The organism is Microbulbifer discodermiae, from assembly GCF_040742695.1.
GTDB lineage: Bacteria > Pseudomonadota > Gammaproteobacteria > Pseudomonadales > Cellvibrionaceae > Microbulbifer.
In genome coordinates this window covers 1-111,924 of record NZ_JBFLAB010000007.1, presented here as the reverse complement: position 1 = coordinate 111,924, position 111,924 = coordinate 1, and the positions used below count along the sequence as shown (strand labels likewise).

At 58.4% G+C, this 111,924-nt stretch carries 116 protein-coding genes and 1 tRNA gene (1 of these 117 only partly in view); 50 read left to right on the top strand and 67 right to left on the bottom strand.

From position 1 onward, the window contains the following. From AB1S50_RS04525 to AB1S50_RS04395, 27 genes are all read right to left on the bottom strand, one after another. Positions 1-1,925, bottom strand: the 5' portion of a protein-coding gene (locus AB1S50_RS04525) for a hypothetical protein (protein WP_367149275.1). Its footprint begins 115 nt before the window's first position; only the first 1,925 of its 2,040 coding nucleotides appear in the window; the start codon lies at positions 1,923-1,925; its stop codon lies beyond the left edge, outside the window. Positions 1,926-1,927: 2 nt separating this feature from the next. After that, on the bottom strand, positions 1,928-2,176 hold the full coding sequence (locus AB1S50_RS04520; RefSeq protein ID WP_367149274.1) for a phage tail assembly protein T: 249 nt from the start codon (positions 2,174-2,176) through the stop codon (positions 1,928-1,930). Positions 2,177-2,196: 20 nt separating this feature from the next. Further along, the gene (locus tag AB1S50_RS04515; protein ID WP_367149273.1) at positions 2,197-2,694 is read right to left on the bottom strand and encodes a hypothetical protein; all 498 of its coding nucleotides are present in this window, start codon (positions 2,692-2,694) and stop codon (positions 2,197-2,199) included. Between the two features lie 74 nt (positions 2,695-2,768). Continuing rightward, positions 2,769-3,197: a phage tail tube protein gene (locus tag AB1S50_RS04510; RefSeq protein WP_367149272.1), complete on the bottom strand. Its 429-nt coding sequence runs from the start codon at positions 3,195-3,197 to the stop codon at positions 2,769-2,771. A gap of 3 nt (positions 3,198-3,200) precedes the next feature. Next, entirely contained in the window at positions 3,201-3,581 is a 381-nt protein-coding gene (locus AB1S50_RS04505) for a hypothetical protein (protein WP_367149270.1), read from the bottom strand. Then, positions 3,578-4,114, bottom strand: a complete 537-nt coding sequence (locus tag AB1S50_RS04500; protein WP_367149269.1) for an HK97-gp10 family putative phage morphogenesis protein — start codon at positions 4,112-4,114, stop codon at positions 3,578-3,580. The genes AB1S50_RS04505 and AB1S50_RS04500 overlap by 4 nt, the downstream gene beginning before the upstream one ends. After that, entirely contained in the window at positions 4,111-4,443 is a 333-nt protein-coding gene (locus tag AB1S50_RS04495) for a phage head closure protein (RefSeq protein WP_367149268.1), read from the bottom strand. Before AB1S50_RS04495 ends, AB1S50_RS04500 begins: the two co-directional genes overlap by 4 nt. Then, on the bottom strand, positions 4,428-4,730 hold the full coding sequence (locus AB1S50_RS04490; protein ID WP_367149267.1) for a head-tail connector protein: 303 nt from the start codon (positions 4,728-4,730) through the stop codon (positions 4,428-4,430). The genes AB1S50_RS04495 and AB1S50_RS04490 overlap by 16 nt, the downstream gene beginning before the upstream one ends. After that, positions 4,730-5,161, bottom strand: a complete 432-nt coding sequence (locus AB1S50_RS04485) for a hypothetical protein (RefSeq protein ID WP_367149266.1) — start codon at positions 5,159-5,161, stop codon at positions 4,730-4,732. The genes AB1S50_RS04490 and AB1S50_RS04485 overlap by 1 nt, the downstream gene beginning before the upstream one ends. Positions 5,162-5,246: 85 nt before the next feature. Beyond that, positions 5,247-6,431 carry a phage major capsid protein gene (locus AB1S50_RS04480; RefSeq protein ID WP_367149264.1) on the bottom strand — a complete coding sequence of 395 codons (1,185 nt, stop codon included), beginning with the start codon at positions 6,429-6,431 and terminating at the stop codon, positions 5,247-5,249. Positions 6,432-6,519: 88 nt separating this feature from the next. Next, complete coding sequence (locus AB1S50_RS04475; RefSeq protein WP_367149263.1) at positions 6,520-7,323, bottom strand: head maturation protease, ClpP-related; 804 nt, start codon at positions 7,321-7,323, stop codon at positions 6,520-6,522. After that, positions 7,316-8,557, bottom strand: coding sequence for a phage portal protein (locus AB1S50_RS04470; RefSeq protein ID WP_367149262.1), 1,242 nt, complete (start codon positions 8,555-8,557; stop codon positions 7,316-7,318). Before AB1S50_RS04470 ends, AB1S50_RS04475 begins: the two co-directional genes overlap by 8 nt. After that, on the bottom strand, positions 8,554-10,032 hold the full coding sequence (locus AB1S50_RS04465; RefSeq protein WP_367149280.1) for a terminase large subunit: 1,479 nt from the start codon (positions 10,030-10,032) through the stop codon (positions 8,554-8,556). The genes AB1S50_RS04470 and AB1S50_RS04465 overlap by 4 nt, the downstream gene beginning before the upstream one ends. A 176-nt stretch (positions 10,033-10,208) precedes the next feature. Then, positions 10,209-10,670, bottom strand: coding sequence for a phage terminase small subunit P27 family (locus tag AB1S50_RS04460; RefSeq protein ID WP_367149261.1), 462 nt, complete (start codon positions 10,668-10,670; stop codon positions 10,209-10,211). 103 nt (positions 10,671-10,773) lie between these two features. Beyond that, positions 10,774-11,148: an HNH endonuclease gene (locus tag AB1S50_RS04455; RefSeq protein ID WP_367149260.1), complete on the bottom strand. Its 375-nt coding sequence runs from the start codon at positions 11,146-11,148 to the stop codon at positions 10,774-10,776. Beyond that, entirely contained in the window at positions 11,148-11,396 is a 249-nt protein-coding gene (locus AB1S50_RS04450; protein WP_367149259.1) for a phage holin family protein, read from the bottom strand. The genes AB1S50_RS04455 and AB1S50_RS04450 overlap by 1 nt, the downstream gene beginning before the upstream one ends. Further along, entirely contained in the window at positions 11,393-11,902 is a 510-nt protein-coding gene (locus tag AB1S50_RS04445; RefSeq protein ID WP_367149258.1) for a hypothetical protein, read from the bottom strand. Before AB1S50_RS04445 ends, AB1S50_RS04450 begins: the two co-directional genes overlap by 4 nt. Positions 11,903-12,169: 267 nt before the next feature. Further along, entirely contained in the window at positions 12,170-12,547 is a 378-nt protein-coding gene (locus AB1S50_RS04440; RefSeq protein WP_367149257.1) for a D-Ala-D-Ala carboxypeptidase family metallohydrolase, read from the bottom strand. Between the two features lie 1,015 nt (positions 12,548-13,562). Beyond that, entirely contained in the window at positions 13,563-14,255 is a 693-nt protein-coding gene (locus AB1S50_RS04435) for a hypothetical protein (protein WP_367149256.1), read from the bottom strand. After that, entirely contained in the window at positions 14,239-14,679 is a 441-nt protein-coding gene (locus tag AB1S50_RS04430) for a hypothetical protein (RefSeq protein WP_367149255.1), read from the bottom strand. The genes AB1S50_RS04435 and AB1S50_RS04430 overlap by 17 nt, the downstream gene beginning before the upstream one ends. Continuing rightward, positions 14,651-15,148 carry a recombination protein NinB gene (locus AB1S50_RS04425; RefSeq protein WP_367149254.1) on the bottom strand — a complete coding sequence of 166 codons (498 nt, stop codon included), beginning with the start codon at positions 15,146-15,148 and terminating at the stop codon, positions 14,651-14,653. Before AB1S50_RS04425 ends, AB1S50_RS04430 begins: the two co-directional genes overlap by 29 nt. Continuing rightward, the gene (locus tag AB1S50_RS04420) at positions 15,141-15,380 is read right to left on the bottom strand and encodes a hypothetical protein (RefSeq protein WP_367149253.1); all 240 of its coding nucleotides are present in this window, start codon (positions 15,378-15,380) and stop codon (positions 15,141-15,143) included. The genes AB1S50_RS04425 and AB1S50_RS04420 overlap by 8 nt, the downstream gene beginning before the upstream one ends. An 11-nt stretch (positions 15,381-15,391) precedes the next feature. After that, on the bottom strand, positions 15,392-15,751 hold the full coding sequence (locus AB1S50_RS04415; protein ID WP_367149252.1) for a hypothetical protein: 360 nt from the start codon (positions 15,749-15,751) through the stop codon (positions 15,392-15,394). Further along, positions 15,708-16,580 (bottom strand): helix-turn-helix domain-containing protein, encoded by an 873-nt coding sequence (locus AB1S50_RS04410; protein WP_367149251.1) that lies wholly within the window; start codon positions 16,578-16,580, stop codon positions 15,708-15,710. Before AB1S50_RS04410 ends, AB1S50_RS04415 begins: the two co-directional genes overlap by 44 nt. After that, positions 16,570-16,848 (bottom strand): hypothetical protein, encoded by a 279-nt coding sequence (locus tag AB1S50_RS04405; RefSeq protein ID WP_367149250.1) that lies wholly within the window; start codon positions 16,846-16,848, stop codon positions 16,570-16,572. Before AB1S50_RS04405 ends, AB1S50_RS04410 begins: the two co-directional genes overlap by 11 nt. After that, complete coding sequence (locus AB1S50_RS04400; RefSeq protein ID WP_367149249.1) at positions 16,836-17,150, bottom strand: CII family transcriptional regulator; 315 nt, start codon at positions 17,148-17,150, stop codon at positions 16,836-16,838. The genes AB1S50_RS04405 and AB1S50_RS04400 overlap by 13 nt, the downstream gene beginning before the upstream one ends. A 10-nt stretch (positions 17,151-17,160) precedes the next feature. Then, complete coding sequence (locus AB1S50_RS04395; protein ID WP_367149248.1) at positions 17,161-17,385, bottom strand: Cro/CI family transcriptional regulator; 225 nt, start codon at positions 17,383-17,385, stop codon at positions 17,161-17,163. A 72-nt stretch (positions 17,386-17,457) separates the two neighbouring features. Between AB1S50_RS04395 and AB1S50_RS04390 the strand changes: the two genes are divergently transcribed. The 10 genes from AB1S50_RS04390 (at position 17,458) to AB1S50_RS04345 (ending at position 24,985) form a co-directional block, all read left to right on the top strand. Further along, positions 17,458-18,177 carry a LexA family protein gene (locus tag AB1S50_RS04390; protein ID WP_367149247.1) on the top strand — a complete coding sequence of 240 codons (720 nt, stop codon included), beginning with the start codon at positions 17,458-17,460 and terminating at the stop codon, positions 18,175-18,177. A gap of 276 nt (positions 18,178-18,453) precedes the next feature. Next, entirely contained in the window at positions 18,454-18,849 is a 396-nt protein-coding gene (locus tag AB1S50_RS04385; protein WP_367149246.1) for a hypothetical protein, read from the top strand. After that, positions 18,846-19,340 (top strand): HNH endonuclease, encoded by a 495-nt coding sequence (locus tag AB1S50_RS04380; RefSeq protein WP_367149245.1) that lies wholly within the window; start codon positions 18,846-18,848, stop codon positions 19,338-19,340. The genes AB1S50_RS04385 and AB1S50_RS04380 overlap by 4 nt, the downstream gene beginning before the upstream one ends. After that, positions 19,337-19,780, top strand: coding sequence for a hypothetical protein (locus AB1S50_RS04375; RefSeq protein WP_367149244.1), 444 nt, complete (start codon positions 19,337-19,339; stop codon positions 19,778-19,780). Before AB1S50_RS04380 ends, AB1S50_RS04375 begins: the two co-directional genes overlap by 4 nt. Next, complete coding sequence (locus AB1S50_RS04370; RefSeq protein WP_367149242.1) at positions 19,773-20,522, top strand: recombinase RecT; 750 nt, start codon at positions 19,773-19,775, stop codon at positions 20,520-20,522. Before AB1S50_RS04375 ends, AB1S50_RS04370 begins: the two co-directional genes overlap by 8 nt. Beyond that, positions 20,522-22,042 (top strand): YqaJ viral recombinase family protein, encoded by a 1,521-nt coding sequence (locus AB1S50_RS04365; RefSeq protein ID WP_367149241.1) that lies wholly within the window; start codon positions 20,522-20,524, stop codon positions 22,040-22,042. Before AB1S50_RS04370 ends, AB1S50_RS04365 begins: the two co-directional genes overlap by 1 nt. A gap of 79 nt (positions 22,043-22,121) precedes the next feature. Further along, positions 22,122-22,574, top strand: coding sequence for a hypothetical protein (locus AB1S50_RS04360; protein ID WP_367149240.1), 453 nt, complete (start codon positions 22,122-22,124; stop codon positions 22,572-22,574). A gap of 90 nt (positions 22,575-22,664) precedes the next feature. Next, positions 22,665-23,576 (top strand): DNA cytosine methyltransferase, encoded by a 912-nt coding sequence (locus AB1S50_RS04355; protein ID WP_367149239.1) that lies wholly within the window; start codon positions 22,665-22,667, stop codon positions 23,574-23,576. A gap of 165 nt (positions 23,577-23,741) precedes the next feature. Then, positions 23,742-23,945: a DUF4224 domain-containing protein gene (locus tag AB1S50_RS04350; RefSeq protein WP_367149238.1), complete on the top strand. Its 204-nt coding sequence runs from the start codon at positions 23,742-23,744 to the stop codon at positions 23,943-23,945. After that, on the top strand, positions 23,927-24,985 hold the full coding sequence (locus AB1S50_RS04345) for a tyrosine-type recombinase/integrase (protein WP_367149237.1): 1,059 nt from the start codon (positions 23,927-23,929) through the stop codon (positions 24,983-24,985). The genes AB1S50_RS04350 and AB1S50_RS04345 overlap by 19 nt, the downstream gene beginning before the upstream one ends. Positions 24,986-25,063: 78 nt before the next feature. Here AB1S50_RS04345 and AB1S50_RS04340 read toward each other — a convergent pair. From AB1S50_RS04340 to AB1S50_RS04265, 16 genes are all read right to left on the bottom strand, one after another. Next, positions 25,064-25,139: transfer RNA gene (locus AB1S50_RS04340), tRNA-Lys, on the bottom strand. A 117-nt stretch (positions 25,140-25,256) separates the two neighbouring features. Then, on the bottom strand, positions 25,257-25,937 hold the full coding sequence (gene queC, locus AB1S50_RS04335) for a 7-cyano-7-deazaguanine synthase QueC (protein WP_367149235.1): 681 nt from the start codon (positions 25,935-25,937) through the stop codon (positions 25,257-25,259). Beyond that, complete coding sequence (queE, locus tag AB1S50_RS04330; RefSeq protein ID WP_367149234.1) at positions 25,938-26,618, bottom strand: 7-carboxy-7-deazaguanine synthase QueE; 681 nt, start codon at positions 26,616-26,618, stop codon at positions 25,938-25,940. Between the two features lie 118 nt (positions 26,619-26,736). Then, entirely contained in the window at positions 26,737-27,573 is an 837-nt protein-coding gene (locus tag AB1S50_RS04325; RefSeq protein WP_367149233.1) for a YbgF trimerization domain-containing protein, read from the bottom strand. Between the two features lie 15 nt (positions 27,574-27,588). After that, complete coding sequence (locus AB1S50_RS04320) at positions 27,589-28,074, bottom strand: OmpA family protein (protein WP_367149232.1); 486 nt, start codon at positions 28,072-28,074, stop codon at positions 27,589-27,591. A gap of 110 nt (positions 28,075-28,184) precedes the next feature. Next, a complete protein-coding gene (gene tolB / locus AB1S50_RS04315) occupies positions 28,185-29,480 on the bottom strand; it encodes a Tol-Pal system beta propeller repeat protein TolB (RefSeq protein WP_367149231.1) in 1,296 nt (431 codons plus the stop codon). Further along, positions 29,477-30,226: a TonB family protein gene (locus tag AB1S50_RS04310; RefSeq protein WP_367149230.1), complete on the bottom strand. Its 750-nt coding sequence runs from the start codon at positions 30,224-30,226 to the stop codon at positions 29,477-29,479. The genes tolB and AB1S50_RS04310 overlap by 4 nt, the downstream gene beginning before the upstream one ends. 8 nt (positions 30,227-30,234) lie before the next feature. Then, on the bottom strand, positions 30,235-30,666 hold the full coding sequence (tolR, locus tag AB1S50_RS04305) for a protein TolR (RefSeq protein ID WP_367149229.1): 432 nt from the start codon (positions 30,664-30,666) through the stop codon (positions 30,235-30,237). Positions 30,667-30,679: 13 nt separating this feature from the next. Beyond that, complete coding sequence (gene tolQ / locus AB1S50_RS04300; RefSeq protein WP_367149228.1) at positions 30,680-31,369, bottom strand: protein TolQ; 690 nt, start codon at positions 31,367-31,369, stop codon at positions 30,680-30,682. After that, entirely contained in the window at positions 31,366-31,776 is a 411-nt protein-coding gene (ybgC, locus tag AB1S50_RS04295; protein WP_367149227.1) for a tol-pal system-associated acyl-CoA thioesterase, read from the bottom strand. Before ybgC ends, tolQ begins: the two co-directional genes overlap by 4 nt. 58 nt (positions 31,777-31,834) lie before the next feature. Further along, positions 31,835-32,854 carry a Holliday junction branch migration DNA helicase RuvB gene (gene ruvB / locus AB1S50_RS04290; RefSeq protein WP_367149225.1) on the bottom strand — a complete coding sequence of 340 codons (1,020 nt, stop codon included), beginning with the start codon at positions 32,852-32,854 and terminating at the stop codon, positions 31,835-31,837. 422 nt (positions 32,855-33,276) lie between these two features. Next, positions 33,277-33,885: a Holliday junction branch migration protein RuvA gene (ruvA, locus tag AB1S50_RS04285; protein ID WP_367149224.1), complete on the bottom strand. Its 609-nt coding sequence runs from the start codon at positions 33,883-33,885 to the stop codon at positions 33,277-33,279. Between the two features lie 18 nt (positions 33,886-33,903). Beyond that, a complete protein-coding gene (gene ruvC, locus AB1S50_RS04280; RefSeq protein ID WP_367149223.1) occupies positions 33,904-34,434 on the bottom strand; it encodes a crossover junction endodeoxyribonuclease RuvC in 531 nt (176 codons plus the stop codon). Positions 34,435-34,578: 144 nt separating this feature from the next. Beyond that, positions 34,579-35,322, bottom strand: a complete 744-nt coding sequence (locus AB1S50_RS04275) for a YebC/PmpR family DNA-binding transcriptional regulator (RefSeq protein ID WP_367149221.1) — start codon at positions 35,320-35,322, stop codon at positions 34,579-34,581. A 49-nt stretch (positions 35,323-35,371) separates the two neighbouring features. Further along, entirely contained in the window at positions 35,372-37,150 is a 1,779-nt protein-coding gene (aspS, locus tag AB1S50_RS04270) for an aspartate--tRNA ligase (RefSeq protein ID WP_367149220.1), read from the bottom strand. A 67-nt stretch (positions 37,151-37,217) separates the two neighbouring features. After that, positions 37,218-37,484 carry an FmdB family zinc ribbon protein gene (locus AB1S50_RS04265; protein WP_367149219.1) on the bottom strand — a complete coding sequence of 89 codons (267 nt, stop codon included), beginning with the start codon at positions 37,482-37,484 and terminating at the stop codon, positions 37,218-37,220. Positions 37,485-37,767: 283 nt separating this feature from the next. Between AB1S50_RS04265 and AB1S50_RS04260 the strand changes: the two genes are divergently transcribed. From AB1S50_RS04260 to AB1S50_RS04240, 5 genes are all read left to right on the top strand, one after another. Continuing rightward, a complete protein-coding gene (locus AB1S50_RS04260) occupies positions 37,768-38,208 on the top strand; it encodes an HU family DNA-binding protein (RefSeq protein WP_367149218.1) in 441 nt (146 codons plus the stop codon). A gap of 162 nt (positions 38,209-38,370) precedes the next feature. Continuing rightward, positions 38,371-40,104 carry a proline--tRNA ligase gene (locus tag AB1S50_RS04255; RefSeq protein ID WP_367149217.1) on the top strand — a complete coding sequence of 578 codons (1,734 nt, stop codon included), beginning with the start codon at positions 38,371-38,373 and terminating at the stop codon, positions 40,102-40,104. A 236-nt stretch (positions 40,105-40,340) separates the two neighbouring features. Continuing rightward, the gene (locus tag AB1S50_RS04250; protein ID WP_367149279.1) at positions 40,341-40,844 is read left to right on the top strand and encodes a lytic transglycosylase domain-containing protein; all 504 of its coding nucleotides are present in this window, start codon (positions 40,341-40,343) and stop codon (positions 40,842-40,844) included. A 3-nt stretch (positions 40,845-40,847) separates the two neighbouring features. Further along, on the top strand, positions 40,848-41,912 hold the full coding sequence (locus AB1S50_RS04245) for a helix-turn-helix domain-containing protein (protein WP_367149216.1): 1,065 nt from the start codon (positions 40,848-40,850) through the stop codon (positions 41,910-41,912). A gap of 199 nt (positions 41,913-42,111) precedes the next feature. Further along, positions 42,112-42,915: a sterol desaturase family protein gene (locus AB1S50_RS04240; RefSeq protein WP_367149215.1), complete on the top strand. Its 804-nt coding sequence runs from the start codon at positions 42,112-42,114 to the stop codon at positions 42,913-42,915. A gap of 254 nt (positions 42,916-43,169) precedes the next feature. On the opposite strand, the gene AB1S50_RS04235 is transcribed toward AB1S50_RS04240, so the two are convergent. The 7 genes from AB1S50_RS04235 to AB1S50_RS04205 form a co-directional block, all read right to left on the bottom strand. Further along, on the bottom strand, positions 43,170-43,571 hold the full coding sequence (locus AB1S50_RS04235) for a DUF4345 family protein (RefSeq protein ID WP_367149213.1): 402 nt from the start codon (positions 43,569-43,571) through the stop codon (positions 43,170-43,172). 226 nt (positions 43,572-43,797) lie between these two features. Beyond that, on the bottom strand, positions 43,798-44,274 hold the full coding sequence (locus AB1S50_RS04230; protein ID WP_367149212.1) for an Lrp/AsnC family transcriptional regulator: 477 nt from the start codon (positions 44,272-44,274) through the stop codon (positions 43,798-43,800). Positions 44,275-44,383: 109 nt separating this feature from the next. Then, complete coding sequence (locus AB1S50_RS04225; RefSeq protein WP_367149211.1) at positions 44,384-45,577, bottom strand: pyridoxal phosphate-dependent aminotransferase; 1,194 nt, start codon at positions 45,575-45,577, stop codon at positions 44,384-44,386. Between the two features lie 211 nt (positions 45,578-45,788). Further along, entirely contained in the window at positions 45,789-47,963 is a 2,175-nt protein-coding gene (locus AB1S50_RS04220) for an autotransporter outer membrane beta-barrel domain-containing protein (protein WP_367149210.1), read from the bottom strand. A gap of 94 nt (positions 47,964-48,057) precedes the next feature. Continuing rightward, positions 48,058-49,518: a deoxyribodipyrimidine photo-lyase gene (gene phrB, locus AB1S50_RS04215; protein ID WP_367149209.1), complete on the bottom strand. Its 1,461-nt coding sequence runs from the start codon at positions 49,516-49,518 to the stop codon at positions 48,058-48,060. Beyond that, positions 49,518-50,444, bottom strand: coding sequence for a MerR family transcriptional regulator (locus AB1S50_RS04210; protein WP_367149208.1), 927 nt, complete (start codon positions 50,442-50,444; stop codon positions 49,518-49,520). The genes phrB and AB1S50_RS04210 overlap by 1 nt, the downstream gene beginning before the upstream one ends. 63 nt (positions 50,445-50,507) lie before the next feature. After that, the gene (locus AB1S50_RS04205) at positions 50,508-51,485 is read right to left on the bottom strand and encodes a YbgA family protein (protein WP_367149207.1); all 978 of its coding nucleotides are present in this window, start codon (positions 51,483-51,485) and stop codon (positions 50,508-50,510) included. 188 nt (positions 51,486-51,673) lie between these two features. Here AB1S50_RS04205 and ydiJ point away from each other — a divergent pair, with 188 nt between their 5' ends. The 3 genes from ydiJ to AB1S50_RS04190 all read left to right on the top strand — a co-directional run bounded on the left by ydiJ (position 51,674) and on the right by AB1S50_RS04190 (position 56,438). Continuing rightward, positions 51,674-54,721, top strand: coding sequence for a D-2-hydroxyglutarate dehydrogenase YdiJ (gene ydiJ / locus AB1S50_RS04200; RefSeq protein WP_367149206.1), 3,048 nt, complete (start codon positions 51,674-51,676; stop codon positions 54,719-54,721). A 55-nt stretch (positions 54,722-54,776) separates the two neighbouring features. After that, positions 54,777-55,460: a tetratricopeptide repeat protein gene (locus AB1S50_RS04195; RefSeq protein ID WP_367149205.1), complete on the top strand. Its 684-nt coding sequence runs from the start codon at positions 54,777-54,779 to the stop codon at positions 55,458-55,460. Between the two features lie 564 nt (positions 55,461-56,024). After that, positions 56,025-56,438, top strand: coding sequence for a 3D domain-containing protein (locus tag AB1S50_RS04190; RefSeq protein WP_367149204.1), 414 nt, complete (start codon positions 56,025-56,027; stop codon positions 56,436-56,438). A 165-nt stretch (positions 56,439-56,603) separates the two neighbouring features. On the opposite strand, the gene AB1S50_RS04185 is transcribed toward AB1S50_RS04190, so the two are convergent. Continuing rightward, positions 56,604-57,116, bottom strand: coding sequence for a hypothetical protein (locus AB1S50_RS04185; RefSeq protein ID WP_367149203.1), 513 nt, complete (start codon positions 57,114-57,116; stop codon positions 56,604-56,606). A 214-nt stretch (positions 57,117-57,330) separates the two neighbouring features. After that, a complete protein-coding gene (locus tag AB1S50_RS04180) occupies positions 57,331-57,588 on the bottom strand; it encodes a hypothetical protein (protein ID WP_367149201.1) in 258 nt (85 codons plus the stop codon). A gap of 205 nt (positions 57,589-57,793) precedes the next feature. Between AB1S50_RS04180 and trhO the strand changes: the two genes are divergently transcribed. Further along, entirely contained in the window at positions 57,794-58,792 is a 999-nt protein-coding gene (gene trhO, locus AB1S50_RS04175; RefSeq protein WP_367149200.1) for an oxygen-dependent tRNA uridine(34) hydroxylase TrhO, read from the top strand. Positions 58,793-58,857: 65 nt separating this feature from the next. Here trhO and apbC read toward each other — a convergent pair whose 3' ends face one another. After that, on the bottom strand, positions 58,858-60,009 hold the full coding sequence (gene apbC / locus AB1S50_RS04170) for an iron-sulfur cluster carrier protein ApbC (protein WP_367149198.1): 1,152 nt from the start codon (positions 60,007-60,009) through the stop codon (positions 58,858-58,860). Positions 60,010-60,208: 199 nt separating this feature from the next. Here apbC and metG point away from each other — a divergent pair, with 199 nt between their 5' ends. The 4 genes from metG to AB1S50_RS04150 all read left to right on the top strand — a co-directional run bounded on the left by metG (position 60,209) and on the right by AB1S50_RS04150 (position 64,358). Beyond that, complete coding sequence (metG, locus tag AB1S50_RS04165) at positions 60,209-62,236, top strand: methionine--tRNA ligase (RefSeq protein ID WP_367149197.1); 2,028 nt, start codon at positions 60,209-60,211, stop codon at positions 62,234-62,236. An 85-nt stretch (positions 62,237-62,321) separates the two neighbouring features. Further along, the gene (locus AB1S50_RS04160) at positions 62,322-63,275 is read left to right on the top strand and encodes a D-2-hydroxyacid dehydrogenase (protein ID WP_367149196.1); all 954 of its coding nucleotides are present in this window, start codon (positions 62,322-62,324) and stop codon (positions 63,273-63,275) included. 281 nt (positions 63,276-63,556) lie between these two features. Next, the gene (locus AB1S50_RS04155) at positions 63,557-63,808 is read left to right on the top strand and encodes a hypothetical protein (protein WP_367149195.1); all 252 of its coding nucleotides are present in this window, start codon (positions 63,557-63,559) and stop codon (positions 63,806-63,808) included. Positions 63,809-63,875: 67 nt separating this feature from the next. Further along, positions 63,876-64,358, top strand: coding sequence for a hypothetical protein (locus AB1S50_RS04150; protein WP_367149194.1), 483 nt, complete (start codon positions 63,876-63,878; stop codon positions 64,356-64,358). Here the strand turns inward: AB1S50_RS04150 and AB1S50_RS04145 are convergent. Both AB1S50_RS04145 and yghU read right to left on the bottom strand, forming a co-directional pair. Continuing rightward, a complete protein-coding gene (locus tag AB1S50_RS04145) occupies positions 64,342-64,542 on the bottom strand; it encodes a hypothetical protein (protein ID WP_367149193.1) in 201 nt (66 codons plus the stop codon). The two genes, AB1S50_RS04150 and AB1S50_RS04145, sit on opposite strands and share 17 nt — an antisense overlap. Before the next feature lie 124 nt (positions 64,543-64,666). Continuing rightward, complete coding sequence (gene yghU, locus AB1S50_RS04140) at positions 64,667-65,545, bottom strand: glutathione-dependent disulfide-bond oxidoreductase (RefSeq protein WP_367149192.1); 879 nt, start codon at positions 65,543-65,545, stop codon at positions 64,667-64,669. A 277-nt stretch (positions 65,546-65,822) separates the two neighbouring features. Here yghU and rsxA point away from each other — a divergent pair, with 277 nt between their 5' ends. The 7 genes from rsxA to AB1S50_RS04105 all read left to right on the top strand — a co-directional run bounded on the left by rsxA (position 65,823) and on the right by AB1S50_RS04105 (position 72,889). Beyond that, positions 65,823-66,398, top strand: coding sequence for an electron transport complex subunit RsxA (gene rsxA / locus AB1S50_RS04135; RefSeq protein WP_367149190.1), 576 nt, complete (start codon positions 65,823-65,825; stop codon positions 66,396-66,398). 9 nt (positions 66,399-66,407) lie between these two features. After that, positions 66,408-67,025, top strand: a complete 618-nt coding sequence (rsxB, locus tag AB1S50_RS04130; protein WP_367149189.1) for an electron transport complex subunit RsxB — start codon at positions 66,408-66,410, stop codon at positions 67,023-67,025. Next, entirely contained in the window at positions 67,022-69,157 is a 2,136-nt protein-coding gene (gene rsxC, locus AB1S50_RS04125) for an electron transport complex subunit RsxC (RefSeq protein ID WP_367149188.1), read from the top strand. The genes rsxB and rsxC overlap by 4 nt, the downstream gene beginning before the upstream one ends. Next, a complete protein-coding gene (gene rsxD, locus AB1S50_RS04120; RefSeq protein ID WP_367149186.1) occupies positions 69,148-70,200 on the top strand; it encodes an electron transport complex subunit RsxD in 1,053 nt (350 codons plus the stop codon). The genes rsxC and rsxD overlap by 10 nt, the downstream gene beginning before the upstream one ends. Then, a complete protein-coding gene (gene rsxG, locus AB1S50_RS04115; RefSeq protein WP_367149185.1) occupies positions 70,200-70,889 on the top strand; it encodes an electron transport complex subunit RsxG in 690 nt (229 codons plus the stop codon). Before rsxD ends, rsxG begins: the two co-directional genes overlap by 1 nt. Then, positions 70,889-71,602, top strand: coding sequence for an electron transport complex subunit E (locus AB1S50_RS04110; RefSeq protein WP_367149184.1), 714 nt, complete (start codon positions 70,889-70,891; stop codon positions 71,600-71,602). The genes rsxG and AB1S50_RS04110 overlap by 1 nt, the downstream gene beginning before the upstream one ends. A 579-nt stretch (positions 71,603-72,181) precedes the next feature. Continuing rightward, complete coding sequence (locus AB1S50_RS04105; protein WP_367149182.1) at positions 72,182-72,889, top strand: TetR/AcrR family transcriptional regulator; 708 nt, start codon at positions 72,182-72,184, stop codon at positions 72,887-72,889. 590 nt (positions 72,890-73,479) lie between these two features. Here the strand turns inward: AB1S50_RS04105 and AB1S50_RS04100 are convergent. Continuing rightward, positions 73,480-74,622 carry an SO2930 family diheme c-type cytochrome gene (locus AB1S50_RS04100; protein WP_367149180.1) on the bottom strand — a complete coding sequence of 381 codons (1,143 nt, stop codon included), beginning with the start codon at positions 74,620-74,622 and terminating at the stop codon, positions 73,480-73,482. Continuing rightward, on the bottom strand, positions 74,615-75,916 hold the full coding sequence (locus AB1S50_RS04095) for a parallel beta-helix domain-containing protein (RefSeq protein ID WP_367149179.1): 1,302 nt from the start codon (positions 75,914-75,916) through the stop codon (positions 74,615-74,617). Before AB1S50_RS04095 ends, AB1S50_RS04100 begins: the two co-directional genes overlap by 8 nt. Positions 75,917-76,254: 338 nt before the next feature. On the opposite strand from AB1S50_RS04095, the gene AB1S50_RS04090 reads away from it, so the two are divergent. After that, on the top strand, positions 76,255-76,788 hold the full coding sequence (locus AB1S50_RS04090) for a hypothetical protein (RefSeq protein WP_367149177.1): 534 nt from the start codon (positions 76,255-76,257) through the stop codon (positions 76,786-76,788). A 57-nt stretch (positions 76,789-76,845) separates the two neighbouring features. Here the strand turns inward: AB1S50_RS04090 and AB1S50_RS04085 are convergent, their stop codons facing one another. Together AB1S50_RS04085 and AB1S50_RS04080 are read right to left on the bottom strand one after the other, a co-directional pair. After that, positions 76,846-77,442 carry a Yip1 family protein gene (locus AB1S50_RS04085; RefSeq protein ID WP_367149176.1) on the bottom strand — a complete coding sequence of 199 codons (597 nt, stop codon included), beginning with the start codon at positions 77,440-77,442 and terminating at the stop codon, positions 76,846-76,848. 415 nt (positions 77,443-77,857) lie between these two features. Continuing rightward, a complete protein-coding gene (locus AB1S50_RS04080) occupies positions 77,858-78,931 on the bottom strand; it encodes a branched-chain amino acid aminotransferase (protein WP_367149175.1) in 1,074 nt (357 codons plus the stop codon). A 951-nt stretch (positions 78,932-79,882) separates the two neighbouring features. Between AB1S50_RS04080 and AB1S50_RS04075 the strand changes: the two genes are divergently transcribed. The 15 genes from AB1S50_RS04075 to AB1S50_RS04005 all read left to right on the top strand — a co-directional run bounded on the left by AB1S50_RS04075 (position 79,883) and on the right by AB1S50_RS04005 (position 97,181). Next, complete coding sequence (locus AB1S50_RS04075) at positions 79,883-81,184, top strand: energy transducer TonB (protein ID WP_367149174.1); 1,302 nt, start codon at positions 79,883-79,885, stop codon at positions 81,182-81,184. 103 nt (positions 81,185-81,287) lie between these two features. Continuing rightward, positions 81,288-82,448 (top strand): hypothetical protein, encoded by a 1,161-nt coding sequence (locus tag AB1S50_RS04070; protein WP_367149173.1) that lies wholly within the window; start codon positions 81,288-81,290, stop codon positions 82,446-82,448. Between the two features lie 17 nt (positions 82,449-82,465). Next, a complete protein-coding gene (locus AB1S50_RS04065) occupies positions 82,466-83,677 on the top strand; it encodes a hypothetical protein (protein WP_367149172.1) in 1,212 nt (403 codons plus the stop codon). A gap of 87 nt (positions 83,678-83,764) precedes the next feature. After that, on the top strand, positions 83,765-85,324 hold the full coding sequence (locus AB1S50_RS04060) for a tetratricopeptide repeat protein (RefSeq protein ID WP_367149171.1): 1,560 nt from the start codon (positions 83,765-83,767) through the stop codon (positions 85,322-85,324). Between the two features lie 274 nt (positions 85,325-85,598). Then, positions 85,599-87,695 (top strand): SUMF1/EgtB/PvdO family nonheme iron enzyme, encoded by a 2,097-nt coding sequence (locus AB1S50_RS04055; RefSeq protein WP_367149170.1) that lies wholly within the window; start codon positions 85,599-85,601, stop codon positions 87,693-87,695. Between the two features lie 18 nt (positions 87,696-87,713). Further along, positions 87,714-87,989, top strand: a complete 276-nt coding sequence (locus AB1S50_RS04050; protein WP_367149169.1) for a hypothetical protein — start codon at positions 87,714-87,716, stop codon at positions 87,987-87,989. Between the two features lie 86 nt (positions 87,990-88,075). After that, the gene (locus tag AB1S50_RS04045; protein WP_367149168.1) at positions 88,076-88,870 is read left to right on the top strand and encodes a MotA/TolQ/ExbB proton channel family protein; all 795 of its coding nucleotides are present in this window, start codon (positions 88,076-88,078) and stop codon (positions 88,868-88,870) included. An 89-nt stretch (positions 88,871-88,959) separates the two neighbouring features. Then, positions 88,960-90,264, top strand: coding sequence for an FHA domain-containing protein (locus AB1S50_RS04040; protein WP_367149167.1), 1,305 nt, complete (start codon positions 88,960-88,962; stop codon positions 90,262-90,264). Then, on the top strand, positions 90,254-91,336 hold the full coding sequence (locus tag AB1S50_RS04035) for a VWA domain-containing protein (protein WP_367149166.1): 1,083 nt from the start codon (positions 90,254-90,256) through the stop codon (positions 91,334-91,336). The genes AB1S50_RS04040 and AB1S50_RS04035 overlap by 11 nt, the downstream gene beginning before the upstream one ends. Further along, entirely contained in the window at positions 91,333-92,337 is a 1,005-nt protein-coding gene (locus AB1S50_RS04030) for a VWA domain-containing protein (protein WP_367149165.1), read from the top strand. Before AB1S50_RS04035 ends, AB1S50_RS04030 begins: the two co-directional genes overlap by 4 nt. Before the next feature lie 25 nt (positions 92,338-92,362). Beyond that, positions 92,363-93,034, top strand: a complete 672-nt coding sequence (locus tag AB1S50_RS04025; protein ID WP_367149163.1) for a hypothetical protein — start codon at positions 92,363-92,365, stop codon at positions 93,032-93,034. A gap of 15 nt (positions 93,035-93,049) precedes the next feature. Then, the gene (locus tag AB1S50_RS04020) at positions 93,050-93,715 is read left to right on the top strand and encodes a hypothetical protein (protein ID WP_367149161.1); all 666 of its coding nucleotides are present in this window, start codon (positions 93,050-93,052) and stop codon (positions 93,713-93,715) included. Between the two features lie 176 nt (positions 93,716-93,891). Continuing rightward, positions 93,892-95,346, top strand: coding sequence for a M48 family metalloprotease (locus AB1S50_RS04015; RefSeq protein WP_367149160.1), 1,455 nt, complete (start codon positions 93,892-93,894; stop codon positions 95,344-95,346). 321 nt (positions 95,347-95,667) lie between these two features. Beyond that, complete coding sequence (glpQ, locus tag AB1S50_RS04010) at positions 95,668-96,741, top strand: glycerophosphodiester phosphodiesterase (RefSeq protein ID WP_367149159.1); 1,074 nt, start codon at positions 95,668-95,670, stop codon at positions 96,739-96,741. A gap of 227 nt (positions 96,742-96,968) precedes the next feature. Next, positions 96,969-97,181, top strand: coding sequence for a TFIIB-type zinc ribbon-containing protein (locus tag AB1S50_RS04005; RefSeq protein ID WP_455363731.1), 213 nt, complete (start codon positions 96,969-96,971; stop codon positions 97,179-97,181). A gap of 320 nt (positions 97,182-97,501) precedes the next feature. Here the strand turns inward: AB1S50_RS04005 and AB1S50_RS04000 are convergent, their stop codons facing one another. Then, positions 97,502-98,281, bottom strand: coding sequence for an enoyl-CoA hydratase (locus AB1S50_RS04000; RefSeq protein WP_367149157.1), 780 nt, complete (start codon positions 98,279-98,281; stop codon positions 97,502-97,504). 377 nt (positions 98,282-98,658) lie between these two features. Between AB1S50_RS04000 and AB1S50_RS03995 the strand changes: the two genes are divergently transcribed. Beyond that, positions 98,659-99,441: a tryptophan 2,3-dioxygenase gene (locus AB1S50_RS03995; protein WP_367149155.1), complete on the top strand. Its 783-nt coding sequence runs from the start codon at positions 98,659-98,661 to the stop codon at positions 99,439-99,441. A 349-nt stretch (positions 99,442-99,790) separates the two neighbouring features. Here AB1S50_RS03995 and AB1S50_RS03990 read toward each other — a convergent pair whose 3' ends face one another. Continuing rightward, positions 99,791-100,213 (bottom strand): ExbD/TolR family protein, encoded by a 423-nt coding sequence (locus tag AB1S50_RS03990; protein WP_367149154.1) that lies wholly within the window; start codon positions 100,211-100,213, stop codon positions 99,791-99,793. Between the two features lie 183 nt (positions 100,214-100,396). Then, entirely contained in the window at positions 100,397-100,867 is a 471-nt protein-coding gene (locus AB1S50_RS03985; protein ID WP_367149153.1) for a methylglyoxal synthase, read from the bottom strand. A 132-nt stretch (positions 100,868-100,999) separates the two neighbouring features. On the opposite strand from AB1S50_RS03985, the gene AB1S50_RS03980 reads away from it, so the two are divergent. Then, positions 101,000-101,404 (top strand): hypothetical protein, encoded by a 405-nt coding sequence (locus AB1S50_RS03980; RefSeq protein ID WP_367149151.1) that lies wholly within the window; start codon positions 101,000-101,002, stop codon positions 101,402-101,404. 179 nt (positions 101,405-101,583) lie between these two features. On the opposite strand, the gene AB1S50_RS03975 is transcribed toward AB1S50_RS03980, so the two are convergent. Next, positions 101,584-102,330, bottom strand: coding sequence for a hypothetical protein (locus tag AB1S50_RS03975; RefSeq protein WP_367149150.1), 747 nt, complete (start codon positions 102,328-102,330; stop codon positions 101,584-101,586). Positions 102,331-102,555: 225 nt separating this feature from the next. On the opposite strand from AB1S50_RS03975, the gene AB1S50_RS03970 reads away from it, so the two are divergent. Then, positions 102,556-103,257, top strand: a complete 702-nt coding sequence (locus AB1S50_RS03970; protein ID WP_367149149.1) for a hypothetical protein — start codon at positions 102,556-102,558, stop codon at positions 103,255-103,257. 60 nt (positions 103,258-103,317) lie between these two features. Here the strand turns inward: AB1S50_RS03970 and AB1S50_RS03965 are convergent, their stop codons facing one another. From AB1S50_RS03965 to AB1S50_RS03950, 4 genes are all read right to left on the bottom strand, one after another. Next, positions 103,318-104,280, bottom strand: coding sequence for a hypothetical protein (locus AB1S50_RS03965; protein WP_367149148.1), 963 nt, complete (start codon positions 104,278-104,280; stop codon positions 103,318-103,320). Between the two features lie 64 nt (positions 104,281-104,344). After that, complete coding sequence (locus AB1S50_RS03960) at positions 104,345-107,509, bottom strand: efflux RND transporter permease subunit (RefSeq protein ID WP_367149147.1); 3,165 nt, start codon at positions 107,507-107,509, stop codon at positions 104,345-104,347. After that, positions 107,506-108,690: an efflux RND transporter periplasmic adaptor subunit gene (locus AB1S50_RS03955; RefSeq protein ID WP_367149146.1), complete on the bottom strand. Its 1,185-nt coding sequence runs from the start codon at positions 108,688-108,690 to the stop codon at positions 107,506-107,508. Before AB1S50_RS03955 ends, AB1S50_RS03960 begins: the two co-directional genes overlap by 4 nt. A gap of 555 nt (positions 108,691-109,245) precedes the next feature. Then, complete coding sequence (locus tag AB1S50_RS03950) at positions 109,246-109,953, bottom strand: cyclic nucleotide-binding domain-containing protein (protein ID WP_367149145.1); 708 nt, start codon at positions 109,951-109,953, stop codon at positions 109,246-109,248. Positions 109,954-110,423: 470 nt separating this feature from the next. On the opposite strand from AB1S50_RS03950, the gene AB1S50_RS03945 reads away from it, so the two are divergent. Further along, positions 110,424-111,599: a TonB family protein gene (locus AB1S50_RS03945; RefSeq protein WP_367149144.1), complete on the top strand. Its 1,176-nt coding sequence runs from the start codon at positions 110,424-110,426 to the stop codon at positions 111,597-111,599. The last annotated feature ends 325 nt before the right edge of the window (positions 111,600-111,924 follow it).

Sequence of the window (111,924 nt, the reverse complement as noted above, 5' to 3'; positions counted from 1 at the left end):
CCGCTGACATTGCCCTGAATAATAATCTGCGTCTGCGCCGCCGGCTGCGTGCCTGCATCCGGAGCGGGGGTCGGCGCGTTAACTGACGGCGCTGCGGCACTCGCCGAGCCGACGGACGAGGCACCGCCGCCGGAAACGGAACCGCCCCTGAACTGTTGGGACTTGATCTGCTGCACCCTGACCGCACCGGCAGCAATAGCCGCTGCCGCAGCGGCCGCGCCCAGCGCTGGGCCCACGATGGGGATCTTTGCCAGCGCGGTATAACTGTCCTGTGCACCCTGGATGGTGCTGATCACCGTCTGCGAGATAGCGGCGGCCTTGCCGAGCTCGAACATTTTGCGGCTCTTTGAATTCTGTAGGCTCGACAAGTCTGACCACATCTTTGACATGGCTTGCCTACGCGCCAACGCTTCCGTTTGGGCGTGCTTAATACGGGCGCTGATTTGCTCTTTTTCGACCTCTGTGAGGTTCTGCTCGTGCAGCCGCTTGCGGTCGAGCTCCGCCTGATAATAGAGTTCGCGAGTCAGTACGCTGTTGCCGAGAGAGGTCTGCAGTGCCAGCAGGTCCTGCTCGTATTTCCAGTTTTCCAGCTCAGAGCGTTTGATCAGCTCGCCCTCGATGGCCGCCGTGCCGGTCGCGGCGGCGGCAGCCGTGGCCTCGGCAGTTTTCTGCGCAGCCAACTGGACATCCGCAACCCAGGCCTGGAAGCGCTCGCCGCGGCTGGGGCCGTTGACCAGTTGCTCGATCTTCTCCGCCTGTGCCTCTACCGCCTTGCCCATACCATCGGCGAGTGCCTGGATGTCTGCGGGATCGAACTGCAACGCGCTGTCGATGGAGCTGGACCAGCTGTCGGCCATCGCCTGTGCGCGAGCGGCGGCCGTGTCTGTGACCAAGCCAAAACTGTTGAGCTTCTGGATACCCTTGTTGATCAGCTCCAACACGCTGATAATCGCCACACGGAATGGCGTCATAAAATCGGTGAGGAAGCGCGACACAGAACTGCCGCCTGCGGCCATGGCATCCGCTACCGCCTGGCCTATTCCCAGGGCACCCAACTTCAGCAGGTTGAAGGTGAGCTCCACCGGGTGGAAAGCATCCAGAACGAGTACAGCCCCCTGCACCACACCATTGAATGCGCTGTTCACCACCCCCTCGAAACCGCCGATATTCACCGCCCAGTCGGTAAAGCCGTCGGCCACAGCGGTAACCAGCGGCGAGACCTTGGTGGTAATCTGGTTCCCCAGCCCTTTCACCACACCGCCAGCGCGGGTCATGGCATCGTTGGCCTGCTCCATCTTGGCCGCGTCGACGCGGCTGATCGCCAGGCCCAGCACCTCGGTCTCGCGGGAAACCGAAGCGAGGCCCTGCTCTCCCAGCTTTAGGGTGTTGATCAGGTCAACACCCTCGGAGTCGAACAGCTTGAAGCCGAGCCGCACTCTGTCGGACTGACTGCCCACCTGATCCATCGCGCTGGCGATGCGGGCAAACTGCTGATCCGGCGACAACCTCGCGAGTTGTTGCGCGCTGAGTCCCAGCTCCTGCAGGGCGCCGCGGGCCTCGCCGGTACCCTTGGCCGCTTCCGCTACCCGTCGGGTCATGCGCTGCAGCCCCATGTCCAGCTTGGACTGGCTGACGCCGGTCAGATCGGCGGCGTGGCGCAGCCCCGCCAACGCCTCGGTGGTAAGGCCCAGCTTGTCCGCGGTTTTGGCCAGTTGGTCGTTCACTTTCAGCGAGTGCGCAACTATGGCGCCAATGCCGGTTGCGGCCGCGGCTGCCATCGCCGCAAAGGCAACTGCGCTACGCTTGGCCAACTTGCCGAAACCGTCGCCGGTCTTGTGCGACTCCTTCTGCGCGCGCGCCATCTTTTGGTGGAAGCTGGCGGTATTAGCGCCCAGCTCGACGAGCAGCGATGCGGTTGTTGCCACGGCTAACCTCCCAGAAAGGCCTTCATTTTGGCGATGGACTCCTGCAACCGCTGCCGCTTGGTTTTTGGCGGCGGCGGTATGAAGTCCTGCGGTTTAAGCGGTTTTTTGATGCGTCCAGAATAATTCGCAACGGTGGCGGCCAACTGGCCGGTGCGCCAGTTCTCCACCTCGTGGCCCCAGGGTTCCAGCCTGAAAAAGGCCATCCATTCCGACAGCTCTGCGCTGTCGGTGGTGGCCAGCAGTTCGTGCACGGAGCAGCCCCTGGCCAGGGCTAGTCGGAAGAGGAATCTTCGCCAGGGGCTTTCGGCAAATTTTCTTCGAGCTCTTCGATGTCTTTATCGGAGAGGCGGTTGAGACGCTGCGCCACCTCAAATACGCGGTCCAGAGCGCTGGCACTCTTGCGCCCCAGCGCTTCCACGTCGCGCTTGCTGAACAGGCGCTCGCCCTTCTCGTCCACCACGACCAGTGACACCACTGTCGCACGCACATTGTCGAGACCACCGGCACCGTTCCTGCCGGCGGCCACACAGTAGGCCTCGAACTGGTCACGCCCGCTGCCGCTCAAGGTGCACACACGCACACTGCCACCCCACTCAGGGACTTCCACATCTTCGTAGCGCAGGTCTTTGGCTCCGAGAATTTGCTCTCTATTCAATAAAAGGCCTACTGGTATTTCTTCTTCACCCCGCGCCTGCCGCTCAACAGCGGCACGAGTTAGGCGTGACATTTCTTGCAGGTCCAAAATTTCTTCAGCCGGTAGCTTTTCCATGATTGTTTCCCCAATAGATTACGGATACCGAAACGGCTCCGAAGGGCCGTGCGTTACTGGTTCAGCCAGGTGGTTTAGGTCCAGTCACCCCAAGTCGCAGCGCCAGCCACTTTCACGTCGATGCTCGCCGTCACCTTGTCACCAGTGGATGTGCTGACCTTGAAACTCTTCACCAGCAGCGGCACTTCGACCTGCGTCTGCGCGGTGTCCGGCCACTGGATCTGGAACTTGACGATATCGCCATTATCCGCCGCAGTACGCAGGGCATCGTGCTGCGCATTGCCCGGAATCCAGTTCAATTCGATGGTGGAGCCAGATCCGTCTTTCATGCCGGCCTTATACTCCTTCACGCCGCCCGGCGAGTTCAGGTGGGTGAAATCCACCTCGTCGGCCTCCTGGCCAAATTCCGGCAGTGCATTGACTTCAGGTACTTCTACAAAGGTATCGGTGAGTTCGGCGTCACTCAGCAGTTTGACGCCCATGCCTACAAAACCCTGGGACATAATTTATTCCTCATGCCAGATGGTTAGATCAATGGATCCGCCGTAGAGCGACAGTTCCTTTACGTATTCTTCCTGGTCGTTTTCCAATTGAGCACCGAAGCAGCGCACACCGTTGCCCATATCACCGACAAAGCCGGACAAGGCTGCGCGCACCTGGCTGCGCAGGCCGATCATGCTGTCATAGCTGGCGTCATACAGATTGAACTGGTAGCGGCTCAGTACCAGGCTGGTGGCGCCGTCGGCGGTCATCGGCCGGGTGGTGGAGATGCGCTGATACACGAGCACTGGAATGATATCGGTTTCCTGGCGGTCTACCGGCAGTATGTTGCCGGCCAGCACGGGGACCTGCGCGGCGAGGCGGGCGACAATGCCGGTCTCAATCATTGCTTCCTCACCTTGCCGTTCCACACTTTCTCGATGCGCTTGACCAGGGCGGATTTGAAGCGCTTGATGACCTTGTCCCGGTTTTCGTCCAGCGCCGGGCGCAGGAACGGTTTGGCCTTGGCCTTCACGTTCACCTTCTGCCCGAAACGGCCATCCTTGCTCACCAGCGAGGTGGCGCCGCGGCTTTTCGCTGCACCGCTCAGTTCCACCGTGTGGCGCTGGGTACCGAATTCCACAAACGAGGCGTAGAACACCGGATTCTTCTTGGTGGACTTGGTGCCGACATATACCAACGCATCGCGTTTGCTGATACCGGCGAGTTTCTTTTTGCCTTCCTTGCCACGGTAACGACGGATGGCCTTGCGCAGTTTGCCGCTCTCTACCGATACCTTGGACTTGGCCGTCTTCTGTACCAGCTGCGCGGCATCGAAGAGGCCGTCTTCCAAGGCCTTCTGCGCGACAGCGGTATCGGTGATCTCCGCCAGCGCCTTGTCGAGTTCCTTAAAGCCCTCGACGCGCACACGATCACTCACAGTGTTATCTCCTTGCACAACAGATGCAGCCAGCGGTTTTGCTCCATTGCGTTGATGATGGTCTCCACCTGCAGGACACGGGTACCAAACAACAGCCGCATCTTGCTGGTGATACCGGCGCGATAACGAATGGTGACCTGATGGCTGGTTTCCTGATAACGGCTGTCCGCAGCCGCGAGCTCCCGTGCCGCATGGGGTTTGACTTCGGCCCATACGGGGGCCAAATCAATCCAGACCTCCTGCTTGGAGCCAGTCGCGCTGCTGCTCAGCGTGCGCTTTTGCAGAATGACACGGTGGCGCAGTGCACCGATTGCTACACGGCCAGCCATCGGTACGGATCCCAAAGTAGTTTTGTCGGCAAAGGCAGTCCGTCCCCATGCTCACGGTTTTCGTATAAGGCACCGATCAGCACCCAGGCGCCCGCCTCAATATCCGATGAAAGGTTGAGTGCATTTTCCGGTGCTTCAGCAAGATTAGATTGCCGTTCATACAGTACCCGTCCGGTATAGTTGTTGAACTGCTGTTCAGCGGCTTCACACAACGCGGTGACGTAGGCGTCTTCATCGCCGTGCTCAATGCGCAAATGCTGCTTCGCCGCCGCTAGGTCAAAGATCACTACGCATCGCCCTCACCGGGATCGGAGTCGAGTCCGCCCGTAGCTTCGGCCAATTGTTGTTGCAAAATTTCTTGAGCTTCCTCAAGCTTGGCCACCTCAACCTCCAGCTCGTTGATATACTCGTCCCGCTCCTTTAGCTGCGCTTCCCGCTCAGCAAGCTTGGCAACTACTGCGTTGAGTTCCTTGCCCTCCGGGTGTATGGGAGACAGGGTCATTTCTGCCTGCCGCTCTTCCTCCGCGGCTGCCTCGGCTTCCGCTTTAGCGATATGTGCCGGTTTAGTAGGCTTCTTCTTGCCTTTCAGTTCTGCCAGGCCGTCATGCAGCAGAGACCATGCCTCGTCATTGCCTACCTCAATCTCCTCGCCTGGGGCAAGACTTTGGGTAGTGGTGACCATACTGGTCAGCAATACCAGTTTGAATTTTCCAGACATCGGCTATCCTCCGCGTTTTCCGATATTCGGCCATTAAAAAAGTGGGGCCGGCGCCTGGCCGGGTGCCCACTTGTTTTGTTCAGGCTTATGCGGCCTGCTGCAGGTACTTCACTGCCTCAGGCACTAGCAGTTTGCCGTCTGTGCGCTTGCGCATACGGAAGCCAACATGGCCGGTATCCGCATACTTTTCGTTGAGGCGTTGCATCACGATGCCGCCACGATCACCAATGCGGTACTGCTTAAGATCGCCAAAGGCGACAGTCTTGGCACTGCCAGCTACCGCCGGCATGGCCTCAGTGCTCTCAACTCGATAACCCAGCAGCATGTCAGGCTGACCTGCCTGCAGGCTGGGCTGCCAAAGTGGGACGCCGTCGGTGCTCTTAAGCTTGCGCAGCATGCCGAGAGTGCCATCCCGCGTGATGAAGCTGGCACGGCGACGGTAGACTCTGCGCACTGAGTGGATAAGGTCGACAATGTCGTCGTAGGTGATAGCGGCAGCGCTGGCCACCTGCTTGCCGAGCTCACCAGATACCAGCAGGCCTGTGGGCTTCTTGACACCGTCGCCGCTGATAAAAGCTGTCTCTTCGGCAAGGCCGAAGGTCTCCGAGAAAATACGTCCAATTTCACCTTCCAGGTTGAAGGTATTGTCTTCCAGGAGTTCTTCGGAAACCTTGATGATGCGGCCGAGCTTCCAAGCCTCAAGCACCCCGTTGCCGAAGGCGATGTCGGATTCAGGATAGGCTCCACCTTCATCCACCCAACCAGCTGCACCCTTGTCGGTCGTGAGCGGTAGGTTTTTCGTGCTCTTGGTCTTGGTGACGGTGGCGAGGCTGCGCATAAATACTGCATCCGTCAGCAGGTCAATCAGGGTATTGGCCCAGGAGTCCGGCACCAGGTAGCCGCCATCGGTGTCCGTACCCACGGTCAGCGCCGCCTGGATATCGGCGCCGAGCCCGCCGCGCACATAGCCGTCAAAACCGCTCAGGTACTCGGCACTCGCCAGCGGGGTGGCCGGGTTGGCTGGGGTGTTGCTTTCCGGTTCCGGGCGCCGGGCCGGGCTGTCGATCTCACCGAGGCGTGCCTCAATGGCATTCATCTGTTCCAACTGCTCAATCTGCTTGTCAAGCGCGTGAAGGTCTTCGTTCATCTGCTTCCACTGCGCTTCCTGGTCATCAGTCATGCCTTTGGCGGCGTCGACGTTATCCACCAAGCTACGCATCTGCGCAGCCAGTTTGGCGCGCTTCTGCTGCATTTCGATGAGCTTGCTCATATCGATTTCTCCGTTTCTTCGGATATAAAAAAACCGGCACTGGGCCGGTAGGGTTGTGCGAGAAGCGCGCTCACGCTTCCAGTCGCATTCAGGCTCTGGCAACGATCTCTGTGAGACGCGCGTAGAGCGGTGTTCGGTGATTGTATGGCTCGGGGGCCGGCTCGACTGCCGCAGGCTGCACCAACGGCTGATCGCTTTCGATTATCAATTCTGTCAGGGCCGCCGCCACTCGCTCCGCGTCAGCGCCCAAGTTGCCGGTTATCTGGATCTTGTGGTCGGTTTTCTTCGATTCCGCAACCAGCTTTTCTGGTACGTGCTTGCAGCCTTTGAATTTGTTTTTCTCAAAGCTGGCCGCAGCAGCAACACCCTCGACGGTTTCATCGGCAAAGCCCTGCTCTACGCACTCGCTGGCGGTAAGCCAGGTTTCTTCATCCAGCATGGCGACCAGCGCCGCCTCCTCAATGCCGGTCTTGGCGCGATAGATGTTCAACATCGATGCTCGCAGTTTGTCGAGGGTCTCGGCGGTCTTGCGTAATTCTTTGGAATCCCCAGCAGTCGCGGTCCAGGGATTGTGGATCATGTACATGGCGTTGTCGGCGATCACCACCTTTTCACCGGCCAGGGCTATGATGGAACCCATGGATGCTGCGAGGCCGTCGATATAAGTGGTGATGGAGGCACGGTGACGCTTGAGCGCGTTGTAGATGGCGTTGCCTTCGAACACGCTTCCGCCTGGGGTATTCAGGCGCAGGTCGATCTCGTCGACTTCGAGCGCATTGAGCTCGTCAATAAAAGCTTTGGCCTCCACACCGTAGTAACCGATGTAGTCGTAGATATAGACTTCTGCGCGGCTGCTGCCGGCAGCGGCCTTGATTTCGAACCACTTAGGCATCGTTCTCTCCGGTGGTGGTTTTCCCGCTACCTGAGCGGGGCACGGTGATAGGGGCAGTGTTGAGCTGCAACCAATGCTCGTCGCCGCCCTCAATGGTGTTCATATTCTCCAGGCGGCGCAGATCGTTAATGCTCAGGGCACCGACATTGAACAGGTTTTTGTAGAATTCGGAACGCGCCTTGGAATCACCGCGCAGTAGACCCTCGACGCTGTGCTCCGCGTAATATTCCTGACGCTCTATCGGCGACAGCAGGTCGCGGAAAATACTTTGCTCGATGCGTTTCAACCAGGGCAGCAGGCTGTACACCACGAACTGTATGGACTGGTGCTCGATATTGCTGAAAGTGGCTTTTTCCAGGTCGGCGATCATATGTGGCGGCACGCCGAAGATTGCCGCTATCTCACTGCGCTGATACTTACGCGTTTCCAGGAATTGGGCATCTTCGGCGCTCATGCCTATTTGTTGCCACTTGGTGCCTTCTTCCAGAATTGCTGTGCGGTGTGCATTGGCACCACCCTGATGCCGGTTGTTCCAGCTGGTGCGCAGACGTTCGTAGGCTTCGTCGGAGAGTTTGCCCTCCACCTCCAGAGTGCCGCCCGGGCGGGCGCCATTGGAAAACAGACGCGCGCCGTGCTCTTCCAGCGCTAGCGCCAGGCCAATGCCCTCACGCGCCTGACTGATTGGCGACAGCCCTACAATCCCATTGGTGGAAAGGCCGGCAATTCGCCATACACGCTCCGGACCCAGTGTCCGCATATCGCCGTCGTGTACTTCGAACACCAGGCGTTTGGTACGCTCGGAACGGCCCACCCAAACCTTGTCCGGGTTGATAGGCCACACGCCGCGCACCCGGCCCCCACGGTCACGCTCGACTTCGCTATAGCCGTTGCCGCGCAGCTGTAGGGCGGCCATTAGCTGGGAGCGAAAATCGATCGCCGTCATTTCCTCGTTGGGCAGGTTGTGCACCAGCATCTGCAAGGGGTGGTCGCTAGCCACTTCCCTGTTGCCGCCACTAGTGCGGCGATAGAGGTTGAGCGGCAACGCCGCGGTGGTTTCCGACAGCAGGCGAACACAGGCATACACGGCGGCAACGCGCATGGCAGTGTCCGGTGTCACTGCTTTGCCAGCAGCAGACTGCGGTGCGCTAAGCGCATCCAGCAGGTCGTCGCTCGGACTCTTGAGCGTGCTGGTCTCGGCACTGGGCGAGAATAGGTTGCGCAGTATTCTAATCATAGGAAGCGAATGCCTCGGGTTTCGTAGACGCTGGTGGTATCTTCCTCCAGCATGGCGCGGCCCAGGGCCATCATCATTGCCACCACGCCGTCTATCTTGTTTTCCGGCAGCTCTTTGCGCGGGTAGATATTTTCCTTCGCGTCCAGGTGCGCGACTACGTTGCTGATCATCCAGGTAAATACCGGGTCGCCGTCGTGCTGGAAGCGCTCGGACAGCACCATGGCTTCCAACTCTTTCATGGCGCCGCTCATGTTCTGGACCGTCTGGCGGTACTCCAGCATCTCCAGCCCGGCTTCCGTGAGCCGCTGGGACAAGTACTCAGCCTGCCAAGGGTCATAGGCCACGCATTCGATGCGGAAGCGGCCGGCGAATTCTTCCAGGTCGCGCTCAATGTAGCCGTAGTCGGTGACGTTGCCCGGGGTTACTACTAGGCGCCCATCCCGCTCCCAGCCGCTGTACTGGCTGTTGCGGCCATCCTCCACCGCCGCTTCATTCAGGTAGTTGCGCAAGAAGCCGTGCAACTTGTCTCCGCGCTTGAACAGCAGGGCCATGGAGGCGATGTCTGTTTTGCTGGCGAGGTCGAGGCCGATCCAGCATGGTTGTCCGTCGAACTCTTCCAGTGTCAGGGGGGACTCGCAGCGATCCCATGCACGCATATCCATCCATGCCGTGTCGGCGTTCACCCACACGTTGAGGTGCTTGGTAAGAAAATTGTTCTGCGCAGCGGACATGGCCATGGCCTTGCGCGCCTTTCTGGTGATGTCTTCCGGCTTAACCGAGACGCCCCAGTTGGGGTTGGCCTTGGCCCAGTTTGCTGGATCTGTCCAGTCGTCCCCCTCGTCGAGGGTGTAGATGACTCCGAAATATTCTTCGTCTCGCTCCGCGCCGTTCAGCACCTTGGCGGCGTAGCTACGCTGTTCGTAGCAGATCCCGGAGCGGTTGAAGCCCGCCGTGGTAATCAGCCAGAGCAGCGGTTGCGAGCGCGCGCCGGTGGCCGTCTCGATCACGTCGAAAACTTCGCGCGTCTTGTGCGCGTGCAGCTCGTCGATGATCGCGCAGTGCACATTAAGGCCGTCCAGGTTGCCGCCTTGGTCGCGTGACAGCGCCTTGAAGGTGCTCGCCGTCTCCTCCACATAAATTGCGTGGGCGCTGGTGTTCACGCCGAAGCGCGCCCGCAGGCCGGAGCTGCGCTCCGCCATGCGCTTGGCATCTGCCCAAACAATACGCGCCTGATCACGGGTGGTGGCCGCGCTGTAGACTTCCGCCCCTGCTTCCGCGTCCGCTGCCAGGCAGTACAGGGCCACGCCGCTGGATAACGTCGACTTCGCGTTCTTCCGGGGAACTTCGACGTAGGCGGTTTTGAAGCGCCGGTTCCCCCACTCATCCACCCAGCCGAAAATCACGCTGAGCACGAATATCTGCCAGGGCTCCAGAGTGATGCGCTGACCAGCCCACTCGCCCTTGATGTGCGGCATCAGTTCGATGAACTTGCAGACCCGGGCGGCGAGCTCCGGGATGAAGTAATAGTCCCAGTCTCTCTCCAGGTCGGCGAGCTGCCGCTCGCAGGCTCGCTTCACATGCTCACAGGCAACGACCTTTCCGGCTACCACATCCCGCGCGTAAGCGGTTGCGATGTCCGCATACTGTCTGCTCACAGATCCTCAAACCCACCCAGAGATAACTGCTTCTGGTCCGGTGCCTTCACCCGGCTTGCGGCCGCAGGTGTGAGGCCAAACTCGCTGGCCGATTTCAGCACCTGGTCCCACAGCTTATTGCGAATCGTAAACAGGGCGCTCTGAATCTGAAGGCCGTTCGGGGTCTTGTCCATCATGTCATCCAACTTCTTGAGCTTGCGGGTGACCTCTTCGAACTTGCCCACAGAATCGCAATGTGCCGCGAAGGCTGCGGTATCCAGCAGGGACACCAGACCCGCCTCCGCCAGTTTCGGACCAATTTCCTTCCAGTACTTCTTCGCAGTGCGAGGCAGCCAGACCGGGCACGGCGGCAGGCCTATCGGCTTGAACTGGCCCGCGCCATGGTCGTCGCGGTCTTTACGGAAACTCCCCTCCAGCACCTTCAGCTGTGGAGCTTTCCGGGGTCTACCTGCCGTCATATCAATCACCGAGAGCATCCAAACCGGATACCCCCCCTACTTGAATTTAGCCAATATGAAAATTTGATTAGGGCGGCGGTCTTGGTGAGATAGACTGTAGAAATCAACCCCGCCCCTCCCTTCTCGCACCCTTGCCTTCCTGCGCGGTCTTGCGCTTGTGATGCTCCACACATAGAAGCTGCAGGTTGTGCGGTTCATCTGTGCCGCCCTGTGCCTTTGGTGTTATGTGGTCTACATGTGAACCGGACTGGTACTTACCTTCGGCCTTACACGCCTGACACAGACCGCTGTCTCTTTCGATGATGATTGCTCTCAGTCGTCGCCACTTGGCCCCGTAGCCGCGCTTGGCACTGCTGCCACGCTCTCTCTGCCATTGGTGCCAGTTAGTGGCCTGCTGCTGGTGGCTATCACAGTAGCCGTTTGCATTGCTGTGCGCAGCCTTACACTTTCGGCAGGGCCGCTTGGCCTTCTGTGGCATCAGACCTTATTCCGTTCGTGCTGCTGTATCAGGATGTGGTGGCGCTGGTGGGTCTCTTCCGCCCGACGGTTATCCTGGCGTTTGTAGTACCAATTCATCACAAAAGAAGCGACAGCTACCGAAGCACAGATGAAGCCAATGGGGTTTTGGATAAACAAGCTGTAGAGGCTGCCAATGGCGCCGGCGATTACTGTAGTGGCATGGCCAGCCTTCTCGGCTACCTCTCGCATCAGGTCGTGAACGGTCATGGTTTCACCATCGCCTTTGTCTTTTCCTTACTTCCTTGGCTGGAGCCGTACCAGAACTGCAGGATCATTGGTATTGCGCCGGTGATCACGCCGAGCATCAGAGTTCCGGTCTGTTCGAATGCCGGGGTTACCTCGACACTACCGGAGAACAGCAGGTAGGTCAGGAAGAAATAGCCGCTGATGAACACAAACGACAGCACCGCCTGAACCCACAGGCCCCCTTTAATGCCTAGTTCCCGCGCACTCTTGCGATCTTCTACCTCAAGCTGGTACACATCGATATCCAGCTCGCGCATCTTCACCTTGAAGTCGTTGTCGAGACCCCGCAGCTCCAGCAGCTTTTCAGGGCTCGCGTTCTGTACCAGTTCCGCTATGTCCTGCTCACTACCCTCACCATCCTGCAGGAAGTGATCCGAGAGGAACTTCACTGCCGTTCCTGCAACAGGGCCGCCCAAAGCAGCACCCAGGGTCGGGGCAACGCTTTTAACTATCGCTTTCCAGTCCATTAGTAGCTCCAGAGCGTGAAACCTGGTGAAGTAGTTTTCTCCAGGCGTAAAAAAACCGGCTCAGTGGCCGGTTTGGGTGATTGGGTGTCTGACAGAAGCAACAACCGTAAGCAAGGCAGCTAATTTATATCCCTGAAGCACAAAACTGCCAAATTTAAGTAACCTAAAATCATACAATAATGAACCCCAGGTTAATTTTTTAACCCACAAATGTGGAGCCAAAAATTAACCTCGCCAAGCGACACCAGTACATCAGTACCACTTTTATTAATAGCTCCACACAGTAGGCCTAGCGCGCTCGCCCGGTACGGGCTCAAGGTCATCCATGTGGATGAATCGGCCGCTGTGAGCCCCCTTCTGCTTCACACCAATACCGGTAAAGCCCTCCTCCTGCGCGATAATCAGCAGCTCATAGGCCCGCCCACCAGCAACAGATACATCCACCGCCTGCCCCGTGGTATGCGTCATGGTGGAGCCGATCTTGGCGCAATGGGCCGGGCAGCGATAACCCGAGTTGATCACCATCGGTTTGGCAAACCGCTCCCTCACCCTGATCAATCGGTGTAAGGTGTCATCCGAGAAGTGGTTTTTGCCACAACAACGGCAAGCCAACTCCTCCTCCGTGAAGTAGTCGTTCTTGAACATGGGATCACCAGAATTGAAAAAGCCCGCTCAGTGCGGGCTTGGGCTAGCATGAGGCGCCAAAAGTAACGCTGGGCCACCTCTGCGAATTAGTGTTACTAAATACGCCAAAAAAAAGAAAGTAGCGATTGATATTTTGACTTCTGCCCTCAAAAGACGTTTAGCAGATCGCAACATCTGCATTTCTTATTTATTGAACTCGGAGGACTTATGGCTTATCGCAAAAGAAAAGACAGCGATACATGGCACTTTTGCACTAACTGCACCAACTGGCCAAGGAGCAATTACGTGGAACGCTCTACAAAGCCAACGAACGGGGAGCTCTGCAACGAGTGTCAGGCGAAACGGCGAGACGGTAACTGTCGTTAGCATCTAGCGCAGATGCCGGCTCAAACTTAAAAACTGCCCGCTCACCTGCGAAATAAAGGTGGTGCAGGTGGGCGGCATAATCAATATTTTTCATCGCTGCCAGTTCATCAACACAATACAGACATACCACACTGGACTGGTACTTCTCGGGTATGATTTGTCTCCACAGCGCACTGGGCAAATTGAAGTCAAACTTATCTGGGCGCTTACAAATCTTGCAATATTGCCTATACAACGGCATTTGGCTTCTCCATGCTGCTGCTCATTTAAGCCTCTTCTGTGAGTTTAGAACATAAAAAATCCGCCATTTGGCGGACTGGCAATCTTAAACGAGGTGGCTATTGGCGTTAAATCACTCTTGGCCCAGCGGCTTAACTGGAATTCCTAACCAATCTTGAGGAAACCCCATCAATTCGAAATCATCAGGGTGAACCACTACGTACTTCAAATGGAAATCGTTATAGAGCACCCACCTGTTCCAACGCTTGGCTATTGCAAAGCACTTGAGGAATTCATCCATAGGGGTAGCTACTTCGGAGCAAGCGGTCGAATTTCGGACACAAAAAAACCCGCCATTAAGCGGGTTCTTGGAGTGCAATGCGGAAAAACCGCAAGCTAGAAAAAAGGTAGCATTCTGGCACAAACCCTGTCAACCACTCGCATGCAATTTTTCCTTATATCTTTCCACCATCTCAGAAACCGGTCCTAATGCCCTGGCTGGAAGTGGGTCCAGACGTCTCTGAAACCGTTGCCACAAGCTCTTCCAGTGTCGATCCCAGGTGGACTTATTGCAGCCTAAAATCGTGCGGACCTGCCTAAGATCGATAGGCCGCCCATTCACATCCCGAAGGGCACAGGCGTTGATACAGAAGAAGGCCAGCTTGCTGACCTGGGTTCTGTTGTGCGGCTCACCCCATTGGTCAAACTCGGTCATCAGGTAGTGAAGGAGCGCGGCACGCTCTTTGAACCGTGCTGCAGGCGGTGCATAGGCGGCCATGCCCCAACTGTAGGCCAGTGGATCGGTTTGGCGTAGCCTGGCAACCGCGTTTTGAACCAGGCCCTTTTCACAGGCGTCCATGATACGGCCACCGCTGCCCTTCCCTACTCTTGTTTCAACCGCATAGAGAGTCTGTGCTGGCATCCTGGCCGTTATTTTGCCATCTTCATCTCGAATCTCGTCCGTATAGCGCTTGGCACTCCGACCGAACACCGCCTGGGCTTTAAGAGCAGCTGCGTAGTCGAATTGCTGTGAGGGGCTATCGAAAGCATCGTGCCATGCTTGACGAGCGGTATGAAATCTCATGGTTTGACCGTAATGATACGCCTCAAAAATAGCCAACAAACTCTATTCGCCTCATATCGCCGTCCTTCCTCAGCGCCTGCATACGGCGGTACTCCTCTCGGTAATGCCTCGATATTTCGCTCTTGTGTCTTTGCTTCACATCCCGCCTGGCGAATCGGGCATTGTCGACCACCTGCTTTTTCTCCAGCAGGATGTCGTAGGCGCCCTCCCCGAGCCGCTCCCTTACCCACCGGGTGAACTCGTGCGGGTTACCCTCAAAGAAGTAGTGACAGCGGGTGCAGTGCGCAAAGGCGTTGTCTGGGTCGAACCGAACGGCGTAGCTGCCTCGCCCATGAAAGTGGGAACATTGCAGCCCGGCGCTGTTTTCAGGGTATTCGCTTTGACAGCCCTCACACCGCCACCCAGCCCTTTCCCGTACACACCTTGAGAACCATTTATCCGCGCTTGTGATCTTTACACCCACGGCTCAACTCTCCCCAAATGGCCTTGTATTCCCCCGCATAGGGGTCCGTCACAGTGATGTGCCAAAAATCAAAGACAAAACGACGCACATCCTCCAGATACTCTGAGAACTTCTTTTTCGTCAGCTTCGTGGTCGAGCCGTACAGCGTGATGCTTTTGCCCTTCGCCTCGATGCTGCCAATGGCTAGGAACTTCTGCTTGAATATCTCGTGCAACAGCTCCTTGGTGTAGGGATGCTCTCTGCCGTCATCGCAAGGGATGACTATGCCGGCCTCATCCAGCTGGCGGGCAATCTCCGCATATACCCAGCCCCACAAGAAGCGGTTCTGCAAGGTGCTGCGAGTTGCCCTGAACGGTTCTACCCTGACCGCCATGGGCTTCTCAGAATCCGGTTTCAGGCGGTTCAGGTGATCCAGGGCGTTGGCCTTCTGTACCGGAGTCCGCACCACCCAGAATTCACCCTCAATCATTCATTTCACTCCTCACGAGCGCCTCAGCTAATTGGGACGGTCTGGAAAATACGCCGATCAAGCTATTGCCCTGCTCAATCCGCTGCTGAGCTCTAGCAGTGTTGGCGAATACCACGTCGTATAGCCCCTCGCACCTGTGCCCCGGCTCTTCAACACTGAAAACAGCCAAGGGGCTTTCCTCGCTTGCGGATTTCAGCCGCCGCGCAATGTCGCTTACAGTCATCCAGGACATAGATATTTTCCTCAGTCCTCTGAAAACATGGATTTCAGGTCACCCAGTGTCTTGCTACCAATCGACCTGGAGCGCTCCTGTGCGGCCTTGTCAGGTAAAGCAAGCGGTTTGAATAGCTTGTGAGCCATTTCTCCATGAGGTTTTTCACACATTCCCAAAAAGGCGGCATAGCTCGGGGGCCACACTTCGTCGCCCTGCCTCCCCGCTTCCCTGACCATAAATTCCAACCGGTCAAAGCCCCGCTTCCATGCTGCATCGTTGAGGTGAGCTGTTTTCTGCGCCCACAGCAGGAAGTTCGGAGAGTAGCCTTCCCGCTCATTGCCCGGCTCACCCTCCTGAGACACCCATTTGTGGCCAAACAGCTGCGTCATTCGTGCCCACATCGCGTTCAGCAGCTTCTGCTGCCTCGGCGGCGGCAAAGTTGGCCGCACATTGCTGGCGGATACGCTCGAGCTTGTTGGGTTGGCCAGAACTTGACTGATGCTTCGCATGATCACTCCTCTGCTCATGGTTTTTTAGCCACTCAAGGCGGAAACTTCTCCAACCGCGCTCACAGCACACACTGAGGCAGTCATCAACGGAGTAACCGGCGGCAGCGGCTTTGCGGAGTTCAATAGCCATCCGGTTGACAGCAGTTTGTGTAAGCTTGGCCTTGCGTGTAGCTTGCCAGTCACTCAGCACGCTAGCACTTGGTGCCTCAGGCCAGGAAGCAAAGTCCAGGGAAGATTTTTTGGGTTTAGCAGGGGCGTGATTTTTTGCATTCCTCTGTATTACTCTTACTGTATTGCTCTTATCTGTACTACTCTCTTCAGCGTTTTCCGAATACCCCCCTTCGGGATTCCGAATAGGGTTCTCCGCGTTTTCCGAATACCCCCTTCGAGATTCCGAATACCTCCTTCGGGATTCCGAATACCCTTCGCTCACAAAAATATTACGCTCACAAATACGCTTTCCGTCACGTTTTTGGGTGATCGTCAAATAGCCTTTCTTCTCCAGGCTGGAGATGATTTCAGACACCCGGGATGGGGACAGATTGAAGAATTCGGCGAACGCCTTGTTTGACTTGTAGCAACCTCTGACAGGATCTACGGATAAGCTATTGATTTCCACCAGCATAACCTTTTCCTGCAGGCTCAGGTCCTTGGAGAGCCACAGTTCTGCTGGAATCCAAACGCCTTCAAATGCGCGTTTATCGCTCATTGACACCTCCGCCCAGTTGACACAAAACAGCTATTCGCTTGACACAGACTCTAGGGATACGCATCAAGCCGGATGCTTGGGCGCTCTCGGTATTCACGTCTCCGAGGTTCTGCGCCAGCATCAGCACCTCATCACTCTCTGCAACTAGCCATCCCACCGTCTTGCACTCCACCACTTCCAGCGGTGGCAAGTCGCCCAGGTGATTCCAGCAGCCGTAGGGCTGGGCGCTGTCCACCCAATCCACCCTCACGAGCTTCAGTCGTCCCATACCAGTGATTGACACCTCTCTGTCTGCTCCAACGCGGCCCGAGCAAATACCAGGGCAGCATCAATAATCTCGGGCTTTGCACAGCGATAGGTCGTTGGAACCACCTTCAACTCACACGCCGCCAACATCTTTGCGAACATCTCAAGGTCACCATCCTTCATCTTGCTGACCTTCGCTTCGGAGCAGCCAAGCGAACGTGCGACATTCACCTGCCCCACCCGAGAAAGGCCGGTCAATAGGGCGGAAAGGTTCTTTCTGGCTCTTTCCGGCACTTGCCGCGATTCTTCACTCAACAAATCCATGTAAGGACTCCTATGTCTCGCGTTGTTCGAAGCTATTCTTTCTTGAAGGAGAAGGGTCGCGAATTTCATCAAGCAAGCCACGTTTATGAGCGGCCCACATGACTCTATCCTTGATTTTTTTAGGCAATTCTTCAGGCCATTGGGAAATGGCGCCCTTGGTAATTTCCAAGGCGCCCGCGATAGCCGTATAACTTCCGAACAGCTCTCGTGCCTGCTGCTTAGTTTGGATGTCCATAGCAAAAGATTAGCAATCTAAACAAAAGGCTGTCAAGCATTCTATACTGTTAAGAGTTTAGATTTCTTAACCATGAAAACTTTTGGTGAACGCCTCCGTGAGGCGAGAAAAGAAGCAGGACTAACCCAGAAAGCTCTCGCAGACAAAGTGGGGATCACTAAATCTGCTATCAGTCAAGCCGAGCTGGGGATGACAAAAGGCCTCTCGCACACTAGCTTGGTTCGCGCTTGCCGGGCTATGGATGTTAGTGCCGAATGGTTGAGCTTTGGGAAAGGCGCGATGCACCCTTTTCAGTCGCCAATACAATCCACGAAAGGGTTACACGACCCGGCCGAACAAACCCAACCAACAACGGGTTTGATTAGCAATGTCTCGCCTGGCCCAGCCATTCTTGGACGCGTTCCTTTAATAAGCTGGGTACAGGCCGGTGATTTCTGCGAAACTGTGGACTTGTTCGAGCCTGGAGATGCCGAGGAATGGCTGCCATGCCCTGCCACGCACTCAGACCGAACTTATGCTTTGCGCATTAATGGCGACAGCATGACCAGCCCCTATCCAGGTCAGCGCTCATATCCACCAGGTACAATTGTATTTGTAGACCCAGATCGCCAACTTACCAATGGTTGCCGCGTAGTTGCCAAGCTTGAGGGAGATGTGACCTTCAAGACTTATTCGGAGGATATGGGACGAAAATATCTGCGCCCAATCAATCCTTCTTGGAAAACACAAGACATCACCGACTTACCAGTAATCATCTGCGGGATAGTGATTGGCTCATATATGCCTGAGTAATTGCTGGAATTATATTGAACTGAAAAGCAGATAACTTGCGCCTTAGTCTAATCCATATTCACTGCTTTACCTCCCCGTGCCCATCATATAGGCCCGACCTTCTCTATTCCGCTAAACCAATCCGCAAATAGATTTTATCTTTTGACGTCAAAATGACCAGATATGACCTTCTGGTCTCAAATAACTTCACTTATTAGGTTTAGCTTGCTTGACCAAACAAGAAAAGTTTAGCATTCTTAACAGGCGTCATCACAACATGCTTAAGAGGGCAAGAGCATGACCTTATTCACCACCAGCTCAGCCAGGCCAGTAGAGGAAGCCCTGCCCGACTACGAGTGTCACCAGGACAACCAGCGGGAAATCACTCAAAAGGACATCGAGGCAGTCGCCGAATTCATTGAGTATCGCTTATTAAAAGAGCGCGGCGTTTTGAGCAAAGCTGCCGTGCACGCTCGCGAATTGTTCGCCGATGCAATGGCAGACCAAATCGACAGCCTGGCCGGGAACTCCGACAGCACCGGCCCTGAACACATCGGTTTGCTTGCAATACACGACGCTGTAGAGGCTGGATTCGAGATCCAAGAGGCAGCCCGCAACGCCATCGCACACATTGCCGAGGAGCACTTTGAGGAGTTCTCAGCCGAGGCCCGCTGCTGGGGTTGGCTGGAATGAGCAAGAAGCTATCCGACCGCCGAATTATCCGGTTCATAAAGTGGTTGACAGACCAGGGCGCTGAAATGCTGCCAACGACGAATGAGCTTGAAGTAATTCGTTTCCGATGCGCTCAAGGTGTTGGCGTCCTCTATCGAAACACCAAAAACAAAAATATCTACAACAGCGGCCCAATCGTGACGGAAGCGCTAAACGCCTATTTAAACGGCAGCAAGTGGGCTGGAAAAGGAAAGCCAACAAAGCGGACCTATTGCAGTAGGCGCAAGCAACAGCTACTGAATCGAGACGGTGATGAGTGCTTCTACTGTGGGCAACCGCTTGGCAGCGATGTCACTGAGGAGCATCTGGTTGCACTCAATCAGGGCGGCCCAAACCGATTAGAGAACCTGGTGCTGGCTCACAAGCCCTGCAATCTCAAAGCCGGAAATCTGCCCGTGATGGAGAAGGTACGGCTGCGCGAAGCAATGCGAGCGGAGGTGGCTGAGCAATGAAACCCATACGGCTCAACCTCGATACAGCCAGCATTAGCGCCATTGCGGTCGCCGCCAGTCGTCGGGCCAGCTACCTGTTTCCTGGCCTGAAAGTAACCGTGGTTCGCGCTTGTGACATGGACTTGTGGGAAGGGGTCTGCAAAGCCATTCGCGAGCGTTGCCGCCAGTCCTATCAGCGCTGGGGTCACTGTGAAAACCCCTACCCTGTCGGCGACCTGAAGCGTTGGGAGTGGGTTGATGAAACCCAAACCATTGTGCGGGAACGCCTGTCACTGGTGCTGCGTGACACCAGCTGGGCTGAAGAGGATGCCATCTGTGATCTAGGCGGGGCAAAACGCGGGGAAGTGATTCCCTTCCCTGCCCCACAACGACAAAGGCAACCGCAGCAGGAAGCGGTTAAACGCAAAATCAACTGGGAGTGTGAAGATATTCATGTCTAGGGAAACTGCAAAAACCGGTGGCTTTGCATTACAGCCACAAAACATGAGTGAGGCCATGAATATGGCCAACATGCTGGCAACCAGCCAAATGGTTCCCAAGCAATACCAAAACAAGCCGCAGGACGCACTGGTAGCCATGATGATGGGTGTGGAACTGGGGCTTAACCCTATTCAAGCCCTGCAAAATATCGCGGTCATTAACGGGAAGCCTTCTATCTACGGCGATGCCCTACTGGCCTTAGTCCAGAACCATCCCGCCTTTGGGGGCCACCAAGAGTCCTTCGACGACCAAACCATGACAGCTGCCTGCACAGTGTGGCGTCGCGGCGAAACAAAATCGCATACCCAAACATTCAGCCAAGCCGATGCTGAGAAAGCTGGCCTGTGGGGCAAGCAAGGGCCATGGACTCAATATCCAAAGCGGATGCTGATGTGGCGCGCCAGAGGCTACGCATTGCGCGACAAGTTCTCAGACGCACTGGGCGGGTTGATTACCGCTGAGGAGGCCCAGGACATCCCTACAGAGCGCGACATTACGCCGCGCAAAGAAGAAGAGTCTCATCCGGCCCTGGAGCATTACCCGCAAGAAAAATTCGATACGAACTTTGAAGCCTGGAAAGGGTTGGTCGAGGCAGGCAAAAAATCACCAGAGCAAATCCTGGCCACGGTTGAGAGCCGCGCTGTACTCACCGAGCAGCAGCGCCAGCGCATATTGAATATCGGTACTCAGGAGGCCGCGTAATGCAAATTCTCAATTTGACACAAGGTAGCGTGGAGTGGCACGCCGCACGCGTCAACTACTTCACCGCCAGCGAAGCACCGGCGATGATGGGAGAGAGTAAATACAAAACCCGCTCTCAATTCATCAAAGAAAAGGCGACAGGACTCAGTGAAGGAATAACTGACGCCCAATACCGGCTTTTCCAAAAAGGCCATGAAGCAGAAGCGTCAATACGGTCACATATCGAGCACGAACTCGGCGACGAGCTGTTCCCGGCAACTGGAGTGAGTGACTGTGGAACCTATCTAGCGTCGTTCGATGGCATAACCATGGATGAATCACTGATCTGGGAGCACAAGCTCTACAGCGTCGGGCTCGCTGACAGTGTACGCGCGGGCACTCTCGAACCGCATTACTACTGGCAACTAGAGCACCAACTCCTGGTCAGTGGCGCAGAGAAGGCAGTATTCACAACTTCTGACGGCTCGCCGGACGCTTGCTACAGCATGGAATACGTTTCGGTACCTGAGCGCCGAGCCGCGTTGATCGCCGGATGGCAGCAGTTCGCGGAAGACCTTTCCAACTACAAGCCAGAGACTGAGCAGGTCGAAGTTACCGGTCACGCCCCTGAAACACTGCCAGCATTACGTATTGAAGTCACAGGTATGGTCACCGCCAGTAACCTCCAACAGTTTCAAGATCGTACTCTAACCGTCTTTCAAGGTATTAATACCGAACTTAAAACAGACCAGCATTTCGCGGATGCAGAACAGACAGTCAAATGGTGCAAAGAGGTCGAACAGCGCCTGAGCGCCGCCAAGGATCACGCCCTCAGTCAAACCCAAAGCATCGACGAGCTGTTTCGTGCTATCGACGATATTAGTGCGCAGGCACGCAGCAAACGCCTAGAGCTTGAGAAATTGGTCAAGGCACGCAAAAAGGAAATCCGCGAAGAAATCGCAATGTCAGCTTGTGAGGACCTTATGGGGCATATTGGGGAAATCAATAAGACATTAGATAACGGAGTCCGAATGCCACCGATTATTACCTATTTTGACGGAGTGATGAAAGGAAAACGGACACTTGCCAGCCTGCGCGATGCAGTCAGCACCGAGTTGGCCCGCGCTAAAATCGAGGCCAACCAGATCGCCGATAAGATCCGCCTGAACCTGAAAACCCTGCGCGGTGATACCGCCGGCTACGAGACACTGTTTGCAGATGTCCAGCAATTGGTACTGAAAGACAACGACGATCTACGTGCAACGATCACGGCAAGGATTGCAGAGCATAAGGCCGCAGATCAAGAGCGCCAGCAGGCAGAGCAGGTGCAACAAAAAATCGAGCCGCAATCGGCAGAGATCTCGGCGTCTCGCGAACTCGGCTCAATCAGACAAACCACTGCCGAAAATTCCCGGCCTTCGGATCAGCAAATCATTGGCGTTCTCGCCAGGCATTATCGCGTTCACGAATCGAAAGTCCACGAGTGGCTTTTGGATATGGATTTACAGGGGGCCGGTGACGCCCTTGCAAGCAATTTTTAACCAACACCCTGGACATTGAAAAACGCAGTAACAGTAAGGGTAAGTAAACTCAGCTGTAATTAAAATTAAGGAGAGGGACATGTACGTTTATAAGAAAATGGAATCCGAACTTTGGACCGTTGGATTTTATCAGCCAGATGGTAAGTGGGAGCCGGAGTCTGATCACTCAAGCCAAGAAGATGCAGCCAATCGAGCAGCTTTTTTGAATGGCGGCAGTCCTGAGAAACAAGAAAAGCCCAAAACCAAACACTACTACCTGCAACTTGACAATAACCCATTGTTTGTTAGTGGACCAGAAACAGCAATTATCATCCTTGGATATTCCCCCACGTATGAAGATAACAGCTTGCGCCTCATTTTGAAGGGGAACCATTACAAGGAATTAGCCAGGCGGCAGGACAATGGCGGATTTGAAGCCTGCCTTGCATATTTTGAGGAACATATTGACCAAGCCTCGCCTTACAGTGAACACCATATCCCTGCCAACAGAAAAATAATCACCAGGGTCAAAGACGATTTTGGATCACGGTAGTAGTAATCGCTTTTAACCAGCGCCCCGGCGCACTCAGTCAGCAGTAACCGTTAGGGCCGCCAGTACGGGGCCCAGTTTAGGCAGTGAGTGATGGCAGCTTATTACAACGAGATTGATCCATTTGCGGCCCAGTGGTTAAGAGAACTGATTTCAGCCGGTCACATAGCGCCAGGCGATGTCGACGAGAGGAGCATTGAGGATGTTCGACCAGATGAGCTTGTGGGATACACACAATGCCACTTTTTCGCCGGAATTGGAGTCTGGAGCTACGCACTCAGAGAAGCAGGCTGGCCTGATAACAAGCCAGGATGGACCGGAAGCTGCCCATGCCAACCTTACAGCCCGGCAGGCAAGGGAGAAGGGGAAGCTGACGAGCGGCACCTATGGCCCGCGTGGTTCCATCTCATTGAGCAGTGCCGCCCTGGAACAATATTTGGCGAGCAGTCTTCGAGTAAATCTGCGCTCGGTTGGCTCGACCTTGTACAGGCTGACCTGGAAGGAGCGAACTACACCAGCGGGGCGCTCGATTTATGCGCTGCGGGCGTCGGTGCTCCGAACATCCGGCAGCGCCTCTACTTCGTTGCTCAAGAGCGGATGGATAACTCCTACAAGTCGAGACCACAAGGGCGACCCTACCACACCTCGAGCGAGAGGACGTCAGCTGCCATATCAGGCGACATTAGCGGGTTGGCCAACTCCCATTGCCTCGGATTCAAGCAAAGGGGGTTGGGTCAGTCCTCGATCTGTAGGAATGGCTTTACCGGAGACGGTTGCCTTGCTGAGAGATCCAGCGGGCCCGGTCCGACTGGCGGCTTCTGGCGAAACCCTGACTGGCTCGGCTGCAAAGATGGAAAGTTCAGGCCAGTTGAACCCGGCACATTCCCGCTGGCTGATGGGGCTCCCGCAAGAATGGGACGATTGCGCGGTTATGGCAATGCAATCAATGCGAAGTTAGCTGCTGCATTTATTAGTACGTATATGCAGTCCAAAAGTGCGGCATGAGATACGGCAGCGTATGCAGTGGTATCGAAGCGGCCATAGGACTGACAGTACTTTGAAACAGGAAGCTAAGCAATAGCCGCAATAGTGAAAGAAACCTGTAGCCAATGTAGGGGCCCTGTTATTGGAAAGGTCCTGGCGGTTTGAGTTGGATTAAGGAGAAAGCGCGTGCGCCTATTAACCATTGAGGAAATCCGAGAGCTAACGGATTACCGGCACCCGGATAAGCAGTGCAAGGCCCTGGTTGCCATGGGTGTTCGTTTCCTTCGTTGCCCGCGGACAGGGCGGCCGAAAGTACTTTATGAGGATCTGCGCCCGGAAGTCCGACTGAATCAAAATAAGACGGAACCAAAATGGGAACTGGCAAACTGACCAAAAAGCCCTTTGCTAAAGGTGTGCGCTGGAAAAACGGAGCTTGGCGTTATCGAGTGCCCCGCTGGCTTGACGCTACCACTCGTCATCGACTCTTCGATGGCAAGGCGGAATATACGCTCGGCTACACCATAGCCGACGCGGCTCAACGATATTCCGAGATAATGCAGGAGTTAGACAGCGAAACATCCAATATCAGTATTATGAGTGAGCTGATGGATCGCTACATTTCGGAAGTGGCACCTCTAAAAGCGCCAGCAACACGGCGTAACAATCTCATCAGTTTGAAGCGATTACGTGCCGTATTTGGACATATGCCCCCTAGTGAAATAGAGAGCCACCAAATTTTCAAGTATCGCGACTTACGTCGAGAAACCCCTACATCTGCCAATCGTGATTTAGAGGTACTCTCACACTTATTTAGCAAAGCAATTGAATGGGGGGTACTGCGTAATAATCAACACCCCATGCGCGGTCTCCGTATAAAAAATCCAGGGCGCGTCCGCAAGCGATATGTCACCGACGAGGAACTGCATGCTGCTTTGTCCTATGCCAGTAACTTCCTTCAAGCTTATGTAGGGCTGAAAATGACACTAGGAGCACGCAAAGCCGACATGCTTCGCCTTGAGCTGCGGACTAAGACCAATGAGGGAATTAAGGTGCAACCGGCTAAGACAGCCGATTCATCAGGGAAAGTAACTGTGTACAAACTTACACCAGAGCGTGAGGCTGCCTGGGCAGCTGCTCTTGCGGCACGTCCGCAGCGCGTATCCAGTACCAACTACCTCTTTTGCACCCGCAAGGGTGACCCATACATTGATGAGGAAGGCAATACCAGTGGCTTCGATAGCATCTTTCGGCGCTGGATAGACAAAGCGCTCAAGATGGGAGCAATTCAAGAGCGGTTTACCGAAAATGACCTACGAGCCAAAGTCGCTTCTGACAGTGAAGATATGGAACAGGCGAGGCGCCGGTTGTCTCACACGAGCGCCTCAACGACTAGGCGGCATTATCATCGCAAGCCTGAAGAAGCTGACTAAATAAAAGTGATCTTGTGGGACAATTGGCTCTTTGTGGGACAGGGTGGAGGTAGCGAATGCTCTGCAGGCCCCGGAATATGGTGGGTCGTGCTGGATTCGAACCAGCGACCAATTGGTTAAAAGCCAACTGCTCTACCAACTGAGCTAACGACCCTTCGATGCCTCAACGTGAGGAGTTGCGTATCTTACGGATCTATTTCCGAAAAACAATACCTGATGGTAAAAAATCTTAAAGATTTGAAGAGCTTAGAGCCAAAGTCCGGCTCACACATCAAGTGCTGGCATAGGGCGTGGGGTCGGCCAGGCCCGCTTCGGCAAATCCTGCGGCACGCAGGCGGCAGCTATCACAGCGACCGCAGGCGATACCGTCTGTATCCGCCTGATAGCAGGATACGGTCAGGCTGTAATCGACGCCCAATGCGCTGCCGCGGCGGACTATGTCCGCTTTGCCCATCTGCATCAGCGGCGCCCGAATACGCAACCCACAGCCTTCGACTCCGGCTCGGGTGGCCAGATTCGCCATACGCTCAAACGCCTCGATATAGTCGGGGCGGCAGTCCGGGTAGCCGGAATAGTCCACTGCATTCACGCCGACAAAAATATCCCGCGCACCCAGTACCTCCGCCCAACCGAGGGCGATTGATAGAAACACAGTGTTTCGCGCCGGCACATAGGTAACCGGGATACCATCGGTCTCGGTTTCCGGCACCTGAATACTGTCGTCCGTGAGTGCGGAACCGCCGATAGTGCGCAGGTCCAGCCTTACTACCTTGTATTGGCGGGCGCCAAGGCTTGTCGCGACCCTCTGAGCGGCGCGCAACTCAGCCTGGTGGCGCTGGCCATAATCAAACCCCAGGGCGTAACACAGGTAACCCTCTGCACGGGCCATGGCCAGCACGGTGGCGGAATCCAGCCCTCCACTTAGCAGGACCACAGCTCTTCTTTCAGTCATTTATACTCCCGGGACGTCGCCCCACAGCAATTTATGCAACTGGATCTGCATGCGCACCGGTACTCCGGTTTCCAGTATCCACTCGGCCAGTTGGCGGGGTGCGAGCTGATCATGACTCGGGGAAAACAGTACTTCGCCGACCCGCTCGGACAGGCGGTAGCTGTCCAGGGTAAAGATCGCCCAATCGAAGTCTGTCCGGTCACAGATAACGAATTTTACCTGGTCGCGTTGATTGAGCAGGGCGATGTTTTCCATCCGGTTGCGATGCTGCTCTCCAGAGGCCGGGGTCTTCAGATCGACCACCCGCGACACGCGCCTGTCCACCTCTTCGACAGACAGGGCCCCGCTGGTTTCAAGCGACACCTGGTAGCCGGCATCACACAGGGCAGTGAGAAGCGGCAGGCAGTTTGGCTGGGCCAGCGGTTCACCACCGGTCACACACAGGTTGCGCGCCGGGTAGCTGCGCACTCTCCCCAGTATTTCGGCCAGCGACAAGCGCTCGCCGCCGTAAAAAGCATATTCGGAATCACAGTAGGTGCAGCGCAGCGGGCAGCCTGTGAGGCGCACGAATGTCGTCGGCAGCCCCGAGTCCCGCGCCTCCCCCTGCAGGGAGTAAAAGATTTCACTGATACGCAGTGTTTCCCTGTGCAAACTCTGCGACCCAGTATGCAATTCGGTCATAGTTACCAGACAAAATAAAACGCCCGGACGGCCGATGCCGTCCGGGCGCGAAATCATAGTGGCATTGCGGTTAAAAAACCAGCGACAGGCATCGACCGGCTGGTCGCAAAACTGGGATCTACTGCTGCAGATTCTCCTGCAGATACTGCTTGGCGAGGCCGGCGGCGCGGGCATCACTGGCGGCCACCTGCTCCAGCAACTCGCGGGCGCGGCTATCGTCACCCAACTGGTGATAGACAGTACCCAGTTTGTAACGCCCGTCCCACACTTTGGTGGAGTTGGGATAACCATCCAGTAAGGCCACAAACCACTGGCGGGCCCCTTCGAGATCGCCCTGGACCAGTGCTATCTCACCCAGCCAATAGTTGGCGTTGGGGGCATATTTGCCGTTGGGAAAGTCGGCCAACAAGCGTTTGAATGCGACACTGGCGCCCACATAGTCGCCTTCTCGAGCCATACCGAAGCTGGCCTGATAGCGCTCACGCTCGTCACCCCCCTGTGGACCAGGTGCGGACTGAGGAGATTCACTGGAATCGCTGTTCAGATCACCGGAGGAATCATCGCCCTCTTCGGGGAGGGGCGATGGCTGCTCACCCGAAAGGCGCGAGATGCGCCGGTCCAGGTCCATATAGTCATCGGTGCGCTGTTGCTTGAGGCGTTTTATCTCATGCCGCAGCTCCTCCACCGCACCACGCAATTCCCGCACTTCCTGTTGCAGCACCTGCATCTGGTAGTAGGCTTCCGCCTGTGGATTCGTCTGGGCGCGGGGCTGCTGCGCAGCCACCGGCGCAGCGCTGGAATAACGGGATTCCCCGGCAGAGCCGTCACCATAGGCGGGGACCGGCCGGGAATCCCGGTTCTCGGACAGATCCACCACCGGGGCCTGCGCGAGAACCGAGGATACCGCAGCCAGTGTGACTACGATGACTGCGGCTTGTCTTATCAAGAGTGCCATGGGCAGCCTGTTGGGTTACTCGACGATTACGACGCGGCGGTTCATGGCGCGGGCACTCTCGCTGTCACCAGGAACAGCCGGACGCTCTTCACCATAGCTGATAACTTCCAGGCTGCCGGAGTCCACGCCCTGCAGAACCAGGAAATCGCGAACCGCATTGGCGCGGCGCTCACCCAAGGCCAGGTTATACTCCCGGGTGCCCAACTCGTCGGCATGGCCTTCCAGGCGCACATTATGGGCGGAACCGCGCAGGCGGTCGGCGTGCTGTATCAGCAGTTCGCGGGTTTCCGGCTTCAACAGGGATTTGTCGAAGTCAAAGTAAACTGTATTGTCCAACGGCACTACGGTTTCCTCGACCGGGGTCTCAACAACCGGTGGAGGGGTAGTAGTGCCCACCACCTGCGTCTCCTGGCCACCATCCACTGTATCGGTAGTAGAACAACCGGCCAATACCGCAAATACAGCAGCCAGACCCAGGCCAGTTTTTACTGATTTAAACATAAGCTACTCCGCTTTTTGTGTTATCGAAAACTCTATTCTGTAAGATTCTTACTAAGATACTTGTATTGTTTGCTGAAACCTCGGCCCGCTATTCAACAGGCATCCCCAATTCAGTCAAAGTAAGGCGACCATGCCGGTTCGCGAACATCCCCCCGCTGGGAGGGCAGGTTGTACTTCACTCCGGCATCCAGCGAAACCGCCGCCAGAATACCCTTGCCCCCCCGTTTGGTGGCATACATCAACATGGCTCCGTTGGGGGCGATACTGGGGGATTCGTCCAGCGACGTCTCCGTGAGCACACGCATTCGGCCGGAATTGATATCCATTGTCGCAATGGTGAAAACCCCCCTGCTGCGATGGACCATTACCAGCGTCTTGCCATCCGGTGACACCCGCGGCCTAGCGTTATAGTCACCATCGAAGGTTAAGCGGTCTACTTGACCGGTGGCAAGCGTCAATTGATAAATTTGTGGCTTACCTCCCCTATCAGAGGTGAAAATCAGCGATTTGCCGTCAGGCATCCAGTTCGGCTCGGTATCGATGGAGAAGTGACGGGTCATGCGCGTAAAGCGTCCGGAATTCAAATCCAACACATAGATCTCCGGATTGCCGTCCTTGGAGAGCACCATGGCCAGTTTGGTTCCGTCCGGGGACCAGGCCGGTGAACTGTTCAGCCCCTTGAAGTTGGTCAGCTGCCGGCGTGCACCGGTATTCAGGTTTTCGACAAAGATAGCCGGGCGCCCGGCTTCAAAGGATACGTAGGCCACCTGCTGCCCGTTCGGCGACCAGCTGGGTGACATCACCGGCGCGCTGAAACGGCGGATCTCCCGCGGTCGCGCGCCGTCGATATCCGCCCGCATCAGTACATAGCTGGGGCGACCGCCACGGGTCTGTTCCAACACGTAAACCATCTGGGTGGAGAAGGCCCCGCGGATACCGGTGATGGCCTGAAAGATCTCGTCCGCCGCGCGGTGGGCGATATCCCGCAATTGATCGCGCCCCCCACTCACCTGCCGGGTGAACATTTTCTGCTGGCCAAAAATATTCACCAGGTCAAAGGTCAGCAGATAGCCATCTGCCTGGGGCTCAATACGGCCTGTCACCACATATTCAGCGCCGAGGATGCGCCAGTCCCGGAACACTATTTCGTCCGGGGATTTTGGGAAAGACAACATATCTTCTTTGGGCACCGGGGCAAACAGGCCACTGCGACGCAGGTCGGCGGCGACGATCCCGGACACATCCTCCGGCAGCACGCCGGTACCGGACCAGCCAAACGGTGACACTGCGATCGGCGTGGGGTCATCTATGCCACTGGTGATATCCACCACCAGTTGGGCCCGGGCAATCCCGCTCACCGACAGGGTAATGGCAAGGGAAACGAGTATGGCGAGTTTTCTGATCATTGGCGCAGGTCTTCGACTCTAAAGTTCAACAGGGTTGTGCGCACTTCGCGCTCGAACAGGGCGGGCTCCCGGCGGGCCAGCTCCGCCACTTCGGGAAACACCTCCACTTTGCGAATGGCGGTGAGCACTGAGCGATCCAATGCGGCATTGCCACTGCCCTCGACAATATTGGCTGCCACCACGCGGCCGGTGGGTACAAAGTTGATTTGTGCCACCGTAAGCATGCCGTTGCGGGCACTGGGAGGGCGGCTCCAGACGGATTCGATGCGCGTCCGGATAGCCTGGGCCACGGACATGACTGCCTGCGTGTCCTCGCTGGCATCCAACAGCTCCTCCTCTTCCTCCAGCGCCTCCTCGAAGGCGCTCTGGCGTTCGCGGTCCAGTTGTTCCTGGCGTTCTTTCTCCGCGCGCGCCTGGTCTTCCTGTTTCTTAAGCTCGTCCTCGGTCTTCTTCGCCTCGTCACGCTCGGGCTTTTTTTCTACCGCACGGGGTTTTTTCACCTCCTGCGCGCGGCGCTGACGGTCCAGCTCGCGCTGGCGACGCTTCTGCTCAAGGTCCACCTTGGGGGGAGGCGTCTTCTTTTTGGTCACCTTGGGCTCAAGGGTTACCAGTTTCGCCTGCACCACTTGCGGCATTGGTTTCAGCTCCCGCTTACTGGTCGCCTCCCAGCCGTAGACCAGCAGGGCAATCAGCGCCCCGTGCAGACAAAGGCTGACCGCGATTGCCAGTGGGTAGGAGCCACGCATAACCGGCGCTACTCCTGCGGGGGCTCGGTAACCAGCCCGACGCTCGGGGCACCGGCCTGTTGTAACTGGGTCATGGCACCCACAATGAGGCCGTAGCGGGCCTCGGTGTCACCCCACACCAGCACCGGGGTGGCAGGCTTCTGCCGCAGTACCTTGGCTACTGTTGCGCTAATCTCCTCAAGGGGCTTGGCCACTTTTTCGTCCTTGCCCAGATTCAGATAATAGGTGCCGTCGGCACGCACCGAAACGATCAGCGGCTCATCATCGGTGTTGTCGATGGGTGCCGAGGGGGCGTCGGGCAGGTCCACCTTGACCCCCTGCATCAGCAGCGGCGCCGTCACCATGAAAACCACCAGCAGTACCAACATTACGTCAATGTAGGGTACGACGTTGATCTCCGAGACCAGTTTCTTTTTGGGTGCCTTGCGGGAAATGCTCATAGATGCATCCGGTTCAGCTGGAGTGCACCTTGCGGTGCAGTATGGAGGAGAACTCCTCGGCAAAAGTCTCGTAGCTGGACAACAGCCATTCCGCCCTGGCGGCGTAGCGGTTGTAGGCCAGCACAGCGGGAATAGCAGCGAACAGCCCCATGGCAGTGGCCACCAGGGCCTCACTGATGCCCGGCGCCACCGTGGCGATAGTGGCCTGGTGCATTGTGGCCAGACCGCGGAAGGAGTTCATGATGCCCCACACGGTGCCGAACAGGCCGATATAGGGGCTGACGGAGCCCACGCTGGCGAGAAACGGCAGATTCATTTCCAAACGTTCCTGCTCCCGGTTGAGGGCCACGCGCATGGCGCGCTCCACCCCTTCCATCACCGCTTCGGGACTGCTGTGGCCCTGTTGGCGCAGGCGGGTGAACTCCGTCAGGCCAGCGCGAAAAATGGATTCCAGGCCGTGCACCCGCCCCTTCTCGGCGCGGGTGTTGCCTTCGCGGAACAGCTGATTGAGGTCCGCCCCCGACCAGAAGCGGCGCTCAAAGCCGGACAGGGCACTCTTGGCGCGGGACAGATAGAGTCCACGCTGCACAATCATGACCCATGAAGTCACCGAGGCTATCAACAACAGCAACATAACCAGTTGTACCAGCAGACTGGCACTCTGTATCAGACTCCAGAGGGAGATTTGTTCACCGGCGTTCATTCTTTACAAGCTGCCTTCAATGCTGAGTAAATGGATGCGGGTAGCGCACAGGGCTTGCGATTATTCTCTGCAACGCAGGCGACTTTGACCACGCCCTGGCAAATTATTTCACCGTCGCGCCAGATTTTTTGCTCGAAGGTGATCCCCGCGCGCCCCAGTTTGCCAATCGCCGCGGTTGCCCGCAACGTATCGTCCAGGCGAGCGGAACGACGGTACTGTATTTGCGCCGAATGCACCACCAGCAACAGGCCCTCGCGAGGCATGGCGGGCTTATCATAGCCGAGTGAGCGGACCAATTCTGTGCGCGCGCGCTCCATATACTTCAAATAATTGACGTAATAGACAATCCCGCCCGCGTCCGTATCCTCTATATAGACACGCACCGGTATACTGAAAGGCTCGCTCACCACTGCTCCTCTTGGCTGCCCCGCTTTGGTTGCTTGTGGAGTTGCGGAACCGGGGCCGCTAGCTGCCGCCGGGATGCGGCAGGCCAAAGTGTTCATAGGCGATGGCGGTTACCACCCGGCCGCGCGGTGTGCGCGTGATATAACCCTGCTGAATCAGATAGGGTTCCAGCACATCCTCAATGGTGCCCCGCTCTTCACTCACCGCCGCGGCGAGGCTATCCACCCCCACCGGACCGCCGTCGAACTTCTCGATCATCGCCAGCAGCATGCGCCGGTCCAACTGGTCAAAGCCCCGCGCGTCCACGTTGAGCATATTCAGCGCGGCATCCGCGGTGTCGGTATCCACGCTGCCGTCCCCCCGCACATCAGCGAAGTCCCTCACGCGGCGCAACAGCCGGTTGGCGATGCGGGGGGTACCGCGAGCGCGCCGGGCCACTTCCACCGCGCCACCCGCGTCCATCTCCACTCCCATCAGGCCCGCGGAGCGGCGCACTATGCTGGTCAAGTCCTCCACGCTGTAAAACTCCAGGCGCTGGACTATCCCGAAACGGTCTCGCAGGGGCGAGGTCAGCAGACCCGCGCGGGTGGTGGCCCCCACCAGAGTAAACGGCGGCAGGTCCAGTTTGATGGAACGCGCGGCCGGGCCCTCGCCGATCATGATATCCAGCTGGTAGTCCTCCATGGCCGGATAGAGGACCTCTTCCACATGGGGACTCAGGCGGTGGATCTCATCGATGAAAAGCACATCGCCCGGTTCCAGATTGGTCATCAGGGCGGCCAGGTCCCCAGCCTTCTCCAAGACCGGACCGGACGTGGTTTTGATGGCAACCCCCATCTCGGCCGCGATGATATTGGCCAGGGTCGTTTTGCCGAGACCCGGCGGCCCGAATACCAGTGTGTGATCCAGTGCCTCGCCCCTGAGCCTGGCGGCCTGGATAAAGATTTCCATCTGCTCGCGCACCACCGGCTGGCCCACATAGTCGGCCAGGGACTTGGGCCGCACGGCTCGGTCGTGCTGCTCTTCCTGGCCCTCGGGCCCGAGCGGTTGGGGAGCGATGAGACGGTCGGCTTCGATCACGGCGCTATCTCCCGGTCAGGGTCCGTTGACACTCACTGAGTAAACCTTGCTGCCACTGGTTTTGACCTGCAAGGCGGGAATTGTGCGGTGTGGCGGGCCCACATAAACAGTGTCTAACGCCGCAGAGTGCGGAACCAGTGACCGCCCTTCGAGTTGTGGCGGACCAGACGCCACTCTTCGTTACTCGCCTTCTATTTGGAGCAACCAAACCGCTCTCCTCGTGCCTCGATTGGCACTTTTTATGTCACAACGGGACCTAGCAGGTTGTTGAAAAAGGCATCCTGCCTGTTTCAAAACACGAAAAGCGAAAAATGTGATTTTCACTTTTCTTCCAAAATCAACGACTTAGGCGTCGTCGATTTTGCCGGAACATCCATATTCCGGTACCAGGCTGTCGAAATTCTGCGAATTTCGACAGCCTGCTAGGCAGGGGCCATGCTTTTCAGGGCCAGCCGGATCAGCGTGGCGCTGTCGGCATCCGGCGCCTGCTTATTGGCGCGTGCGACCATTTTGGCCGCGTCGACGGGCTTGTAGCCCAGCGCGGTCAGGGCGATCTCCGCCTCACTGGCGCTATCGACCCGGACCCTTTCTGTGCTGGCCACAGCGATATTGTCGCCATCGCCGGGTTGGGGCGCCAGCTTGTCGCGCAGCTCGATGATAAGGCGCTCGGCGGTTTTCCTGCCCACACCCGGCAGCTTCACCAGCGCGGCTACATTGTCCTCCGCCACACAGCGGGACAGGGAGGCGGCGTCGAGGCCGGAGAGAATCGCCAGCGCCATTTTTGGCCCGACACCGTTGACTTTGATCAGTGTGCGAAAGAGTTGGCGGTCCGCCTCGTGAATAAAACCGTAGAGTTGTTGTGCGGTCTCGGAAACTGCCAGGTGTGTGTACAGTTGCACCCTCTGCCCCAGCGGTGGCAGCTCGAATATGGTGGTCATGGGCGCGAGCAGTTCGTAACCCACACCCTGCACGTCCAGCAGCAACAGGGGCGGCTGCACCACCGCCAGGCTGCCATTCAGTCTTCCTATCATCTTATTGTCCGTTTTCCGTCAAGAGACACTCAGGCGGCCGCGGCGAAACCGGCTTGTACTGCCGGTAGCGGTTTGCACCAGTGTCTGTATGGTGTGCAGATGGCACAGGGCCACAGCGAGGGCATCCGCCGCATCTTCCTGCGGGCTGGCAGGCAGCTGCAGCAGGGTTTTGACCATATGCTGCACCTGCAGCTTGTCCGCCGCGCCACTGCCGACCACCGCCTGCTTGACCTTGCGCGCTTCGTATTCCGCCACCTCCAGGTCCGCCTGGGCGGCGGCAACGATGGCTGCGCCGCGGGCCTGCCCAAGTTTCAGCGCCGAAGCGGCGCTCTTGGACATGAATACGTTTTCGATTGCCACCTGGGTGGGCCGATACTGGTCGGCGATCTGGCTCACGGCATCAAAAATAAGTTTGAGGCGCTCCGGCAGGGCCGCATCCGGGATGCGAATCACACCGCTGGCGACATAGCGGGCCTTGCCCCGCCCAACATCAATCAGGCCGTAGCCGGTCTTGCGCGAGCCGGGATCTATTCCCAGAATCCGAGTCACCGCAGACTATCCCCTGTACATTTATACAAATAGTGGGCCCGAGTGTCCCAAGGCAAAGCAATACCGTCAAGGCAATTGTGCACAACTGCGGGACACGGGCACTACCCCGACAGGGACGGCAGGGGGGAGAGGAAGCAGCCGGTATCAGGCCAGCTGTGCCATCACCTCGTCGGGGATATCGGCGTTAGTGTAGACATTCTGCACATCGTCCAGGTCTTCCAGCATATCCACCAGCGCCAGCACCTTCTCGGCACCTTCCCGGTCCAGTGGCACTGTAGTGGAGGGGACCATGGCGATTTCGGCTCCGGCGGGGGTAAAACCAGCCTCTGTCAGCGCATCCTTGACCGACAAATAGTCCTGGAATTCGGTGGTGACCTCGACACTGTTGTCGTCGTTGGCAACTATGTCGTCGGCGCCCGCCTCCAGGGCGGCTTCCATCAGGGCATCCTCATCGACGCCCGGCTGGTAGTAAATCTGCCCCTTGCGGGAAAAGAGATAGGCCACCGAACCATCGGTGCCCAGGTTGCCGCCGCGTTTGCTGAAGGCATGGCGCACTTCCGCCACGGTGCGCTTGCGGTTGTCGGTCAGGCACTCCACCAGTACCGCCACGCCACCGACGCCATACCCCTCATAGGTGACCGCCTCATAGTTTTCACCATCGCTGTTGCCAGCGCCGCGGGCTATGGCTTTGTCGATGGTATCGCGTTTCATATTGGCGCCCAGCGCCTTGTCGATAGTGGCCCGCAGAGCCGGATTGTCATCCGGGTTGGCACCGGCTTTGGCGGCTACCGTCAGTTCGCGAATAATCTTGGTGAAAACCTTGCCCCGCTTGGCGTCCTGGGCCGCCTTGCGGTGCTTGATGTTGGCCCATTTACTGTGTCCCGCCATCTCTATCTCTCCGCTCTATCGCCTTTGCCACCGAAACCGGCCGGGGTATCTAACTGATCTGCTTTTCCTGCTGGCGCAGGCGGATATTCAGCTCGCGCAGCTGCTTCGCGTCCACCGCACCGGGGGCATCGGTCATGACACAGGCGGCACTCTGGGTTTTGGGGAAGGCGATCACGTCGCGAATGGAGTCGCTGCCGGTCATCAGCATCACCAGGCGATCGAGGCCAAAAGCCAGGCCGCCGTGGGGCGGTGCACCATATTTGAGCGCGTCCAGCAGGAAACCGAATTTTTCCCTCTGCTCCCCCGCGTCTACCCCGAGAATACGGAACACCGTTTGCTGCATGACCTGATCGTGGATACGGATGGAGCCCCCCCCCAATTCGGTGCCGTTGAGCACCATATCGTAAGCCCGGGACAGTGCCGCGAGCGGATTTTGCTCCAGCGCCTCCGGTGCACAGGACGGCGCCGTGAAGGGGTGGTGCAGCGAGGTGAGACTGCCGTCGTCGGCCTCTTCGAACATGGGGAAGTCCACCACCCACAGCGGCGCCCAGTCACAGGTGTACAGGTTCAGGTCCGCGCCCAGTTTGCAGCGCAATGCACCCAGCGCCTCGGCAACTATCCTGCCCTTGTCGGCGCCGAAAAAAATCAGGTCGCCGTTTTCCGCCGCCATCCGCTCGACAATCGCCGCACGGGTCCGGTTGGGCAGGAACTTGACGATGGGCGACTGCAGGCCATTCTCCAGGTCGGACTTGTCATTGACCTTGATATAAGCCAGGCCTTTGGCGCCGTAGATGCCGACAAACTTGCCGTAGTCGTCGATCTGCTTGCGGGTCAGCTTGTGGTTGCCCCCCGGCACTTTCAGCGCGGCGACACGCCCTTTGGGATCGTTGGCCGGGCCGGAGAACACCTTGAAGTCCACCTCCCGCATCAAGTCCTTGATTTCCACCATCTCCAGCGGGATACGCAGATCCGGCTTGTCGGAGCCGAAACGCTCCATGGCTTCGCCATAAGACATGCGAGGAAAGTCCCCGAGTTCCACGCCCTTCAGCTCCTGAAACAACTGGCGCACCATGCCCTCCGTAATGGACATAATATCGCCCTCTTCCAGAAACGAGGTCTCTATATCGATCTGGGTGAACTCAGGCTGGCGGTCCGCACGCAGGTCCTCGTCGCGGAAGCACTTTGCTATCTGGTAGTAGCGATCGAAGCCGGACACCATCAGCAGCTGCTTAAACAGTTGTGGCGACTGCGGCAGGGCGAAAAATTTGCCCTCGTGGGTACGGCTGGGTACCAGGTAATCCCGCGCACCCTCGGGCGTGGCCCGGGTCAGAATCGGGGTTTCGATATCCAGGAAGCCTTCGCCATCGAGGTAATTGCGAATGGCGGTGGTGAGCCGGGAGCGAAAGCGCAGGTTGTGCTGCATCTCATTGCGGCGCAGATCCAGGTAGCGGTACTTGAGCCGCACGTCCTCGCCCACCGCCGTGTATTCGTCCAGCTGGAAAGGTACCGGTTCAGCGAGACTGAGAATTTCCAGCTGGGTACCATAGACCTCCACCTCGCCGGTCGCCATGCCCGGATTGACGGTGGCCTCCGAGCGCGCACGCACACGGCCACTGACCTTGAGCACATACTCGGCGCGCACCCGGTCGGCGCGCTCGAAGTGTTCGCCCACATCCGGATCGAACACCACCTGGACAATCCCGTCGCGGTCGCGCAGATCGATAAAAATCACTCCGCCGTGGTCGCGGCGGCGGTCCACCCAACCACACAGGGTAACTTCGCGGCCTATGTCCGCAGCTCGAAGGGTGCCACAGTAGTCACTGCGCATGAATACAATCCCCGTTGCCGATAGTCATTCTTCCGGATCGGCGCCAGCCGTCCAATTTTTGTCCAGTTCAGCCTGTTTCCGTCGCGGAGCCGGAACTGGCTTCCGACTTGGCCGCCGGCTTAGCCGTGTCCCCAGCCAGGTTTTTCTTGTTTCCGGCCTTGAAGTCGGTCTCGTACCAACCACTGCCTTTGAGGCGAAAGCCCGCAGCGGAAATCTTCTTGCGCAGCTGCGGCTGCTCACAGGAGGGACAGCTGGTCAATGGAGCATCACTCATTCGCTGCAATGCCTCCATCTGGTGACCGCAGGCTTCGCACTGGTATTCGTAGATCGGCATGAAGCAACACCTGGTACTTCTTGGGGGCGCAGATTATACATGAGCGCCCCCCCGGGAAGAAGCCGCGCCAGCACCGGGGAAACCTGGCCCGCCGGCCCGGGAGGGGCCACCGGCTGAGATACGGTTCAAAAAGCACTATTTTTCCTGTTTTTTCGCGTGCGGGAGAAAAAAAACTATATATACTTCCCCTCAGTACCGGGTGCCTGCCCCGCTTCTTGGCGGACAACACCGCAAGCGTACGAACTCACTTTCATTGGAACAACATCATTAGAAGGAAGCTACCATGAACGCACGTAAAACTGCAGCTAAGAAAGCTACCGCCAAAAAGACCAGAAAGACCGCTGCGAAGAAGGCTCCGGCAAAGAAAGCAGCAAAGAAAGCCGCTCCGGCAAAGGTCAAGAAAGTGACCGCAGTCAGAGAGAAATATACCAAGACCCAGATACTGAACCAGATAGCCACGAATACCGACCTCAGCCGCAAACAGGTCCAGTCCGTGATGGACGAATTGACCGACATCATTGAGGGCCACATCAAGAAGCGTGCTGTGGGGGAGTTCGCCCTGCCCGGCCTGATGAAAATCACCACTGTGAAAAAGCCGGCCAAGAAGGCGCGCAAGGGCATCAACCCCTTCACCGGCGAGGAGACCATGTTCAAGGCCAAACCGGCCAGCATTCAAGTGAAGATTCGTCCGCTGAAGAAAATGAAGGAGATGGCCGAGTCCTGACCCCTCCGCCAGCCTCCACCGACCCCGCTCCGGCGGGGTTTTTCATGCTGCGACACCCCCGGGCCGCCGCCGTATATCAATGGCGGGCGCCAACCCTACCAACAAGCCGCGTCATCGACGTAAAATGTCGCCCCCACAAAGCAATATAAGCAGAAACCCTCTATGCGCGTATCCCGCTATCTGGTCGCCACCCAGAAAGAAACCCCTAATGACGCCAAGGTCATCAGCCACCAGTTGATGCTGCGCGCGGGCATGATCCGCCGCCTGGCTTCCGGTCTCTATACCTGGCTGCCCACAGGTTTGCGGGTCTTGCGCAAAGTTGAACGTATAGTCCGGGAAGAGATGGATCGGGCCGGTGCACTGGAAGTACTGATGCCGGTGGTGCAGCCGGCGGAACTGTGGGAGGAGTCCGGCCGCTGGCAGGAGTACGGCCCGGAATTGCTGCGGCTGCAGGACCGGCATCACAACCCCTTCTGCCTGGGACCGACCCACGAGGAAGTGATCACCGACCTGATCCGCAACGAAATCAGCAGCTACAAGCAGCTGCCGGTGAACTTCTACCAGATCCAAACAAAGTTCCGCGACGAGATCCGCCCCCGCTTCGGTGTTATGCGCGCACGGGAGTTCACCATGAAGGACGCCTACTCCTTCCACTTGGGCGGCGACTCGCTACAGGAAACCTACGATGCGATGCACCAGGCCTACTGCCGCATCTTCGACCGCATCGGCCTGGACTATCGCCCGGTACTGGCCGATACCGGTTCCATTGGCGGTTCCCGGTCACACGAGTTCCAGGTCCTGGCGGCGAGTGGGGAAGACGATATCGCTTTCTCCAGCGAGTCCCGCTACGCCGCCAACGTGGAGCTGGCGGAAGCCCTGGCGCCACAGGGCGAGCGCCCGCAAGCGAGCAGGGACATGCAGGAGGTGCATACCCCGGGGCAGAAAACTATCGCCGCTGTGAGTGAATTCCTGCACGCCGACCCCGCGCAATCGGTGAAGACACTGATTGTGCTGGGTGAAACGGAGGAGGGGCAGACACCGCCCCTGGTGGCCCTGGTGCTGCGCGGCGATCACGAACTCAACGAACTGAAGGCGGAAAAGCTGGCCGGCATTGCCAGCCCGCTGCAATTTGCCGAAGAGGAACGCATCGCCGCCGAGCTGGGTTGTGGTATCGGTTCCCTGGGACCGGTGGAACTGCAAATCGAAACCATCGTCGACCGGTCTGCCGCCCACCTGGGAGACTTTATCTGTGGTGCCAACCGGGATGACTACCACCTGACCGGGGTCAACTGGGACCGCGACGTCAAGCTGCAGCGGGTGGAGGATCTCCGCAATGTGGTAGCCGGCGATACCAGCCCGGATGGCAGCGGCACCCTGGAGATCAAGCGGGGTATCGAAGTGGGCCATATTTTCCAGCTGGGCGAAAAGTACAGCCGGGCCATGAACGCCACTGTGCTGGACGAAAATGGCAAGGAGCAGGTGATGACTATGGGTTGCTATGGCATCGGGATCTCCCGCATAGTGGCCGCCGCCATCGAACAGAACCACGACGACTCCGGGATTCTCTGGCCGCAAGCCATAGCCCCCTTCCAACTGGCGATTGTGCCGATCAATATGCACAAGAGTGACTTGGTACGTGAAAAGTGCGAACACCTCTACCAGTCGCTGCGGGACAGGGGTATCGATGTGCTGTTTATGGACGAGCCCCGGGCGCGTCTGGGCGCTATGCTGGCGGACGAGGAGCTGCTGGGCATACCTCACCGAATCGTGGTCGGTGATCGCGGACTGGAAAAAGGTGTGGTTGAATACAAGGGCCGCCGGGATGCGGAGAGCCAGGATTTTGCCGAGTCGCAGCTGGAGCAGATACTGGTGGAAAAAATACTCGGCGACCAATAATCCCTCTACCCAAAAGGGAGCGCGGTCAATAGGGCACAAGAATGTGCCGCCGCCGGGCGGAGGTCAATCCGAGCCGTTCAAGCACAAGCGGTTTCGCATGGTCGCGCAGGATTTTGGGGACGACGACCTTTTGGTAGAGCGCCATCGGTTGGATTGGTTAATAACCTGGACTGATAATGATTAGAAACTGCCTGTCCATGGTGCTGGTTTTTTTCTGCACTCACAGCCTGGCGCAGATGCAGATACCGGATATCGATCCGGAGCAGCGGCGCGCTTTGCGGGCGGCCATCTCCCAGGCCAACAGCTTTACCGATCGCTTCGATGCCGAGGTCTGGCTGCTGGCCAAGTCACAGCCCCTCACCCGCTATATCAAGGACCCGGACGAGCGCATGCAGATCCTCAAGGCGGTACATCGCGAAGCCACTCTGGCGGGGCTGCAACCGGAAATCGTACTGGCGGTCATCCAGATCGAAAGTGCCTTCAATCCCTACGCCGTATCCCGCGTGGGGGCCCAGGGCATGATGCAGGTGATGCCGTTCTGGAAAAACGAGATCGGTAGCCCCAGTGACAATCTGATCGATATGGATACCAACCTGCGCTACGGCTGCACCATCCTCAAACACTATATCGGCAAGGCCAAAGGCAACCTCGCCAATGCGCTGGCCTACTACAACGGCAGCTATGGCCGCCACACCTACAGCCGTAAAGTACTCGATGCCTGGGCGACCCGCTGGAGGTGAGGTTTGCACGACAGTTATGTGTTTTTTACCGGAACGGCCTGCGGCCTCCTTCTTCTGGCCGCTGCCAAACTGACCATTTCGAATCGCCAGCAGTCCGCCGGCCGCTGGCTGATCGTGGTGCTCGCCGGGACCTTCTTCTACCTGTTGCGGCCACTGCTGCCCCCGCAGCAGGGTGTTATGGCACTGCTGCTGGATTTACCCATCACGCTGGTACCGGCGGCCTTCTGGCTGTTCGCGCACCACTTGTGCAGTGACAGCGAGGGGTTTCCCCACTGGGGTTGGCTGCTGGTCGCGCTGTCGGTGGCGGTCGACGTCCCCGCCGGCCATATGCCACTGCAGGCGTTATCCCCACTACAGGACACCCTGTATATCCTGTCCCAGCCGATGAAGCTGGGATTGGTGGCCGCGGGCCTGGTAACCCTGTTGCGGCACTTTCAGTCCGACCTGGTGGAAGCCCGCAGGAACCTGCGTGCGGCGCTGCTGACGGCCATCGGCAGTTATATGCTGATCGTGATCTGTGCCGAGTTTTTGTTTTCCTACCAACCCATGCCCGCGGAAGTTCCAATTCTGCACGCGGTGCTCGCCAGCCTATTGTGCTTTGCTGCCTGCCTGTGGCTGTTGGCACTGTCCCCGGCCGCACTGACAGAGTCGCTGCCCCACAATGAAAATTCCGCCAACACCAAGCGGGAGATACCCGTGGCCAGCGAGCCATTGGACCCGCAGCAGACCCAGCTGCTGCAGCGCCTGCAGAGTCACATGAGTGACGGCGGCTATAGGCGTACCGGACTCACTATCCGCGAGCTGGCGGAACTGCTGGATGCCCGCGAGCATGTGCTGCGCGCCCTGATCAACCGGCACCTGGGTTATCGAAATTTCAACGAGTACCTGAACCAGTTCCGTATCGACGAGGCCAGCACCCGCCTGGCGGACCCGGACCAGGCACACCTGCCGGTGCTCACCATCGCCCTGGATACCGGTTACCGGTCACTGAGCCCGTTCAACGCGGCCTTCAAGCGCCGCCACGACCTGACCCCGACGGAATTCCGCCGCCAGCAGTTGACTGACTGACCGGAGTAACGAGCTTTTCGCTCCTATTTATACCTGTTTTCGGAATTCGTCAGCCGTTTTTTTGCTTTCCGCAAGCGAAGCACACCCCTCTCCCGCACACTCAGTTGGCCAAAGTACACTAGGCGGTCGCATTGATTCGGTACCGGCGACACCATTGACCGACAATGAACGGATGCGGCAACCCGCAAAAGGTAAATCTATGGAATTTCTATCGGGACTGGGGGGCGACTGGGCCTTCTACTATAAGAATGGCCTGTTTCGCTATCTGCTCGCCACCACCACTGTCAGTCTCGCGGTGGGTTTCCTGTTTCGACGCTGGATGGATAGCCGCCGACTGCAAAATCGCCGCGCCGGCTGGAACGATATCCGGCGGGAAATCAGCTTTTCAATGCTGACCCTGGTTGTCTTCGCCACTGTCGGCCTGATTACGGGAATTCTGGCCGACTGGGGCGTGGTAAAGCTATATCACGACTGGAGCGCAGTTCCCATGTGGTGGAATCTGCTCAGCCTGCCGGTAGTGATAGTGGTGCACGATGCCTATTTTTACTGGACCCACCGGGCCATGCACCACCCAAAGCTGTTCCGGCATTTTCACCGGCTGCACCACCTGTCCCGCACACCAACACCCTGGGCCGCCTATAGCTTTTCCGTCGGCGAAGCGGCCCTGATGGCTGTATTCTCGCCCTTGATTATGATGCTGATACCCCTGCACCCGCTGATCTGGCTGGCGTTTATATTCATTATGATCTTCCGCAATGCCATGCTGCACGCCGGCTGTGAATTCCATCCCCGCAGCTGGGTCGATGGGCCCCTGGACATCCTCACCACAACCACCCATCACGATCTGCATCACCAGAAGTTCCAAGGCAACTACGGCTTTTACTTCACTTTCTGGGACCGGCTGATGGGCACCGAATTCAAGCACTACAAGGACGAGTTCAGGCGCGCCACCGCTGGAGCACAATCCTCTCGCCAGGCCGGCGAGGTCAGTGCCAGTATCTGAATTGCGGCTGATCGGCAGAAATCCGCAACACCTTGCGCGGTCCGGCAACGGTTCCGCGCTTTTTTTTTCATTTCGCTAGCAGGCTGTTGAAATTCGAAGAATTTCGACGCCTGGTACCGGAACATGGATGTTCCGGCAAAATCGGCGACGCCCAAGTCGTTGATTTTGGGAGAAAAATGAAAATTACATTTTCGCTTTTCGCGTTTTGAAACAGGCAGGATGCCTTTTTCAACAACCTGCTGGGGAAGGCTTTTTCAGCAACCTGCCAGCCCGCGGCCTCGCTCTTGCCAATAGCAGGCAGCACCCCAGACAAGCAGCACCAATTCCGCGGCCAGGAAGAAGAAGTTGCGCCAGTCGAAACCGCTGTGGGCCAGTATGCCCACAAGGCGACCACCGCTGAAACCCACATAGGACAGAGTGATCAGGAAATATGCCATGGTCCTGCGGCGGTGGAGAAACAGTGACAGCGCGATCAGGCAGGCGATTACCAGCATCAGCCCGCCATAGGTGGCCAGCAGTTCCGGTACCGCCGAAGGTGTCAACAGGGCAAAGTCGATAGTGCGGGCAAATGCCTCGGGATTGACGAATGCCATAGCGCTGATGGTGGCGAACACCAGGGCATTCAGGCCGAGATAAATAGGTCCACTTTGCTTCACGTTGTCTTCCTCCTTGTCACTGCGACTCAAGTGGGGTTAGTGCCACGACCTCGCTTTCGGGTCAATGGCTGGGCTTTCGCTTGCGGGACCTTTACCGGGAATTGCCCCACACCGCCGGGCTGATGGTCAGCCGGAGGTAATGGGACTCAGCGGGTGCGGTCTACGGCCCGTCCATAGAGCGACTGGTTGCGCGCAATCCGACCCTGGTGATAAAAACGCTTTGCATTCAATCCTGGAATAACAGTTCCAGTGGATAACCGGCGAATGGCTTGGTTTTCTCGATCACCAGGTGCGAGGTCATGCGGGAAATCGCCGCCTCCTCGTCCGCCAGCAACTGTTCCGACACGCGATTGAAATCGGCAGCATCGGGGCATACAAACCGCAACATATAGTCGAACTCGCCGGACATTTTCACGCAGGAGACAATCTGCGGAATACTGTCGATGGTACGGCGAAAACTTTCACTGGTACGTGCATCCTGCCGCTTCAGTGCTACATTGACGTAAAATTCAGCATGCCGGACCTTGTCCAGATTTACCTCGGCCTGAAATTCACGAATATAACGCTCGCTGGTCAGTCGTTTTACCCGCGCCAGGCAGGCGCTCTCCGACAGCCCGATTTTTTCGCTGAGGTTGAGATTACTGATGCGCGCATTGGTCTGCAGAGCTTGCAGAATTTTGAGGTTGTGCCGATCTATTTTCACTTTACCGTCGTTCTGTGTCCACAGAGGGCGCCAAGGATACCGGCATTCGCGTCAATCCGAAACACAGAGCAAAAGGCGGGGCCCTGCCCGCCGTAGAGAAAGGCAGGGTTCAGCCAGCCCGGCGGCTGCCGCTGGTTACGAAACGCTCTATACGATCCAGCGCGCGACGGATGTCCTTCTCCTCCGCAGCCAGGGTCAGGCGCACGTGATTGGCGGCGCTGGCACCGAAGGGGGCACCCGGCAACACCGATACGCGTTCGGCATCCAGCAAGGATTCGGCAAATGCCTGGCCGGAATCGGCCACGGCGGAGACATCCACCATCACAAACATACCCGCCTCCGGCGAGTAACAGCTCAGGGATGGAATCCGGGAGATCCGCTCCACGATGATATCGCGCCGGCTGCGGTAGGCGTCCCGCATCTGGCGGACGAAATAGGCGTCGAACTCCAACGCGAAGGCCGCGGCCTCCTGAACAAACTGCGGACACCCGAAAATAGTGGCCCCGGCAAACTGGGTCAGCCGCTCCACCAGTGGCCCTCTCGCCACAGCCCAGCCCAGGCGCCAGCCACTCATGGCGTGTGATTTACTCAACCCGTCGATCACCACTACATTGTCCAAATTCTCCGCCGCGGTGCGCAGGGAAGTATGGTGCCGGGCAAATGTGATCATGGAGTACATTTCATCACTCACCAGCCACACACCCCGCTCCAGGCAGTAGGCGGCCAGTTCCCGCAGCTGTTCGGGGGTAGCCATGGCCCCGGTCGGGTTTACCGGTGTATTGATCATCACCGCACGGGTCTCATCGGTAATCGCGCGCTTGATGGCCCCGGTGTCAAAAGCGAAATTAGTTTCCGCCGGGCAACTCACCTTCCTCACGTCGAGGCGCAGAGCATTGCAGATGGGCACATAACCGATATACATGGGCTCGGGAATTACGATCTGCTCACCCGGGTTCAACAGGCAGGCCAGCACCCCATAGATGGCATTGGTACCACCGGGGAATACCACCACATCGTCCGGGCTGCAGGGGTGGGGAGATACCCTGGTTTCGATGTCGGCGATGGCGCGGCGCAGTACTGGCTCACCAGCCGCGGGGGAATAGTGGGTCCGCCCTACCCCCAGCCGCGCCCGGGCGAAATCCAGAATAGGTTCCGGGGTATCGAAGTTGGGATCACCAACACAGAGGAAAACCACATCCTCACCCTTGCCCGCCAGCTCATGAGCCCGGTCACTGACAGCCCAAACATCGGCTTCCGCCTGGTTGAGAGCGTCACTCTGGTTACTGAATCTGGGGGTGTACATTGGCGCTGTCCGGTTGTCACTTTGATACACATACGTTAACAACCAGAGAGGTAATTGACGGCGCGAAAAACCGGTTCTTTGCGCATTACCCGGTCAATTTCACCAGCTGCACCGCAGAAAATTCTGCGATCGTCGACGCCCTGTCGACACGCTCACCCCCCTGCCGGAGAGGTTCCTTAAAAAAGCAGGGCGCCATAACGGCGCCCTCTTATCAGAAGCGATAATTGATGTTCAGGCCGCCCACAGTATCTTCAGATCCCACCAAAACATTACCACTCAACTGGAACTGGTCAGTGAGGTTGAGTCCCACCAGTGCGCCCACGCCGTTCTGAAAAAAGCCCTCCTTGCGACTGTTGTAACCGGCTAGAAAAGCGCTGTTGCCCCGAATCGACTTGAGGCCGATACCCACTGTATCGGTATTGTCGCCATCGGCGGCTTCCAGCCACACTTCACCAAACCAGCGCCAGTCGAGATCCTTGGGCGCATTGTAGAAAAAGCCGGCGCGATAGCGATAGTAATCCCGGCTCTGGTGACGCACACGCAGACCCACCGGGTCCAGGGTTTCCCCATTGCTGCCGATTACAGTGAGATCGCGGTTGGTGTCCTCGCTGAAGGCGTCCACATCCACCTGGCTCAAGGAAACCGCAACAAAGGGACCTATCTGGCAGGGCAGCGCCGGCACAGAGTCAAAGCCCGCACGCACAAACAAGGCCGAGGCATCCCCATCGGTATCCCCCTGTATGCGGGTGGAAAACGTATCGCCGAGGCGGATGCGCCGGTCCACCTCGTCGTAGTCGATATCGCTATAGGTAAGGCCGCCATCGATAAAGAAACGCTGGTTGTTCCAGCGGGCTATCCAGCTCAGGTTCAGGTTGTCCGCCTCCAGAGACAGGTGCCTGGGTTTATAATCGGTAGTGCCGTAAGACAGGGCCAGTGCCCACTCGAAATGATCCCCGGAGGCGACGCTGAAACCGATCAGGCCATCCCAGGCATTGTCGTTGTCATTGGGGGCCGGGCCCTGCCCCAGATCCGTGCGCTGCCAGGCGCCGCCGAAGAAGACCGTGGTAGCGGGTTCGCGAAAACGCTGCGCCACCAGGTGATGATCGATGTTGGACTGGTGCGCGCGCAGATTCTGGTAGCCCAGATCCGGCAGCATGCCGAGGCCGACCGGGGCGTTCAGAACCGAGAAATAGTAATCCCCCAGCACACGCTGGGCCGCCAGCGTTGGGTGAACACCGTCGTTGAAATACAGCTGGTTCGCATTGGGCGCGCTGCCACCCTCACTGTATACCGGGTCCGGATTGGCGCAGGCTCCCGCCGCATAGCAGGTGGCGGCCTGATTGATATCGGCAAAACCGAACAGGCCCGGCCGCTCCAGCGCCAGGGCAGCTATGCCTTCGCTGTCGAGGATGAGCACATTGCCAACCAGATTAATCTGGCGCCGCAGGGAGGCATTGTAGAGCTGGGTGCCGATGCTGGCGGCGCTGACCGCCGCTGGCCCCAGGTCGTTCATCAGCGGTGTGCTGCCGACCCCGGGCACGTTGGAGACCACCACAAAGCGGGCACCAGCGGCCCTGAGTTCGGCCGCCGCACCGGCCAGAAAACCGGCCGCACGCTCCATGCTGGCCGGCGAAATGGTACCGGCCAGAACACCGGAGATAATATCGTTGCCCCCGCCGTTCAGATAATAAAGCTGGTCGCCCGCTATCGCATTTTGCGGCAGGAAACCCTGGCCGGTGGCGAAGGGGACACCAGTGAGGGTGATATTGTTGTTGGGGTCGTCCACCAGCGCCTGTAAAGCCACCGGGTTGCCGAAAGCTGCGACCACCTGCGCCGTCTCAGCGGGGCTGAGATAGGGGCTCTCGCCTGCGGCGGGATCGCAGATGCCGTCCGGGCCACAGCGGCTGGAGTCCGGCAGGATAATACTGAGCTCATTGTGGTCCGCCACTGTAGTGTTGGGGAACAGCTCCCGGAAGCGTTGCGGCCCCACCAGCGCCAACAACACGTCCGCCGACCGGTTTCCGCCCACCGCCCAGTTGCTGCCATTGGTCAACACCGAGTTGACTATCTGCGCCACCTGCTGCTCCGGTGTGCCCGGCGCCGGTGCACAGGGAATAGCGCCACCGAAGGCGGGGCCGAGACCGAAACAGGAGGGTATCAGCATCGGCAGGCCAAACCTTTGCGCGGTAAAGCTGATCGCCGGCTGCCGGGGAATCACCCCGTCGGGGTCGGCACTGGTAAACACACCCGCATTGCCACTGTCGGACAGACTGTCTCCAAACACGACGAAACCGCGATACAGGTCCGAGGTGATATCGTCTGCGTGGCTGACGGAAACAATGGCAAGTGCCAGAACAAAAATAAGAGATCGGGGAAATATCGCCATGCTGCACTCCGTTGACTGGGCTGCGATTGGGCAAGTATAGACACCCGCTCGGCGCTGCTGCCGGCAGCCGCGATCTAAGGGAGCAATGGATGCGTTATTTCAGCTGTGCGAAAACCTGAATCGCCCTTTTGCGTGTCTCCCGGACATCACAAATTGGCTGCGGATAGGTGGATAAGCGGGGCGGACAGTGAATTTCCGCATCGCCGAGGCCGGCCAGTTCCGGCACAAAGCGGCGGATGAATTCCCCGTTCGGATCAAATTTCTGCGACTGGCTGTAGGGGTTGAAAACACGAAAATAGGGCGCCGCATCGGTGCCGGTGGAGGCCGCCCACTGCCAGCCACCATTGTTGGCGGCGAAATCTCCATCAATCAGGTGCTGCATAAAAAAGCGTTCGCCCCAGCGCCAGTCCAGCAATAAATTCTTGCTGAGAAACGACGCCACTATCATACGCAGCCGATTGTGCATCCAGCCAGTTTGCTGCAGCTGCCGCATGGCCGCGTCCACGATGGGCACACCTGTCGCCCCCCGGCACCACCTGGCGAATTGCGCCCTGTTTGCAGACCAGGGCACCGCATCCGTCTCCAGCTTGAACGGCCTGCCCATGCACAGGCGCGGAAAAGCAACAATCAGGTGGGTGTAAAACTCCCGCCACAGCAGCTCGCTGAGCCAGCAACTGGCACCCTCACTGCCACCGGTCCAGCGCCCCTGGTTGCAGGTCAGCGCCGTATACGCGCAACGACGCACCGAGATGGCGCCGCAGTTGAGATAGGGGGACAGGCGCGAGGTGGCATCGATAGCGGGGAAGTCCCGCTGTGCCGCATAGCTGTCCATCACCTGGCGAAACGCCTGCAAACGCTGCCGGGCCGCTTTCTCGCCGGGTAGCCAGCCATACAGCCGGCCCCTGTGTACGGGAACTGCTGGATAGCCGGACACGGTATCCGGCAAGGTTTGCACCAGGTTGCTCGGCCCCGCCACCTCCAGCCACCGCGGCCAGGATGCGACACCGGTTTTGCCCGGCGCCGGGAGTGGCTTGAAAGCGTCAGCGCCCCACTGGGAAATAAAGGCGCGTTTGAACGGCGTAAATACCTTGTAGGCTTCCCCACCTCCGGTTTTCAAGCTCCCCGGCGGCGCCAGGGTGCGGTCACTGCAGTACTCGACCCTCACCCCCACACCCTCAAGGGCTTCGCGCACCGCCGCATCGCGCCGCTGTTCGTTCAGTGGATACTCGGCGTTGGCAAACAGTGTGTCGATACGCAGTTTTTTCGCCACCTGTTGCAGTGCCCGCGGCACCCGGGAGAAATCGTGCAGTTCCAGGAAATAAAGGGGAATATTGCGCTCCGCCAGACTGGATTGAAGTTCGCGCAGGCAGGCGAGGCGAAAAGCGATCAGCGGGTCGCCCTCATTATGGCGGCGCCAGGACCCCGGGCAGGCGAGAAAAATACCGGCCACCGCCGCGCACTGCTTTACCGCCCGGTAGAGTGCTGTGTTGTCATCCAGCCTCAGATCCGTGCGAAACCAGACCAGGCCCCGTTCCAGCCGGCTTGCAGGGGTCATTACCACGGCTCCCGCAGTCTGCGCACAGCGCCGGCGCAGTCCTCCGGCAGCAGCCGGCAGAGGCCGGCGCTAATGAAGGGCTGCAGGTCGCGGCGCTGCAGGCTCACCAAGCCACCGGCAAACCAGAGTGGTACCTGCAGGCTTCGCGCCGTGCGCGCCATCCCCTCGCCGAGGATCGCCGTCGGCAGCGCATTGTGGCTGTAACAGATTATCCCCTGCACACCGAGTTGTTTCTCCGCAAATGCCAGTTCGCCCAGGTCGGCTTCAGCGGGAAGATTCACGACGTTAAAGGCGCGGCAGGTCAAGGCCCGTGAGAACAGAGCTGCGAATGCCTGCTGTTCCATACCGGGGAAACTGACCAGCAGCAACCTGGGCCCCTTACCGCCGTTCCGGTGCCGCGCCTCCCGGCTCTCATCCGGCATCACTGCCAGCCGCTGGGTAAGCAGTTGCCAGAAATAGGCCCTGGCCAGGGCAGCGCCGAAATGCATCTGGCCGGATAACCGGCGCTGCAGGGGTACCAACCAGTGATCGTGTACCAGGGAGGGGGAGTATCTGGCCAGGATATGCTCCAGGCAGGCACGCAATTGGCCGGCATCCAGCTGCGCCACCGATGCAGCGGTCAGCCGCACCAGCCTTTCCCAGTGGCCCTCAGCCATCTCCAGCTGGCCGCTGGCATCCACCCGCTCCAATAACGGGCGCACCCTGCTGATGGCCACGCCACGCGCCAACCAGGAGAGGATTTCACCAATCCGGGCTACCTCCGCTTCGCTGTAGAGCCGGTGTCCTTTAGCCGTTCTCTGCGGTGCCAGCAAACCGTAACGGCGCTCCCAGGCGCGCAAAGTGACCGGGTTGACCCCGGTGCGCCTTGCCACCTGCCGGATCGGCAGCCTCGCGGCCGCATCAGCGGCGCTATCGGCCCAGGGCATTGCCCAATGCCCACGCGTTGATTGAGGCCCGGAACAAAAGCGCTGTTTTCACGGCGTCCTCCCTCAGTGAAAGTCGCACAACCCCAACTCCGCCGGTTCAGCGGCCAGTAACAACTGGCTGTGAATAAACTGGTGGGGACTGCGCGGCAGATAGTGGCGCAACAGGGTCAACACCGCGGACACCGGCTTCAGGCCCTGCCGGTAGTCGTCGATCAGTCGGGTCAGCTCGGCCCTCTCGCTGCGGTTCAGGTAGTGCTTCAGGTGGCCCTGCACATGCATCAGAGCGTTGGTGCGGTCCTTGCGGCCGGCCGGGTGGGACAGGATATCCATAATGTGACCCAGCACTGATAGGCCCAGCTGGTTCGGCTCCAGGGCTCCCACATTGGCGAGCAGCTGACCCAGCTCGCGGGTCTTGTGCTGGTGGTGGGCCAGCAACAGGTATTTGTAGGCGGTGAAGAACTCGATCACTCGGGCGGGACCCACCGGCTCCCCCACATAGCGAAACCAGGCGTCATAGGCGAAAACCCGGGTGAGGAAATTCTCGCGTATTTCGCTGTTGTTGAGCCGACCCACCTCCTCCATGGGCAGGTGAGGGAAAAGCTCCCTCAGGCGCTGCGCGAACACGCCGGTACCGCCACTGTCGATACCGTGTCCATTGGGCAGGTAGCGGCGCACCCCCGCGAGACCGCAGCTGGGGGAATTCTGCATCAGGATATAGCCGCGCACCGACTGCAATTGGGGCGCCACCTGGTCCGCGTAAGCGCGCAGCGGTCGGGTCACGTCCAGGGATTCGTCCACCACACCCAGCGCCCGCACCGCTGCATCGGGGGAGGAGTCGTCCTTGACCAGCCGTATCGGATCCCGGGGCACCCCCAGACCAATCGCCACCTCGGGACACAGGGACACAAACTCAAAACAGCGGCTGAGCAGGTCAGTGCACACTTTGCTGTGTTTGTGTCCGGCGTTATAACGTACCGGATCCCCCATGGCACACTGGCTGATACCGACGGGAATCCTGCGCACCAAAAGTTCGATCTTCATATCAATTGGACAGTTTGAAAGCCCTGTGCAGCATGTATAGTGCGAGTACAGCACTTATACAAGCGCCTCTTTTTGTATAACAATGACGATGGCCACCGGGTCAGCCGCCGGTTACCGGCCGCGGCACCTTGCATGCCCAATTGCCGCGGCTACAATGCCAGACCCTGCCGAGTATCACGAGCAAACCCATGATTCCAGCACTGCGCGAAGTAGACGAGGTGCAAGCGCTCTATTTGGCCTTTCTGCGGGCCCTGACGGAAGCCGGCTTTCGCGGCGACACCAGTCCCAGTTACGCCAGCCGCACTGTGCTGGCCACCGACAACTCCATTTACCAGGTGCTGCCGCAGGCCGTGATCTACCCGCGGGACACCGGCGATCTGCAGTTGCTGACGGAGTTGGCGGACCGCGAGGAATTCCACACGGTCGTCCTGTCCCCCCGGGGCGGCGGCACCGGCACCAACGGCCAGTCGCTGACCGATGGTCTGGTGGTGGACCTGTCCCGGCACATGAACCGCATCCTGGAGATCGACGCCGAACAACGCTGGGTGAAAGTGCAGGCGGGAGTGGTGAAAGACCAGCTCAACGCGGCCCTGCAGCCCCACGGGCTCTTCTTCGCGCCGGAGCTGTCCACCAGCGACCGCGCCACTATCGGCGGCATGATCAACACCGACGCCTCCGGTCAGGGCTCCTGTGTCTATGGCAAGACCCGCGACCATGTGCTGGAACTGGCCACGGTACTGCTGGGAGGTGAACTCTGGCGCTCGCAACCCATTGACGGCGAGACATTGCAGCGGGCGAGCGCCCGCGGCGACCGGGTGGGGGAGGCGCACCGGGTATGCGCGGCCATCGCCCGGGACAAAGCCGATCTGATCGCGCGGAAATTCCCTAAACTGAACCGCTGCCTCACCGGCTACGATCTCGCCCACCTGGGCACCGGGCGCGACGGCGAACACTTCGACCTGAACAGTGTGCTGTGCGGCTCCGAGGGCAGCCTGGGCTTTGTCGCCGAGGCCAAGCTCAGGGTTCTTCCAATTCCCAAATGCGTCGCTCTGGTCAACCTGAAATACGACCATTTCCGGGACGCGCTGCGGGATGCGGAATCGCTGATGGGGGCCGGGCCCACTTCCATTGAAACTGTGGACAGCAAAGTATTGCAGCTGGCGATGGAGGACATTGTCTGGACCAGCGTAAGCGAGTATTTCGCGGGCGATAAAGGCCGGGTCAAAGGTATCAACCTGGTGGAGTACACCGCCGCCTCCGAGGAGGAGCTGGATCTGGCCCTGAAGCAGTTCACCAGCGGCGTGGACGCTCTGCTGGGCCAGGCCGGCAAGAGTATCGGCTACTCCATTGCCAGGGGCCACGCGGAAGTGGACAAAATCTGGGCCATGCGCAAGCGCGCCGTTGGCCTGCTGGGCAATGTGCACGGTGAGAAACGCCCCATCCCGTTTGTCGAAGATACCTGTGTGCCGCCCGAGCATCTGGCGGACTTTATCGGTGAATTTCGCGCTGTGCTGGATGAGATGGGACTCGATTACGGCATGTTCGGTCATGTGGACGCCGGGGTGCTGCACGTGCGGCCGGCCATCGACATGAAGGACCCGGCACAGGCAGCACTGATCCGCCCGATCACCGACAAAGTCGTGGCGCTCGTACAAAAATACGGTGGTCTGCTGTGGGGCGAACACGGCAAGGGTGTGCGCGCGGAATACGCGCCGGAATTTTTTGGCGAACTCTACCCGGAATTGCAGAGAATCAAGGCCGCCTTCGATCCCCGTAACCAGCTGAATCCAGGCAAGGTCGCCACCCCCGGCATCGCCTCGGGACTGCTGAAAATCGATGCGGTACCCACCCGCGGTGAACGGGACCGCCAGATCCCCGCCCAGGTATGGGATGGCTATAGCGAGGGCGTGCACTGCAACGGCAACGGTGCCTGTTTCAATTGGGACCCGGACTCAGCAATGTGTCCCTCCTACAAAGCCACCCGGGAGCGTATCCACTCCCCCAAGGGGCGCGCGTCTCTAATGCGGGAGTGGCTGCGCCTTCTCAGTAACCGGGGTGTGGATGCGGCCGAGGCGAGTCGCAAATTCCGCGAGCAGTCCTTCTTTGTCGGTCTGCCGGGGCGTATCAAGCATTCGCTGGCCCGGGCCAGAGGTGAGTACGATTTCAATCACGAAGTAAACGCGGCCATGCAGGGCTGCCTGGGCTGCAAGTCCTGTACCGGTCAGTGCCCTATCAAAGTGGATGTACCCGAATTTCGCGCTAAGTTTCTGGAGCTGTACTACAGCCGCTACCTGCGGCCGCTACGGGATTATTTTGTCGGTGCCCTGGAGTTCACCATGCCACAACTGGCCAGGCTGCCGCAGCTCTACAACTGGCCAATGAAACTGGCGCCGGTACGCCGCTTGCTGGAGCGGGGGCTGGGCCTGGTGGACAGCCCGATGCTGGCCCGCAAGCGCCTGACAAAATCCATGTCCGAGCTGGGTGTACCCCTGGCCAGTCATGCCTGTCTGGACTCTCTGGGCCCTGCCCAGCGGGAGAGGGCTGTCATCATAGTGCAGGACGCTTTCACCAGTTATTTCGATGCCGAAATGGTGGCGGATCTGCTGCACCTGCTGAAGAGACTGGATTTTTTCCCATTGGTCGCGCCTTTTCACGCCAATGGCAAACCCCTGCATGTGCACGGCTTTTTACGCCAGTTCGAACGGGTCGCCCTGGCCAACAGTGCCATGCTGAAAAAACTGGCGGAATCGGGGATACCACTAGTGGGTGTCGACCCCTCCATGACAATTGTCTACCGCTCCGAATACCGCAAGGTGATGGGTGACCAAGCGCCAAAGGTACAGCTGCTGCAGGAGTGGCTGGCGGGCCACAGCCAGCATCTGGCGCAGCAGCGCCACCGGGTGAGGCAGACCCGTTTCCAGCTGCTGCCCCACTGCAGTGAGCAGACCAATGCCAGGGATTCGCTGGGGGACTGGCACAGTGTCTTTGCCGCGCTCGGTCTGGAGCTGACAACAGAGCGCCTGGGCTGTTGCGGCATGGCCGGCACCTACGGCCATGAAACCGCGCACAAAGAGACCTCCCGGGCGATTTTCCAGCAGTCCTGGGCACCGCGCCTCAACGGCGAGACGGACCAGTTACTGGCCAGTGGTTTTTCCTGCCGCTGCCAGGCCCATCGCTTTGCGGGTATTAAGTTGCGCCACCCTTTGCAGGGCCTGCTGGCACAGCTGCATAAATAGCGGTTTACTGTAAGTAGATAGCACGACACGCCCAACCGGCAGGCAGCCAGAGGTCATGTTAAAAGCGGTCACCAGTCTCTTTTTCTGCGCCTTTCTATTGGCGCCAACAGCCCGGTGTGAGACTGCACCGGCCGGCGTCCGGGCGTTGATTGATTCTGCGGAAGCGTCCGCCCGGCTGGGGGACTACGATGCCGCCCTGCCCCGATACGAGAGTGCCATCTCTGCCCTGGCCGCCGAGCCCCGCCGACAGCAGGAATTGCGCTACCGCTACGGTATGGTGCTGACCGCACTGGCGAAACGGCACCGGCCGGACCTCCACCCGCTGGCCCGCGCGCAATTCCAGGCGGTACTGGACTATCTGGACTCAGGCGCGCCGCTGCGGTACTCGGCCGCCCAGGTCAGTTCCGCGCTGGCTCACAGCTATCATCAGCAGGCCGCCAGTGCGGACCAAGCGGCCCGGCGCAGCCACCTGTTGCGCAATGCCTACCGCCTCTATCGCGGGGCAATCGGCGGCCTGACCCGGCAACAGCAGTGGCACAACCTGGCGATCACCTACTTCAACCTGGGGCAGGTTTGCGAATGGCAGGGCAACCTGGAGGAGGCCATCACCTGGGTAGAAAAGGCGGTGGAACTGGACCGAAGCCATGGCTTTGCGGACCTGGAGGAGGATATCGACTACCTGTTGGCCCTCCGGCAAAGAGCCTATCCGGACACCAAAACCGCCACCTCCGCGCTCTGAATCCCCTTGCGCCACAGTCGCATGACTGCCGAGCGGCCCGGAGGATAGCCTCCCACCCTATACCAGCCCTTCGCCCGATAGGCCCCGGACAGCCAGTTTTCGACTCGGTATTCAGGGGTAAAAACGGGGAAATTTTCACTTTTTGACCAATCAGTCGCAAATAATCGCTTGAGAACACTGTGCCTTTCACTTCGGGATTCGACCAAATTTTGGTCGTATTGGCCAAATAATCAGAAAAGACATCGCTGTCATCAATCACAATGACAACGCAATCATTTGCTCAAAGCTGACAGCGCTGTCTGGTCGGATTTCCCCGGATTCACTACTCCTTGAAACCTGAGACCAATATCGCTTCCCACCGGGCGACCACAACCTAGAAAAAAGGCAAACAACAATACGCACCATGCCTGTTTATTTTCCACCGGCCAAAAATTGAATTCACGCCTGCTCCCCGTAACATAACCCTCGCTGCTTAATTTTTAACCAGTTATTGCTAAAACGTCTTAGGAGATGCCGCAAGTTTTTGAGGACTGTGGCCGACAAAATTCCTGGAGGTAACGGGATATGATCAAACAGACTTTGCACAGCGCGGTATATTTCTTTATCGCTATGCTGGTAGCGATCGTCAGTACAACTGCCGCGGCTGCCGTCAAAGTGGAAAAGACCATGGTCGTCGACGCTACCGCATACAATTCTGTGCCGGGACAAACAGACGATGATCCCTGGGTTGCGGCCTGGAACAACCGCCTTCGACCCGGTGACAAGATCATCGCGGTATCCAGAGACCTGGAGAAACACGGCCTCACCAATGGCGCCAAGGTGCGTATTCAGGGTCTGTCCGGCACCTACACCGTACGTGACCGCATGAACAAGCGGTTCACCAACCGCATTGACGTGTGGATGGAGAAGGACATCAAAAAAGCCCGCCGCTGGGGCAAAAAGAAACTGAAAATTGTCTTCGAGCCGGTACGAAGGTAAGCCCACCAGCGAATCGCAACAGTAACCGCGGACCGCCCGTGGACCAAAGCCCCGCCCAGCGGGGCTTTTTTTTGCCGCTGTTAACCCGGCAACTCAATCAGTTACCGGATCAATGCCTTGCAAAGATCTACCACCGCAGGGTGAAGACCTTCACCCTGCTCCCCTTCAGGGTTCCGTTTCCGCGGCAATTCCCGGCAACTCGACACATTGGGGATTATCGAGGTAAGGGGTACTCGGCTGGCGGCCCTCGTTGTAGCGGTGTTGCAGGCCCTCCTCGCCAAAGACTATCAGATACTCGGATTTGACCCAGCCGTCCGCCCGGCGGTATTCACTCAGCCACAAGAGCGCGGGTTCGTTTTCATAACAGCGCCCGTAAAACATGCGCGTATGTTCCACCGGCAGCCGACTCAAATAGTCGCTGTAATGTCCCGGATAGGTATAGCGGTCGATATCGGGCTTGTCGCGCGCGTCCAGACGCAGAATGGGGTAGAGATAGATGGAGATGTTCTCGTCACAGTCTGCGCAGCTGCGCCCTGCGACTATGGCATAGCCGGCCAGCTCGACCACCAGTCTCGCCTCCACCAGGCCCGTTTGCAGGATGCGCTGTGCGGAGAGCGAAACACTTGCCCCGGTGGCGGCACCGGGCAATAACAGGAATAGCAAAAACAGAGTTTTCACGGTCACAACATCGGCGATTGATACCAAATGGCACTGCCGCGGACCGCTGCTCCCTGAGATCCCGCGGCAGTGCCCTGATAGGGCTGTGTGCTGTCACACTGTCGCGATTCCCTTCTTTCTAAACCCTAGCAGGGAAATCTTCAGCCGGTGGTGTCAAACCCCCAAAAACGCGCCCTGCCGGATTCCCCACCCAGCCGGTGGAATGCACAGGAACCTAACCGTCGCCCTCAGTGGAAACGGACCCCACGAAACTGGCGATACCCTCTTCGCTCAGCGCTTCCAGCGCCTCGTCCAGCGCACCCTGCTCGGAAGTGAACGTATCCTCCCAGACAGTGGTGTTATTGTTTTCATCGACAATTTCCAGCAGCCAAGCACCCTCACCATCTTCGTAAATATCGATCTGAACAGTGATTCCGTTCTCTGTGTACGACTGACAGAGTGCCGACTCTTTGGGGACAAACTCTTCTTCCATAGCAATAATCACTCTGTGGCCCGGATATTGGGTGGCACTTTGGCAGCTTGTGTCCCGCCGGTCAATCACCCGACAAAAAGGCGACAATTCACCCCTGTTGGGATAAGATAAGCAACTGTTTCACCCCCGCCGCCGCCCGATTCTAGCGGCCGGGATCTGACTTATTGCCTCGGATTTACGCTCCGACCCGCAACAAGGAATCACCATGAGTTCGTATACAGTCTGTGCGCTGTACAAGTTCGTCTGTCTGGACGACTTCGAATCCCTGCGCCAACCCCTGCTCAATGTCATGCTGGACAACCGCGTGCGCGGAACACTGTTGCTCGCCCGCGAGGGCATCAACGGGACAGTGGCCGGCAGCCCCGGGGGCATCGACGCCCTGCTGGCGTACCTGCAAAGCGATCCGCGCCTGGCGGACCTGGAGCACAAGGAATCCTTCACCGACAGCGCCCCCTTTCGCCGCAGCAAAGTAAAGTTGAAGCGCGAAATCGTCACCATGGGTGTAGAGGGTATCGACCCGCGCCGCACCGTAGGCACCTATGTGCAACCACAGGACTGGAACGCCCTGATCAGCGACCCGGAAGTACTGCTGATCGATACCCGCAATGACTACGAGTTTCAGGTCGGCAGCTTTGCGAATGCCGTCAATCCAAAGACGGACAGCTTCCGCGAATTTCCACAGTATGTGCAGGAACACCTGGACCCGGACCGGCACAAGAAGGTGGCTATGTTCTGCACCGGCGGCATTCGCTGCGAAAAGTCCACCGCCTACCTCAAAGAGCAGGGTTTCGAGGAGGTCTACCACCTGCGCGGCGGCATCCTCAAATACCTGGAGGAAGTACCGGAGGAGCAGACCCTGTGGCGCGGCGAGTGTTTTGTATTTGATGATCGCGTGACCGTCGATCACCAGCTGGAACGCGGCAGCTATCAGCAGTGCAACGCCTGCCGCAGGCCGGTTACGGGAGAAGAGATGCAGTCGCCACAATTCGAGCAGGGCGTCAGCTGTCCTCACTGCTTCGACAGCATCTCCGAAGCCGACCGGGCCCGTTTTCGCGAGCGCGAAAAACAGATCCAACTGGCAAAGCTGCGCGGTGAGGAGCACATAGGCCAGGACGCCCGCGAGACCACCGTCGAACGCCGCCGCCGTAAATTCGCGCTTCGCAGGCAGCAGCAGGAACAGTCAAGGACGGGCTCCGGCGGGTGACGTCACCCGCGGCCGCAAAAGCCGGGCAGCCCTTTGTTGCCGGGTTTTGCGGCCGGGCACCAGGGTCAGCCAATCTCTATCTCCGGCCCCGACGCCTCCTCTCCCCCCAACCAGATCTGCGCCGCCGCGGCCTGCGCAATATCGCGGTAACAGGCCGCCACCTGGCTCTCAGGGTCCGCCGCCACGCTGGGCAGACCGCCATCGGCAGCAGTGCGGATTGCCATTGCCAGTGGCAGCTGCCCCAGCAATCGGGTCTGGTAGTCCGCCGCGATGCGCACGCCACCGCCGGAGCCAAAGATGGCCTCTGTGTGGCCGCAGTTGGTGCAGGTGTGCAGGGACATATTTTCGACGATGCCCAGTACCGGTACAGAGACCTTGCGGAACATCTCCACCCCTTTGATTGCGTCCACCAGGGCCAGATCCTGCGGTGTAGTCACGATCACCGCGCCGGCCAGAGTCGCCTTCTGCGCCAGGGTCAACTGGATGTCACCGGTGCCCGGAGGCATATCGACGATCAAGTAATCCAGCCCTCCGCTGGCCTCGCTCCACAGGGTCTGGGTCAGTATCTGGTTGAGTGCGCCACTGGCCATGGGTCCGCGCCACACCGCCGGTGTGTCTTCCGTCAACAGGTAGCCCAGGGACATGGTTTGAAGCCCCAACGCCTCTACCGGCACAAAGAACTTCTGTTCCTTTACCTGGGGCCGCTGGCCTTCGGTACCCAGCATGGTGGGCAGGCTGGGGCCGTAGATATCCGCGTCCAGCAGGCCCACCGACGCCCCCTCTGCAGCGAGTGCCAGGGCCAGATTGACCGCTGTGGTGGATTTACCGACACCGCCCTTGCCGGAGGCCACCGCAATAATGTTTTTAACTCCGGTTAGCGTCTCCGGCGCATCCGGCCAGGGGGTGGCAGGAATTTCCGCAGACAGCTCAAACTGCAGTTCACTGGTGCCCAAAGGGCCACCCTTCAGCGTCGGCAGGCAGGCCTCGCGCACCCGCGAGCGCCATTCGCCTTCCCTGCCGGCACAGGGATATCCCAGGGTAATGCCCGCGAATACCGTGTCATCATCAAAGCCCACCTCGATATCCGCCTCCAGCTGGTCCAGTATTCGCCCCGTGGCCGGGTCGTGCAGCTGCCCGATTGATTCCGCCAGCCGCTCCAGCTCAGTCTGCACCTCTGCCGGCAGATCGCCCTCGTGATTGTGGTGGTTTGCGCTCACCCTAACCCCCTGTTCCGTCAGTTACCGCCAAAAGATGACATTTTGTCCCATGGCCGGGGCCGGCGCCAGAGAATCACTCAGCCGGGCGCAGCGGGGCCTTGGCAGCTACAGGGCCGGGCGCATATCTGCTATATTCGCCGGTCTTTTGAGCGCGGGACCCAGCCGCCCGCGCAAACCCGTTCAGCCGATGGATAGACCAATGCCCGAAACGCGCAACATCCTTGTTACCAGCGCACTGCCCTACGCCAATGGCTCTCTGCACCTGGGCCATATTCTGGAATATATCCAGACCGATATCTGGTCGCGCTTCCAGCGCGCACTGGGCCACCGCTGCCTGTACATCTGCGCCGACGACGCCCACGGAACCGCCGTGATGCTCAAGGCTGAGCGGTTGGGTCTCACCCCGGAACAGCATATCGCCAATATGCAGGCCGAACACCAGCGCGATTTCGCCGACTTCCTGATTGGGGTGGACAACTACCACTCCACCCACTCTGAAGAAAACCGCGAGCTTTCGGCGGAGATCTACCGGCGCCTGCGCGCCAACGGCCAAGTCGCCTCCCGCACCATTACCCAGGCCTTCGACCCGGACAAACAGCTGTTCCTGGCCGATCGCTACATCAAGGGCACCTGTCCGCGCTGCAGTACACCGGACCAATACGGCGACAACTGTGAAGCCTGTGGCGCCACCTACAGCCCCACCGAACTGATCGATCCGGTATCGGTCATCTCCGGCGCCACGCCGATAGAAAAGGAATCCGAGCACTTCTTTTTTAAGCTGCCGGAGTTTACCGATTTCCTCACCGCCTGGACCCGCTCCGGAACCCTGCAAAACGAAGTGGCCAACAAACTGTCCGAGTGGCTGGAGGAGGGACTGCAGGAGTGGGACATCTCCCGCGACGCGCCCTATTTCGGCTTTGAAATTCCCGACGCGCCGGGCAAATACTTTTACGTCTGGCTGGACGCGCCCATCGGCTACATGGCCAGCCTGAAAAACTACTGCGACCGCAATGCCCTGGACTGGCGGGAGTACTGGCGCAAAGACAGCGATGCCCAGGTCTACCATTTTATCGGCAAGGACATCGTCAATTTTCACGCGCTCTTCTGGCCCGCTATGTTGGACTCCGCCGGTTTCCGCACGCCGACAAAAGTATGCGTACACGGTTTCCTCACCGTGAACGGCAAGAAGATGTCCAAATCCCGCGGCACCTTTATTAATGCACGCAACTATTTGGATCACCTCAACCCGGAATATCTGCGCTACTACTTTGCGGCGAAACTCACCGCGGGGATCGACGATCTGGACCTGAACCTGGAGGATTTCATCGCACGGATAAACTCGGACCTGGTGGGCAAGGTTGTGAACATCGCTTCGCGCATCGCCAAGTTTGTCAGCAAATCCGGCGGCGTGCTGGCAGAGGAACTGGCAGACCCCGCGCTTTGGTCGCGGTTTGAAGAGGCCGCGCCGCGAATCGCCGATTTCTACGAAAACCGGGAATACGCCCGTGCAATGCGCGAGATAATGCAGCTGGCGGACGCGGCCAACGCATGGATCAGTGACAAGGCGCCCTGGTCGCTGAGCCGGGAGGCGGGCCGCGAAGCGGAAGTGGTCGCCATCTGTTCGCAGGGGGTGAATATGTTTCGCGCCCTGATCACCTGGCTGGCGCCAGTACTGCCCCAAACCGCGGACAGGGCCGCAGAGTTTCTCGGCACCCGACTCGACTGGCACACCGCCACCACTCCACTGGCGGGACATACCATCAACAAATTCAAGCCGCTGATGCAGCGGGTGGAGCAGCGGCAGGTAGACGCGGTGCTGGAAGCGGCACAGGAATCCCTGGCCCAGTTGCAGGCGGAGACCAGCACTCCCACAGGCCCACTCGCCGAGGAACCCATTGCCAGCGAAATCCAGTTCGACGAGTTCGCCAAGGTGGACCTGCGTATCGCCCTGATCGCCAATGCTGAACAGGTTGAAGGCGCCGGCAAGCTGCTGAAGCTGACCCTCGATCTCGGCGGTGAAACGCGACAGGTATTCGCCGGGATCAAGAGCGCCTATGCCCCGCAAGACCTGGTCGGCAAACACACGGTAATGGTGGCCAACCTGGCCCCGCGCAAGATGCGTTTTGGTGTCAGCGAAGGGATGGTGCTGGCAGCGGGACCCGGCGGCAAGGATCTGTGGATACTGGAACCCCACGCCGGTGCCAAGCCGGGTATGCGGGTGACTTGAGCCCCGCGTGTATAACTGGGACGGCCAAGCGCCCGCTCTGTTTTGTACACAGGCCTTGCGACCCAGCGGGATAAGGGGATACCAAATGCGCGGAGTCTTCCTGGATGCTCTCACCATGAAGCTGGAAGAGCTGGATAGGTCTGCGCTCGAAAGCACTCTGGATCGGTGGGATTTTTTTGATGCCACCACACCACAGCAGACGGCGGCAAGAATCCGCGATGCAGACCTGGTGCTTACCAACAAGGTGGCCCTCACTCGCGAACTGATCGAGGGCGCGCGGCGACTGAAACTGATCTGCGTCTGCGCCACAGGTACCGACAACATCGACCTGGACGCCGCCGCCGCGCGCGGTATAGCGGTGCGCAATGTGCAGGGCTACGCAGGCGCGTCAGTCCCCCAGCACGCACTGGCGCTGATGCTCGCCCTGGCTACACGCTGGCACCAGTACCACCGGGACGTCATGTGCGGGCGCTGGAGCGAGTCGCCAGTATTCTGTCGTCTGGATTACCCGGTGATGGAACTGGCCGGCAAGAACCTGGGCATCATCGGCTACGGTGATCTGGGCCGTAAGACTGCCGAACTCGGCCGCGCAATGGGGATGAATCTCCTGTTGGCAGAGTCCTTTCAGGGACACAGCAGCAGCGACCGCCTGCCCCTGCCGGAGCTGTTGCCAAAGGCTGACGTCGTCAGCCTCCACTGCCCCCTCACCGAGCGGACCCGACAGTTAGTGGACCGCGATTTCCTCGCGGCCATGAAGCCGGGTGCACTGCTGATCAATACCGCCCGCGGCGGCCTGGTGGATGAGACGGCGCTGGCCGCGGCGCTGCGCAATGGCACTATCGGTGGTGCGGCTCTGGATGTATTGAGCAGCGAACCGCCACCCGCCGGTCATCCCCTGCTGGAAGGCGATATTCCCAACCTGATTATTACCCCCCACAGCGCCTGGATCAGCCGCGAGAGCCGCCAGAGACTCCTGGACGGCGTGGTCACAAATATCCGCCAGTGGCAGTCTCAGGGCTCCTCTCCCAGGGCCTGTTAAAGAAGTAGCTTTCAACAACCTGTTGCCCCGAACAGGGACTCTCGGATCGCAAGTCAAGCATGTAGCTGCCTGATTTGTCGCGGAGGGTTTGCGGACATACGCCGCAAACCCGGGTTCAAGAAAGCCAAAGGGGGCTTTTTCAACGACCTTCCAGAGCCTGACCTTCCGGTCCTCCGCTGCAACAGCCCGATACACTTCTCCCGGCATTCCCCAGGTGGTATTTGCGCTCGACGACTCTAGGATAAAGGCACAGTCGGCTTTTTTTATAAAGGAGGCTTGCTATGGCAACTGCAAAACCGAGTTCCAATTCCTCCAGCCGGGAAAAACTGCACCGCGCCTACAACCTCGCCGGTGAAGCGGCGGCGGAAACGGCGGAAAGCCTGAGGCAGAAGGCCAGATCCTCGGTGGAGATCAACAAACAGCGTGCCACCGATCTGGAGCAGAAAGTGGAAGCCTCTATCCAGAGCCATCCGCTCCTGAGTGTCGGCTGCGCTTTCGCCGTGGGCTGGATAGTTGCGCGGCTGATGAAATGAGTCACAGCGCGAATTTGAGATTTGGAAATGACATCGGTTGACCCCTCCGTGTGGAAATGGTGACTCCATGACATACTCCGGAAATTCACCCCCAACCGATGACCAGCCGGGCCCGCCACCAGATAGCGATGGGGGGACCCCACCACCGGAAAGCGGCGCCGAGCCGGATCTGGAGCAGACCCTGGCCCGCGCTGAGGCCATTCTCAGGCTGATGACCGACTGGCTCACCAAACTCCAATCCCTCGCCAGGGTGGAATTCAGCCGCTCCCTGGCGGCGGGGACGCGCATACTCCTACTGCAGGTAGCGCTGATCCCACTGGCGTTTGTGTTTTTTGTGAGCCTGTGCGGCGGGGTCGGGCTGGCGGGCTACTATTTTTTTCAATCCATTTATATCGGCTTTATCGCCTTTATCACCACCCAGGCACTGGTGATCCTGGCCATTGTCCTGTATCAGCAAAAACTGCGCGCCCTGCTGGGCTTCGGCCAGACCCGGCAGCAGATCCGCCGGGCTTCAGAGGCGTTAAGCCATGTCTTTACGTCAAATGAATAGCCAGATTCAACAGTACTCCCGGGATATGGATTGCCAGCGCCGGGAGATCACCCGCTTGCTGCGCCGGCAAAAAGTCGATTTTTACCGCCGCGCTAGCCGGATACCGCTGCCACTTGCCATAGGTGTCGCCTTTGCACTTGGGTTCACCGCCCAGCGATGTCTCCCACCACCCAATTTTCACCACGCCTATCGGCTGTACCTGATTTGGCGCGCAGGGTAAGGCGCCATCCAGACCCCGGCATCTGCGCCCTTCAGGGGCCGCGGCGCCCCGACGGATTCACCCTGCAATCGACTGTGCAGAATTCAATTCAGCCATCGCCGCTCTCCCCGGTCTTGTCTGCGGTTTTGGTATCGAAATCACTGGCGTGATGCCGCTCGTGCAGCTGCCCCTCCGGCTCTCCCCAGGTGCGGTTCACCATTCTGCCCCGTTGCACTGCCGGGCGCCGGTCGATTTCCTCCGCCCAGCGGTTCAGGTGTTGGTAACTGTGCGCCTCCAGGAACTCGGCGGCGTCGTAGACGCGGTTTTTGACCAGGGCGCCATACCAGGGCCATATGGCCATATCCGCAATGGTATATTCGCGACCGGAAATATACTGGTGTTCTGCCAACTGCCGATCGAGCACATCCAGCTGGCGCTTGATCTCCATGGTGTAGCGATCGATGGGATACTGGTATTTTTCCGGCGCATAGGCGTAGAAGTGGCCAAAGCCGCCGCCCAGATAGGGTGCACTGCCCATCTGCCAGAACAGCCAGTTCAGTGTTTCGGTGCGCTGGGCCGGCGTATGGGGCAGGAACACACTGAATTTCTCCGCCAGATACAGCAGGATGGAGCCGGATTCAAACACCCGGATTGGCGGAGTGGTACTGTGATCCACCAGTGCGGGGATCTTGGAGTTGGGGTTAATATCGACGAAACCACTGCCGAACTGATCGCCCTCGCCGATCTGGATCAGGTAGGCATCGTATTCCGCCCCGTCAAACCCCAGCGCGAGCAGCTCCTCCAGCATAATGGTTACTTTAACGCCGTTGGGCGTGGCCAGGGAGTAGAGCTGCAGCGGGTGCTGGCCCACCGGCAATTCCTTGTCGTGGGTCGAACCGGCAATGGGGCGGTTTATACTGGCAAAGGTGCCACCACTCTCCATATTCCATTGCCAAACTTTCGGGGGAGTGTAAGTAATACCAGACATAGTGAACTCCTCGTGAACATCGGATGGGCAAACAGCCGCTGGGGAACCGGCAGTATATCTCGTCGCGCCGGCGACGACTGAACAGCATTAGACTCTGCTCGGTTGAACGCCTCCATGGACTCACCCATAATACCGCGTTGCGCGCCATTCCACGGTATGCGGTGCCCCGATGCTAGGGCCTGTTCACACTGACTCAAACAGGCCCTAGGCTGGGAGTGGGCGATGTTTACGGGGGCACAGGCCCTCAGTACGCCGCGAGAACATGACCGGGACATCTATGACCGAATTTGCCGTAATTCTGCTCGGCACCATCCTGGTGAACAACTATGTGTTGGTGCAGTTTCTCGGCCTCTGTCCGTTTATGGGGGTGTCCAACAAGTTGGAGACCGCCGTCGGCATGGCCGGCGCCACCACATTCGTCCTGACCCTGGCATCGATTTGCTCCTACCTGGTCAATACCTATCTGCTGCAACCGCTGCAGCTCGAATACCTGCGCACCATTGCCTTTATTCTCGTCATCGCTGTCGTGGTGCAGTTTGCGCGTATGTTTATCGAGAAAACCAGCCCGCTGATGTACCGGGTCCTGGGTGTGTTCCTGCCCCTGATCACCACCAATTGCGCCGTGCTCGGTGTGGCACTGCAGAACACCATGAAAGCCCACAGCTTTGTGCAGTCCACCCTGTTTGGCTTCGGTGCCGCAGTGGGCTTCTCCCTGGTGTTGATTTTGTTTTCCGCCATGCGCGAGCGCCTGTTCGCCGCCGACGTGCCCACACCCTTTCGCGGTGCTGCCATCGGCATGGTTACCGCGGGGCTGATGTCGCTGGCGTTTATGGGCTTCAGCGGATTGGTGTGAGGGGACACAATGCAGTGGCTGACTGAAATTTCCACTCCCCTGCTGGTCCTCGGCGGCATGGCACTGGCGTTCGGCGCACTGCTGGGTTTTGCCGCGGTGCGTTTTCGCGTCGAGGGCGACCCGTTGGTCGAGCAGGTGGACGCCCTGCTGCCACAGACCCAGTGCGGCCAGTGCGGCTACCCCGGCTGCCGCCCCTACGCCGAAGCCATCGTAAACGGCGACCGGATCAACAAGTGCCCACCGGGAGGCCAGGCGACCATCAACGAACTGGCCAACCTGCTGGATATGGAACCGATGTCACTGGACGCGGAACACGGCACGGAAGAAGTAAAGAAGGTCGCATTTATCCGCGAAGCCGAGTGTATCGGCTGTACCAAATGCATCCAGGCCTGCCCGGTGGATGCCATCGTCGGCGCCGCCAAGCAGATGCACACGGTAATCGTGGATGAATGTACCGGCTGCGACCTGTGTGTGGAGCCCTGCCCGGTGGACTGTATCGATATGGTGCCGCTGGAGATTCCGCTGCAGAACTGGCGACCGGAAAAGCCCACCGATGGCGTTGTACTGATCGCCACTGATCGCCCCGGGCCCCGCGACCCGGCCACTGACAAGAGGGATGCCGCTTGAGCCCGGAGCAGGAGACCAAGGGTAGCAGGAACCGGCAGCGACAGCTTGTCGGGGAGCGTCGCGCCGAGCGCGCGGCACAACTGGCGGCCAGCGAAAAGCAGCGCGCCCTGCAGCCAAATGATTTTCCCGGCGGCATACACCCGCCGCAAAACAAGCTGCAGTCCACCGGCGAGCCCATCGGCACAGTCCCCCTGGCGGCACAGTTGATTTTGCCTCTCAGCCAGCATGTGGGCGCCCAGGCTATTCCACTGGTCAAACTCGGCGACCGGGTACTCAAAGGCCAGAAGATTGCCGAAGCCGACGGCCTGGTCAGCTGCAATGTCCACGCACCCAGCTCCGGCAAGGTGGTGGCCATAGAGCCCTGCCCCATGACACACCCCTCGGGCCTGCCGGCTGATGCCATAGTCCTGCAGACCGACGGCGAGGAGCGCTGGTGCAACCTGCAGCCCTGTGAGGATTTCCGCCGTATGGAGCCGGTGGACCTGTTGGACAAAATCCGCGACTGCGGCGTTGCGGGCATGGGCGGCGCCGGCTTCCCGACCGCAGTGAAACTGGATCCCCACGGCGGTACCGACATCGACACCCTGATCATCAACGGTACCGAGTGCGAACCTTATATCACCGCAGACGACATGCTGATGCGGGAACGCGCCAGCGATATCATCGCCGGGATCGAGATCATGGCCTATATTCTCGACCAACCGGAACGGGTTCTGATCGGCATCGAGGACAACAAACCGGAAGCCATCGAAGCCATGCGCCAGGCCGCCGCAGGCACTCGCTTTGACGTGGTGGTATACCCCTGCAAATATCCCTCTGGCGGCGAAAAACAGCTGATCCAGATTCTGACCGGCCGCGAGGTCCCAAATCGTGGACTGCCAGCCAATATCGGCATCATCTGTCAAAATGTCGCCACTGCACGCGCTGTCTACCGCGCCGTGCGTTTTGGCGAGCCGCTGATCAACCGGATTACCACTGTGGTGGGCCGGGCGCTGGCGCGGCAGTGCAATGTGGAGGTCCCCATAGGCACCCCCATTCGGCACCTGCTCAAGCACCAGGGCCTGCACCGCGGGCTGGTGCGGCGTATTATCGTCGGCGGCCCGATGATGGGGCATACCATCGACGACGACACAGCACCCATTGTCAAAACAACCAACTGCCTGCTGGTTCCCACAGACGCAGAGCTGCCGCCACCGCCGCCGGCGCAGGCCTGTATCCGCTGCGGTTTTTGTGCCGAAGCCTGCCCCGCATCTCTGCTGCCCCAGCAACTCTACTGGTATGCGCGCGCAGACGACCGCGAAAAACTGCAGGCCTACAACCTGTTTGATTGCATTGAATGCGGTGCCTGCTCCTACGTCTGTCCCAGCCAGATTCCCCTGGTGCAATACTATCGGGCCGCCAAGGGTGACATCCGTATCGCAGAAGAGGAAAAACAAAAGTCCGACCGGGCGCGCGAGCGGTTCGAGTTCCGCAAACTGCGCCTGGAAAAAGCGGAAAAAGAGCGCGAGGCAAAACGCAAGGCCCGGCGGGATGCAGCCGAATTGGCGCGCCGGCAACAGGAGAAAAAAAGCACAGCTAGCGCCGGTACTGGAGTATCGCAGGGGGAAGCCGACGTGGTTGCGGCCGCGCTGGCGCGGGTCACCGCTAGGCAGGCATCGCCCAAGCAGCAACTCGCCCGCGCCCAGCGCACACTGACCAGTGCCGAACACCGGGTAGAGCGCATGCAGACGAAACTGAGCCAGGCGCCAGCAGACAAGCGCGACCAGATTGCGGCGCAGCTGAAAGAAGCGCAGATCAAATTGCACGAGGCCAGACAGAAGCTCGCCCAGGTGCAGGCGAGGGCCCTGCCGGGCGATAACTCCGATGAAGGCTCCGCGGCGCCCGGGCCCGATAGCACCGCTGCCACCGCAGCGATACCGGCGCGGGTGAGCGATAGGGACAAACTGGCCGCCGAAATCGCCGCGCTGCAGGCGCGCCTGGAGAAATCCGAGCGGCGACTGCAAAAAGCCAGCGCCGAGGGCCATCCGGATCTGGAGGCTTTTGAGGTCGCCAGGCAAAAGCTGCGGGACAAGCTGGAGGAAAAAGTACGCGCGCAACGGCGGCTGGCGGACGGGGAAAACTCATGTCACTGATGCGAATGTCGTCACCACACACCCGCGCCGGTGACAATACCGGTGAGGTCATGTTGCAGGTCGCCGCCGCAACCCTGCCGGGCGTGATCGCACTGGTGATCTACTTTGGCATCGGGGTACTGATCAATATTGCCCTCTGCACCATCACCGCCCTGGCCTGCGAGGCGGCGATAATGAAACTGCGCAACCGCCCGGTGGGCTTTTATCTGCGCGATTACAGCGCCTTCGTCACCGCGTTGCTGCTGGGTATCGCCCTGCCACCCTACTGCGCCTGGTGGATTCCCCTGGTCGGCAGCGCCGCCGCCATCGTCCTCGCCAAACATCTGTATGGGGGTATGGGTTACAACCCCTTCAACCCGGCCATGGTGGGCTATGTGGTGCTGCTGATCAGCTTTCCGGTGGATATGACGCGCTGGGTGGGACCGGCAGAGCTGATCCAGGGCACACCGGGGGTCGGCGAAGCCCTGGCAATGGTGTTCGGCAATTTCAGTGTGGACGGATTCACCCGCGCAACGCCACTGGAGATAGTGCGGCTGAACGAGTCGGTGCTCTTGTCGCAACTCTATGAGATGGAGCCGGTCTTCAACCGCGGCACCATTGCAGGCCTGGGCTGGGAGACCGCCAGTTTTGGCTTTCTGCTGGGCGGCCTGTTCCTGCTCTACCGCGGCATTATCACCTGGCATGCACCCCTGGCCATGCTGGCCACCATAGTGCTGCTGTCACTGCTTTTCTACGATAGCGGCAGCTCCCTCAGTGAGGGCTCACCAACCTTGCACCTGTTCTCCGGAGCCACCATGTTCGGAGCCTTTTTTATTATCACCGACCCGGTGAGCGGCGCCACCAGCAATAGGGGCCGGCTTATTTTTGGCGCCGGAGTCGGTCTGCTCACCTATGTGATTCGCGCCTGGGGAAATTATCCGGATGCCGTGGCCTTCGCCGTGCTGCTGATGAACTTTGCCGCTCCCACCATCGACAACTACACGCTGCCGCGCACCTATGGCCACAAAGCTGCGCGCCGCGCGACGGATGAGGATGAGCTGTGATGTTGCGGCGTTCCATCGCAGGTAATGCGGCAGCGCTGGCACTGTTCGCGCTGACAACCGCCGGTATTCTGGCAGTGACAGAAGTCACCACTCGCGAACCCATTGAGCGGGCCATTCGCGCCGCGTCCGCGAGGGCCCTGCTGGAAATTATTCCCCTGGAGCGCCACAGCAATGACCTGTTGCTGGATACCTATCCCATTCCGCGCGATTACTGGGGCCCCCTCGGCCTCAATGATGGTGGCGAGATCAATCTTGCGCGCGAGACCAACGGCCAGATCACCGCGGTGATTATCCCCGCCGTGGCGCAAGACGGCTACTCCGGACCCATCAAAATGCTGGTAGGGGTAAATCGGGACGGTACCATCGCCGGAGTAAGGGTCACCAGTCATAGCGAAACCCCAGGACTGGGAGACAAGATCGAGCTGCGCAAGAGCAACTGGATACTGCAGTTCAACGGCCTCTCCCTCGGCGACCCGCCCCGGGATCAGTGGCGGGTACAAAAAGACGGCGGCAGTTTTGACCAGTTTACCGGTGCCACCATCACCCCCCGCGCAGTGGTCAACCAGGTGCGCTCGGTGTTGGAATTTGTTGCGGCGCATCACCAGCAAATCTTCAGCGCACCCGTATCCAAGCGCGCGGTGGAAGTGGAACAGCCAGTGACGCAAGAAGCGCAACCGGAGAATCAGTAATGGCGACACCAGCCTATAGCGAAATTACCCGCAACGGACTCTGGAAAAACAATCCGGCTCTGGTGCAGCTACTGGGGTTATGCCCACTACTGGCGGTAACCGGTTCCGTCGTCAACGCCATCGGCCTGGGCCTCGCCACCATCGGTGTTCTCACCTGCTCCAACCTCGCCGTCTCACTGTTGCGCAAGCAAATGCCCGACACTGTGCGCCTGCCCGCCTCGGTGATGATCATCGCCACTTTCGTCACCTGCGCCGAGCTGCTGATGAAAGCATTCACCTATGAGCTCTATCTGGTCCTGGGCATCTTCATCCCGTTAATCGTAACCAACTGTGCAATTCTCGGCCGCGCGGACGCTTTTGCCAGCAAGAATTCAGCCCTGCCGTCGCTGCTGGACGGTTTTATGATGGGGCTCGGTTTTACCGCGGTGCTGATCACTATCGGTGCCATCCGCGAACTTCTGGGTCAGGGCACCCTGTTCGCCAATATGAACCTGTTGCTTGGTCCCATGGCGGAGAACTGGCAGATCTCCGTACTCGGCCCCGACTATCCCGGCTTTCTGGTGGCGGTCTTGCCTCCGGGCGCCTTTCTGGTGGCGGGCCTGTTGATAGCGGCAAAAAATGCGATTGACAACCGGGCTCAGCAACATAGGAGTCAGCAGATCGACGTAGTGCCGGGGGCCAAGCGGGTACGCACCACTGGTAAAATTAGTTAGTCCACTTCACCCTCCATTTCGCAACTGTATTTTCATTTTCCACGTGCACCCAACCGGCACAGCATCGTTTGTCATCTGGCGACTTTGCGGCGCATTTTGAAGTGAAAAGTACTTGGCCACCATAAAACCCCTGGCAAAATAGGGTTTTGATCCGGTGCAGTAGAAAGCCAGTATGAATTGCACAGGCCAGTAAATCCCAACGATTCTGCGAAATTTTAATGGACCAGGGATCCCCTATTGAATAACCCGGTTATTCATACAACCTGAGTAAGACGATTCAGAGCCAAAAATCCACCATACATAGGACCGCCGTTGACGTGTAATAGTTTGTAATCGATTTGGCGCTTATTAGCTTGTCTGTCGGTAGCCATTTAAATCGGTTTCGCTAGAATAACTCCGGCTCGCGGCAATTGAAGCACGCCTCTCTGCAATGCCGAAAGCCTACCCAGTGGGCATACAATAATCGGTGAACTGCGTGCAAGCATGCCGACACTACACCTGACCACAAGGCCAACGGTAAACCGAGCTGCCGCTGGCCCACTGAAAATACCGATCAACAATAAAAACAAGGATTGAGCCATGACTGTGGATGAAGGAAAGTCTCAGCTGATTTACCGCGGACGCCGGGCCCAACGGGCAGACAGCCGCCAGCGCCGCCGAGCCATTCTCGAAGCGACCCTGCGGCTGGTCGTAAAGGAAGGCATCCGCGGCATACGTCATCGTGCCGTCGCCCGCGAGGCCTCAGTACCCCTTGCCGCTACAACCTATTATTTCAAAGACCTCAACGACCTTATCAGTGACGCCTTCACCTATTTTGTGGAGCAGGGGCTTGAACATACCCGTCAACTGCGGGAAGACAGTTTCAATGCTGTGCGCAACCTGTCCGATGAGGATCGGGGCTCCGGCCTGGGCCGTAAACTGCTAACCCAACAACTCACCAGGTTTGTATTGACGCACGTGCGGGGCCAGGCCAGTCATCGGGAGTTTCGCCTGATCGAACTGGCGTTTCGCAATGAAGCACTGCGCAACGGCCAATTGACCCGCGCCATGCGCATGGCCAACCAGGCCACACAAGCTTTGATCCAGGAGTTTTTCAATTTGCTGGGGCTCGCGGATCCGGAAGCCGCGGCGCAGATAGTGCACGGCACCATTCTCCATCTGGAGTATCAGATTTTGAGCGGTTCCGTCGACATCGATTCACCGCTGCTGGAACGCACAGTTACCATGATGCTCAAAGGCTTGATCCCAGCGACAATTGCCACACCGGAAAAAGCGTCAACCTTTTAGCTCTCGTAAAAACTCGGGAAGTATGAAGCCCACCTGCAGCATTTCTGTGCGCACGAGCTAACTCCCGATAACTGCCACCTCGTTAACTGAATTGCACGAGCTTAGAGTTTTCTGCCAACCGATTAAATTCGTCGGCAAGAACAACTAACGCTTATATGACGCCCGACAACCGTCTGGTACAGAACAGGGATGACAAGTACTGTGGTCGCCGTTGCAGTTAATTTAAGTACAAATGCTTTACACCCTGACTATTGACCTGGCAACCAAATAAGTTGCCGGGTCAACAGGTTACAGGGATATGCCCCGCAGGGCCGGCCCGTGGCGCCACCTGGACTCTGTTGCTCCGCTCCCTAAGGACAACCAGCCTTCGCGCAGCGCCCTGCCAAGCGGTAGCACAGGCTCCGCTGAGGCAGCACCGAATTAACCAGAGGTTCCCTGGCAGGCTGTCGAAAAAGTGTTTTTCCGCAGCCTGCTGTCCCCAACAGGGATGTTGGGGCCGCAAATCAAGCATGTAACTGCTTGATTTGTCGTGGAGGGTTTACCACAAATCCGGGTTGAGAAAAGCCAGGGAGGGCTTTTTCAACAACCTGCTAAGAACAACTACCCGACATGGCAGCGATCCATTCGCGCAGCAGTTCTGCACCCTCCTCATGCGCAAGACTTCGTCCCAGTTCCGGCATCATCGCCCCGGGATCGGTGGACTCGACCCGAAAATTGAGGATGGAGTCCTCCGGGTGTCCTGGCACTATGGCAAACAAGCGATTGCCGCTGCCAGTTCCCGCGGCCACCGGTGGTTTACACAAGCCCAGACGCCGGCGGTCGACTTCCGCATGATGCAGCATCAGACCTGAAGTATCCGCCGCACCGGAAGGGTTGTGGCAGTGGCCGCAGTTGATGTCCAGGTAGGAGCGCGCACGCGCTTCCAACGGCTGAGTCGCATCCGCAAAGTCCGCATTGCGAGGAATGACTTCCGCCTCCGGCAAACCACTCAGATAGCCGATCTGCTGCCAATGCAGTAGTTGGTTCTGAACCCCGTTGGCATAGCTGTAGTCCTTGTTCAGGTGCCTTGCCCTCGGCCCCAGTGGCATAACGGCTTTTTCAGTGTGGTTGTCCGCGTGACAACCGGCACACTGGTTAGCATCGGGTACCACATAAGTGAAGCTCTGAGTTTCCCCATTGACGCCGACCAGCTTCAGCGGTGCAGCATCACCGGCGATCTCCAACAACGCATCGGTTTGCGCAGCATTCCAAACATAGGGCAATGCCTGCCAACCATCGACCCGTTTGATCAGCAGTCGGGTCTCCATCAACCGCACCCGGTCCAAATCCAGTGTTTCACCGGTTTTGCCCTGCACATAATCGCCGCTGTGATCCTCCGTGCGCAGTACCGCATCGCCGCTATTGCGCGGATAGTAAAAGGTCTTGGTAATGATGGTGCCCACTGGATAATCGAATCGCTCATCACCGTACTGTGCCGCAGTGCCCTCCGGCATCCACAGGGTGCGCAGCTTGTGCGCATAATCCGTGAATAGCGCGGTGTTCAGATCGTAAGGAACCACACCGTCGGCGAGTCGCAGTTCACCACCGGAAGCTTCAACCAGGTGCCAGTCACTGAGATGATCCGGCACCGCCTCGCGAGCGTGAATGGTGACCTGCTGACGCGGCGCATCGCAGCCACCGAGCGCGATAGCGAACAGCGGCGCCAACGCCCAACCGAGGAAAAAACTACGCATCTGCGGCCTCTACCTGGACGACGTCCACCTCTTGATCCGCAGGCTTATCAAACTCCAGTTCGATACGCGGTAACTTCGCCAGGGTACACTGGTGTGGTGCCAGTTCTGTGGAGATATTTTTAAAATCATTGGCGGCATCCACATTGACAATACCCGCATCGCCGTTGTCTATGCAGAGCTTTAGCGCCGTCGGCAACTCGCCCTCCACCAGCTTCGCCTGATCCACGACACCATCCCACAGAATATCGGGCAAGCTGCCATTAAAACCGAACTTGGCCAGCTTGAGTGCTTTCAATTCCAGGTGATCCGGGGAACTGCCACCGCCCTTGAACTGGTTGTCATAGATATAAATACCTTCGGGGTAAGGATCAAAATCCTTCTGCGTGGATTTATCAGAGTAATAGCCCGCGGTGTAATAACTGCTGACAATGACATTGGCAGTATCGTTATCGGCGATTTCGTTATTAAAAATTTCCACATTGTCATTGGAGTTGATCACTATACCGGAGCCGGCAGGTACCGCCGCTACGGGAGTGCCCTCATGGCCAAAATTGTCCACGTTGTTTGCGAAGACTTTGTTGTCGTAAACACGGGTGCTATGGCCGGGTTGCGGCAGGTTGGGCATATTGAACACCAGGATACCGCCGGTGTTATTGGTAGCAATATTGTTATACACATCCGCGCCGATGGTATTTTCGATCTCGATGCCCGCCACATTATATTCAGCGCGGTTATTGCGCACTATGACATTGCGCGACTGCCCCACATAGATACCCGCATCAGAGGCTCCGATAGCCACAGTTCCCTCCACCAGGGTATTTTCCGTTTGCACCGGGTAAATGCCATAGGCACCATTTTCGGTGGCAGGTCCGTTGGTCCATTCGACCCGGATATTACGGATAATGATGTTCTTGCCTTCATTCACCTTTAGCGCGTCGCCGATGGTATCTTCAATGGCGAGGTCCTCAATGGTGAAATCGCTGGCATTAACCAGCAAACCCTCGGCTCCCTGAATCTGGTCTTTGAAAGAGAGTACGGTTTCGTCCATACCGGCACCGCGAATGGTGACCCCGTCGACGTTCAGCGACAGACTGCGGTTCAGTTGGAATTTCCCTGCCGGCAGCTCGATCACTTGACCGGGGTGGGCGGAGATGAGCTGTTTGAGCAGCTGCTTCTGGAAGTCGGCGGAGGCAGACTGGGACTGCGGTGGTTCGCCATCGGGGTCAGATTCCGGGGCACAGCCGGCGGCTATCAGCAGGGCCAGTGACACACCCACGTATGCTGCGGTCTTCATGGTGTATTCCTTGTTATTCGAGTTTTTCCGTCCGACGCACTCGGATTCTGCCACTCATTGACTCAAAAGGTACGTTTGTACCAATTAGATTGCAGATATTGCTGGAGACGTCAGTCGCCTAAAGAGCTTATCCAATCGTTTCGCGGTGGGCAAGCGCGCCGGTGACACTGATTGTCGAGGACAGGGGTTATCCGTGGGATGGGGATGAGGGGTGGCTCTAGCTTGCCGTAGCGCCCACCCCGGGTTAGTGTCTGCCGAGTCTCTGCTTAAACGCCCAGTTTCCCGGCGGACTGAGCCGGGATTTTCTGCAACCGTCAGCCTGGAATCCAAAGATCACCATGAACGCCCGAGCCTTTCTTTTCCTGCTTAGCGCCTGCTGCAGCACGGCTGCATCGGCTGACGACCTGCTGGAACTGCAGATAGTCACTCCATCCGGTGACAGGCTCACTGCGCGCCAGGGGCTCGACAGTGACTTCGATGCTTTCAGCTCCGGAGTGATCGCGGGCGAAGAGGCCTCCAAGGAATACCAGGCCATCCGTTGTGACGGCCCCTGGGGAGCGACAAAATATCACCTGAAACTCGCAGAGGGGCCCGGCTATGTCCTGCGCGCTGAGGGCCAGCGCCTGCTCCTGCAGATTGTCGAGTATGCCGTCGTCAGTGCCGATGCCAATATAGAGGCAATGAGCATCCACTGCACCGATATGGAGCCGGTGCAGGTGGCGAGATCCCTGGTGGAAATTGAGCTGGAACGCGGAAGTGCCACATCGGACCAGCGGCAGCTGGCCAACGGTTACCAACTCCTGCTGCGCTACAACCCGGGCGGGGCCGGAACAGAGGTCGGCCGGTTGGCACAGGATATATCGACTGACTAGGGCCGGCTCACACTCACTGAGCTGGCCCTAATGCTCAAGCCCGGCATGGAGCCAAGTTCAGTGGAATACCGGTGCAGACACGAAACTCCAGAACAACACAGTTCCCACCATGACCAGCACTGCCATTACCAGTGATACGGTAACTATGGCGCTGGCGAACAGAAAACCGCGCTCTTCCGATACCCCCATCACGATGGGTATCCCCAGATACAGCAGGTAAACCGCATAGGCCGCCGCCCCGGTAGCGAGCAGAATATCCAGCCACAGCAGCGGATAAAAACCGGCGGCGCCGGCAAGGAAAATTGGCGTGGCGGTAAAGCCGGCGATCACTATACCCTTCATGGGATAAGTTTCAGCGCCATAGGTCTTACCCATCCAGTGGATGAAGTAACCAATGGCAACCACGGCCAGTACCATTGTGCAATAGAACACGGCTACCAGCGACAGGGCGCTCTCACGGGTGATACGCACCGGCTCTCCGCCACCGACACTCCAGCCCACCCTGGTGGTGCCAAAATACCAGGCCAGCGCCGGCAACAGCGCCAACACTATGACATAGGTAATTTGCCGACGGAGATTTTTTTCCGACAGGTTTCCAATTTGCTGCCACTGCCTACGCGGCTGTATCAGCAATCCGTACATATGGCTCAACATCCCGTCTTTCCTCGCTCTTTGCACGGAATTTCGGGGCGAGACCCTGAGACTCAATTTGATCTGGATACTGCCTATCAAAGTGAGAATACCGCAAACAGGTCATTCCCAAAGTTCCAGCCTTTCTTATCTTGCCGCTCCAGTTGTAGCACTTCGGTCGTTCAAGTCAACGACTGAAGGGCGACTGGCGGTGAACTTTCCCCAAGCGTTTCTGCAGGAAACACTTGGGTGTTAAAGATTGCTACAAATTGACCCGGTAATAGAGTCCGGCAGTATCGCTGCAGCAAATAATACAGCAGCATTTGGGGAAAGCACTAAGGGATACGGGTTAGCGAATATCGCGCTGGGGAACCACCGCGAAATCAAGTGAAATACAGGAAAGACTGCTTAGAAACAAAAGTGGCGCGCTCTACAACTATCAGTCGCCTAAAGACACCGCTTCAACCCTTTGCATCCAGCCAAACCGGTCTTCGGCCCGCCCCTCCTGGATATCCAGCAGGGCACCACGCAACATTTCGGACACTGGGCCGGGTACCTGGTGCAACTGGTAGCTGGCCTCGCCATCCCCCAGCACACTGATGGGGCTGACGATGGCTGCCGTGCCGCAGGCAAAGGCTTCGCTACAGGTGCCCGACTGCACCAGCGCCAACAGATCGTCGATATCCATCACACGCTCGTGTACCACCAGTCCATGATGGCGTGCGATGGCGATCAGTGAGTCCCGGGTCACCCCGGGGAGGATGGAGCCATTCAGCGCCGGGGTGTGCAGTTCTCCCTCCATTACCGCAAAAAAGTTCATCCCGGAAAGCTCATCAATGGAGCGGTGGTCGGCCGGGTTCAGCCACAGGGACTGGTCGAAGCCGCGTTGCTTCAACTGCGCGGTACTCCGCAATGAGGCCGCATAGTTGCCTCCCACTTTGGCGTCACCAGTGCCGCCAGGGGCGGCACGGGCATCCTGTCGCTCAACCCACAGGCGCATGTTTCCAGTATGGTAGGCCTCCGAAGGACTGGCGATCACCAGGAATTCAAACGCATTGCTCGCCGATACGGATAGGTCCGGCTGTGTGCCAAGCAGTATTGGCCGCAGGTAGAGGGACTCGCCGCTGCTGGCGGGAATCAGATTGGCACAGTAGGCGGCGACTGTCCTAACACCCTCCATAAACAGCGACACAGGTACCGCCGGCATGCACAGGCGCTCCGCCGAGTGCGCAAGCCGGTCGGCGTTGCGCTCGGGTCGAAACAGGCACACCTCATTCCCCCGGACCCGATAGGCCTTCAATCCCTCAAAACAGGATTGCGCGTAATGCAATACTTTTGCCGCCGGGTCCAGAGCCAGGGGGGCATAGGGACGCAGTTCACCACTACTCCACACCCCGTCTTGGCAGGTTGCGCGAAACATGACCGGCGCCATTACAGAGCCAAAACCCAGCCTCTCCGGTGGCTCGAAGCCGCGCAAACAAGCTGCAACGGCGGGATCAATTGTTACACTCACCGGGACTCTCCTGTAAATCTGACGCGCCGATTATGGCCTCTCACGGTAAGCAATCCAAATGCGCCGCCCAAGCATCTGTACTAGTGCGCACAGCACAACCCTGTTAAACCGATGCTGCTAGGACAGAAATACCAAAAATAACCGGATTGCTCCAGAAGGCCATCACGCTCGCAGGTCGTCGGGGACGGGTGTGCAAGCAACTACACTAGGGCCTGTTCACACTAACTGAGATAGCCCTGCTGCTTCAGGTTTTGTGGCCTGCAAGGCAGGAATTGCGGAGTGTGGTGAGTCCACATAAGCAACTTCTAACGCCGCAGGGCGCGAAACCAGGGGCAGCCCTTCGGGTTGTGCCGGAAAAGGCGCCACTCTTCGTTGCTCGTCGCTCATTTGGAACAACCAAACCGCGCTCCTCTTGCCTCGATTGGCACCTTTTCTGTCACAACAGGGCCAACTCCGTTAGTGTGAACAGGCCCTAGGAGCACAGGGGAGGCCAAAACCGGGAGGATATTTGGATCCACAGGTGATCACCACTCAATGCAGTTGCCTATTGACGTATTTTTTATCCTATTTTTGTGATCCATGCACGGCTTTATATTCGGACGACCAAACCGAAGTGATGTTACCCTCCGTAGATAAAAATAATAGGCGAGCCATTCCAAACTGTCCGGCAGAGGGCCATCTGCCGTTGGCTATACTCAAATTTGTACGTATCCCAGGCGCCGGATAACAGGCGCCGGGAGCGCAAACTCCAGAACGGCGCAGTTTTACACCTCCGACCACTCTGGAGACCGGAACTAAATCACTCCGGGCACCGTCAGGGATATAGGACCACACTTCAGGGAGAGAAACTCCGCGCGGCGCCAGTGCCAGAGCGGATAGCCGTGCCCAAACTCGCCGCCAACTGTGGTGGAGAGTGGGTGAAGTTCAACATGGAACAGAAGTGGTTCGACCGTGACACAGACAGATACCAGCAACAAATTTGCTATCGGCTTGATGTTTACAGCCACAGCTCTGCTGTGTGGCCGCGTCTGCGCGGAGCCTGGGTCGCGGGAAGATGCAGACGCCTATGCGCCGCCTCCTGCCTATGTCGAGGCGGCCTCAACCCCGCTGCAAACCGTCAAAAGACAGTTGCGCCCCTCCGGGGATATAGACAGATACCGCGAGCGCATCGAACAGATAGAGGCGGAATACGGCGCCTATGGCGCAGGCATGGACGAAGAGCTGCTCGGCCTTGGCACCGCGCTGCAGAGGTCCGGGGCACACCAGGAGGCGATCAGGGAATTCCGCCGCGCCATGCTGATCAATCGTGTCAACGGAGGCCTCTATTCCCTCAATCAGGTGGCGATGATAGAGCGCATGATCGAAAGCCAGATAGCGCTGGATCAATGGGAGGATGCCAACGACAACCATCAATACCTCTACTGGCTCTATGTAAGAAACTACGGCGAGAACGATCCCCGCATGCTGCCGGTGATCGACAACCTGAGCCGCTGGCACCTGCAGGCTTACGTAGAGGAAAAAGGCGGCACCATGTCAGAGCATCTGATAAGTGCCACAAACCTCTACTCGCTGGCGGTGGACATCATCACCAACAATTTCGGCGCCAACGATTTACGCCTGGTGGATGCCCTGCGCGGCCTTAAGGTTACGAACTACTATCTCTCCACCTACGACGGGGAACCGCAGGAACCAGTGGTAATCAAAACCAGCTTTTCCGGCGCCTCCGAACCACAGCCCCAGCTTCGTTCCCAACTGGACCACTATCGCTTCAACAGCTTTGCCAGCGGGAAAAAAGCCATAGCCCGCATCGTGGACGTGTATCAGAAAAACCCGCAGTCGCCCCCGGCGGCGTCCGCAAAAGCGAAAGTGGAACTGGGCGATTGGTATATGATGTTCAACAAATGGCATTCCGCCAAGAAAACCTATGGCGAAGCCTACCAGGCACTGTGGGACAATGGCGCCAGCAACCAGGAGATAGAGGAAATTTTCGGGCGCCCCACCGCACTGCCTTCACTGCCGATGCTGGACGAGGATCGGCGGCTACTGTCGGAATCCTATGTCATTGTGTCCTATGATGTGACGGCGTTCGGCAAGGCGCGCAATATCAAAATTCTGCACGCGCGGCCGTCGGATCGGGTCAGTATCCGCTCGCGGGTTCGCAACGCGCTAAAACGCGCCAAATTTCGTCCCAGATTTGAACAGGGTGAGCCGGTGGACACCAAAGGTATAGTGCAGCGATTTGTTTTCGATTGATCCGCTCACTGGCGCGGCACCGAAACCCGGTAACCCAAGCGGCGATCACCGTCCAGACAGTACCGGAACGGCGGCATTTGCCCGGCACCTCAGGAGACATAAAATGACGATATGGAAAGCGGCGCAGCGGCCCGGCCGCAAACAATCCCGCTGGCCCGCCCTGGCCTCTGCAGTAGTGGTTGGCGCCATTATCTCTGGCTGTAATACCCAGCAGACCCAGCAACAACCGCCGGCACAGCCATCCCAGTCATCCTCCTCCAGTTCGTCGTCATCGCAATCCAGTTCGCCCAGCAGTCCATCCCCCTCGCCCAGCGGCAGCCAGCCACAGACAGCGGGGACGTCTCCCGGCAGTACTCCGCGCCCGCCCGGCGCTGCGGGCAACCCCATGCCGACCATTGAATCCGGCAGGAACCCGGGTCGACAGACCAGCGGTGGCTCCGACGGCGGAGAAGATTCTGCCCGCCGCCGGGAATCGGCGCGCGACGGCTCGCCGGACCCAAGAGGGCGTGAACCGGGTGGCGCCACCCCGACATACAGCGACGCGGACACGCCGCCAGAGCAGCGGAATATGCCGCCGGACCCGTCCACCAGCGCGGAGGGACAGCCGCCGGACGAAATTGATTTTTCTGAAGAGGAATCCTCCAATTCCTCCAGCAGCAGTGCAGCCAGCGATGCCGCGCCCTCCGGCAACCCATCGTCCGCAAGTGGCGGCAGTTCGTCGTCGAGGAGCGCAGCCCAGGCCAGCGCCGGCGGCCCGGCAGCGTCCGGCTCCGCTCCCAATGAAGCCCCGGCGAGCTCCGCAGAACGTGTGGCGGAGCTGGAAGGTGAGTTCGACGCCACCATGGTCAGCTACGACGGCATGATCCTCCGCGAGCGGGATTATGTCCGCAATCGTCCCTCGGCGGATACACAGGATGATGAAGAATCCATGGACGAACCTCTCCCGGGCGAATCGCTGGAGGATCTGATCGAATCCGCTGAAGCGGAGATACCGCAGCCCCCGGGCGGTGGCCCGGAGGGCGGTGGCGCCGAGCAAAACAACTCCAGCGGGCAGGTTACGGGCCCTGGCGCACCGACCGCGGGGCGTATCGGCGAATTCGACCACAAGGGAACCACACCGGTGGTACCCGCGGATATTCCCGACGGCAACGACGACGACGTGGTGGCACGGCAAATCCGCGAAGCGGCCACCCGAGAAACGGATCCGGAGCTGCGGGAAAAACTGTGGGAAGAGTATCGCAAATACAAAAACGCCAAGCGGTAACCGCAGGGGAAATTGATATGGACTTTTCTATTTCCGGTTTATTCCATACTGCCATGGTGCGCGCGCTGCCCATCCTGGCACTGCTCGCGGCAACTGCCTGCACCACCACCGAGGTGCGTACCACCGCCTTTACCCCACTGACTGTCGAAGACGCGACAATTGCCGAAAACCGCCTTCTGGACGTGGGGGTGGTGCAATTCAACCCAGGCCTGGACCGGGTGGAAGCGGGAGAGGATACCCTGGTGTTTCCGGAGCTGCGCCAGGCGGAATCCCGCTACGTGGCGGTCAAACTATCGGAGGCCCTGCAGTCCAGCCAGGGCTGGGGAGCGGTGCGGGTTATACCCAGTATACGCACCAATATAGATGTCACCGTAACCGGTGTGATTGTTCAATCCGATGGCGAAACACTGACCCTGGATATCACTGTTACCGATTCCCGTGGACAGCGCTGGTTTAGCAAGCGCTACTCCGAGCACGCATCCCACTACGCCTACGATCGCAAACACCCCACCAAGGGGGATGCGTTTCAGGGCATCTATAACAATGTCGCCAACGATATGCTGGCGTATCGGCGCAAGCTGTCCAACCGGCAGATCGCCGAATTGCGCACCATTTCCGAAATAAAGTTTGCACGCAGTTTTTCTCCCCACGCCTTCGATCGCTATCTGAGCAGAAGTAAGGATGGCATCTATCGTCTCACCGCTTTACCGGCGGAGAATGACCCTATGCTGAACCGCGTGCGGCGCATCCGGGAGCGCGACTACCTGTTTGTCGATACCTTGCAGGGCTACTACGGCACTTTCGTCAAATCGATGGAAAAACCCTACCAGGAGTGGCGCGCGCTCAGCTACGAGGAAGTCAAGCAGATGCGCGAATTGAAACGCAAGGCGCGCAATCACACTATCCTGGGTGCCGCGGCCATCATCGGTGGTATCGCGGCGGCGGGCTCTGGTGCCGGCAGTGCGCGAGCGGCGGGTCAGGTGGGGATCGCCGGTGGCGGCTACCTGATCAAGAGTGGCTTTGACCGCCGCAGTGAAGCCAAAATGCATATGGAGGCGCTACTGGAGCTGGGCGACTCCATGCAGGCGGAGGTGGAACCGCAAATTGTCGAGTTGGAGGACCGCACGGTAACCCTGACCGGCACAGTGGAAAACCAGTATCGCCAGTGGCGCGAATTGCTGAGAGAAATTTATCAGGCGGAAACAGGGGCACTGGGAACCCAAATCTGATCCAGTGAACGCCCATGTACCTGCGTGGGCATGATCGGCAGGCGTTTTCCTGCGCCCCTAAAATAACCACAGCCCGGCGGACCCGGTATGCAACACCGCAATTCATCCTCGCAAGACGACAACCTGATCCGCCCGGCGGAATTCAGTTTCGGGGGCGAGCAAAGTGACGACACCAGCCGGGAGACCGACACCGCCCCCAAGCGTCAGCCCAGAATCCCTCCGCGACTGAAGATCATTGTGCCGGGCGCACTGCTTGTGGCCGGCGTCTTTGCCGTCTTTTTCGTGCTGCCGCAAATGGTGGGCAAGCCCACCACCAACCCGGCGATTACCCAAACCGCGACTGACCAGGTCCAGCAAACGACACCCGCGATCCGGAACTCCCCCTACAGCGACGCAGAAATCGCGCAACAGCGCCGCAAGGTACAGGAGATACTGACAGATATCCTGATACAGCAGGAGGAGCTGGAAGAGCGCAAAGTGGACCAATGGGCGAACGACGAATTTCAAACGGCGCTGGACTTCGCCAAAGAGGCGGACGGTATCTACCAAAAGCGCCAATTCAAGCGCGCCCTGGATAAATATTCGGCGTCTCTCGCGGCACTGCAACAATTGCGCGACAGTATTCCCGCCCGTATCGAACAGCATTTGGCGGACGGCCAGGCAGCGCTGGAGCGCGGCGACGCCAAAACCGCACAGGCCGCCTTTGAACTGGTGTTGACGATTTCCGAGGGCCACCCCCGGGGCCTGCAGGGTCTCGACCGCGCGGCCAAACTGCCGCAGGTATGGCAGCAGTTCACCCGCGGCCGGGACGCCTTTGCAGCCGGTGAGCTGGACGAAGCGCAGGAAGCACTGCGTGAAGCGCTGCGCCTGGATCCCGAGACCCGCCCGGCCAGGGAGCTTTTGCCCCAGGTGACCGCCGCTATCGGCGAACGAAACTACACCCAGGCGATGTCGACGGGCTATGCCGCCATCGCCGCCGGGGATTTCACCCGCGCAAAAACCGCTTTCCTGCGCGCCCAGTCCCTCAAACCTCAATCCCCGGACCCGGCCGCCGGATTGCAGCAGGCCGACAACGGCCTGGAGCAGCAGCAGATCGAGCGGCTCTTTTCCAGCGCGCATCAGGCGGAGCAGAGTGAACAGTGGCACCAGGCCGTCGCGCACTATGCGGAGCTGATTAAAATGGATGCCAGCCTTGTCGCGGCTATCACCGGCAAGGCGCAGGCCGATGCCCGTGCAAAACTCGACGACCAGCTGCAGGAATTGCTGGACGACCCCCTCTCCCTAGGTGCCAGCAAACGCAACCAGTACGCCCGCAAAGTCCTCGCGGACGCGCGCCAGATCCACAGCGACACGCCGCGGTTGCAGGGCCAGATCAACGCCCTCACCACCGCTCTGGCCAAGTCCCTGGTTCCTGTATCGGTGAGGCTCAGATCCGATAGCAGCACACAGGTGACCATTTACCACGTAGGGCAACTGGGCAACTTTCTCGAGCGGGAGATTGCGCTGAAACCAGGTCGCTATACCGCAGTGGGCACACGCGCCGGCTACCGGGACGTGCGGCGCGAATTTACCGTGGAACCCGGTGCGGAGACGCCCGTGGTGGTCATACAGTGCGCAGAAAAAATAATCAGCGCCAATAACAGCTGACCGGCAGAACCATCAAGGGTATTTTCCCATCCAATTCCTTGTACTTTTTTGCCGGGGAATGCTGGACTGGAACGCGGCGCCAGTATCTGCAATAAAGTAATTTATACGCCAACCGCCTGACCGAAAGGCATGGCCGGACCGGTTGCGGGCTAAGCTGTAGGACACGGAACAAGGCACTTGAAGGGCCTCGCTGAAACCCAGGCTGCACCCAGGATGACAGGATTGTCACACAATAGCGACAAGTCGATAAGCAGGCAGTAACAGGAATCCATAAATGACAGCGAAGGAAGCGGTATCCGCTCGCAGTGACGAGCGCCCAGAGAGGCATTCGGTAGTCATCCAGCCCGCTGACTTCTCTCCGCTGCATGAAGAGGCCGGAGGCAGAAGACTTCTGCTGTCGCCGCGCCTATTGGCGGTTACCGGAGCACTGCTGCTCGGCATTCTGATGCTGGTCTATCTGCTACTCGCACGCTCACTCATTATCGAAACCCAGCCGGCGGATGCCAATGTGCGAATCAGCGGACTGGCGCTGCCCCTGGGCGATGGCCACCTGGTGCTGCCCGGCCACTACCGTTACACAGTGAGTGCCAGCGGTTATCTCCCCAAGAGCGGCGAGCTGGAGGTAACCGGTGAAGGACACAGCCGCCACGCAGTCACCCTGGAGCGCCTGCCAGGCCACCTGCAGGTCGTCACCGACCCGCCCGTAGCGGTGCGGATACTGATCGACGGCGAGGAGATACCCAGCGAGGAGGGGCTGGCCCGAAACATCGCCGCCGGGCACAAACGCATCACAGTACTCACCGACCGCTATCTGCCGTTTACGCGCGAAATCGAAGTGGAGGGCCTGGACAATACGCAGCGAATCGAGGCGAAGCTGCGCCCGGCCTGGGCCAAGGTACAAATCAGCAGCAACCCTCCCGGTGCCACCATCACAGTCGAGGGGCAGGTGCTGGGGAAAACACCGCTGACCGCGGAACTGATACAGGGCGACCGGATAGTGGAGCTTTCGCTGTGGCAGTATAAAACAGAGGCAGTACCGGTAGCCGTGACTGCTGGTGTGGACCAGCGACTGGCGCCGGTGGACCTCTATGCCGCCGACGGCCTTTTGCGCCTTACCAGTATCCCGTCGGGAGCCAGCGTCACCGTCAACGGAGAGTTTCGCGGCCAGACCCCAATGGATCTGGAACTGACCTCCGGCACTCGCCACCAGTTGCGATTTTTCAAAGACGGCTACGCACCGGTTGTTCGCACCATCGACATCAGTGCCAGTGCAGAGCGGGATATGAGCGTCGACCTCACCGCCGTATTTGGTGAAGTGCGAATTACCAGCAACCCCGACAATGCGCAGGTTTTCATCGACGGCAAACTCGCGGGCAATACCGGCAGAAGTTTTACCCTGCCGGCGCGCAGCCACAACATAGTAGTGCGCAAGGATGGCTATGAAGCATATCGGACTACCATAGTGCCCAGTGCAAAACTGCAACAGAGCATTCGCGCGGTTCTGCTCACCGCCGAACAGGCACGCTGGAGCCGTATACCAGCGGAGATTACCAACAGTGTCGGCGGCCGCCTCAAGTTGTTCCACCCCAACGCCCAATTCACCATGGGCTCCTCCCGGCGCGAACAGGGGCGGCGCGCCAATGAAGTGCTACGCAACATTTCTCTGACCCGCCCCTTCTACATAGGCACAACCGAAGTTACCAATCGCGAATACCGCCGCTTCAAACGCATGCACAGCTCCAGCCACGTCAACGGGGTCAGTCTGGACAACGATACGCTACCGGTCGTGAATGTCGGCTGGGTCGATGCCGCCAGCTACTGCAACTGGCTCAGCGAGCGCGAAGGCCTAAAACCCGTCTATCAGATTTCCGCCGGGCGCGTCACCGGTTTCGATATCAGTGCCAACGGCTACCGGATGCCCACGGAGGCAGAATGGGCCTGGGCCGCCCGCTACGACGACAGCTCCGGCAGCATGCGCAAATTTCCCTGGGGCAACAATCTGCCCGTGCGCGAAAATTCCGGCAATTACGCCGACAGCAACGCTGCCCAACTGGTGCCAGCGGTGTTGCGTACATACAGTGACCGCTACGCAGCAACCGCCCCGGTGGGCTCCTATGCGGCCAATGCCATCGGCATCCACGACTTCGGTGGCAATGTTTCCGAGTGGGTCAACGACCTCTATACCATCGGTACCGGTCTCTCCACCCGCAGGGAGGAAAATCCTGTGGGCCCGCAGGACGGCGATTACCATGTTATTCGCGGCTCCAGTTGGCGCCACGCGGGCCTAACCGAATTGCGACTGTCCTATCGCGATTATGGTGCGGAACCCCGGGACGACGTCGGCTTCCGACTGGCGCGCTGGGTAGACTAGGGCCTAGGAGAATTATCAATGCAATTTTTACTCGTTTTGTGCGCAGCCACCCTGCTCTCTCTGCCGGTATCGGCACAGGAACAGACAGCTGGAGACACAGCTGGGCAGCAGCAAGCGGAACAGCAACCAAAGCAACAAACGAAGCAGCAATCGGAGCGGAAACCCGGGCAACAGGAAACTATTCCAGCACAGGCCCGCAACAGTGAATCCAGTACACAGAACGATGCCGATGACTACCGGGCAACCGAGGAGATCTCAGAGGACCTGTCAGTCTCCTATCCAGTGGATATTTGAAGGCCGCTAGTGGCGGCCGGGCATCAAGGCAGCAGCCCGAGCGGGATTTTTACAATGGCGACAACCGGACTTAGGCAAGACACACCATGAAATTTAAATCGTCCGATTTTTTGTTCCAGCTGTTCGCACTGCTGGGTTCGATCATCCTGGTGCACGCGATTTACGTGGCCATAATCCGACCCAATGCAGATGCTCTGATCGAGGAGCAGCTGGCCCGCGAGGCCGCGGGTGAAACCTATGTACAGCAGCGCTCACTCTACATCGTCATGCGCGATTACGAACAGGAAGCCTGTTTCGTGCTGATGCTCTGGGCCATGGCCATAATGGGCCTGAAAGCGCGCCGCAGCCTGCGCGAACGCCAGTTGCTGGACAAGGCACTACTCAATGTCAGCGAGGGCACGCCGATTTTACCGGAAGACGCCCGCGACCTGTCGCGCCCCATACAGGCACTGCCGGAGGAAGAGCGGCGCTTCCTGCTGCCGCGGGCACTGCTTACGGCCCTGCAGCGATTCGGCTCCACCCGCAACGTCGCCGCCGTCTCCAATTCCGTAAAGGAAATATGTGACACAGAGGGGGACCGCCTGGATTCGGAGCTGGCCATGGTGCGTTATATCACCTGGGCCATTCCCTCCATCGGATTTATCGGCACTGTGCGCGGTATTGGTGAAGCCCTGTCCCAGGCTCACCGCGCCGTGGAGGGCGATATCGCCGGGGTCACTGTCAGCCTCGGCGTTGCATTCAATTCAACTTTTATTGCCCTGGTGATCAGTATCGTGATTATGTTTTTCACCCACCAGCTACAACTGATGCAGGAACGGCTGGTTCTCGACGCGCAGAACTACTGCGACAACAATCTGCTGCGTTTCCTCAAGGTCAGCTAGTGGAAACCCAGGTGTAATTGTATGCGTACACAAAGTGTGGCATTTGCCGGGGTCGAGGCCAGACTCCGGCCGAAGGACAGGAGCCGGCGATGACAAAAGGTGTACTGGAAATCAACGATTGCGGCCTGCGGGTATTTTCAGGCTGCGATGAAGTGCTCGACAGCCCCGGTGTGGCGATCATAGAAGCGCAGAAAATTCTTGTGGGCACGGCGGCCCTGATGCGTGCGCGCAGCCATCCCACCCAGGTGAACAATCAATTCTGGCGCCGCCTCAGCCTCGAAACCCTAAAATCAGAGAATGCCCGCTGCCGCCACCACGCCGATCTCGCTTACTGTCATCTGCAGGATATCGCCGATCACTGCGACCTGCCGCAGGAGATGGTTCTCGCGGTGCCGGGCAACTTCACCCACGAACAACTGGCCCTGCTTCTGGGGATTGTCCGGGAAAGCTCCGTCGAGGTTGCGGGACTGGTGGATACGGCCGCTGCCTGTGTCAGTGGCGCTGCCCCCAGCGGCACACACCTGCACGTCGAACTGCAGCGACACCAGACACTGGTGAGCCGCGTCTCGGTCCGCGAACAGGCGGTGCTGGAAAGCGCCGAAACCGTCAACGACAGCGGCCTGCAGAATTTCCAGGACGCCTGGGCGCGGGTATTTACCGACGCCTTTATCATGCAGTGCCGCTTCGACCCGCTGCATTCTGCGGAAGCGGAGCAGCAACTTTACGATCTGATGCCACAGTGGGTCGGCCGCGCCATGCGCCAGGGCGAAATAATGGCGGAACTCGACGACCGCACCGCCAAAGTCAGCCTGCGCCAACTCCAGGATGCCAGTGCGCCACTCCTGTCCCGCGTGCGTGCGCTGATCGAGAATCTATCCCACCCCAAGGGTATCGTATTCGCCTCCCACCGCTGGGCCGAGATTCCCGGCGGCGCGCAGCTGGCGGAGCGCATCCACCTGCTGCCTCACAACAGCATCGCCACCGCAGCAGAGGGCCGCTGGAAGGAAATTCGTAGCGATAGTCAGGCCCCGCGCCTGGTCAAGGCACTCAGCGCCGCGGCGCCCGCAGAGGTCGTTGTGCAGGTCAGCAGCATTACCGAGGCTGCGGCAACGCACCTGCTGTTCGGCAGTCGCGCACTCGCCGCGCAGCAGCCGCTGTTTGTCAGCTGGCAGACCGGAAAACTACAGGTCACCCCTACTCCGCCACAGCACCCGGCGGCGACCATCACCAATCATGCCGGGCGCCTGGCGCTGCGTGTCGATGCGGGCGCGCAATTGGTGCTCAACGGTGAGGAGATAGCCACGCCGGTGAACCTGAGCGCTGGGGACAGAATCGGGGGCCCGGATCCGGAAGAAGTGATTACCGCAATCAGTGTGGAGCAATATGGCGCGTAAGAAACGGCGATTTACCACCTTCAGCCTGTCGTTTCTCGACATCATGTCCTGCGGCTTTGGCGCCGTAGCATTGATCTTTTTGATTATCAAACACGGCTCGGACCACGATATCGAAGTCGAGAACCAGGATCTGTCCGCAGAGGTCAACCTGCTGGAAGAGGAAGTGCGATTCGGCCGCGAGCATCTGGTTTTGGCGCGCAATACCCTGGATGTCACCAGTGATGAACTGGCTGACACACAGGGCCTGGCCCGCCGGATCATCGAGCAAATCGAGGAAATCAAAGGCAATATCGCCGAAATAGACAGCAACACGGAAAAGCAGGATATCAAGCGCCTGCAGGAAAAGCTGCGCAAGCTGGAACAGGCCAAGGAAGACCTGGAGGCGGAAAACAAAAAGCTGGGCAACAATGTGCGCAAATATGTGGGCGAAGGGGACCGGCAGTACCTGACCGGCCTGCGCCTTGGCGGCGACCGCATTCTGATCCTGCTGGACGCATCCGCCAGTATGCTCGGCGACGAACTGATCAAAATAATACGCACCCGCAACATGTCCAACCGCGTCAAGCGCGGAACGGCAAAATGGCGCCGCGCGGTGAATACCGTCTCCTGGCTGACGGCCCAGTTTCCCCAGGACAGCCAATACCAGATCTACACTTTTAATACCGGGTTCCGGGCCGCGATACCCGGTACCGAGGACCGCTGGCTGAACGTGGACGACCGCGACCAGTTGGATAAAGTCATCAAGGAGCTGGACAAGATAGTGCCCGCCGACGGCACCAGCCTGGAAAGAGTTTTCAACGCCATCAACGGTATGACGCCCCTGCCGGACAATATCATCCTGATCACCGACGGCCTGCCCACCCAGGGCATGTCCAGACCGCGTCAAAACACGATTTCCGGCAAGAACCGCCGCAGGTTGTTTAAACAGGCGGTAAAGGTCCTGCCCAAAAATGTTCCCGTCAACGTAATCCTTGCGCCGATGGAGGGGGACCCCTTCGCGGCCAGTGAATTCTGGAAGCTCGCCATGGAGACCCAGGGCTCTTTTCTCGCACCTTCGAGGGACTGGCCATGAAAAGAAACCGCAACAAGCGCAACCAGGATGAATTCAGCATATCGTTCCTGGACGTCATCTGCTGTGGCTTCGGTGCCATAGTGTTGCTCTTGATGATCGCCAAGACGGTGGAGCCGGTGATCCTGGAGGAGGCGGAACAGGACCTGGACGGACAGGTGGCGGAGCTGCGCCGCCAGCTGGCCGTGATCCGCGGCGAGACCAGTGTCCTGAACCGGGACCTCAACGCCAAACGCGAACAACTGGACATAGAACGCAAGCGCATCGCGCAGTTGCGCGGCAGACTCGACACTCTGCAGGCTCAGTTTGCCGCAAAAACCGAAGGGGAGACCGAGGAGGGGCGCGTGCGCGGCGAACTCACCGTGGCCCTGCAAAGCCTCACCGAAGAGATGCGCCGCCTTTTAGGGGATAACTACCAGCGCAAGAATAACGTGATTGGCGGTATCCCCGTCGATAGTGAGTACATACTCTTCATCATCGACACGTCCGGCAGTATGTTCAACTACGGCTGGGACCGGATGATGGGCGAAATGGTCAATACCCTGGACCTGTATCCCAACGTCAAGGGTATCCAGGTGATGAATGACATGGGGGACTATATGTTCTCCAACTACCGCAACAAGTGGATTCCCGACACCCCAGGGCGTCGCGACGCCATCCTCAAGCGCCTGCGTTCCTGGAACCCCTTCAGTAACTCCAGCCCGGTCGAGGGCATTCAGAAGGCAGTGCGAAGTTTTTACGACCCCAACAAGAAAATCAGCATCTATGTACTCGGCGATGAATTCACCGGCAAATCGATCCGCAATGTGATGCTGGCAGTGGATAGGGTGAATGCCCAATACGGTGAATCCAAGCGCAACATACGGATTCACGCCATAGGGTTCCCAATCCAGTTCTCGCGGCCACCGCACCTGCAAACCACTGGCCTGCGCTTCGCCGCCCTGATGCGGGAACTCACCTATCGCAATGGCGGCACTTTTGTAGGACTCAACGATTTCAGATAGCCGACAGCCAGTCGAGGAGTAGACAATGGCCAAAGTCACAAACGGATTTTCAGAAGTCGCGAAAATCACCCTAATCGCCGTGGCGCTGCTGGCAGCCGCCTGCACGCACACAGTGCGCGTAGACGGGGGCTTTCCCCGCCCACTGGGCCCGCAACACCCATTGACCGTGGGTGTATACCTGAGCGAGGAATTCCGCCAGCACAGGCACCACGAGGACAGCGAAGACCGGGACGAGTGGAACATCGACACCGGCCGCGCACAGAGAAACCTCTTTGAAACGGTTCTCGGCGCCATGTTCACCGAGACCATACCCCTGGCCCGCTACCCCCAGGATCTGCCCGGAGACGTCGAACTGGTCATAGTACCGGAGATCCGCGAACTCCAGTTCACCATGCCACGGGAAACCCGGGTCAACATTTTCGAAGTGTGGATCAAGTACGACATCAACGCCTATGCACCGGATGGCACCTCGGTCGCCACTTGGGTGATCACCGCCTACGGCAAGACGCCGACCGCCTTCCTGCAGTCCCCGGAAGCGGCGTTGGCACAGGCAATCAACGTTGCATTGCGGGACGCCGGTGCCACCCTCTACACCGGATTTACTCGGGTTCCGGAAATGCAGGCGCTGCTGGTCGCCAAAAGGCGCGCACTGTCACTGCAGCAGGCAGAGGCAGCCGCGCAGGAAATTGCGGATTAACAGGAGGTCACCGCCATGAAAGCACTTTTTGTTTGCGGGCTCGCTCTGCTGAGTGGTTGTACCACAGTCGTCATCGACGAATATCGCCGCAGTAGCGGCGAACTCGCCCGGGGCGATTCTGTGGTCATCCTCGGCCGGCGCCACTCCAGTGATTACGAGACAGAACCGGGCCTGATCGACTGTGTCGGCCGCGAACTGCACGACCCGGAACTCGGCGTAACCGTGATTCCGGAAAAGCATTTTGTGGACGCCATGTACCCCTGGTTCGAGCCCCGCACCGCGCCAATGCATTTGCGCTCCCTGGACCGCCTGATGAACAACCCGCAATTGCGCGAGCGGCTGGAAGCCTTTGGCGTAAAGTACATAGTGTGGATTGACGGCTCCACCGAGACCACCGCCAGCGCCGGCTCCATCGGCTGCTCCATCGGCACCGGCGGCGCCGGCTGTTTCGGCTTCGGAACCTGGGACAAGGAATCCGACTACGAAGCTTCGGTGTGGGATTTCCGCGATCGGGAACTGTCGGGCAAGCTCAGTGCGGACGCCAAGGGTACCTCCTACATGCCGGCAATTGTGATCCCGATTCCATTGATCGCCCGCGTGCAGACCAATGCCTGCAAGGGCATGGCATCGCAGTTGCAGGAATTCTTGCTCCCGTCGGGAGCAGCCGGGCGCAAGTCCTAACAGGCTGTTGAAATTCGCAGAATTTCGACGCTTGGTACCGGTATATGAATGTTCCGCCAAAATCGACGACACCTAAGTCGTTGATTTTGGAAGAAAAGTGAAAATCACATTTTTCACTTTTCGTGTTTTGAAACAGGCAGGATGCCTTTTTCAACAACCTGCTAAGGAGAAAACCGATGCATTATTTCTATAAGATTGCCATCGCGGCTCTGATCACCGCGGCCACCGGCTGCGCCTTCAACCCGGCCACCAACCGCCCCGACCTGGTATTGATGTCGGAGGAAAAGGAGATCGCGGTCGGGCGTGAAATGCATCAAAAGCTGATCGACAGTACACCCATTTACCGGGATCCGGTGCTCACCGCCTACGTCGACCATGTGGGCCAGAAAGTAGCCGCCGCCAGCGACAGGCCGGAACTGAAATATCACTTCACCATCATCGACAGCCAGGACATCAACGCCTTCGCCCTGCCCGGAGGCTATGTCTACATCAACCGCGGACTGCTGACCTACCTGCATTCGGAGGCGGAGATAGCGGCCGTGCTCGCCCATGAGGTGGGCCACATCACGGCGCGCCACGCGGTGCGCCAGAGAACCGCCGCCACCGGCGCCAGCGTCGCTTCGGTTCTGTCGGTGCTGGTAACCGGCAGCGGTGTGGTTGGCGACGTGGCCAACCTGTGGAGCACTGCGGCGGTGAAAGGTTATGGGCGCGAAATGGAGCTGGAGGCGGACCGCTTCGGCGCCCAGTATATGTATAACGCCGGTTACGACCCCCAGGCCATGATCAACGTCATCGGCCTGCTGAAAGACCAGGAAACCTTCGCCCGCCGCCGCGCCCGTATCGAGGGCAAGGAGCCCAAAACCTATCACGGCGTTTTCTCCAGCCACCCGCGCAACGACATCCGACTCCAGGAAGTGGTTCAAGCGGCCGGCCAGCTGCCCGAGGACAAGAAAGTGGTAAAAATGGAATATTACCGCGAAAAAACCGATGGCCTGGTATACGGTAAAAACGCCCGTCAGTCGGAAAAGAACCGTTTCAGCCACAAACGCCTGGGGTTCTCGCTGCTGTTTCCGGACAACTGGACGGTGGAGAACCGGCGCTCGGCGATTATCGGCACAGCACCGGACAACTCCGCCAGCATCACCATCAAAGTCTCCAGCCGGCAGAGCAACCAGCCGCCGTCCATGGCCCTGCGGGAGGCCTACGACGTGCGGAGCCTGCTTCAGGGTGAGGCCCTCAACCAATATCGACTCAAGGGCCATACGGGCAAGCTCAAGGATAAAGGCGCAGAGGCGCCGGACCGGGTAGCGGTTATTTTTTACGGCAGCCGCCAATACCTGATGGAAGGGAAAATTATCGGCGACACCGGGGCCGAGGACGAGCAGTCGGAACAATACGACAATCTGTTCTTGACCAGCATCCGCAGCTTCCGGCCACTGCGCGAAAGCGATGTGACGCAGCCCGATATCAAGCGGCTGCGGTATGTCCAGGCAAACGAAAAAACCACCTTCGCATCCCTGGCGCGGCACATGGAGATTGGCGACTATCCAGAGGAGCAGCTGCGCCTGCTCAACGGCTACTACCCCCGCGGCGAACCACAGCCGGGAGAGTGGATCAAGATAGTCCAGTAATCGGCCAGCGGCAATAACAACTGCAGCCAGCGGTATTTCCTCAAACGAGCGGAGGCGGCATATCGCTGTACCCGAATAACCTGAGCCGCCGGTCGTCACCCTGTATACCGACATCGACGCATTGGTCTAGTGGCTGTGCGCTGCCAAACTATGGTCATAATCCTCTGTTATTAACCCGGCTCTAAACAAATTGCCGCGCTAAGACGGTGCTAAGATGCGTCGCTGCCGGGCGCAGCCCCTAAAAAGCAAGCGATTTCGCTGAGTTGCACAGCTTTCAAGGGTGACAATACCATCGATCTCACTCACAGATAGGACCCAACCATGTTTTCGTTGCGAAGCCTTTGCTCCATTGCCGCCGGCCTGCTGCTGGCCGCGCTCGCCGCCGCCAGCCCGGCCCAGTTTGACCGGGACCAAGCACCGCTGGTCATCGCCCACAGGGGCGCCTCCGGCTATCTGCCGGAGCACACACTGGAATCCAAGGCACTGGCCTATGGCATGCGGCCGGACTATATAGAACAGGATCTGGTGCTCAGCAAAGACGACCACCTTATCGTCTTACACGATATTTATCTCGATCACGTCACTGACGTGGCCGATGTCTTCCCCCACCGCGCCCGCCCCGACGGCCACTTTTACACCATCGACTTTACCCTGGAGGAAATCAAGCGCCTGCGCGTGACCGAGGCATTCGACCGACGCAACGGCGAGACAGTTCCCAGGTATCCCCAGCGCTTTCCACTCTGGCGGTCCAGCTTCAAGCTGGCCACTCTGGCCGAAGAGATCGAGATGATCCAGGGTCTGAATCTATCGCTCGGTTACGACATAGGTATCTACCCCGAGATCAAGAATCCGGCTTTTCACCACCGCGAGGGCAAGGATATTGCCAAACTGACCCTGGCCCTGCTCAAACAGTACGGCTACGACAATCCTCAGCAAAAAATCTTTTTACAGAGCTTCGATGCAGAAGAACTGCAGCGTATCGAACGCGAACTGCTGCCCAGAATGAACATGAGCATACCGCTGGTACAATTGATCGCCCTGACATCCTGGGGCACAAAGAAGATCGAAGTGGATGGACAACTGGTCAACTACAACTACGACTGGATGCTGGAAGAAGGCGGTTTGAAACGGATTGCGGGCTACGCGGATGCCATAGGCCCCTGGGCCATGATGCTGGTGCAAAAACAGGGGGATAATTTTGGCGACAATGGTGTAGTGGCGCGCGCCCACGCTGTCGGGCTGGCGGTTCACCCTTACACTTTTCGCGCGGATGATCTGCTGCTTCCCACCACAGAGGATTTTGAAGAGCTTGTGCGGATGTATACGGAGGATTTAGGAGTCGACGGCCTGTTTACGGACCACCCGGATAAGGTAAGGGACTATCTACACCACTGATCCAGGCAACTGTGCGCTGGTGACAACCTCGCCGGATTGCAAGCTGGGAGCTATAGGCAGCTGGCGCGCGGTAAGGCAGTATCAGAGCCGCAGCCACCCCAACCGGGCGGTATTGGTATAGTCTTTAATAAGGCGCCCGACAGAGCGGCAGTGGCGGCTGCTTCCGCAACCCGCTCAAGTGCCAACTGGAGGTCTTTATGTTATGTCCCGCCTGCAAGGATTCAGGCATGCTCAGCGAGATACGCAGGGGCATAGAAATTGACTACTGTCCGAAATGTCGCGGTGTCTGGCTCGACCGGGGAGAACTGGACAAATTGGTTGAGCGGTCGCGAGGTGAAATGCCGCTGTCCGCGCCAGCGAAAGCCGTAGCGGAAGGTGAAGCTACACCTCTGGCGCAAAAAAAGCGCCGCAATTTGATCACAGAACTGTTTGATTTCTGAGCAGATCGCCGCTTCTCCATTGATCCCATTGCGCCGAATCTATTCGCCACTGCCGCGACCAAATACGCCATAGCAGCTTGTTGAAAAAGGCATCCTGCCTGTTTCAAAACACAAAAAGCGAAAAATGTGATTTTCACTTTTCTCCCAAAATCAATGACTTAGGAGTCGCCGATTTTGCCGGAACATCCATATTTTGGTCCCAGGCGCCGAAATTTTTCGAATTTCAACAGCCTGATAAGCATTGATCCGACCCCGCAGCATCACCGGCAATCATCGCGGCGAAATAAGACCAGCAAACAGGCAGCAGGCGGGGGATACCCTCAGTCGAAGCGGGAGAAGTCGGCCGGGCGCTTCTCCATAAACGCGGTGGCCGCCTCTTTGAACTCCTCCGAATTCAGTCGTTTTTGAAACTGCGCGCCCTCCTCCTGCATCCACTGCAGGCCCTCCGCATGGGTTGCCCGACGCAGTAGCTGTTTGGTCAGGCGCACCGCCGCCGGAGCCCTGGACGCGAGTTCCTCCGCCGCCAGCCGCGCTTGGGTGATAGCTTCATCGGCGGACACTGCAGCATTACATATGCCCAGTTGTACGGCCTCCTGTGCTCCAAATTTTTTGCCCAGTAACAAGAGTTCCGAGGCTTTGGCATGCCCCGCCATGCGCGGCAGGAAATAACTGGAGCCATATTCCGGACAGAGACCCAGATTGACAAAAGGCATCTGGAACATCGCATCCTCACCGGCAAACGACATGTCGCAATGGAGCAGCATAGTGGTGCCGATACCCACCGCCGGCCCATTCACTGCCGCAACCACCGGTTTGGGGAAATTGTACAGTGCCACCATAAACTGAAATACCGGCGACTCATCGCCGGATGCCGAACCACCGAGAAAGTCCGCCAGGTCATTGCCGCTGGTGAACACCCCAGCGCTGCCGGTGATCACAACGGCACGGACCTCGGGACTATCCGCAGCTGTGTTGAGTAATTCGGCCATGGCAGAGTACATGGCCATGGTGAGTGCGTTTTTACGTTGCGGGCGGTTGATGGTGATTTCCAGCACGCGATCAGTGACTTGGGACAGAATCTCAGTGCATGTACTTTCCATGGACAACTCCATTGATCGGGATTGAGATGGCGCCGGGCCGCGAATACATCTGCACATGGTAACCGCTTCTCCACACAGAAGGAGTCCCGTTTCGACCAGTTTGGTTGACGGCGACTGCCCCGGGACCTCCCCAAAAGGCCAGCGGCGAGGCGTCCCGGCATGGCTCTACTCCGCCAATTGGCGCTACCGGGACCGGCCCCGGATTGTTTTTCCACTCCCAAGGCTCCCGGGCTTATAATGCGGCCATAGTTATATTTTTCCCAAATTCAGTTTTGCCTGGCAGCCGGACCAAGCGTCCTGGCGGTTATTACGGCCAAGATTTCCTTGCCGGAACACGCCTAAAAGCTGGTCAAAACACAATCAGGTATCACCCTCTTATGACCGTTACCTACAGTTCCTATTTGAAAATCGATGAATTACTCCGGTGCCAACAACCCCTTTCCGACGGACCAGAGCACGACGAACTGCTGTTTATCGTCATCCACCAGAGCTACGAATTGTGGTTCAAGCAGTTGCTGCACGAACTGGACTTTCTCATGCGTCTCTTCAACGATGGAGAAAAGTATCGCGCCCTTCACACCCTTAAGCGTATCGACACTATTTACCGGACCCTGATCCAGCAGGTGGATATCCTAGAAACCCTGACCCCGCTGGAGTTTTTGTCGTTTCGTGATCGCCTTTCCAGCGCCAGTGGCTTCCAGTCATTTCAGTTTCGCGAGCTGGAATTCCTCTACGGTGCGAAAGATGCCGGCAAGCTGGACAACTATGAAACCGGCTCCGAGCACTACAATCGCCTGTTAAAGCGCCTGCAAAGCCCCACCCTGTGGGACGCGTTTCTGAATTTTCTCGCCCGGGAAGGCCAGCCTATCCCCACCAGCGCCCTGCAGAGGGATCTCACCAAAGCGGCGGAGCCATCCGCAGAGGTGCAGCAGGTGCTTATCGACATTTACCGCCGCGACCCGCTGGTGAGCGAGATCTGTGAGGCACTGGTGGACATCGACACCTCGTTGCAGCAATGGCGTTATCGCCATGTGAAAATGGTGGAAAGAACCATTGGCAACAAGATGGGGACGGGCGGTTCCAGCGGCGTCGGGTATCTGCAGGGCACCCTGTTCAACCCCGTGTTCCCGGACCTCTGGGCAATTCGGTCTGAGTTCTGATTGTCCCACTGAGGGCGATGGGAGCTGTTTCAAACAGGTTGTTGGAAAAACCCTCCCCGGCTTATCTCAAACCAGGTTTGCGGTGTCTGTCCGCAAACCCTCCACGACAAGTCGAGCAGTTACACGCCTGATCTGCGACCCGGACATCCCTGTTCGGGACAACAGAGGGTTGAAAGCTACTTTCCCGGCACCTGCTAAAGGGCAGGAGAGTAGAGCCGCCTGGCTTGCGGATAGCGGTAGATACAAAAAAAGCGAGCCTCGGATGAGGCTCGCTTACAGATTGCTGGACTAGGTGGCAGCGGTGACCCAATACCGGCAGTTCGCCGGGGCCGTCACCCCAGTGACCTAATCAATTTTCAAACGGTACCAGAGAGACCTGAATGCCCGGACTGACTTCCTGGGCCGCATCCGCGATCTGGACATAGGTATCCGCACTGGACTTGTTGTGCGCGCGCACAATCACTATAGCCTGCGGATTCTCTGCAAACAGCTGGGCGATACGGGCGCGCACGGCACGGGTATCGATACGGCTCTGCCCCATATAAATCTCGTCGTTGGCATTTACCGTCAGCAGGATGTTCTGCTTGTCGGGATCCGGCGGTGTCTCCACCTGCTGATCGGGATCCGGCACATTCACGTCCAACGCCTTCTCCCTGACAAAGGAGGCTGTCACAATAAAGAAGATCAGCATGATAAACACAACGTCCAGCATGGGCGTGAGGTCGATATCAGCTTTTTCCTCTTCTACGGCCTTACCGCGTCGTCTACTCATAAAACACCGTACAGTTATCTAATATCTAATGCGAATGGCGCCGGTTTGACCGGTCTGATCAGGTGGGCAAGATTGCCGCGAAATTGCCCGATTTGCAAGTAATACGTAACTGCGTGAAAAAAAATTCCTGAAATTCAATGAGTTAGTAGATCAAACTTGTCATGAGGAGCAAATTTTTAGCACTCAGAGGGGGGATTCGCTGCCCCGTGCAGACTGGTAACTTTGATAGTCCGGCACCTGTCGCTCGAGTTCCTCATTCATCAATGGCGACGATACCATCATATCCGCGCTGGTCGCGTTGCAGGCCACCGGAATATTCCATACCGCCGCTATCCGCAGCAACGCTTTGACATCCGGGTCGTGGGGCATGGGTTCGAAGGGGTCCCAGAAGAACACCAAAAGGTCTATCTCACCCTGACAGATTTTCGCCCCCAGCTGCTGGTCCCCTCCCATAGGTCCGCTAAGGAGTCTTTCCACCGGAAGGCCAGTGGCCTTTTCAACCCAATTGCCCGTGGTACCGGTAGCCAATAACCGGTGCCTCTGCAGGAGCTGGCGGTGGCGCCCGCACCAGTCGACCAGCATCTGCTTGCGGTGGTCGTGGGCCACCAGTGCCACTCTTTTGCTGGCCGGCAGCGGTTGCACAGTAAATTCCATCTCTGACCTCTTAAATCATTGTCATAGTCATATGCCGTCTATTGTCGCTTCTTGCCAAGCAGTCTCACCTCGGCAACCTGCGCCCCTACCCTTTATAATAGCCAGTGACAACAACCGGAAGGGTATCGAGCAATGAGTGTTGGAAGCTGGGAACCAAAACAAACGGTTACAGAGAGTGGCACCGCCGGCGACATCAAGCGCGAACTACTGCTGCAGTTTATCGATTCAGTAGAGGCACAGTCACCGCTGCAGGAAACGCTGGACAGCGATGCCCTGCAGGCATCCCACCTCATTCGACTGTCGGCATCCGCGTGGCAGAAAGAAACCGCGCGCTGGGATAACTCCCAGTTGTGGCGATTGATACAGTTTTTTACCCTCGCCGAACAACAGCTGCCCGGCTGGGATGCCGGCGCGGAATCGGCAGTAATCCCACTGGCAAGGGCGCTGCGTCAGCGTCGCGCACCACTGGAGCGGGAGCAGTTGCAGTGGATTAAACAACACTCCAGCAACCGCTACCTCCCTTACGGACCCCTGTAACGCCCATCCTTTGCTCCTACCTGAGACAACTCGCCGGGATAACAGGCCAAAAGACTTGGGCTACTGTCCATTATTCGGCGAGTAATTCGCTCTTTCTGGCACTCAGATACCAACAGCCATCCCCCCAACTGATGGCTAATTCCCTGTTTCACAATTGGAACCACAGTGCCGAGCAGCGGTCATTCACCCAGACGGAACAACTGGCTGCGCAACATTGACATCTCAGCCGGCTGCCGGTAGTTTGCCGCCGGCTGCCGCCAGAGCACATAGCCGTCTTTATCCAGCAGCCAGGCGCTCGGGCGACACACAGCTGTCGAATCCGCCAGGTAGCGAAACCGCGGCACTATAGTTGCGGCCAGCCTCAGCCAGACCGGCATAGCCTGTGCGGCGACAAAGGCCATATTTTCTTTTGCCCCGGCCGCCAGCTGGATAATTTCCACAGGTAGACCTTCCGCCTGTAGCTTCTGCCAGTGCACTTCACTCTCGGTACTGGCCAGCACTACCATGGCTCCGTTTTTTTCCAGGCTGGACCGTAAAGCGCCTAGTGTCGCGACCTGTCGCAGGCTGTCTGCGCAGAAAGTGCCGCGCAAAAACAACAACAGCACCCCTTCCATCCCCCTTTGTCCCGCTGCTGCGGTGGCATTCCAGTCGATACCGCCCACACAACTGAGGCCGGGAAATATGCCATTCACCGGTGGTAGCGAGGGGTGTTTCACGGCACTCATGTGAAACAGATACAGTAACAGGAGAAACAGGTTATAGATTGTCAGGTAGACGGGCGGCCCATATCCCCGGTCGAAAAGCAGGGCGACTGCCAACCCCAGCAGGACCATCGCGAAGGCCGGGGATTCGCGCTGATCTCCACTAAATCTGAGTGGCCAGCAATACCTCAGCCACATCCACACCGGCAAACTCCAGGCACTCAATAACACTCCCAGCCAGGCAACCTGTCCGGAATAACAATATTGATAAACCGCCCAAAAGCCGCAAATCCACAGCCAAATGAAGCCGATGAATGTAAAAATACCCTTAAATTTATTCATATCACAGTAAAATCGCCTTAAAGGACTTGCATTTCAGTATATAAATACGATGCAATTAGCGCGAAGATTTTTTTCACCCACCACAACAATTGAACACAGGGATATTTTATGGCTGCACGTAAGAAAGCAAAGGCAACGGTTGGAACTGTTGCAACACTCGAGGCGGAGCTGAAAGCGCTCAAGTCCAAGCTGGAAAGCGCGCGCGAAAAGCAGGAAAAAGATGCAACCAAGGCTGCTGACAAGCTGTCCAAAGACGCAACCAAGACCGCCGCCAAAGCAAAAACCGCTCGGACCAAGCTTAAAGCTGTTCGCGCCAAAAAGAAGACTGCTGCCCAGCAGAAACAGCTCAAGGCTGCTATGGCTGCCGTCGCAGCTGCAAAGTCGGCTGCGGACAAAGCCAAATCAGCCGCAGAGGACGCCAAAGCGCAGCTGGCAAGCATCAAGTCTGCCAATAAGATTGCCAGCCAGGTGGCCAAGGCTGTGGCCAAGGAAGAAGCCGCGGTAGCTAAGACTCTGGCCGCGGCCGCCAAGAAGAAAGCAGCCGCCGAGGCGAAAAAGACAGCCGCCAAGGCCAAAAAGCAAGCCGCTGCTGAAAAGAAAAAGGCGGCAGCTAAAGCCAAAAAGAAGCCGGGTCGACCAAAGAAAGCGGCCGCCAGCACCGGGGAGGAGAAAAAATCTCCCGGCCGTCCGAAGAAATCTCCCGGCCGTCCAAAGAAATCACCCGGCCGTCCGAAAAAGGCTACCGCTGTGAAAGCCGCCCCGGCAAAGAAAACCCCAGGGCGTCGCGGCCGGCCGCCAAAAGCCAAATAATCGCCGGTTGAGCGAAGACCATCGCGGCGGGCCTCACCCACCGCACAAAAAACCCGGCCACTAGCGCCGGGTTTTTTGCTTTTCAACCCTATCCCCTGGGGGCCCGGGGTTCAGGCGCACACCGCAAATAGAGTGATCCCGCCCCAACTCCAGGACGCAGTCCGCCCGTTGTGGCATCTCCGCAAGCATATTGACAGTGATCCGCTCGTAATACTGGATAAACCGCCCAATTTCATCTGCGCGCATTCCCTTGCCGCCACGCGCACGCAGTTTTTGCTCCTGCAGGGAGCGCCAGTCCAGCACAGAGTCCATATCCGGCACTTTCAGCATTACCAGTCTATCCAGGCGTGCGAACAGATCGCGGTAGGGGCCGCGGAGCTGCTTATTAATAAAGTTGCGCCAACTGCCATCGGAATCTTCATGCTGCTCAAGGGTATTAATTGGCGCTTCCCCACCCCTCCAAGGGCGGGCCCCGACACACCAGCCTTCCAGCAGCAAAATATCCACCGGCACGGATTGGACTGGCCAGAGAGACCGCGGCCTTCGATCATCGGCGCCCTTGTCGAACATGGGAAGCGACACTGGACCTGGTCCACCGAGTCCACACAGTCGATCAATGATATCCATACCCAGCGGTATGTCGTGTGTGCCGGGCACTCCACGAGTGGCGAGAAGCGGGTGTACATCCGCCGCCAATTGGGCCCGTTGCGCCCGGCTCAGATAAATGTCGTCCAGGGAAAAACCCGCGCTGCGAAGACCGAGATACTCCCAGGCCAGATGTAAAAACTCAGCGAGGGTGGACTTACCTGAACCCTGACCACCGCAGATACCCACCACCAGCGTATGCTGCTGTCGCTTGCAGTCAGAGAGCCAGAGTGCCAAGGGGAGATAGTAGTGCTCCACCAGTGGCCGAAAGAAATCCGGCAACTGGTGCCAATCGACAAAGCGGTCAATGTCAGCGCACAACTCCATATGCAGTGACTCTGCCCGTCTGACTACTTCAGTCGGCCACTCCGCTGGCATACTGGACACTCCTGAGATAATTGTCGTTACCCTGCCGTCAGCACTGGAAAAACCGGACAGCCGCTCACCCTCTCCCCAGTGGTGCCCCTCCAGCGCGTAGCGGCAACCACCGGCTGGCCAGATCCCGCAGGCGTCCCGGCAGCACCAACATGATGGGCGTCACCACCAGAGTCAGCAGGGTGGAAAAGGTCAGGCCGTAAACGATCGCACTGGCGAGTTTTACCCAGAAAGAGGCGATTACCCCATCCACGACCACGTCGCGGTTCACCATATCAATACTGACCCCCAGCGCCAGCGGCAACAGGCCCAGGATGGTGGTGGCGGTAGTGAGAAATACCGGCCGCAGCCGCTGGGCCGCTGCTTTGATGGCCGCCGCTGCCGGTGACAGCCCGGGCTCGCTGTTGCGCACAAAATTAAAGGTGTCGATCAGCACAATATTGTTGTTCACTACGATACCCGCCAGTGCGACGATACCGACTCCGGTCATGATTACACTGAAAGTGGTCTGGGTCACCAGAAGCCCCAACAATACGCCTATGGTGGACATCACCACGGACGACAGTATCAGCAGCGACTGGTAAAAGCTGTTGAACTGGGTCACCAGCAGGATAAACATCAGGAACAGCGACAGCAGGAATGCCACCACTAAAAACTGCATGGATTCGTTCTGCTGCTCATCGGCGCCGCGAAACAATATCGCCACCCTGCTGTCCAGGGGATTCTGCTCCAACCAAGCGCGTAATTCAGCCACCTTATCGTCAGCAAGTACTCCCTCATCGACGTCGGCCTTTACCTGCATTCTGGTGATGCCGTCCACCCGCTCGATCTTGTCCACCTTTGGTTTGGGCAGCGTATGCACAAAACTGCTGATGGGCACTGCGCCGGCCCGCGTATTTACCTTCAACTGGCCGAGCGCGGAGAGCCCGCGGGCATCCGCCGGATAGCGGATGCGGATATCCACTTCGTCATCACTATCGTCCGGACGATACTCCGCCATCAGTACACCGTTGGTGACCAGTTGCACGGCATGACCAATTTCAGTGAGGTCCGCACCGTAGAGTGCGGCCTTGGCGCGATCCACCTCAACCTCCCACTGAATACCGGGCAGCGGTGCTGTATTGACGACATCCCGCAAACCATTGAATTCTCTTTCCATCGCCCGCTGCAGGCGCCAGGTTTCCGCCAGCAGGGTATCGTAATCCCGCGAGCGCAACTCGAGCACTATATCCTTACCCACCGGTGGCCCCCCCTCGAACGCATTGGCACTCACCTTGATACCGGCCTGATTTGCGCTGCGCGCGCGCAGGTCGGCAAAGATTTCGCTACTGCGGCGCTCACGCTCCTGTGCGGGGTACAACTCCACCAGTATATTGGCGATCATGTCCGGTGATTGCTCCCTGTTGCCGGTCAGGCCGCCGGAGCCTATCGCCGTGTAGGCCACACGCACCTCCGGCACCGCCAGTACGGCGCTTTCAACCTGCCCGACCAGCTGTTTTTTCTCCGCCACCGAAAGGTTACCCTGGGCCCGAACCTCAACATTGCCGTACTGTTGCTCCGTGTCGGTAAAGAACTCCACGCCGACGCCCCACTGGCCGTAGGCAAACAGGATACCCCGCAGGATCAGCAGGGTAATCACGAGGCCCCATATCGGCCGGCGAACTACAGCGCCGAGTATCCGCGCATAGGTGCCCGTCAATCCGCGCAGTTTTTCCGGCTGGTTTTCCAATTGTCGAAGGTACCGCTGTCTGGAGACATCGAGGTGGCCCCTGCCAAACAGGGAGCCCAGTACCGGGGCAAAAAACAAGCTGTACAAAAGCGAACCCGCAAGCACCGCAAATACGGTTACCGGCAGATAGCGCATAAATTCACCAACCACACCCGGCCAGAACATGATCGGCAGAAAAGCCGCCAGTGTGGTGCCGGTGGAGGCCACCACCGGCCAGAACATCCTCCGCACGGACAGCCTATAGGCGACACCGGCCGACATGCCCTCCGCCATCTTGCGATCGGCGTACTCGGTGATCACGATAGAGCCATCAATCAGCATGCCCAGCGCCAGCAACATGCCAAACATCACCATGAAATTGAATGAGTAGCCCAAATACCAGGTGACAATGGAGCCAAACAGGAGCGAGAAGGGAATACCAAATCCCACCAACATGCCGGACCTGAACCCCAGCGCGGCCACCACAATAATCATCACCAGCAGCATCGCCGTGAGAATATTGCCCTGCATCTCGCTCACCATGTCGCGGGCAAACTCCGACTGATCGAAGATAAAATTGACTTCTATTCCCCGCGGCAGGTAGGGCAGCTCCTCCTGTACCGCAACCCGCACCGCATCCGCCAGTTCCACCGAGCTGGCCTCATTGCGCTTGTTCACATTGATCGCCAGACCGGGCCGGCCGTTGACACTGGTAAAACTCTCGGCATCCTTGAAAGTCCGGCGAATATTGGCGACGTCGCCCAGAGTGACCACACCGGCACCGGAACTGCGCAGGGGAATACCGTAAACATCCCGCGCCGACTCGATCAGGCCCGGCACTTTGACCGAAAAACGACCGCCGTCCGTTTGCAGCTCACCGGCGGTGATCAGCAGGTTATTGCCGAGCACCGCGTTGATCAGCTCCCTGCTGGTAATGCCGTAGTGCTCAAGGCGCACCGGGTCTATGGAGACCTCCACCACCTCTTCTCTGTTACCGCGCAAATCGGAATCGAGTACGCTACTGATATTGTCGATTTTGCGTTGCAGGCGCTGTGCCGCCTGCAGCAGCGCCCGCTCACCCACCCGAGCGCCAGCCAGCGTTACCACAATGGCGGGAAACGGTTGCGCCGCCACTTCCTCCACCATGGGCTCATCTGCCTCGCGCGGCAGTTCGGCCCTGGCGCGATCAACTGCGGTGCGGACCTCGTCTATCGCATCGTCGACGTCAATCCCGGAATCGAACTCCAGAACCACATATGCCAGGGACTCGCGCGCTGTGGAGATAACCTCTTCCACACCCTCGATGCTTCTCAGTTCCTGCTCCAGGGGACGGACCAGCAACCGCACACCATCTTCCGGCGAAATTCCCTCATGGCGCACCTGCACCACCACAAATGGAGGGTTGACTTCGGGGTTGGCTTCAATGGTCATCATAGACCGCGCGACAATGCCGACGACGAGCACCAGCAACAATAGTGAAACCGTGCTGCGGGCGCGCCGCACCGCACTTTCCAACAGTTTCATTGCCCCTCTCCACGCTGTGGCGTTTGGCTGTCCGTCGCAGGCACAGCGCCTTGCCGCTCGAGCGGTATGGATACTGACAGATGACTAGCCGCTGGCTCAATTTCCGCTGCCACGACATCTCCCGGGCTGACATATTCCTGCCCCACCGTGATCAGCGCCGCCGGATCCGACAGGCCCGTCACCCAGACCCCGTCTTCACTGTCACCGGCCAAACCCACCGGGACAAATTGCACCCGGTTGTCGTCGTCGATGGTGCGGACTCCCAGGTTGCCGTCATCATCCAGCGTTAACAGGGAGGAATTAATCCGGTGCGCCGATACTTCTCCCATGGGCAACACCAGCCGCCCGCTGAGCCCCCCGCGCAGAGCACCGGAGTGGTTGTCCACGGCTACCTCCACCCGGTAACCCCTGGTCACCGCATCCGCCTGCCGACTGATATAGCGCAACTGCCCCCTGAGTAGCTGTCCCTCCTGCAGTTGGGCACTGGCCGGTCCGCCGGATAACAGAGCGGCCACCTGGGACTCCGCCACTTCTCCCACCACCAGCATCGGGTCCAGGTCCAGCAGCGTTGCACATTCGTCGCCGCGGCGCACAAAGTCCCCGAGTTCGACTGCATGCCGGTTGACCACGCCATCAAAAGGGGCGCGGATCTGCAGGTTGTCAACATCCAGGCCGGCCCGCTTGTGTTCAGCGCGCGCGTTGGCCAGCGCCACCTCGCGCTGGGCCATATCGGTCTCCGACTGCAGCCCCTTCTTCTGCAGTCTTTCGGCACCGGCGTAATCCAGCTCCGCCTTGCGCAATACCGCCTTAGCCTGGACCAGACGCTCAGGCCGGTCCCTGGCACCAATTTCACAGATAACCTGTCCTTTCACTACCGCTTCGCCCTCCGCCACCGGTAGGCGCACAATCACCCCATCCAGTTCTGCCTTTAAGCGCACACTGCGGTTGGGCTCGGTGCGTCCGTTCACCACCACACGGGTGATAAAGGGTTGCGCATTGATCCGGCGCACCACAACCCGCAGGGGACTGCTGTTTGCCTCCGCCCCGGCGGTCGCTGCGGCAGTCCTATTCTGTGGCTCTGACTTCAATACGCCAGTCACCAGCCAGGCCAGTGCCAGCAAGGCAAACGATATCGCTATGCGGTAGTTGCGTTGCCGCCAGATCGATGTGAAAAAATCCATGTAATAGACACCCATATAAAAAACCAGGGGCCGCTCTGCCCAAAGCTGTACTCGGAAAGATTAAGCCACCACTTGTTATTAACCCGGCAACCCAATAGAGGAAGAGGAGATCCCCCATCCATAGGATTGTCACTCCTGAAAAGCTGCGAATTACGCAGGATCACTTGCGCTTCAGGGGCTGCACCGGCCCCTGCCGGCAGTGACACATCCTTGTACCCCAGTAACCCGGCATCTTATTGAGCTGCCGGGTTATTAATTCGGTGCAAGCTCAGTCCACTCCTCCGATAAACCAGAGGTGCCTTAAACAGTATACGGCCGGGCCCCAGGAAAGGTGCGGGTGGAATCACTCTGATTGCGGAATTCGTCAGCGTCCCCCCGTAAAAGGCAGTCGCAGACACTACTTCTCCTCAGAAGGCACAAACAAATTACACACGGGCCCTACCCCTTCCCTTACGGGAGATGGGATTGGGAGGTGGATCGACATTACCGGCTATGATTAACCCAGCAACCTATTGAGTTACCGGGTTAGTAATACCGTCGATCGGTTGGATCAGATCAGTTCAGGAGGGATTCGAGAAAATCCGCCATATCCGTTTCTTCATCGACGAGCTCCCCGCTGCCGAATTCGACATTCCAGTCGAGCAGTATCCGTGCCAGGGCTCCGGCTTGCCCGGCCAGCGCCACTAATTCGTCGCGAGTATTCTTGGCGCCGGTATAGAGCCGGAGCCTGCGGTGGCTATCCGCCAGCTCATGCTCCGGGTACCTGGAACGGTAGACCTCCAGCTTCCAGCGCAGTGAGTGCACCATATTGCGGTAAAACACCAGTTTGGTGGTCAGGTGCAGTAAGGAGAAGTCGTCCAGATCGCTGAACAGTGCGCAATCCAGCCCCAACACCTGCATCTCCCCATTGTCGGGGGCAGCGACAATGGTTGCACTGCGCGGCTCAGCCAGCAGCATGGAGAGGTCACCAAAGAGTTCACCGGGCCGAATCACCGCCAGTGGCTTGCCGGAGGGTGGATCCTTGCCGTCGCCGCACGGCATATGTACGTGCAGCTCTCCCCGCAGAAGAAAGTAAACCCACTGATCGACGTCGCCGGCCCGGAAAAGTTTTTCGCCTGATTGCAAAGTGACCAACTGGGAGCGTTTTAGCAGTACGTCATACTGCCACTCACTGGCAGCGCGAATGTCGCGAAACAAATGAATGACATTTAAAAGGCGATCAATGGATTCCCGCGGAAAGTCACTGAGTGGTTTAGTGTTCATGGTTCAAGTAATCAATCATTAAGATAAGGTTCCGTTGTCAGCCAACCCCCGGTCAAGGCGAACCCTCGCCTCAGACAGTCCTATAGTGGGCACCGGCAGGTGTCGCCGCCAGGCCGGGGGGTTCCATATGCCTGCGGACCCGGAAAGCGACTCTTGAATACCGGGAGCGCAATCCAAACCAGGCTGTAACTATTTATCGGCGGAGGCAGTGTATCTCCAGGATGGCCACTGTCTTCCCCCCTCAAGCCCATTGTCTCTAAAACGAGACTTTCTGCCCATTCCGGACTTGAACTCCGTTGCAGTTTCAGTAGAGTTAGACTCAGTCCAGATCAATTTCAACTCCGCTTTTTTGTGCAGTTGGAGCAGTTGTCTCCTTCTGCCGGTCTGGCCGGTGCGCTCCGGGGAGGGGGGGTGCCAGTAATCCTATCCGCCGGATCCTTCCCATCCGGTAAAAAGGAATCCTCTAAGCCATGAAAACGATAAAATATGTCATCGCCCTCATGGTGTTCGCGACGGCACTATCCGCTCAAGCCGAACCCCTTTTGAACGGACTTGCCCTGGAGCAACAGTTCAACAAGGATCGTTACATAGTGGCGGTCTACTCGGATGTCCCCGCAAATACCACCAGCCTGCTCCTGGACAACAATACCAACCGCAGGATCGAGGTGCGCATTGTCGCCGACAGCCTGTCCTCCCGCAGTCTGCGCAATCAGTGGGTGGAGAGTATCGCCATAAACAATCCCGGCGATACCCTGAGCAACCAGGCGGAAAATATGGTGGCTTTCGCCAACCTTCTCAAGGGGCGGCTATACCAGGGCGACCAGCTCAGCGTGGACTTTTCCGGCGAGTCGGGGGTAACCACCATTGCTCTCGACGGTGTGGCCCTGCGCAGCATCGACAGCAGAAACTTTTTCAACACTCTGTTGCGCGCCTGGGTAGGCCCTATTCCCCCATCCACGGATTTTCGCGAAGCACTGTTGGCCGCCGGTGAAGTCTCCGGCTCCCTGCTGGACAGATACGAATTGCTGGCACCGAGCGAAGGCCGTATTGAGGAGGTTCGCACCAGTTACGCCGCACCCCCTGAGTCCGAGCAAGCAGCAAGCCAGGAGTCTGTCGCAACAGCGCCCGCAGTCACGACTACTGCTGCACCCGCCGGGCCGGAACTGGCTGCGGAGATTCCTCCGCCCTCGCTCGCGTCACTGCAACCGACGCCGTCCCCCGCTCCAAACAATGCACCGCCACAGCGCAGCGAGCCGCAACCCGCAGCGCCACCGCCCGAAGAAGCCACCCCGGAGAGCGAAATAGAAGCTGTGGAGGAAGAAGAAGAGGCCCCCATTACCGTGGATACACTGCTGGCACGACAGGTCTACCAGGCAGTGCTCGCACGCCACACCTTCAAGCACATCCGCTACCCCAAACGCGCCCAGGAACGCGGGCAGGAAGGCAGTGTACGCCTGAAAGTGATCATCAACTCCAGAGGCTATGTGACCGAAGTACAGACCATGCAGGAATCGCGCTTTGGCAGCCTCAACCGCGCGGCGGTGGCCGCGGTGGAAACTGCGGCCCCCTACCCCGCAGTACCGCCGCAACTGGCGCAGGATACCTATGAATTCACCCTGCCGATCACCTTCCGACTCCCGGATTGATCCCGGTCACTACCCGGCGAAGACCAGTTCGCCGGCCTAGCAGGCTGTTGAAGTTCGAAGAAGTTCGACGCCTGGTACCGGATTATGGATGTTCCGGCAAAATCGACGACGCTTAAGTCGTTGATTTTGGGAGAAAAGTGAAAATCACATTTTTCGCTTTTCGTGTTTTGAAACAGGCAGGATGCCTTTTTCAACAACCTGCTAGGGCCTGTTAACACTAATTAGCCGGTCAGCGATCAATGAAAAGTTGATGAAGAACTTAAAAACGACATCCAACTTATCAAATCGACTAAATATTCTTCGGAAACCTTTCAAGCGGCGAAAC

What these genes read in the sequence shown, in the direction of transcription:
- AB1S50_RS04020 (WP_367149161.1), top strand. Translation starts at nt 93,050, where the DNA reads ATGAAAGCACTTTTTGTTTGCGGGCTCGCTCTGCTGAGTGGTTGTACC.
- AB1S50_RS04415 (WP_367149252.1), bottom strand. Translation starts at nt 15,751, where the DNA reads ATGACGCAGCTGTTTGGCCACAAATGGGTGTCTCAGGAGGGTGAGCCG.
- AB1S50_RS04385 (WP_367149246.1), top strand. Translation starts at nt 18,454, where the DNA reads ATGACCTTATTCACCACCAGCTCAGCCAGGCCAGTAGAGGAAGCCCTG.
- AB1S50_RS03965 (WP_367149148.1), bottom strand. Translation starts at nt 104,280, where the DNA reads ATGCCAGCGGAGTGGCCGACTGAAGTAGTCAGACGGGCAGAGTCACTG.
- AB1S50_RS04365 (WP_367149241.1), top strand. Translation starts at nt 20,522, where the DNA reads ATGCAAATTCTCAATTTGACACAAGGTAGCGTGGAGTGGCACGCCGCA.
- AB1S50_RS04470 (WP_367149262.1), bottom strand. Translation starts at nt 8,557, where the DNA reads ATGATTAGAATACTGCGCAACCTATTCTCGCCCAGTGCCGAGACCAGC.
- trhO (WP_367149200.1), top strand. Translation starts at nt 57,794, where the DNA reads ATGAGTTCGTATACAGTCTGTGCGCTGTACAAGTTCGTCTGTCTGGAC.
- AB1S50_RS04105 (WP_367149182.1), top strand. Translation starts at nt 72,182, where the DNA reads ATGACTGTGGATGAAGGAAAGTCTCAGCTGATTTACCGCGGACGCCGG.
- AB1S50_RS04085 (WP_367149176.1), bottom strand. Translation starts at nt 77,442, where the DNA reads ATGTTGAGCCATATGTACGGATTGCTGATACAGCCGCGTAGGCAGTGG.
- AB1S50_RS04015 (WP_367149160.1), top strand. Translation starts at nt 93,892, where the DNA reads ATGCATTATTTCTATAAGATTGCCATCGCGGCTCTGATCACCGCGGCC.
- ruvA (WP_367149224.1), bottom strand. Translation starts at nt 33,885, where the DNA reads ATGATAGGAAGACTGAATGGCAGCCTGGCGGTGGTGCAGCCGCCCCTG.
- AB1S50_RS03960 (WP_367149147.1), bottom strand. Translation starts at nt 107,509, where the DNA reads ATGAAACTGTTGGAAAGTGCGGTGCGGCGCGCCCGCAGCACGGTTTCA.
- AB1S50_RS04395 (WP_367149248.1), bottom strand. Translation starts at nt 17,385, where the DNA reads ATGGACATCCAAACTAAGCAGCAGGCACGAGAGCTGTTCGGAAGTTAT.
- AB1S50_RS04240 (WP_367149215.1), top strand. Translation starts at nt 42,112, where the DNA reads ATGGAATTTCTATCGGGACTGGGGGGCGACTGGGCCTTCTACTATAAG.
- yghU (WP_367149192.1), bottom strand. Translation starts at nt 65,545, where the DNA reads ATGTCTGGTATTACTTACACTCCCCCGAAAGTTTGGCAATGGAATATG.
- rsxD (WP_367149186.1), top strand. Translation starts at nt 69,148, where the DNA reads ATGTCACTGATGCGAATGTCGTCACCACACACCCGCGCCGGTGACAAT.
- AB1S50_RS04275 (WP_367149221.1), bottom strand. Translation starts at nt 35,322, where the DNA reads ATGGCGGGACACAGTAAATGGGCCAACATCAAGCACCGCAAGGCGGCC.
- AB1S50_RS04265 (WP_367149219.1), bottom strand. Translation starts at nt 37,484, where the DNA reads ATGCCGATCTACGAATACCAGTGCGAAGCCTGCGGTCACCAGATGGAG.
- AB1S50_RS04505 (WP_367149270.1), bottom strand. Translation starts at nt 3,581, where the DNA reads ATGATTGAGACCGGCATTGTCGCCCGCCTCGCCGCGCAGGTCCCCGTG.
- AB1S50_RS04360 (WP_367149240.1), top strand. Translation starts at nt 22,122, where the DNA reads ATGTACGTTTATAAGAAAATGGAATCCGAACTTTGGACCGTTGGATTT.
- AB1S50_RS04090 (WP_367149177.1), top strand. Translation starts at nt 76,255, where the DNA reads ATGAACGCCCGAGCCTTTCTTTTCCTGCTTAGCGCCTGCTGCAGCACG.
- AB1S50_RS04390 (WP_367149247.1), top strand. Translation starts at nt 17,458, where the DNA reads ATGAAAACTTTTGGTGAACGCCTCCGTGAGGCGAGAAAAGAAGCAGGA.
- tolB (WP_367149231.1), bottom strand. Translation starts at nt 29,480, where the DNA reads ATGATCAGAAAACTCGCCATACTCGTTTCCCTTGCCATTACCCTGTCG.
- AB1S50_RS03985 (WP_367149153.1), bottom strand. Translation starts at nt 100,867, where the DNA reads ATGGAATTTACTGTGCAACCGCTGCCGGCCAGCAAAAGAGTGGCACTG.
- AB1S50_RS04420 (WP_367149253.1), bottom strand. Translation starts at nt 15,380, where the DNA reads ATGTCCTGGATGACTGTAAGCGACATTGCGCGGCGGCTGAAATCCGCA.
- AB1S50_RS04220 (WP_367149210.1), bottom strand. Translation starts at nt 47,963, where the DNA reads ATGGCGATATTTCCCCGATCTCTTATTTTTGTTCTGGCACTTGCCATT.
- AB1S50_RS04455 (WP_367149260.1), bottom strand. Translation starts at nt 11,148, where the DNA reads ATGCCACAGAAGGCCAAGCGGCCCTGCCGAAAGTGTAAGGCTGCGCAC.
- AB1S50_RS04510 (WP_367149272.1), bottom strand. Translation starts at nt 3,197, where the DNA reads ATGTCCCAGGGTTTTGTAGGCATGGGCGTCAAACTGCTGAGTGACGCC.
- AB1S50_RS04150 (WP_367149194.1), top strand. Translation starts at nt 63,876, where the DNA reads ATGACATACTCCGGAAATTCACCCCCAACCGATGACCAGCCGGGCCCG.
- phrB (WP_367149209.1), bottom strand. Translation starts at nt 49,518, where the DNA reads ATGACCCCTGCAAGCCGGCTGGAACGGGGCCTGGTCTGGTTTCGCACG.
- AB1S50_RS04325 (WP_367149233.1), bottom strand. Translation starts at nt 27,573, where the DNA reads ATGGCACTCTTGATAAGACAAGCCGCAGTCATCGTAGTCACACTGGCT.
- AB1S50_RS04110 (WP_367149184.1), top strand. Translation starts at nt 70,889, where the DNA reads ATGGCGACACCAGCCTATAGCGAAATTACCCGCAACGGACTCTGGAAA.
- AB1S50_RS04070 (WP_367149173.1), top strand. Translation starts at nt 81,288, where the DNA reads ATGACGATATGGAAAGCGGCGCAGCGGCCCGGCCGCAAACAATCCCGC.
- AB1S50_RS04195 (WP_367149205.1), top strand. Translation starts at nt 54,777, where the DNA reads ATGTTAAAAGCGGTCACCAGTCTCTTTTTCTGCGCCTTTCTATTGGCG.
- AB1S50_RS04025 (WP_367149163.1), top strand. Translation starts at nt 92,363, where the DNA reads ATGGCCAAAGTCACAAACGGATTTTCAGAAGTCGCGAAAATCACCCTA.
- AB1S50_RS04225 (WP_367149211.1), bottom strand. Translation starts at nt 45,577, where the DNA reads ATGTACACCCCCAGATTCAGTAACCAGAGTGACGCTCTCAACCAGGCG.
- AB1S50_RS04060 (WP_367149171.1), top strand. Translation starts at nt 83,765, where the DNA reads ATGCAACACCGCAATTCATCCTCGCAAGACGACAACCTGATCCGCCCG.
- AB1S50_RS04260 (WP_367149218.1), top strand. Translation starts at nt 37,768, where the DNA reads ATGAACGCACGTAAAACTGCAGCTAAGAAAGCTACCGCCAAAAAGACC.
- AB1S50_RS04055 (WP_367149170.1), top strand. Translation starts at nt 85,599, where the DNA reads ATGACAGCGAAGGAAGCGGTATCCGCTCGCAGTGACGAGCGCCCAGAG.
- AB1S50_RS04045 (WP_367149168.1), top strand. Translation starts at nt 88,076, where the DNA reads ATGAAATTTAAATCGTCCGATTTTTTGTTCCAGCTGTTCGCACTGCTG.
- AB1S50_RS04100 (WP_367149180.1), bottom strand. Translation starts at nt 74,622, where the DNA reads ATGCGTAGTTTTTTCCTCGGTTGGGCGTTGGCGCCGCTGTTCGCTATC.
- AB1S50_RS04035 (WP_367149166.1), top strand. Translation starts at nt 90,254, where the DNA reads ATGGCGCGTAAGAAACGGCGATTTACCACCTTCAGCCTGTCGTTTCTC.
- AB1S50_RS04515 (WP_367149273.1), bottom strand. Translation starts at nt 2,694, where the DNA reads ATGGAAAAGCTACCGGCTGAAGAAATTTTGGACCTGCAAGAAATGTCA.
- AB1S50_RS04400 (WP_367149249.1), bottom strand. Translation starts at nt 17,150, where the DNA reads ATGGATTTGTTGAGTGAAGAATCGCGGCAAGTGCCGGAAAGAGCCAGA.
- AB1S50_RS04030 (WP_367149165.1), top strand. Translation starts at nt 91,333, where the DNA reads ATGAAAAGAAACCGCAACAAGCGCAACCAGGATGAATTCAGCATATCG.
- AB1S50_RS04465 (WP_367149280.1), bottom strand. Translation starts at nt 10,032, where the DNA reads ATGCCGCACATCAAGGGCGAGTGGGCTGGTCAGCGCATCACTCTGGAG.
- ydiJ (WP_367149206.1), top strand. Translation starts at nt 51,674, where the DNA reads ATGATTCCAGCACTGCGCGAAGTAGACGAGGTGCAAGCGCTCTATTTG.
- AB1S50_RS04160 (WP_367149196.1), top strand. Translation starts at nt 62,322, where the DNA reads ATGCGCGGAGTCTTCCTGGATGCTCTCACCATGAAGCTGGAAGAGCTG.
- AB1S50_RS04065 (WP_367149172.1), top strand. Translation starts at nt 82,466, where the DNA reads ATGGACTTTTCTATTTCCGGTTTATTCCATACTGCCATGGTGCGCGCG.
- AB1S50_RS04485 (WP_367149266.1), bottom strand. Translation starts at nt 5,161, where the DNA reads ATGTCTGGAAAATTCAAACTGGTATTGCTGACCAGTATGGTCACCACT.
- queC (WP_367149235.1), bottom strand. Translation starts at nt 25,937, where the DNA reads ATGACTGAAAGAAGAGCTGTGGTCCTGCTAAGTGGAGGGCTGGATTCC.
- AB1S50_RS04005 (WP_455363731.1), top strand. Translation starts at nt 96,969, where the DNA reads ATGCTCAGCGAGATACGCAGGGGCATAGAAATTGACTACTGTCCGAAA.
- AB1S50_RS03980 (WP_367149151.1), top strand. Translation starts at nt 101,000, where the DNA reads ATGAGTGTTGGAAGCTGGGAACCAAAACAAACGGTTACAGAGAGTGGC.
- AB1S50_RS04345 (WP_367149237.1), top strand. Translation starts at nt 23,927, where the DNA reads ATGGGAACTGGCAAACTGACCAAAAAGCCCTTTGCTAAAGGTGTGCGC.
- rsxA (WP_367149190.1), top strand. Translation starts at nt 65,823, where the DNA reads ATGACCGAATTTGCCGTAATTCTGCTCGGCACCATCCTGGTGAACAAC.
- AB1S50_RS04445 (WP_367149258.1), bottom strand. Translation starts at nt 11,902, where the DNA reads ATGGACTGGAAAGCGATAGTTAAAAGCGTTGCCCCGACCCTGGGTGCT.
- tolR (WP_367149229.1), bottom strand. Translation starts at nt 30,666, where the DNA reads ATGAGCATTTCCCGCAAGGCACCCAAAAAGAAACTGGTCTCGGAGATC.
- AB1S50_RS04495 (WP_367149268.1), bottom strand. Translation starts at nt 4,443, where the DNA reads ATGGCTGGCCGTGTAGCAATCGGTGCACTGCGCCACCGTGTCATTCTG.
- AB1S50_RS04040 (WP_367149167.1), top strand. Translation starts at nt 88,960, where the DNA reads ATGACAAAAGGTGTACTGGAAATCAACGATTGCGGCCTGCGGGTATTT.
- tolQ (WP_367149228.1), bottom strand. Translation starts at nt 31,369, where the DNA reads ATGAACGCCGGTGAACAAATCTCCCTCTGGAGTCTGATACAGAGTGCC.
- AB1S50_RS04410 (WP_367149251.1), bottom strand. Translation starts at nt 16,580, where the DNA reads ATGAGCGATAAACGCGCATTTGAAGGCGTTTGGATTCCAGCAGAACTG.
- AB1S50_RS04000 (WP_367149157.1), bottom strand. Translation starts at nt 98,281, where the DNA reads ATGGAAAGTACATGCACTGAGATTCTGTCCCAAGTCACTGATCGCGTG.
- AB1S50_RS04310 (WP_367149230.1), bottom strand. Translation starts at nt 30,226, where the DNA reads ATGCGTGGCTCCTACCCACTGGCAATCGCGGTCAGCCTTTGTCTGCAC.
- AB1S50_RS04405 (WP_367149250.1), bottom strand. Translation starts at nt 16,848, where the DNA reads ATGGGACGACTGAAGCTCGTGAGGGTGGATTGGGTGGACAGCGCCCAG.
- AB1S50_RS04380 (WP_367149245.1), top strand. Translation starts at nt 18,846, where the DNA reads ATGAGCAAGAAGCTATCCGACCGCCGAATTATCCGGTTCATAAAGTGG.
- AB1S50_RS04480 (WP_367149264.1), bottom strand. Translation starts at nt 6,431, where the DNA reads ATGAGCAAGCTCATCGAAATGCAGCAGAAGCGCGCCAAACTGGCTGCG.
- AB1S50_RS04440 (WP_367149257.1), bottom strand. Translation starts at nt 12,547, where the DNA reads ATGTTCAAGAACGACTACTTCACGGAGGAGGAGTTGGCTTGCCGTTGT.
- aspS (WP_367149220.1), bottom strand. Translation starts at nt 37,150, where the DNA reads ATGCGCAGTGACTACTGTGGCACCCTTCGAGCTGCGGACATAGGCCGC.
- AB1S50_RS04180 (WP_367149201.1), bottom strand. Translation starts at nt 57,588, where the DNA reads ATGGAAGAAGAGTTTGTCCCCAAAGAGTCGGCACTCTGTCAGTCGTAC.
- AB1S50_RS04370 (WP_367149242.1), top strand. Translation starts at nt 19,773, where the DNA reads ATGTCTAGGGAAACTGCAAAAACCGGTGGCTTTGCATTACAGCCACAA.
- AB1S50_RS03970 (WP_367149149.1), top strand. Translation starts at nt 102,556, where the DNA reads ATGGCTGCACGTAAGAAAGCAAAGGCAACGGTTGGAACTGTTGCAACA.
- metG (WP_367149197.1), top strand. Translation starts at nt 60,209, where the DNA reads ATGCCCGAAACGCGCAACATCCTTGTTACCAGCGCACTGCCCTACGCC.
- AB1S50_RS03945 (WP_367149144.1), top strand. Translation starts at nt 110,424, where the DNA reads ATGAAAACGATAAAATATGTCATCGCCCTCATGGTGTTCGCGACGGCA.
- AB1S50_RS03950 (WP_367149145.1), bottom strand. Translation starts at nt 109,953, where the DNA reads ATGAACACTAAACCACTCAGTGACTTTCCGCGGGAATCCATTGATCGC.
- AB1S50_RS04375 (WP_367149244.1), top strand. Translation starts at nt 19,337, where the DNA reads ATGAAACCCATACGGCTCAACCTCGATACAGCCAGCATTAGCGCCATT.
- glpQ (WP_367149159.1), top strand. Translation starts at nt 95,668, where the DNA reads ATGTTTTCGTTGCGAAGCCTTTGCTCCATTGCCGCCGGCCTGCTGCTG.
- AB1S50_RS04095 (WP_367149179.1), bottom strand. Translation starts at nt 75,916, where the DNA reads ATGAAGACCGCAGCATACGTGGGTGTGTCACTGGCCCTGCTGATAGCC.
- queE (WP_367149234.1), bottom strand. Translation starts at nt 26,618, where the DNA reads ATGACCGAATTGCATACTGGGTCGCAGAGTTTGCACAGGGAAACACTG.
- AB1S50_RS04355 (WP_367149239.1), top strand. Translation starts at nt 22,665, where the DNA reads ATGGCAGCTTATTACAACGAGATTGATCCATTTGCGGCCCAGTGGTTA.
- AB1S50_RS04050 (WP_367149169.1), top strand. Translation starts at nt 87,714, where the DNA reads ATGCAATTTTTACTCGTTTTGTGCGCAGCCACCCTGCTCTCTCTGCCG.
- AB1S50_RS04155 (WP_367149195.1), top strand. Translation starts at nt 63,557, where the DNA reads ATGGCAACTGCAAAACCGAGTTCCAATTCCTCCAGCCGGGAAAAACTG.
- rsxB (WP_367149189.1), top strand. Translation starts at nt 66,408, where the DNA reads ATGCAGTGGCTGACTGAAATTTCCACTCCCCTGCTGGTCCTCGGCGGC.
- rsxG (WP_367149185.1), top strand. Translation starts at nt 70,200, where the DNA reads ATGTTGCGGCGTTCCATCGCAGGTAATGCGGCAGCGCTGGCACTGTTC.
- AB1S50_RS04210 (WP_367149208.1), bottom strand. Translation starts at nt 50,444, where the DNA reads ATGCCCTGGGCCGATAGCGCCGCTGATGCGGCCGCGAGGCTGCCGATC.
- AB1S50_RS04450 (WP_367149259.1), bottom strand. Translation starts at nt 11,396, where the DNA reads ATGACCGTTCACGACCTGATGCGAGAGGTAGCCGAGAAGGCTGGCCAT.
- AB1S50_RS04205 (WP_367149207.1), bottom strand. Translation starts at nt 51,485, where the DNA reads ATGAAGATCGAACTTTTGGTGCGCAGGATTCCCGTCGGTATCAGCCAG.
- AB1S50_RS04460 (WP_367149261.1), bottom strand. Translation starts at nt 10,670, where the DNA reads ATGACGGCAGGTAGACCCCGGAAAGCTCCACAGCTGAAGGTGCTGGAG.
- AB1S50_RS04320 (WP_367149232.1), bottom strand. Translation starts at nt 28,074, where the DNA reads ATGTTTAAATCAGTAAAAACTGGCCTGGGTCTGGCTGCTGTATTTGCG.
- AB1S50_RS04425 (WP_367149254.1), bottom strand. Translation starts at nt 15,148, where the DNA reads ATGATTGAGGGTGAATTCTGGGTGGTGCGGACTCCGGTACAGAAGGCC.
- AB1S50_RS03995 (WP_367149155.1), top strand. Translation starts at nt 98,659, where the DNA reads ATGACCGTTACCTACAGTTCCTATTTGAAAATCGATGAATTACTCCGG.
- AB1S50_RS04190 (WP_367149204.1), top strand. Translation starts at nt 56,025, where the DNA reads ATGATCAAACAGACTTTGCACAGCGCGGTATATTTCTTTATCGCTATG.
- AB1S50_RS04255 (WP_367149217.1), top strand. Translation starts at nt 38,371, where the DNA reads ATGCGCGTATCCCGCTATCTGGTCGCCACCCAGAAAGAAACCCCTAAT.
- AB1S50_RS04475 (WP_367149263.1), bottom strand. Translation starts at nt 7,323, where the DNA reads ATGCCTAAGTGGTTCGAAATCAAGGCCGCTGCCGGCAGCAGCCGCGCA.
- AB1S50_RS03955 (WP_367149146.1), bottom strand. Translation starts at nt 108,690, where the DNA reads ATGGATTTTTTCACATCGATCTGGCGGCAACGCAACTACCGCATAGCG.
- AB1S50_RS03990 (WP_367149154.1), bottom strand. Translation starts at nt 100,213, where the DNA reads ATGAGTAGACGACGCGGTAAGGCCGTAGAAGAGGAAAAAGCTGATATC.
- AB1S50_RS04250 (WP_367149279.1), top strand. Translation starts at nt 40,341, where the DNA reads ATGCAGATACCGGATATCGATCCGGAGCAGCGGCGCGCTTTGCGGGCG.